Origin of the sequence: Rothia mucilaginosa (genome assembly GCF_001548235.1) — a bacterium.
In the GTDB taxonomy this organism is placed as follows: domain Bacteria; phylum Actinomycetota; class Actinomycetes; order Actinomycetales; family Micrococcaceae; genus Rothia; species Rothia mucilaginosa_B.
On record NZ_AP014938.1, the window covers coordinates 807,401 to 922,743 of the forward strand.

The 115,343-nt window shown below is 58.7% G+C and carries 85 protein-coding genes and 1 riboswitch (2 of these 86 running past the window's edge); of the genes, 42 read left to right on the forward strand and 43 right to left on the reverse strand.

Going from position 1 to position 115,343, the window contains the following annotated elements; all coding sequences use genetic code 11:
- The 4 genes from RM6536_RS03085 to RM6536_RS03100 all read left to right on the forward strand — a co-directional run.
- On the forward strand, positions 1-709 hold the 3' portion of the coding sequence (locus RM6536_RS03085) for an ABC transporter ATP-binding protein (RefSeq protein WP_060823996.1). Its footprint begins 128 nt before the window's first position; 709 of the gene's 837 nt are visible here — the last part of the coding sequence; its start codon lies off the left edge, out of view; it ends in the stop codon at positions 707-709.
- A gap of 98 nt (positions 710-807) precedes the next feature.
- A complete protein-coding gene (locus RM6536_RS03090; protein ID WP_060823997.1) occupies positions 808-1,872 on the forward strand; it encodes an aliphatic sulfonate ABC transporter substrate-binding protein in 1,065 nt (354 codons plus the stop codon).
- Positions 1,872-2,714, forward strand: a complete 843-nt coding sequence (locus tag RM6536_RS03095) for an ABC transporter permease (protein ID WP_049338266.1) — start codon at positions 1,872-1,874, stop codon at positions 2,712-2,714. The genes RM6536_RS03090 and RM6536_RS03095 overlap by 1 nt, the downstream gene beginning before the upstream one ends.
- A gap of 418 nt (positions 2,715-3,132) precedes the next feature.
- Positions 3,133-5,256, forward strand: a complete 2,124-nt coding sequence (locus RM6536_RS03100; protein WP_060823998.1) for an AMP-binding protein — start codon at positions 3,133-3,135, stop codon at positions 5,254-5,256.
- Between the two features lie 146 nt (positions 5,257-5,402).
- On the opposite strand, the gene RM6536_RS03105 is transcribed toward RM6536_RS03100, so the two are convergent.
- A complete protein-coding gene (locus RM6536_RS03105) occupies positions 5,403-6,491 on the reverse strand; it encodes a C4-dicarboxylate ABC transporter substrate-binding protein (protein WP_060823999.1) in 1,089 nt (362 codons plus the stop codon).
- 243 nt (positions 6,492-6,734) lie between these two features.
- On the opposite strand from RM6536_RS03105, the gene RM6536_RS03110 reads away from it, so the two are divergent.
- The gene (locus tag RM6536_RS03110; protein WP_060824000.1) at positions 6,735-7,586 is read left to right on the forward strand and encodes a hypothetical protein; all 852 of its coding nucleotides are present in this window, start codon (positions 6,735-6,737) and stop codon (positions 7,584-7,586) included.
- A gap of 169 nt (positions 7,587-7,755) precedes the next feature.
- On the forward strand, positions 7,756-8,364 hold the full coding sequence (locus RM6536_RS03115; RefSeq protein WP_060824001.1) for a DUF1269 domain-containing protein: 609 nt from the start codon (positions 7,756-7,758) through the stop codon (positions 8,362-8,364).
- Between the two features lie 145 nt (positions 8,365-8,509).
- On the opposite strand, the gene RM6536_RS03120 is transcribed toward RM6536_RS03115, so the two are convergent.
- Positions 8,510-8,893: a hypothetical protein gene (locus tag RM6536_RS03120; RefSeq protein WP_060824002.1), complete on the reverse strand. Its 384-nt coding sequence runs from the start codon at positions 8,891-8,893 to the stop codon at positions 8,510-8,512.
- A gap of 350 nt (positions 8,894-9,243) precedes the next feature.
- Entirely contained in the window at positions 9,244-10,815 is a 1,572-nt protein-coding gene (locus tag RM6536_RS03125; protein ID WP_060824003.1) for a DHA2 family efflux MFS transporter permease subunit, read from the reverse strand.
- A gap of 265 nt (positions 10,816-11,080) precedes the next feature.
- Here RM6536_RS03125 and RM6536_RS03130 point away from each other — a divergent pair, with 265 nt between their 5' ends.
- Positions 11,081-11,398, forward strand: coding sequence for an acylphosphatase (locus RM6536_RS03130; RefSeq protein WP_060824004.1), 318 nt, complete (start codon positions 11,081-11,083; stop codon positions 11,396-11,398).
- Positions 11,399-11,477: 79 nt separating this feature from the next.
- Here RM6536_RS03130 and RM6536_RS03135 read toward each other — a convergent pair whose 3' ends face one another.
- Positions 11,478-12,110 carry a GNAT family N-acetyltransferase gene (locus RM6536_RS03135; RefSeq protein WP_060824005.1) on the reverse strand — a complete coding sequence of 211 codons (633 nt, stop codon included), beginning with the start codon at positions 12,108-12,110 and terminating at the stop codon, positions 11,478-11,480.
- A 226-nt stretch (positions 12,111-12,336) separates the two neighbouring features.
- Between RM6536_RS03135 and RM6536_RS03140 the strand changes: the two genes are divergently transcribed.
- From RM6536_RS03140 to RM6536_RS03150, 3 genes are all read left to right on the forward strand, one after another.
- A complete protein-coding gene (locus tag RM6536_RS03140; protein ID WP_005509190.1) occupies positions 12,337-12,918 on the forward strand; it encodes a peroxiredoxin in 582 nt (193 codons plus the stop codon).
- A gap of 3 nt (positions 12,919-12,921) precedes the next feature.
- A complete protein-coding gene (locus RM6536_RS03145; protein WP_012904260.1) occupies positions 12,922-13,452 on the forward strand; it encodes a carboxymuconolactone decarboxylase family protein in 531 nt (176 codons plus the stop codon).
- A 263-nt stretch (positions 13,453-13,715) separates the two neighbouring features.
- Complete coding sequence (locus RM6536_RS03150; RefSeq protein WP_231918015.1) at positions 13,716-14,039, forward strand: GNAT family N-acetyltransferase; 324 nt, start codon at positions 13,716-13,718, stop codon at positions 14,037-14,039.
- 150 nt (positions 14,040-14,189) lie between these two features.
- Here the strand turns inward: RM6536_RS03150 and RM6536_RS03155 are convergent, their stop codons facing one another.
- Both RM6536_RS03155 and RM6536_RS09060 read right to left on the reverse strand, forming a co-directional pair.
- On the reverse strand, positions 14,190-14,834 hold the full coding sequence (locus RM6536_RS03155; RefSeq protein WP_060824007.1) for a hypothetical protein: 645 nt from the start codon (positions 14,832-14,834) through the stop codon (positions 14,190-14,192).
- Positions 14,835-14,931: 97 nt separating this feature from the next.
- The gene (locus RM6536_RS09060; RefSeq protein ID WP_005509188.1) at positions 14,932-15,105 is read right to left on the reverse strand and encodes a hypothetical protein; all 174 of its coding nucleotides are present in this window, start codon (positions 15,103-15,105) and stop codon (positions 14,932-14,934) included.
- A 273-nt stretch (positions 15,106-15,378) separates the two neighbouring features.
- On the opposite strand from RM6536_RS09060, the gene RM6536_RS03160 reads away from it, so the two are divergent.
- Positions 15,379-16,170 (forward strand): trimeric intracellular cation channel family protein, encoded by a 792-nt coding sequence (locus RM6536_RS03160; protein ID WP_060824008.1) that lies wholly within the window; start codon positions 15,379-15,381, stop codon positions 16,168-16,170.
- A 99-nt stretch (positions 16,171-16,269) separates the two neighbouring features.
- Here RM6536_RS03160 and RM6536_RS03165 read toward each other — a convergent pair whose 3' ends face one another.
- The 9 genes from RM6536_RS03165 to RM6536_RS03205 all read right to left on the reverse strand — a co-directional run bounded on the left by RM6536_RS03165 (position 16,270) and on the right by RM6536_RS03205 (position 26,094).
- Positions 16,270-17,019, reverse strand: coding sequence for an amino acid ABC transporter ATP-binding protein (locus RM6536_RS03165; RefSeq protein ID WP_060824009.1), 750 nt, complete (start codon positions 17,017-17,019; stop codon positions 16,270-16,272).
- Positions 17,012-17,686 (reverse strand): amino acid ABC transporter permease, encoded by a 675-nt coding sequence (locus RM6536_RS03170; protein ID WP_060824010.1) that lies wholly within the window; start codon positions 17,684-17,686, stop codon positions 17,012-17,014. Before RM6536_RS03170 ends, RM6536_RS03165 begins: the two co-directional genes overlap by 8 nt.
- A gap of 28 nt (positions 17,687-17,714) precedes the next feature.
- Complete coding sequence (locus RM6536_RS03175; RefSeq protein ID WP_060824011.1) at positions 17,715-18,533, reverse strand: transporter substrate-binding domain-containing protein; 819 nt, start codon at positions 18,531-18,533, stop codon at positions 17,715-17,717.
- Positions 18,534-18,800: 267 nt separating this feature from the next.
- On the reverse strand, positions 18,801-19,646 hold the full coding sequence (locus tag RM6536_RS03180) for a transporter substrate-binding domain-containing protein (protein WP_060824012.1): 846 nt from the start codon (positions 19,644-19,646) through the stop codon (positions 18,801-18,803).
- 72 nt (positions 19,647-19,718) lie between these two features.
- Complete coding sequence (locus tag RM6536_RS03185; RefSeq protein WP_060824013.1) at positions 19,719-20,879, reverse strand: trans-sulfuration enzyme family protein; 1,161 nt, start codon at positions 20,877-20,879, stop codon at positions 19,719-19,721.
- Positions 20,880-21,188: 309 nt separating this feature from the next.
- Positions 21,189-22,340, reverse strand: a complete 1,152-nt coding sequence (locus RM6536_RS03190; RefSeq protein WP_049346545.1) for a trans-sulfuration enzyme family protein — start codon at positions 22,338-22,340, stop codon at positions 21,189-21,191.
- A gap of 473 nt (positions 22,341-22,813) precedes the next feature.
- The gene (locus tag RM6536_RS03195) at positions 22,814-23,830 is read right to left on the reverse strand and encodes an Abi family protein (RefSeq protein WP_060824014.1); all 1,017 of its coding nucleotides are present in this window, start codon (positions 23,828-23,830) and stop codon (positions 22,814-22,816) included.
- 297 nt (positions 23,831-24,127) lie between these two features.
- Positions 24,128-24,634, reverse strand: a complete 507-nt coding sequence (locus RM6536_RS03200) for a CoA-binding protein (protein WP_060824015.1) — start codon at positions 24,632-24,634, stop codon at positions 24,128-24,130.
- The gene (locus RM6536_RS03205) at positions 24,634-26,094 is read right to left on the reverse strand and encodes an O-acetylhomoserine aminocarboxypropyltransferase/cysteine synthase family protein (protein WP_060824016.1); all 1,461 of its coding nucleotides are present in this window, start codon (positions 26,092-26,094) and stop codon (positions 24,634-24,636) included. The genes RM6536_RS03200 and RM6536_RS03205 overlap by 1 nt, the downstream gene beginning before the upstream one ends.
- A gap of 376 nt (positions 26,095-26,470) precedes the next feature.
- Here RM6536_RS03205 and RM6536_RS03210 point away from each other — a divergent pair, with 376 nt between their 5' ends.
- Complete coding sequence (locus RM6536_RS03210) at positions 26,471-28,087, forward strand: ATP-binding protein (RefSeq protein ID WP_060824017.1); 1,617 nt, start codon at positions 26,471-26,473, stop codon at positions 28,085-28,087.
- A gap of 138 nt (positions 28,088-28,225) precedes the next feature.
- Here RM6536_RS03210 and RM6536_RS03215 read toward each other — a convergent pair whose 3' ends face one another.
- The 3 genes from RM6536_RS03215 to RM6536_RS03225 form a co-directional block, all read right to left on the reverse strand.
- Positions 28,226-29,146, reverse strand: coding sequence for a YwqG family protein (locus RM6536_RS03215; RefSeq protein ID WP_060824018.1), 921 nt, complete (start codon positions 29,144-29,146; stop codon positions 28,226-28,228).
- Between the two features lie 41 nt (positions 29,147-29,187).
- Positions 29,188-30,087 (reverse strand): YwqG family protein, encoded by a 900-nt coding sequence (locus RM6536_RS03220; RefSeq protein WP_060824019.1) that lies wholly within the window; start codon positions 30,085-30,087, stop codon positions 29,188-29,190.
- A gap of 287 nt (positions 30,088-30,374) precedes the next feature.
- The gene (locus RM6536_RS03225; RefSeq protein WP_231917989.1) at positions 30,375-31,397 is read right to left on the reverse strand and encodes an iron-siderophore ABC transporter substrate-binding protein; all 1,023 of its coding nucleotides are present in this window, start codon (positions 31,395-31,397) and stop codon (positions 30,375-30,377) included.
- Positions 31,398-31,521: 124 nt separating this feature from the next.
- Between RM6536_RS03225 and RM6536_RS03230 the strand changes: the two genes are divergently transcribed.
- The 3 genes from RM6536_RS03230 (at position 31,522) to RM6536_RS03240 (ending at position 34,849) form a co-directional block, all read left to right on the forward strand.
- Positions 31,522-32,811, forward strand: coding sequence for a FecCD family ABC transporter permease (locus RM6536_RS03230; protein WP_060824021.1), 1,290 nt, complete (start codon positions 31,522-31,524; stop codon positions 32,809-32,811).
- Positions 32,812-32,836: 25 nt separating this feature from the next.
- Positions 32,837-33,889, forward strand: coding sequence for a FecCD family ABC transporter permease (locus RM6536_RS03235; RefSeq protein ID WP_060824022.1), 1,053 nt, complete (start codon positions 32,837-32,839; stop codon positions 33,887-33,889).
- A gap of 276 nt (positions 33,890-34,165) precedes the next feature.
- A complete protein-coding gene (locus RM6536_RS03240; protein ID WP_060824023.1) occupies positions 34,166-34,849 on the forward strand; it encodes a hypothetical protein in 684 nt (227 codons plus the stop codon).
- Positions 34,850-34,915: 66 nt separating this feature from the next.
- Here the strand turns inward: RM6536_RS03240 and RM6536_RS03245 are convergent, their stop codons facing one another.
- The 4 genes from RM6536_RS03245 to RM6536_RS03260 form a co-directional block, all read right to left on the reverse strand.
- The gene (locus RM6536_RS03245; protein WP_060824024.1) at positions 34,916-35,953 is read right to left on the reverse strand and encodes a magnesium and cobalt transport protein CorA; all 1,038 of its coding nucleotides are present in this window, start codon (positions 35,951-35,953) and stop codon (positions 34,916-34,918) included.
- Between the two features lie 168 nt (positions 35,954-36,121).
- Positions 36,122-37,414 (reverse strand): adenylosuccinate synthase, encoded by a 1,293-nt coding sequence (locus tag RM6536_RS03250; protein WP_049338292.1) that lies wholly within the window; start codon positions 37,412-37,414, stop codon positions 36,122-36,124.
- A 236-nt stretch (positions 37,415-37,650) separates the two neighbouring features.
- The gene (locus RM6536_RS03255) at positions 37,651-38,118 is read right to left on the reverse strand and encodes a DUF4870 domain-containing protein (RefSeq protein ID WP_060824025.1); all 468 of its coding nucleotides are present in this window, start codon (positions 38,116-38,118) and stop codon (positions 37,651-37,653) included.
- A gap of 295 nt (positions 38,119-38,413) precedes the next feature.
- Complete coding sequence (locus RM6536_RS03260; RefSeq protein ID WP_060824026.1) at positions 38,414-39,619, reverse strand: hypothetical protein; 1,206 nt, start codon at positions 39,617-39,619, stop codon at positions 38,414-38,416.
- Between the two features lie 536 nt (positions 39,620-40,155).
- Here RM6536_RS03260 and RM6536_RS03265 point away from each other — a divergent pair.
- From RM6536_RS03265 to RM6536_RS09065, 4 genes are all read left to right on the forward strand, one after another.
- Positions 40,156-44,103, forward strand: a complete 3,948-nt coding sequence (locus RM6536_RS03265; RefSeq protein WP_145974235.1) for a S8 family serine peptidase — start codon at positions 40,156-40,158, stop codon at positions 44,101-44,103.
- 245 nt (positions 44,104-44,348) lie between these two features.
- Positions 44,349-48,335, forward strand: coding sequence for a S8 family serine peptidase (locus tag RM6536_RS03270; RefSeq protein ID WP_060824028.1), 3,987 nt, complete (start codon positions 44,349-44,351; stop codon positions 48,333-48,335).
- A gap of 387 nt (positions 48,336-48,722) precedes the next feature.
- Positions 48,723-52,763 carry a S8 family serine peptidase gene (locus tag RM6536_RS03275; protein WP_060824029.1) on the forward strand — a complete coding sequence of 1,347 codons (4,041 nt, stop codon included), beginning with the start codon at positions 48,723-48,725 and terminating at the stop codon, positions 52,761-52,763.
- 95 nt (positions 52,764-52,858) lie between these two features.
- Complete coding sequence (locus RM6536_RS09065) at positions 52,859-52,999, forward strand: hypothetical protein (protein ID WP_171840170.1); 141 nt, start codon at positions 52,859-52,861, stop codon at positions 52,997-52,999.
- 91 nt (positions 53,000-53,090) lie between these two features.
- On the opposite strand, the gene RM6536_RS03280 is transcribed toward RM6536_RS09065, so the two are convergent.
- Positions 53,091-53,393, reverse strand: a complete 303-nt coding sequence (locus tag RM6536_RS03280) for a hypothetical protein (protein ID WP_060824030.1) — start codon at positions 53,391-53,393, stop codon at positions 53,091-53,093.
- 288 nt (positions 53,394-53,681) lie between these two features.
- Between RM6536_RS03280 and nadE the strand changes: the two genes are divergently transcribed.
- Entirely contained in the window at positions 53,682-54,515 is an 834-nt protein-coding gene (gene nadE / locus RM6536_RS03285; protein WP_060824031.1) for an ammonia-dependent NAD(+) synthetase, read from the forward strand.
- Positions 54,516-54,614: 99 nt separating this feature from the next.
- Here the strand turns inward: nadE and RM6536_RS03290 are convergent, their stop codons facing one another.
- Complete coding sequence (locus RM6536_RS03290) at positions 54,615-56,126, reverse strand: MATE family efflux transporter (protein WP_060824032.1); 1,512 nt, start codon at positions 56,124-56,126, stop codon at positions 54,615-54,617.
- Between the two features lie 197 nt (positions 56,127-56,323).
- On the reverse strand, positions 56,324-57,964 hold the full coding sequence (locus tag RM6536_RS03295; protein ID WP_060824033.1) for a Na+/H+ antiporter: 1,641 nt from the start codon (positions 57,962-57,964) through the stop codon (positions 56,324-56,326).
- Between the two features lie 435 nt (positions 57,965-58,399).
- On the opposite strand from RM6536_RS03295, the gene pdxS reads away from it, so the two are divergent.
- Positions 58,400-59,305, forward strand: coding sequence for a pyridoxal 5'-phosphate synthase lyase subunit PdxS (gene pdxS, locus RM6536_RS03300; protein WP_005507298.1), 906 nt, complete (start codon positions 58,400-58,402; stop codon positions 59,303-59,305).
- A gap of 107 nt (positions 59,306-59,412) precedes the next feature.
- Entirely contained in the window at positions 59,413-60,051 is a 639-nt protein-coding gene (gene pdxT, locus RM6536_RS03305; RefSeq protein WP_049333863.1) for a pyridoxal 5'-phosphate synthase glutaminase subunit PdxT, read from the forward strand.
- Positions 60,052-60,161: 110 nt separating this feature from the next.
- On the opposite strand, the gene RM6536_RS03310 is transcribed toward pdxT, so the two are convergent.
- Positions 60,162-60,827: a hypothetical protein gene (locus RM6536_RS03310; RefSeq protein WP_060824034.1), complete on the reverse strand. Its 666-nt coding sequence runs from the start codon at positions 60,825-60,827 to the stop codon at positions 60,162-60,164.
- 1,235 nt (positions 60,828-62,062) lie between these two features.
- Here RM6536_RS03310 and RM6536_RS03320 point away from each other — a divergent pair.
- The gene (locus RM6536_RS03320; protein ID WP_060824035.1) at positions 62,063-62,809 is read left to right on the forward strand and encodes a hypothetical protein; all 747 of its coding nucleotides are present in this window, start codon (positions 62,063-62,065) and stop codon (positions 62,807-62,809) included.
- A gap of 96 nt (positions 62,810-62,905) precedes the next feature.
- Here RM6536_RS03320 and RM6536_RS03325 read toward each other — a convergent pair whose 3' ends face one another.
- The 3 genes from RM6536_RS03325 to RM6536_RS03335 form a co-directional block, all read right to left on the reverse strand.
- Positions 62,906-63,253 (reverse strand): hypothetical protein, encoded by a 348-nt coding sequence (locus tag RM6536_RS03325; protein ID WP_060824036.1) that lies wholly within the window; start codon positions 63,251-63,253, stop codon positions 62,906-62,908.
- 275 nt (positions 63,254-63,528) lie between these two features.
- Positions 63,529-64,836 carry a M18 family aminopeptidase gene (locus RM6536_RS03330; protein WP_060824037.1) on the reverse strand — a complete coding sequence of 436 codons (1,308 nt, stop codon included), beginning with the start codon at positions 64,834-64,836 and terminating at the stop codon, positions 63,529-63,531.
- 153 nt (positions 64,837-64,989) lie between these two features.
- Positions 64,990-65,970 carry a CPBP family intramembrane glutamic endopeptidase gene (locus RM6536_RS03335; RefSeq protein ID WP_060824038.1) on the reverse strand — a complete coding sequence of 327 codons (981 nt, stop codon included), beginning with the start codon at positions 65,968-65,970 and terminating at the stop codon, positions 64,990-64,992.
- A 261-nt stretch (positions 65,971-66,231) separates the two neighbouring features.
- On the opposite strand from RM6536_RS03335, the gene RM6536_RS03340 reads away from it, so the two are divergent.
- Complete coding sequence (locus RM6536_RS03340; protein WP_060824039.1) at positions 66,232-68,349, forward strand: hypothetical protein; 2,118 nt, start codon at positions 66,232-66,234, stop codon at positions 68,347-68,349.
- A 223-nt stretch (positions 68,350-68,572) separates the two neighbouring features.
- On the opposite strand, the gene RM6536_RS03345 is transcribed toward RM6536_RS03340, so the two are convergent.
- Positions 68,573-70,108, reverse strand: coding sequence for a glycosyltransferase 87 family protein (locus RM6536_RS03345; RefSeq protein ID WP_060824040.1), 1,536 nt, complete (start codon positions 70,106-70,108; stop codon positions 68,573-68,575).
- The gene (locus tag RM6536_RS03350; RefSeq protein WP_060824041.1) at positions 70,105-71,511 is read right to left on the reverse strand and encodes a glycosyltransferase family 87 protein; all 1,407 of its coding nucleotides are present in this window, start codon (positions 71,509-71,511) and stop codon (positions 70,105-70,107) included. Before RM6536_RS03350 ends, RM6536_RS03345 begins: the two co-directional genes overlap by 4 nt.
- A gap of 338 nt (positions 71,512-71,849) precedes the next feature.
- On the opposite strand from RM6536_RS03350, the gene RM6536_RS03355 reads away from it, so the two are divergent.
- Entirely contained in the window at positions 71,850-74,744 is a 2,895-nt protein-coding gene (locus RM6536_RS03355; protein ID WP_060824042.1) for a multicopper oxidase domain-containing protein, read from the forward strand.
- 289 nt (positions 74,745-75,033) lie between these two features.
- The gene (locus RM6536_RS09170; RefSeq protein ID WP_060824043.1) at positions 75,034-75,930 is read left to right on the forward strand and encodes a lytic transglycosylase domain-containing protein; all 897 of its coding nucleotides are present in this window, start codon (positions 75,034-75,036) and stop codon (positions 75,928-75,930) included.
- A gap of 189 nt (positions 75,931-76,119) precedes the next feature.
- Here RM6536_RS09170 and RM6536_RS03365 read toward each other — a convergent pair whose 3' ends face one another.
- The 3 genes from RM6536_RS03365 to RM6536_RS03375 all read right to left on the reverse strand — a co-directional run bounded on the left by RM6536_RS03365 (position 76,120) and on the right by RM6536_RS03375 (position 79,611).
- Positions 76,120-77,331, reverse strand: a complete 1,212-nt coding sequence (locus RM6536_RS03365; protein WP_060824044.1) for a cytochrome P450 — start codon at positions 77,329-77,331, stop codon at positions 76,120-76,122.
- A 305-nt stretch (positions 77,332-77,636) separates the two neighbouring features.
- Positions 77,637-78,845, reverse strand: a complete 1,209-nt coding sequence (locus RM6536_RS03370; protein ID WP_060824045.1) for a hypothetical protein — start codon at positions 78,843-78,845, stop codon at positions 77,637-77,639.
- Positions 78,846-79,317: 472 nt separating this feature from the next.
- A complete protein-coding gene (locus tag RM6536_RS03375; protein WP_044143528.1) occupies positions 79,318-79,611 on the reverse strand; it encodes a type II toxin-antitoxin system RelE family toxin in 294 nt (97 codons plus the stop codon).
- A gap of 167 nt (positions 79,612-79,778) precedes the next feature.
- On the opposite strand from RM6536_RS03375, the gene RM6536_RS03380 reads away from it, so the two are divergent.
- Entirely contained in the window at positions 79,779-80,060 is a 282-nt protein-coding gene (locus RM6536_RS03380) for a type II toxin-antitoxin system prevent-host-death family antitoxin (protein WP_060824046.1), read from the forward strand.
- 84 nt (positions 80,061-80,144) lie between these two features.
- On the opposite strand, the gene RM6536_RS03385 is transcribed toward RM6536_RS03380, so the two are convergent.
- The 4 genes from RM6536_RS03385 to RM6536_RS03400 all read right to left on the reverse strand — a co-directional run bounded on the left by RM6536_RS03385 (position 80,145) and on the right by RM6536_RS03400 (position 86,331).
- Complete coding sequence (locus RM6536_RS03385; protein ID WP_060824047.1) at positions 80,145-81,587, reverse strand: sugar porter family MFS transporter; 1,443 nt, start codon at positions 81,585-81,587, stop codon at positions 80,145-80,147.
- Between the two features lie 225 nt (positions 81,588-81,812).
- Entirely contained in the window at positions 81,813-82,814 is a 1,002-nt protein-coding gene (locus RM6536_RS03390; RefSeq protein ID WP_060824048.1) for an aldo/keto reductase, read from the reverse strand.
- Positions 82,815-82,850: 36 nt separating this feature from the next.
- Positions 82,851-84,593, reverse strand: a complete 1,743-nt coding sequence (locus RM6536_RS03395) for an ABC transporter ATP-binding protein (protein ID WP_231917990.1) — start codon at positions 84,591-84,593, stop codon at positions 82,851-82,853.
- A 4-nt stretch (positions 84,594-84,597) separates the two neighbouring features.
- On the reverse strand, positions 84,598-86,331 hold the full coding sequence (locus RM6536_RS03400) for an ABC transporter ATP-binding protein (RefSeq protein ID WP_231917991.1): 1,734 nt from the start codon (positions 86,329-86,331) through the stop codon (positions 84,598-84,600).
- Between the two features lie 425 nt (positions 86,332-86,756).
- Positions 86,757-86,872: riboswitch (SAM riboswitch) on the forward strand.
- Positions 86,873-86,989: 117 nt separating this feature from the next.
- Between RM6536_RS03400 and RM6536_RS03405 the strand changes: the two genes are divergently transcribed.
- The 4 genes from RM6536_RS03405 to RM6536_RS03420 all read left to right on the forward strand — a co-directional run bounded on the left by RM6536_RS03405 (position 86,990) and on the right by RM6536_RS03420 (position 94,431).
- Entirely contained in the window at positions 86,990-87,895 is a 906-nt protein-coding gene (locus RM6536_RS03405) for a methylenetetrahydrofolate reductase (protein WP_060824050.1), read from the forward strand.
- A 162-nt stretch (positions 87,896-88,057) separates the two neighbouring features.
- Positions 88,058-90,385 (forward strand): 5-methyltetrahydropteroyltriglutamate--homocysteine S-methyltransferase, encoded by a 2,328-nt coding sequence (gene metE / locus RM6536_RS03410; protein ID WP_060824051.1) that lies wholly within the window; start codon positions 88,058-88,060, stop codon positions 90,383-90,385.
- Positions 90,386-90,901: 516 nt separating this feature from the next.
- Entirely contained in the window at positions 90,902-92,341 is a 1,440-nt protein-coding gene (locus RM6536_RS03415) for an MFS transporter (RefSeq protein WP_060824052.1), read from the forward strand.
- 107 nt (positions 92,342-92,448) lie between these two features.
- On the forward strand, positions 92,449-94,431 hold the full coding sequence (locus RM6536_RS03420) for a M13 family metallopeptidase (protein WP_060824053.1): 1,983 nt from the start codon (positions 92,449-92,451) through the stop codon (positions 94,429-94,431).
- Between the two features lie 148 nt (positions 94,432-94,579).
- On the opposite strand, the gene RM6536_RS03425 is transcribed toward RM6536_RS03420, so the two are convergent.
- Positions 94,580-97,660, reverse strand: coding sequence for a glycoside hydrolase family 2 TIM barrel-domain containing protein (locus tag RM6536_RS03425; RefSeq protein WP_060824054.1), 3,081 nt, complete (start codon positions 97,658-97,660; stop codon positions 94,580-94,582).
- A gap of 59 nt (positions 97,661-97,719) precedes the next feature.
- Here RM6536_RS03425 and RM6536_RS03430 point away from each other — a divergent pair, with 59 nt between their 5' ends.
- Positions 97,720-98,130, forward strand: a complete 411-nt coding sequence (locus RM6536_RS03430) for an MFS transporter (RefSeq protein ID WP_231918016.1) — start codon at positions 97,720-97,722, stop codon at positions 98,128-98,130.
- A gap of 115 nt (positions 98,131-98,245) precedes the next feature.
- Here the strand turns inward: RM6536_RS03430 and RM6536_RS03435 are convergent, their stop codons facing one another.
- From RM6536_RS03435 to RM6536_RS03445, 3 genes are all read right to left on the reverse strand, one after another.
- Positions 98,246-98,968 (reverse strand): DUF6318 family protein, encoded by a 723-nt coding sequence (locus RM6536_RS03435; RefSeq protein WP_049327859.1) that lies wholly within the window; start codon positions 98,966-98,968, stop codon positions 98,246-98,248.
- A gap of 128 nt (positions 98,969-99,096) precedes the next feature.
- Positions 99,097-99,336 carry a hypothetical protein gene (locus RM6536_RS03440; protein ID WP_060824056.1) on the reverse strand — a complete coding sequence of 80 codons (240 nt, stop codon included), beginning with the start codon at positions 99,334-99,336 and terminating at the stop codon, positions 99,097-99,099.
- A gap of 248 nt (positions 99,337-99,584) precedes the next feature.
- Entirely contained in the window at positions 99,585-100,244 is a 660-nt protein-coding gene (locus tag RM6536_RS03445) for a hypothetical protein (RefSeq protein ID WP_060824882.1), read from the reverse strand.
- A gap of 269 nt (positions 100,245-100,513) precedes the next feature.
- Between RM6536_RS03445 and RM6536_RS03450 the strand changes: the two genes are divergently transcribed.
- From RM6536_RS03450 to RM6536_RS03460, 3 genes are all read left to right on the forward strand, one after another.
- Entirely contained in the window at positions 100,514-101,254 is a 741-nt protein-coding gene (locus RM6536_RS03450; protein ID WP_060824057.1) for a hypothetical protein, read from the forward strand.
- 42 nt (positions 101,255-101,296) lie between these two features.
- On the forward strand, positions 101,297-101,674 hold the full coding sequence (locus tag RM6536_RS03455) for a hypothetical protein (protein WP_060824058.1): 378 nt from the start codon (positions 101,297-101,299) through the stop codon (positions 101,672-101,674).
- An 87-nt stretch (positions 101,675-101,761) separates the two neighbouring features.
- On the forward strand, positions 101,762-102,190 hold the full coding sequence (locus RM6536_RS03460; protein ID WP_060824059.1) for a hypothetical protein: 429 nt from the start codon (positions 101,762-101,764) through the stop codon (positions 102,188-102,190).
- 85 nt (positions 102,191-102,275) lie between these two features.
- Here the strand turns inward: RM6536_RS03460 and RM6536_RS03465 are convergent, their stop codons facing one another.
- Positions 102,276-102,938, reverse strand: coding sequence for a hypothetical protein (locus RM6536_RS03465; RefSeq protein ID WP_060824060.1), 663 nt, complete (start codon positions 102,936-102,938; stop codon positions 102,276-102,278).
- A gap of 364 nt (positions 102,939-103,302) precedes the next feature.
- Here RM6536_RS03465 and RM6536_RS03470 point away from each other — a divergent pair, with 364 nt between their 5' ends.
- From RM6536_RS03470 to RM6536_RS03500, 7 genes are all read left to right on the forward strand, one after another.
- Positions 103,303-103,680 (forward strand): hypothetical protein, encoded by a 378-nt coding sequence (locus RM6536_RS03470; RefSeq protein ID WP_060824061.1) that lies wholly within the window; start codon positions 103,303-103,305, stop codon positions 103,678-103,680.
- A 32-nt stretch (positions 103,681-103,712) separates the two neighbouring features.
- Positions 103,713-104,243, forward strand: a complete 531-nt coding sequence (locus RM6536_RS03475) for a hypothetical protein (RefSeq protein WP_060824062.1) — start codon at positions 103,713-103,715, stop codon at positions 104,241-104,243.
- Between the two features lie 27 nt (positions 104,244-104,270).
- Positions 104,271-105,173, forward strand: a complete 903-nt coding sequence (locus RM6536_RS03480; protein ID WP_060824063.1) for a hypothetical protein — start codon at positions 104,271-104,273, stop codon at positions 105,171-105,173.
- Positions 105,174-105,498: 325 nt separating this feature from the next.
- On the forward strand, positions 105,499-108,522 hold the full coding sequence (locus RM6536_RS03485; RefSeq protein WP_060824064.1) for a hypothetical protein: 3,024 nt from the start codon (positions 105,499-105,501) through the stop codon (positions 108,520-108,522).
- Positions 108,523-108,671: 149 nt separating this feature from the next.
- Positions 108,672-109,949, forward strand: a complete 1,278-nt coding sequence (locus tag RM6536_RS03490; protein ID WP_231917992.1) for a molecular chaperone Hsp90 — start codon at positions 108,672-108,674, stop codon at positions 109,947-109,949.
- 118 nt (positions 109,950-110,067) lie between these two features.
- Positions 110,068-114,456 carry an FtsK/SpoIIIE domain-containing protein gene (locus RM6536_RS03495; RefSeq protein ID WP_060824066.1) on the forward strand — a complete coding sequence of 1,463 codons (4,389 nt, stop codon included), beginning with the start codon at positions 110,068-110,070 and terminating at the stop codon, positions 114,454-114,456.
- A gap of 117 nt (positions 114,457-114,573) precedes the next feature.
- On the forward strand, positions 114,574-115,343 hold the beginning of the coding sequence (locus RM6536_RS03500; protein WP_060824067.1) for a serine/threonine-protein kinase. Its footprint extends 1,255 nt past the window's final position; 770 of the gene's 2,025 nt are visible here — the first part of the coding sequence; it begins with the start codon at positions 114,574-114,576; the stop codon falls past the right edge of the window.

The following is a 115,343-nucleotide window of genomic DNA, read 5'->3' on the forward strand; positions in this document are numbered from 1 at the left end:
CCACGAAGTTCTTCGCGGAGTCTCCTTCACCGCAGCCCCCGGCGAGATTATCTCCGTCATCGGCTCCTCCGGATGCGGCAAATCCACCCTCCTGCGTGCAGCAGCAGGCCTGAACCGCATCACCGCAGGTACCGTGCGTATCGGCGAGAAGGCAGTGACCGGCCTCGACCCCCGCGTCGCTATCGGCTTTCAGGAACCGCGCCTGCTCCCCTGGCGCACCGTCGCCGACAACGTGGCGCTCGGACTGCCGCAGGGCACCAAAAAATCTGAAGGCGCGGCATCCGTAGCGCGCCTGCTCGACCTGGTCGGCCTGGGCGAATACGCAACCCACCGTCCCAAGGAAATTTCAGGCGGTATGGCTCAGCGCGTGTCCCTGGCGCGAGCACTCGCACGCAACCCCGGCGTGCTGCTGCTCGACGAGCCCTTCGGTGCTCTGGACGCGCTGACCCGCATCAACATGCAGGATTTGCTGTTGGATGTGCACCGTCAAGACCCGACCACGATTCTGCTGGTTACCCACGATGTGGAAGAGGCGCTGTACCTCTCTGACCGGGTTATTGTCCTCGGTAAGGACACCCCGGAGGCGCCCGCCACCATCCAGCGCATTGTGACTGTTGACCGCTCTCACCCGCGTGACCGCGCCGATGCAGAGATCACGGCGCTGCGTAGCGAACTGTTGGCTGAGCTCGGCGTGGAAGATAACGCCTAAAAGCCGCTGATAAGTCCAAAGTCACAAACAAGGCTAGTGCTGCCGCATTTCATCTCATCAACACACATCATCATCTTCAGAAGCGAAAAGATTTCATCATGACTTACTCCCCGTCTCGCCGTACCGCCCTCAAGTCCCTTGCCGCAGCCGCCGCTTTTGCTACTCTGCTTAGCGCCTGCGCCGGTGAAGGTTCCGGTTCCGCTAACGCCTCCGGTGCTGCCGGTGGTGGCGACCAGAACACCGTGACCATTGACTACGCGACCTATAACCCGCTGTCCCTGATTATCCGCAAGAAGGGTTGGCTTGAGACCGCCCTGTCCGCCGAGGGCAAGAAGGTTGAGTGGGTGAAGTCTGCCGGTTCGAACAAGGCGAATGAGGCGCTGCGTAGCGGCAATATTGATGTCGGTTCGACCGCCGGTTCGGCGGCGCTGCTGGCACGCGCTAATGGCTCCCCCATCAAGGTCATTAGCCTGTACTCTCAGCCGGAGTGGTCGGCTCTGGTGACTCGCAAGGATTCGGGTATCACCAAGGTCGCGGACCTGAAGGGTAAGACCGTTGCCGTGACCAAGGGTACCGACCCCTACTTCCTGCTGCTGCAGGCACTCAAGCAGGAGGGTATTTCTGCTTCGGATCTGACCATTCAGAACCTGCAGCACGCCGACGGTCGCACCGCCCTGGATAACGGTCAGGTCAACGCGTGGAGCGGCTTGGACCCGATCATGGCTGCCGCCGAGGTGGAAAGCGGCGACGTGCTCTTCTACCGCAACCTGAACTTCAATACCTATGGCTTCCTGAACGCAACCGAGAAGTTCATTCAGTCCAACCCGACCGCCGCACAGACCATCGTGGACGTGTACGAGTATGCTCGCACCTGGGCTAAGAAGAACCCCGAAGAGGCAGTGAAGATTGTCGAGGAGGAGTCCGGCATTAAGCATGAGACCGCCCAGGTCGTCATGGAGCGCACCCACCTGGATATTGACCCGGTTCCGGGCGCTAAGCAGGTTGAGGTTCTGAAGGGTGTCGGTCCGATTCTGGTCGAGTCCGGCGACGTTCCCTCCCAGTCCGACGTGGACAAGGCACTGAACAGCATCGTGGACGACCAGTTCGCAAAGAAGGCTGACAGCGCAGCCGTCGAGAAGATCGCGAAGGTGGTTGAGAAGTAATGACCGCCGCAACGATTACCGCCGCCTCCAGCACTCGCGCTGAGCGTTCTGAGAAGCGTGTCTCTTCCGTGAAGCTGCCGTCGAACCCGTTCGCCGGTAAGCAGTACCTGGGTCTGATTCTTCCCCTGGCGTTGATTGCCCTCTGGTACATCCTGAGCACGAACGGCGTGTTCACCCAGGTTCAGTTGCCCTCCCCCGACCGTGTGGTCAATGCCGGTATTGAGCTGGCGCAGCGCGGCGAGTTGGGCCGCCACGTGGCGATTTCTACTCAGCGTGTGCTGATTGGTTTCGGTATTGGTGCCGTGCTCGGCCTGGTGCTGGGTGCGCTGATTGGCTTGTCTGCGCCGGTGCGTCTGATTGCCGCGCCGACCATTGGTGCGTTGCGTGCCGTACCGTCCCTGGCATGGGTTCCGCTGCTTCTGCTGTGGATTGGTATCGGCGAGAATTCTAAGGTGACCCTAGTTGCTATTGGTGCGTTCTTCCCCGTGTACACCACGGTTTCTGCGGCTCTGGCACACGTTGACCCGAAGCTTGTGGAGGCGGCACGCGCCTTCGGTCTGAAGGGTCTGCGCCTGTTCACCACGGTTCAGCTTCCCGCGGTTCTGCCCTCGGTGGTTTCGGGTCTGCGTCTGGCGCTGGCTCAGGCGTGGCTGTTCCTGGTCGCCGCTGAGCTGCTGGGTGCATCCATGGGTCTGGGTTACCTGCTGACCGACTCGCAGAACAACGGCCGCACCGACCGCCTGCTACTCGCCATCGTGGCGCTGGCGGTGCTCGGTAAGATTACCGACGCGCTGGTGGGCGTATTCGAGCGCTGGGTGAAGGCAAAGTACCCCAGCAACTAATAGAGAAAGCTCGGCGTTCACGCTGAGTTTTAGGAGAGATGTCCGCCGCGTGGTTGCTCCCGAAGGTGAGCCAATCATCGCTACGCGCCGGAAAAAGAAGTCGGCGGGGAAACCTGTCGCCTACTGAATGATGATGATGAATCCCGCCCCGCGCCCCACAGCAGTGAGCGCGGGGCGGGATCTTTAAATATGTCGTTATATTACGAACTGGTACTCACCATTCCGAATATGACGGTCCCCTTTGCGTCCACCCCCTCGAGCGCGCTTTACTAAGAAGGCAAACCATCCAGAGCGACCGAGAGACCTGGCTCAACGACGTCGCAGCAACCCCCTCGCCAACGCACACACAGACCCCACGGTCACACAGACAGCGGCACGGCAAGCAAGGGTGCTAATGCCAGCAACCGATGGGAGAATAATGGGACTGCCCACCCCCTACTCGTTCACCGACCCGCTGAATCCCACCCCGAACCCCGCCCACGAATCTGACGAGGCACGCATCGCGTTCTGGGAGAAGCAGGCGCAGCGCCTCACCTGGGCTGAGCCCTGGCACACCGCGCACCGCTTCGAGAAGCCGAAGTCCCTCGGCTTCGACGAGGACGGCATCGAACAGTTCAGCATCCCCGAAATTAAGTGGTTCGAGGGCGGTAAGCTCAACGTCGCCTACAACTGCGTAGACCGCCACGTGGAGGCGGGCCGCGGCGACAAGGTCGCCCTCTACTTTGAGGGTGAACCCGGCGACCGTGAAGCCATCACCTACGCCGAGCTACAGCGCCGCATCGCGAAGGCAGCGAACGGTCTGCTGTCCCTGGGCGTGCGCAAGGGTGACCGCGTGGTCATCTACCTGCCCGTCATCCCCGAAACCATTATTTTCACCCTCGCCTGCGCGCGTATTGGCGCGATTCACTCCCTCGTCTTCGGTGGCTTCTCCGCCGAGGCGCTGAAGTTCCGTGTGGAAGACACCGGCGCGAAGGTTCTCATCACCACCGACGGCCAGAACCGCCGCGGCAAGGTTGTTCCCGTGAAGGTGAACGCCGATGAGGCATGCTCCGGTGAGAACAACATTGAGCACGTGATCGTGGTGGATCGCACCAGCGCCTCCGACCCGGTTGCGCACGCGGCTGTGCCGTGGACTGAGGGCCGCGACGTCTGGTACCACGACCTGGTCGACGATCAGGCGGACACCCACGCCTACGAACTGCACGACGCCGAGGATCCGCTGTTCATTATTTACACCTCCGGCACGACCGGTAAGCCCAAGGGCCTGGTGCACACCATGGGCGGCTACCTGGTGCAGACCGCGTACACTCACGCGCTGCTGTACGATCTGCTGCCGGATTACGTGGACGAGAACGGCGTGCTGCGCCCCGACGAGCTGTCCGCGGTCAACGACCCGCAGAAGGTTGAGTCCACCGTTCACTGGTGCACCGCCGACCTCGCCTGGGTGACCGCGCACACCTACGAAATCTACGGTCCGCTGGTTAACGGTGTCTCCGAGGTGATTTACGAGGGCACCCCGAACACCCCGCACTACGGCCGCCACTTCGAGGTCATCGAACGCTACGGCGTGACCAACTACTACACCGCGCCTACCCTGATCCGTTCCCTCATGGGTGCGTTCCCGAACGGCCCGGAGCCCGGCAAGTACGACTTCTCGACCGTGCGTCTGCTCGGTTCGGTGGGTGAATCCATTAACCCGGAGGCGTGGCGTTGGCTGCGTCAGCACGTGGGCGGCGGCACCGCGGCGTTCATCGACACCTGGTGGCAGTCGGAGACCGGTTCGACCGTGTGCTCCCCGCGCCCGCACGACCCGGCGTTCGCGCCCGAGGGCACCTACCCGGAGGGCACCCCGCACTGCACTCCCCTGCCCGGTTGCGCTACCCGCGCCGTTCCTGGCGTGTCCACCCGCGTGGTGGATGAGCACGGCGACCCGGTCGAACCCGGTAAGCAGGGCTTTATTGTGGTCGATAAGATTGGCCCGTCCATGGCTCGTACCGTGTGGCAGAACCCGCAGCGATACCTGGATTCCTATTGGCGTCACTACGGCGAGCGCGGCTGGTTCCTCGCTGGTGACGGCGCGAAGGAAGACGAAGAGGGTAACGTGTACATCCTCGGCCGTATTGATGACGTAATCAACATTTCGGGTCACCGCCTGTCCACGATTGAGATTGAGTCGGCTCTGGTGACTCACCCGGCTGTGGTTGAGGCTGGTGTCTGCCCCGTGGAGGATGAGCTGACCGGTCACCAGGCGGTCGCCTACGTGACGCTCACCGACGAGGGTAAGGTCCTGGCTGAGGATGAGTTGAAGGCGGCGCTGACCGCGCACGTGCGTGAGCACATTGGCCCGATTGCTAAGCCGAAGGATGTTGTGGCAGTTGCCGATATCCCGAAGACTCGTTCAGGTAAGATTACTCGCCGTCTGCTCGGTGAGCTGTACCAGGGCCGTTCTTTGGGCGATGTTTCTTCGCTGCAGAATGAGGAGGCGCTGGGCCACATCGCGCAGGTGCTGGTGGATACCGGCCGCGTGGTCGAGGCTGTCTAGGCTCCACTGCTGGGCTGAACGCTGAGCTGAAAGCTGCATAGAGTAAAGGTGCGGATACCGAATGATGATTCGGTATCCGCACCTTTTGTTCTGCCATTTTATTGAGCTGGCAAGGGTATTTATCGGCGGTGTGCCGCCTAGTCAGCCTACTTAATCAGGCCCAGCGAACGAGCGTGTTCAGCGGTAATGCCGCTCGGTTCAATGTGCTCGGGGCCCTTGTTCTTCTCGGGGTGCTCGGTCGCCTGGAAGCGGATCATCTTCACATCGTTTGCCGCGCCCAGGTTCGTGATCATGCCGTCACCGTTGAGGTCCACGGACACCGGCTCGGTGTCGATCTTGCCGTTGCCGTTGAAGTCAATCGGCTGGTTGGCGGGCTTGCCCTTGTACAGGAAGCCAGCCGCGCGGGGACCGAAGCCGCGCGCCTCGTACAGCTTCGCCTCGTTGAGCATGCGGTACTCGGCGGTGGAGTAGCCGAAGTAGCGGCTACCGTCAGCCATGGGCACACCGGTGAGGGTGTACTGGTAGTTCATGACGCTGTAGTAGTTGGGCTTGTAGTTGATTTCGTCCCAGCCGCCGTGGCTCAGTGCGAGGTTGTGGCCGAGCTCGTGCACGAACACTGCCACGCGGATGTCGCTGCTTGCCGTGCCCCAGAAGTGCGGGCCAACGGTGACCATAAAGTTACGACCGCCAAAGTTAGCGATACCGGAGGAGTAGCTGTTGTCGTAGTAGTCGCCCCAGATCATGTAGTGGAAGGTACCTTCGCGGGCAGGGTTGAACTTACCTTCGGTCGCCTTGATGCGGTGGAGCGCCTTGAATTCGCTGTCGAGTGCCTGGTAGCTGATTTCGTTGCCGCCGCCGAGGTTGTACTTGGCGCTGCGGGCGTCACCGGCGTCCAGGTGGATGTTCACGCCGTGGGTGCCGTCGGGGTTGCGCAGGGGCAGGTCGGCGTAAATCTTGGTGATGCGGTCCAGTTCATCTTCGCTGGGCAGCAGGCCTGCCATGTAGTCCATCTCTACGAAGATGTCCTTGTGCTTGGGGTCTGCGCCCATTGCGGGGAAGTCGACGTCGATTTTGCCGTCGCCGTCGGCGTCGTAGCCCTTCATCTCCCAGGTGTTGGGGATGCCGTCGCCGTCGATGTCGGGGCTGTAGGCGTTTGCTGCGGGGGCTGCGATAGTGCCCAGGCAGAGCACTGCGAGGGAGGCAAGCGTGACGCGTGCGCTCTTCAGAAATGCCATGTTGTGTTCCTTAGTGTGTGGTGACCGATAATGTTCCGGTGGTGTTTCGATGGAGTTTTCCGGGAGGGCGTTCTCCTCGGTTTCCATGATGCTCCCGTTTCACGTGTTAGGTGAGCTGGGTGCCGCAATGTTCATACATTGAGGTAAAAGTTGAGATAATTTTGAAGATGAGCTGAATTACATTAGAGTATCAGTAATTCAAATCACATGCATCACCACATTCTTAATGACAAGAGAGATCCCATGACTTCTTCCTCGAACACCACTAACGGTCTGAACCGCCGCGCCCTCATCAAGGGTGCCGCGTGGAGCACCCCCGTCATCGCAACCGCAGCGGCGGTACCCGCCTACGCGGCGTCCACCGATGCGCAGGAAACCCCGACCCTGAAGTTCGGTGTCTTCACTCAGGCGTTCAACTCGAACCCCGCCAACGACTTTGATACCCGCTACGGCCTGGACTCCTACACCGTGCAGGTACCCAACATCACCGCAACCTCCACCACCCCGCGGAGCGCCGGCGGCGGCACCTTCACCCCCGGCGGTAGCGTCGGTGCAGGCCTGTACGGTGGTGCAGGTCTGTGGATTTCCGCACCCATCAACTCCAAGGGCGAGTTCCAGGGCAGCTCCTGGCTGTACCCTCAGGCGCACCTGCAGGTGACCTTCGAGTTCACTTTCCCCACCGCCGAGGATGTCACCGACCCGCTACTGTGGGACGTCGATAACGACGTTGAGATCCCGGCACTCGCTAAGAGCGAAGGTGGCGCGAAGACCAACAACCCCGCCGTGGCGGCGTTCAACGGCATCGCATACACTGCGAAGTTCTACGAGCCGACCATCGAGGACAACGTCTGGACCGGCGTACTGGACATCCGCACCTCCGACTACCTGGAAGCCACCGCGAAGGACGGCGTGAGCTACGCACAGGTGCTGGCTTCGCTGGTTCCGGTGTACTTCACCGAGGTGACCTCCAGCTACACTCTGACCACCACCGCTCAGATCACCAGCGGTAGCGTCGCAATGCAGCTGACCGAGGGTGGCGAGTACACCTTCCAGGATCTGGCTGGTTTGCGCGCTTCGGCAACCATCAGCCGCTAACGCCACAGCAAGCAGAGAGGGGCCCGGCATCCATACTGGATGCCGGGCCCCTCTGCTTTAGGACTCAGCCTACCGGCTGCCGCCGAGGTAAATTGTCGCAAAAAGTAGTTCCCAAAAAAGAGAACTGTATTACAATGTATATATAGTCTTTAGGAACGAGGTACCAACTATGGAAAACCTAGTAATTTCAGTCTTTAACACCGAAAGCGAAGCTTATCAGTCCTTTGCAGATTTGAAGGCTTTCCGCCAAACTCAGACGACCAAGGTTGCTCAAATCGCCCTGGTCAAAAATGAAAACGGTCATATCGTTGAAAAAGAACGCTATGATTTTGAAGATTCAACGACGGATGCAACCCTAGAAGGTGGCTTGCTCGGTGCAGTTATCGGGCTTTTGGGTGGTCCTATCGGCGTCTTGTTTGGTTATGGTATTGGTAGCCTCTATGGTTTGGTTGCTGGTGATACCGTTGATACGGCAGAAGCTGGCCTGATTGACGTTGTTTCTCAAAAATTGACTAACGGTGAAACAGCCGTTGTTGCCTTGGTGCAAGAAGACAACGAAGCAGTCATCGATGCTTACTTCACCAAGTACGACACCCAAATCGTGCGTTGGGATGTAGCAACCGTCGTAGCCGAAATCGAAGCAGCTCTGCAAGTCCAAGAAGACCTCTACAACCAGGCGCGTGCACAGATGAAGGCTGAGCGTAAAGCCGAACGCAAGGCTAAGCTTGAAGAATTCAAGGCGAATGTCAAAGCAAAGTTTGACAAATTGAAAGCGTAAGCACCCAAGCATCTCATAAAAAATAGGCTATCTACTTCTGGTAGATAGCCTATTTTTTTAAAAACTAGATTTTAGAAAGAGGAAGTGAGGATTTTGGCTCAAGATCTTGAACAAATCAAGGAAGACAATGGCAAAAATACCAAACTCAAGGTGGGGATTTTAGCCATCTCTCTTTCTCCAGGTGGATGTTGATGCCGGTGGTGCCGTTCGGATTGCGGAGGGGCAACTGCGCGAAGGATTCGGTGATGCGGTCGAGCTCTTCCTCGCTAGCGAGCAGGCCGGGCATGTAGTCCATCTCCACGAAGAGGTCCTTCTTCAGCGGGTTAGCGCCCATGCCGGGGTAGTCCACGTCTACCTTGCCGTCGCCGTCGGCGTCGTAGCCTTTCATTTCCCAGGTGTTGGGGATGCCGTCGCCGTCGATATCGGGGTTGTACGCCTGGGCTGCGGGGACAGCAACCGAGCTGAGCACAAGCAGTGCCGCCGAAGCGAGCGCGGTACGCACTACGCGAGTTGAGGTCAGAAAAGACATGGGATCTCTCTTCGTGTCTTGACCGCGCGTTAGATTGCTCCATCTGACGTTGCGTACAGTGCATCTCTGGTGAGTAGAAGTATCAAACGGTAGCCAAGCCACGCGGTGCGGTGGTCATATGTGTCGCTGTCGCCGGTGTGCAGCCGGTGTGCCGCAAGTGAGCACGGCGTTTAAAAGACAGCGGGTCACTGCCGAACCCTCCGGTGGAGGCAAGGGAACCATTCTTGGCTCCCCTTCTGTTCGACGGTGACCCGCTTCATCATACACAGCGTGCATCTAGTTTGTCCCAGTATTTGCACCGTATCTCAGGTTATGCACCGCTTATGCCTAAAAGCGCTCCGATAAGCCTTCTACTTAGTGGCCTCCACCTCAGCGTTCTGCGCGGCGCCCTTCGCCTCGGAGGTCTTCATGGAGGCGTAGAACAGGCACACGACCGCGCCCACTGCTGCGGCAACCAGGGGAAGCATCATGGAATCCGCCATTGCCGCCGCGTAGGGTTCACGCAGCATCTGCGGGAGTACACCTCCAGCAGCGCCGCTGTGAGAGCCACCGCCCGCTGCAGCGGCAGGACCCAACGCGGACAGGTGCGAGGTAATCGCAGAAGCCATGATGGTCGTAATCGCAGCCGAACCGAGCACCGACGCCATCTGGCGGGTCTCGTTGTACACGCCCGAACCGGCACCTGCACGCTGCGGCGGCAGGTTACGGGTCGCCGACACCGACAGCGGACCCCAAATGCAGGCATTCGCCGCGCCCAGAATAATCATCGGGCCAACCATCAGCCACAGGTTGCCTTCCGCAACCATCGTCGGGCGGAGCAGGGCAAAACCAACAACCAGCAGCGTAAAGCCAATTACCGCAATCCACTTCGGGTCGTTACGGTTCAGACGCGCACCCACCACCGGCGCCAACGCGCCCGAGAACAACGCCATCGGGGCGGTCATCAGCGCTGCCTGGGTCGGGTCCAGGCCCTCCACCTGCTGCAGGTACAGGGTCAGCGGGAACGCCATGCTGATAGCAACCACACCCATAGCGGAAATAGCCACATTCGATACGGAGAAGTTACGGTCGCTGAACAGGCTCAGCGGAACCAGCGGCTCACGCGGGTTAATGGCCTGCCACCCGATGAACAGGCCCAGCACCAGAATGCCGGCAATAATCAGACCCCACACGCTCACCGCAATACCGGTACCCATGAACGAGTCAGTGATGGTGCCCCAGTCGTAGGTGGCACCTTCCTGAATACCGAAAACTAGCAGGAACAGACCGACCGCCGAAAGCACCACGCCCAACCAGTCGAAGCTGTGCTTCTTCTGCTCGAACACCGGCACGTTACGCCACGCCAAGAACAGGCCGACCAGGCCAACCGGAATGTTGATGAAGAAGATCCAGCCCCAGCCGAGGGTGTCCACCAGCACGCCGCCCAGAATCGGGCCGACCAGCGAGGCGACACCCGCAGTCGCACCCCAAATGCTCATGGCGACACCGCGCGCATTCGGCGGGAACATCAGCGTAATCAGAGACATCGTCTGCGGGGTCATCAGCGATGCGCCTAGGCCCTGCACCACGCGGGCAGCGATGAGCGATTCAACGTCCGCCGCCAGACCACACCACAGGGAGGCGAGCGTAAAAATACCCATACCAATCATGTACAGGTTCTTCTGACCGAAGCGGTCACCCATACGACCGGTAATGAGCAGCGGCACCGCATACGCCAGCAGGTAGGCGCTCGTCACCCACATACCCGCCGACAGGGATGCTTCCAGATCCTGCAGCATGTGCGGCAGGGCGATGGTGACGATATTGCCATCCACCAGGATCATGAAGAATCCAACAACCAGGGACCAGAGAGCAGGCCAGGGCTTGTAGGGTGTCTTCGCCGGGTTACCGACGAGAGGCGCTTTTTTAGGGCGTGAACTCAATGATCCTCCAGGGGATGGGTTGTATGCGGGTAGATGTCCGTGTGTTCAGCGTTGCCGCTGAGTGAATGTCCCTAATGTTACTCCTTTTCAGGGCGCAGCTTCGGTTGCTTTACCCTTATTCAACTCTTCACGGCGCGTACGCGCGGCAACCAAGCAGAAGGCACCCCGCACCCTCTAGACTGAAGCTATAGAAGCTAATCCGGACGCCGCCACCGACGCTCACCCCCATCAGACCACCCTCAACGAGATGACCCCGGGAGGACCCATGGGTTTCTTTGATTTCTTCACCGACCGCACCCCGGCAGAACCCGCCGAAATCCGCCTCGTCGCTTTCGTCAGCGGCAAAGTGCAGGGTGTCGGTTTCCGTTGGTGGTGCGCCGGAACCGCCAAGCCCATGGGCCTAACCGGCTACGCCGAGAACCTCGACGACGGGCGCGTGAAGGTCGTTGCGGAAGGTACTGCCGCCTCCTGCGCACGCCTGGTGGATGTGCTGCGCAGTGACGACACCGCCGGGCGTGTGGATGAGGTTCTCGTCGAGTGGGAGGAGCCGAGCGGCTCGTTCCGCGGCTTCGGCATCAGGTAGCTAGATTGCGGGGCTTTCTCATGGGCTCCCGCTCAACCCCATGCACGTTACGTCCAGAGCGCGGTTTAGTTAGCGCAGTTTAGTTAGCCCAGAGCGCCGCGAATTGCGCGCGGGTCATATCGGCGCGGCGCACCCGATGCTGCACCGGGTGACCGTTCTTGTCGGGGCGGCCGGAGTTCGGGTCAATATCGTCGTAGATGCCGGTGAAACCCGCTTTAACCGCCACTCGTTCGGATGCCTCGTTACCCGCCAGGGCGGTCCAGCGGACGGTCTCGAGGCCCAGCCCGAGTAGGTCGAAAGCGTAGCCGAGGACGGCTCGCAGCGCCTCGGTCATATAGCCCTTGCCGCGCGCCTTCGGGGCGGTGTAATAGCCCAGTTCGGCGCGGGTTCCGGGGCTTTCGGGGGTGCCGTCAGGTAGGCGCAGCTCGATACTCCCCGCGAACACACCGGAGGCGTCAATCGCCCAGCGCTGGATTTGCCCGGCGGCAATTTGACGGGCGGTGGTGAGTAGGGAGTCCTCAGCGTCGGCGCGCGTGTAGTTTAGCGGTACGCGGGTGTAGCGAATCATTTGCGGGTCGCGGCAGGCTTCTACGATGTCGGGGATATCCGCCTCGCGCAGGTGGCGCAGGGTGAGGCGTTCGGTAATGAGTTCGGGCTGGTTGGGCTCTACGTGTTCGCTGTGCTCAGAAAAGTCGCTGTGTTCGGGGGTCATGGTTCGAGCTTAAACCCTCGGGTTTGTGCGTCGGAAAAGCTTTTGTGAACATCCCAGAATATTCAGTGACGCAAATCACGACTTAATACTCGCATTTTCACCCGTCATCACTTGATTATTATGAATTATTCATAATAAAATAGTCATCGAGCCCGCCCATTGGGCACCACTTAGAACAAGCGCCGCGCAACGAATCCGCGCGGCACGAAGCAGAAAGAAGAACACTATGGCAGTTCTGACCATCGGCGACCAGTTCCCCGCATACGAGCTCACCGGCGTTGTCCCCGGTAAGCTGGCTGACATCGAAGCAACCAAGCCCGAAGACTACTTCACCACCGTCTCCTCCGAGGGTCTGGACGAAGACACCTGGCGCGTCGTCTTCTTCTGGCCGAAGGACTTCACCTTCGTTTGCCCCACCGAGATTGCTGCATTCGGCAAGCTCGCTGACGAGTTCGAGGCACGCGACACCCAGGTGATCGGTGTTTCCGTTGACAACGAGTACACCCACTACGCATGGCGCCGCTCCCACGAAGAGCTCGTGGACCTGCCCATCGTCATGGCATCCGACCTCAAGCGCGAACTGACCGCAGCACTGGGCATCCTGAACAAGGACGGCGTTGCAGACCGCGCAACCTTCATCATCGACCCCCACAACACCATCCAGTCGGTCTCCATTACCGCTGACTCCGTCGGCCGTAACACCGACGAGGTGCTCCGCCAGCTGGACGCACTGCAGTCCGACGAGCTGTGCGCATGCAACTGGAAGAAGGGTGCAGCAACCATCGACGCATTCAAGGAGATGAAGTAATCCATGAGCATCGATAACCTGCGTTCGGCTCTGCCTTCCTACGCGAAGGACATGAGCCTCAACCTGTCCTCCCTGCCCCGCATCACCTCCCTGTCCGAGCAGCAGCTCTGGGGCGCAATCCTCGCAACCGCAGCAGCAACCAAGGTTGACTCTGTTGTTGTTGAGATTGCTGCAGAGGCTAAGGAGCACCTGAGCGACACCGCTTACGAGGCTGCTCTGGGTGCTGCATCCATCATGGGCATGAACAACATCTTCTACCGCACCCGTGGCTTCCTGAACGGTGCATACGATGACCAGCGCGCAAACCTGCGTATGCAGATCATCGGCAAGAACGGTGGCATTGAGAAGCTGGACTTCGAGATGTTCGCTCTGGCAGTGTCCGCAGTCAACGGTTGCTCCCACTGCGTTGAGGCTCACGAGCACACCCTGCGCGAAGAGGGCGCAACCAAGGAGCAGGTCAACGACCTGATCCGTATTGCTGCAACCCTCGGTGGCGTGGCACAGGGCATTCAGCTGGCTGAGGCACTGGGCTAAACCCACTAAGCGTTAGAGCTTACACAGAAGCGGCGCATCCACCCCTTTACGGGTCGGATGCGCCGCTTCCTCTATGTTCTCAAGCCCAGCAACGTGTTGGGTAGCAGTTTCTAAACTCCCCCAATTTGGCGCTATACAATGCCTGTATGCGGTACTGTATTTTGGACTCCACCAGCCCCCTTCCCAGCGTGGAAGAACTTACTGAGCTTTACGATTCTGTGGGCTGGAGTGCCTATACCAAAACACCCGAACGTCTCGTCCCGATGGTGGAAGGATCGCGGTATCTCTACACCGCACGAGAGGCAACCACGGACGGAACGGGACGGCTCGTCGGGCTAGTCCGCGCCGTCGGGGATGGACATTCTATCGCCTACATTCAGGACCTCCTAGTGCATCCGCACGCCCAACGACAGGGCGTTGGTTCTGCGCTTCTAAAGCGTGTCATTGAGGACTTTGACCGAGAAGACATTCGACAGCGACTCATTACTACCGACACCGCTAGTGATCACGCCGTTGCGCTCTACAAACGCTACGGTTACGCCCCCGTAGAGGCAGCAGGATGCATCACCCTTGCATGCTATCGATAAGGCAATATCTCATACGGCTTGATACGGCTCAACTCGTTCAAGCTGGCTGAGGCACTGGGCTAAACCCACTAAGCGTTAGAGCTTACACAGAAGCGGTGCATCCACCCCTTTACGGGTCGGATGCGCCGCTTTGTTTTAGCTACTTTTGTTTCAGCTGGTCGCCGAGTCCGCTCGCAGGGCGGCATCCCAGCCGCTCGCCAGGCGCGTCGCCGCGGCCATCAGAGCCACCAGATCCTCGGCGTACACCGGGGTCGAGCGCACGCCCGCACACCAGTCAATCGTGCCCAAACCCAGCCAGGGCTTACCGGGGAAGAACTCGCGCCGCAGCGCCACACGGCGCTTACCCAGGGCGCGGCGACCCGGCACGTACCCGCCGCGGCTGATGAACAGCGCCTCGCGGCCCTCGGACTCCACCAGCGCCTCCAGGGCCCTCAGTGCAGGAACCCAGCTCGGCTCCCCCACGCTCGCCAGGTCGGTCAGTTCGGGGTACTCGCTCTCGTGCTCCGCCACGCTCACGCCCAGAATGTACTGGTAGCGCACCTGCCCGAGCTCCTGCGGCAGGCCGCGGTCGGCGGTCTGAATCGTACCGCACAGGTGCCGAACGACCGGCTCACCCTCGGCGTTCACGCCGGCCAGGGGCTCGCCGTCCCGGTAGATTGCGGGGCCGTCCAGGTAGAGCCCCACCGCGCCGGTACCCGTGATGTTGGGGCGCACCGACCAGCTGGGAAGCGCCTCCTCCAGGCGGGGCACCACGCCCCGCAGGATTTCGAAAACTTCGTCACGCGATACCGTCACGGCGGCTCCTTTCACCTTACGCAGATAACGATTTGCGATGTGGCCCGGTCTATCAAACGACCGGGCCACATGCCTCTAGTATTCGTCTAGCTCCAGCTTAGCGAGCGCTCAGCTTACGGGAGGGTAGCCACACCATGAGCGCCGACAGCGCCGCACCGGCAAACATCATGACCGCCATGGACTCCACCGCATTCAGGGGGCTCAACGCCAACAGTAGCGAAGAAATGATGCCGCTACCGTACTGGAAAGAACCCAGCGCAAAAACAATCATGACAGAGCATTGGGGGTGGAGATTCACTCATTCTACGCCCATCTTTTAGCGCGCCCACAAGCTTCTCCGTTACGTCTCAGAGCTCGTCATGACCACTTTCCAACTAGGAGCAGGAGCGGCGGCGGGTCTACAATAAATCGGTGCCATTTCAGGTACGCGCACAGGCAGACAGAGCCGGATGCGGTGATAACGTCGTCACCCGACCCGCCCACCGTGCGCGCCTTCCCTATCGGCACCCACCCAGACATGCATCACGTACGCAGGAGAACGCACATGCACGAGCTCTTTGACCCGGACCAGGTATTCCGCATCGTCGACATTGCCGCCGTTGTCGCTAACGGCCTACTCGGCGGTGCCGTGGCGCGCGCCTTCCGGTTCGACATCGTGGGCTTCCTGCTACTCGCGGTCGCCTGCGGCATGGGTGGCGGTATGATCCGTGACATCCTACTGAACTCCGGACTGCCGGTGGCACTCACCGACGGCGGCTACTGGGTGGGCGCTATCGGCTCGTCAATTCTGGCGTACAGCCTCGATTTGAGTGCCCGCTGGGCAACCCGAACCATGCTCATTATTGACTTTGTCGGCATGGGTGCGTGGGCGGCAACCGGCACCATTAAGTCCCTGAACCTGGGTCTGCACTGGCTGCCCGCTATCGCACTGGGCGTGACCACCGCGGTTGGCGGCGGCGTTATTCGTGACATTATGGTCAACCGCATTCCGGCGATTTTTGGCGGTAACTCCCTGTACGCGACGGTCGCGTTTGTGGGTGCCTCTGAGACCGCCCTGGTAACCGGCTTGTTCCACCGCCCTAACCTGGCGATGGCACTATCTATTCTCCTGTGCCTGGTGTTTGGTGTGCTCTCCCATATGAAGAATTGGCAGCTGCCGACCACCCCGGGCGGCCTGCAGGTGCACCGCCCCCGCCTGCTCACCTTCTTCAACCGTGAAGAGAACTCGGTTCAGGATGAGGGCTGGTCGCCGGGTAATCCGCTCACCGACCAGCTGCAGGTGGTCAGTCCTGAGCAGCTGGATGAGTATCGTCGTTCTAAGGGGACTTCAGAGTAGAACGAATATATGCTGAATATAGAATATGGGCTGGTTTCCGCACGTCAGATGATTATCTGATTGGCAGAAACCAGCCCATATTTGCTATATACGGTACGGCTAAATCGTGTACTCGGTGCTGTCGTACACGGTCAAGAACTTACGGATACGCTCATCATCCGAAGCAAAGAAACCGGCCGGCTCACCGTTATAGCGCAGGGTACCGTTCTCCAGGAACACGATACGATCCGCAACCTTCTTCGCAAACGCCATATTGTGCGTCACGATGACCAGGGAGCGGCCCTCCTTCGCCAGCTGCATGAGCACGCGGATAACCTCCGCCTCCAGCTCGGGATCCAGCGCACTCGTCGGCTCATCAAAGAGCAGGTAGGAGGGTTCCAGCGCCAAGGCGCGGGCAATCGCCACACGCTGCTGCTGACCACCCGAGAGGGCGTCCGGGTAGGAATCTACCTTGTCGGCAAGACCCACCTTCGCCAACAGCTCGCGGGCACGCTCCTGCGCCTGCTGAGCATTCAGGGTGCCGTTGAGGGTCGGGGCGAGCGCCACGTTCTTCAACGCCGTGTAGTTCGGAAACAGGTTGAACTGCTGGAACACCATCGCCGAACGGGAACGAATATCACGCACCTGCGCGTCGGTGAGCTTCTGGCTGTAATCCACCTGCGCGTCGTCAATGGTGAGCGTGCCTGACTGCGGGGTTTCCAGCAGGTTCAGGCAGCGCAGCAGAGTCGACTTGCCGCTACCGGAGGGGCCCAGAATCACCGTGGTCTCACCGTCGGGGATGTCCAGGCTGATGTTCTTGAGCACCTGCGTTTCACCGAAGCTCTTCGACAGGGAATCAACGCTAAGCATTGTTGCTCCTCACGTAACGGTTGCTGTACTTCTCCAGTGCAGACTGTGCGGCGGTCAGCAGGGTGAAAATCACCAGGTAAATGATGGCGACCTCGGAGTACATTGCCAGCGGCTCAAAGGTACGCGACGCAATCTGCTTACCGGTCTGGAACAGGTCAACCATCGAAATGACCGACACCAGCGAGGTGCCCTTAATCAGGTCAATAAAGTTGTTGCCCAGGTTCGGCAGAGCAATACGCACCGCCTGCGGAATGACCACGTGGCGCAGGGTCTGCATGCGGGTGAAGTTCAGGGTTGCCGCCGCCTCAAACTGGCCGCGCGGAATAGCCGCCACCGCGGAACGGAACGTCTCCGCCACGTACGCGCCGGTGTGCAGGCTCATCGTGATGATTGCGGCACTCCACACGTCCAGGGCGATACCAACCTTCGGCAGGCCATAGAAGACGATAAACAGCTGAACCAACAGCGGGGTGCCACGGAAAACCCAAATGTACACCCACGCCAGCCAGTTCACCGGTGCGAAGCGGCTCGTGCGCGCGCCAGCAGAGATGATGCCCACCAGCAGCGCCACCGCGAAAGAAATCAACGACAGTGGAATGGTCACTGCCAGGGTTGCACTCAGTAGCTGGGGCAGGGACTCAGCCCAAAGATTCAGGTAGCGTTCCATGAACGGAACTCAGCTCCTTTAGAAAGTATTAGTTCTTCGGTGAGAGGTCTTCGCCCACGTACTTCTCGTAAATCGCCTTGATGTTACCGTTCTCCAGGTGCTTCTTCAGCGACTCGTCGATAGCGTTACGCAGGGCGTCCTGACCCTTAGCCATCAGGATGGAGGAGTTGCTGCCGGTGCCCAGGTCACCGGCGAGCAGGCGCAGGTTAGCGTCCGGGTGCTCCTTGAAGTACTCAGCGAAGGACACGGAGTCGTTCGCGGTCATCTCTGCACGGCCCGAGAGGACCTGCTCGATAGCCTCATCGAAACCGGAAACAACCACGATCGAGGCGCCCTTCGCCTCCACCATCTTGCGGAAGTTCGAGGTCTCAGACTGTGCCGAGGAGTGGCCAGAAATCTCGCTCACGTTCTGCAGGGAAGAATCCTTCTTCACGGCAACCTTCGGCTCCGAGTACAGGTAGGGTATGGAGAAGTCGTACTTCTGCTTACGCTCATCGGTTGCAGAGACGTTGTTGATGACGATGTCGTAGCGGCCAGCGTCCACACCGGCAATCAGGGAATCCCAGGGGGTTTCGATGAACTCTGCGGTTACGCCCAGGTCCTTAGCGATCAGGTCGGCGATTTCCTTCTCGAAACCGACCAGATTGCCGTTAGAGTCGTGGAAGGAGAAGGGGCGGTAGGTGCCCTCCAGGCCCACACGGATCTTGCCGGCAGACTTGATAGCCTCCAGCTTGTTGGTGCTGGATGCGGTGCTGCTGCTGGACGAGCCGCACGCTGCGAGCAGTGCAGCCAGGCCGGTGAATGCGGAGCCTGCGAGGACGGTGCGGCGGTTAATCATTGCGGACATAGTTCTTCCTTTGCGTCGTAGTCGATGCTCTTCTAGTTGCGGGTTGTCACCCTGCGGTAACCCGGGGGCATCATGCGGTGTGCCCCTCTCTGCGGGTGCAACGCTGGCTATCCTACAGCTATTCCCGACGGGAAAGAATTCAACGTAACATTCCGTCATATTCTCTCATCGGTGCAGGATAAGCCACGAGACATCAACCACGACGCAATTTCAGAAGTCCTGGCGGGTGAGCCCTTTCCGGGCCCCTTCCGAGCCTTTCACGAAAGCTTAGGAGGTGGGGCTCAAGTCCTCGCCCACGTGCTTCTCGAAGATTGCCTTAAAATCGCCGTTGCCCAGGTGCTTCTTGATGGAGGCGTCAATCGCATCCTTCAACGCGGTCTGGTTCTTGGGCAGCAGAACGGCGACGTTGGTGCCGGGGCCGACCTCACCCTCCAGCAGGCGCAGGTTGGCGTCCGGGTGCTCCTTGAAGTACTCGGCGAAGGACACGGAGTCGTTGGCGGTCAGCTCGGCGCGGCCGGTGAGCACCTGCTCGATGGCCTCGTCGAAGCCGGTGACTTCGATGATGGTGGCGCCGCGTTCCTCCACGAGCTTGCGGTAGTTGCTGGTGGCGCTCTGGGCAGCAGTGTGACCGGAGATCTCACTGACGTTCTTCAGGCTCGAGTCCTTCTTCACGCCCACGCGAGCGCGAGAATGTGCGTAGGGCACGGAGAAATCGTACTTCTTCTTACGTTCCTCGGTGGGGGCTACGTTGTTGAGCACGATGTCGTAGCGGCCCGCGTCCACGCCGGCGATAAGCGAGTCCCAGGGGGTTTCGATGTACTCGGCGGTCACGCCCAGGTCCTTGGCGAGGGTCTCGGCGATGTCGTATTCGAAACCGGCGAGCTTACCGGAGGCGTCGTGGTAGGTGTAGGGGCGGTAGGTGCCCTCCACGCCGATGCGGATTTTGCCTGCGGACTTGATGGACTCCAGCAGGTTGGAGGAGCTCTGTGCGGAGCCTGCGCTGGAGCCGTTACCGCCGGAGCAGGCGGCGAGCAGGCCGGTGGTTCCGGCGAGGGCCGCGCCCAGTAGCAGGGAGCGTCGGTTCAGCACGGCGGAGGTGTTGAGAACGGTCATTCTTGGTTCCTTAATCTACGTTGATGTGTGGTGTGAAAGTTGAAATCTGCGGTATGAACCGGCGGCACGAACCTAACCGGCGAAGGCGGCCTTCAGGCCAATCTCCAGGGCGGCGGTGAGGTCCTGAACATCCTCAATGCCGATTGCCAGGCGTACCAGGCGGTCATCCACCCCGAACTCGTCGCGGTGCTCCTGCGCGTAAGCCCCGTGCGTGGTATGCGCGGGCAGGCTCACGAGCGATTCGATACCGCCCAGGCTCACGGCGTTCACGAAAATGGGCAGGGCGCGGGCGAAGGCCTGTGCATCCCCTCCCTCCGCAAGTAGCAGCGAGAATACGGAACCAATACCGCGGGCTTGGCGTGACTGAATCTCGGCCTGCGCCTCAGAAGAGCTACCGGGGTAGAAAATCTTCTCAACCTCGGGGCGCTCGGAGAGGAACTCGATGAGCTTGCGGGCGTTCTGCTGCTGGCGTTCCAGGCGCAGGGCCAGGGTCTTCACGTCCTGCAGCAGGCGGTAGGAGTCAATCGGGGGCAGCAACGCGCCGCTGACGAGCTGACCGCGGTGCAGCAGAACGGCCAGGTCGGGGTCGTTCGTGGCCGCAACACCGGCGAGCAGGTCGGCGTGGCCGGCCAGGAACTTGGTGGCGGACTGCACGGTGATGTCCGCGCCGAGCTCCAGGGGACGCTGCAGGTACGGAGTCATAAAGGTGTTGTCCACGATCAGCAGGGCTCCGTGGCGGTGCGCCAGCTCCGCAATAGCGGCAATGTCGGTGACCTGCAGGGTGGGGTTCGTGGGGGTCTCGAGGAAGACGGCCTTCACGTCCGGGGTGAAGTCCTCATCGCTCAGGGTCGTGAAGTCGCTGATGAAGCGGGTCTTCACGGCGCGCTTGGGCAGCTCAGTCGTAGCAAAACGGTAGGTGCCGCCGTAGGAGGGCATGCCCAGCAGCAGGGTATCGCCCGCCTCCAGGATGCCCAGGGCTGCGGCGGTAGCTGCCATACCGGAAGGGTACGCGTAAGCGTGCGCGGCACCTTCGAGCGCGGCAAGGGTCGCCTGCAGGTCGTCACGTGTGGGGTTGGCGCCACGCTGGTACATGTAGGTGGTGTCCTCACCTGCGGTACCGAAGGTGCTAGCCAGGTAGACCGGCGGCACGGAGGCATCGTAGCGGGAATCGTGCACGGCGTGAATCGTGCGGGTGGTAAAACCAGTCGGTTCGAGCTGGTTCTGCTGGCTCATGGTGGTTCTCTTCCGTTCGGGCTACCCCGAACGCGGGCGTAGCTGGTATTCGTCGTGTATCCGAGATTTACCCTACCCGCATTTTTTATGCCGTTCTAACCCCACGTCACGGGGGTTAATATGTTCACGCAACGTCATATAAAAATGCAGTGAGGGTGCACAAAATACCCGAATCAAAAACATTCTTTTACATTGAAAGAAATACGTTAATCCGGGTATTTTGAGTAATTATTATGGGTGACATTACACCGCGTATTTGGGGCACCTCGAATCACGCGATACGGTCGTGCGGTGCCTCATGTTCAGGGACTATGCCTGATGCGCCAGGGCTGCGGTCAGGCCGCGCTCCAAATCCTCGATAATGTCCTCAATCTCCTCGATGCCGATGGCCAGGCGGATGAGGTTGTCGCTCACGCCGTATTCGTCGCGGTGCGCCTGCGTGTAGGCGGCCTGCACCATGAGCGCGGGACGAACCACCAGCGACTCGATACCGCCCAGGCTCACCGCGTGGGTGAAAATCTTCAGGGCTTCGAGGAAGGCGGGCAGGTCTGCGCCGTCCACCAGCTCCATGGAGATGAGCGCGCCCAGGCCGTTCGCCTGGCGGGCGTGCACCTGCGCCTCATACTCGCTGTGCGAACCCGCGTAGAGCACGCGCTTCACGGCGGGGTGCGCCTCCAGGTAGTTGATGACCTCGATGGTGTTCTTCTGCTGCTGGGTCAGGCGCAGCTTGAGGGTCTTGACCTCCTGCAGCAGGCGGTAGGAGTCGGTGGGCGAGAGCATTGCGCCGGTAATCATCTGCAGGTGCCAGAGGCGCTCGGCGAGCGCGTCATCGTTGGTTGCGGCGACGCCTCCGAGTAGGTCGGCGTGGCCGCCCAGGTACTTGGTGGCGGACTGCACGCTGATGTCTGCGCCCAGGTCGAGGGGCTTCTGCAGCAGCGGGGTCATGAAGGTGTTGTCGACGACCACGATTGCGCCGTTGCGGTGCGCGATTTCGGCGATGGCGGCGATGTCGCTCACGCGCAGCAGCGGGTTGGAGGGGCTCTCCAGGAACACCATGGTCACGTTGTCGGCGAAGTCCTCGTCGGTGAGGGCAGTAAAGTCGCCGATGAAGCGGGTCTTGACGCCGCGGGCGGGCAGCTCGATGGTCGCGAAGCGGTAGGTGCCGCCGTAGGAGGGCATGCCCAGCAGCAGGGTTTCGCCTTCTTTGAGGATGCCGAGGGCGGCAGCGGTGGCGCCCATTCCGGAGGGGTAGGCGAAGGCGTGCTTAGCGCCTTCGAGGGTTGCGAGCGTGGTTTCGAGGGCCGCGCGGGTGGGGTTGCCGCCGCGCTGGTAGTCGTAGGGGCCCTCGGTGCCGTCACAGGGCTGGGCGTAGGTGGTGGTCGTGTAGATCGGAGGCAGGATGGAGCCGTACGGGTTGTCGCGGTCCGTAGTGTGAATTGCCTTCGTCGTAAATCCGGTCATGCTGTCCTCGGCTAAGGTTGGGCATAAAATGCGGGGGATAAATATATTGCTAGCTTAGGGCTCTTTTGGGGTACTGACTAGTTTTTTCTTTTCTGTGACCGAGTGACTTTTTATGACTAAAAAACGGCGTTATATTTCGACATTTTAGACATATATTTCGTCATATTTCGCGTGTGAAAAGGCCCGGCGGTCGGTACGCGTGTGTGCTGAGTACCGGCCGCCGGGCTCCACACTAGGATACCGGCTCAGCACCCCAGAACATAAGGGTAGGTTTACCTTAAAGCTGAACTGCCCTCCACTAGGGGCGATGCTGCGCCCTCAATCTCGCCCAAACGCGCCGGATGCCCTGCCGGGCATTACACAGGTATTACACCGGGTATAGAAGGAGGGGCGTACCCGGGAATCACCCCGGGCGCGCCCCCTCTCTTAGTCCCATGAGAACGCCTGCATAATACTGCGAGGTAGCTACGGGACTATCGCTGTTTTTGGAAGATTTTCCGCGAACCTACACCAACGTAGTAGCGCTTATTCTTTTCCACTAAATCTTTTATCGCTTTCCACGCGTCCTCCTGACATTGGCTGTTTCCCTGCAAGAAAGCAACGTTAGCGAAGCTGACCAACATACCCTTCGGGTCCGCCTCACTGAGGTCATCAGTAAACATATTAGGCTTTGCAGAGGTATCAGTCGTTGGCATCATCCAAAGACGAGAACCATGAGCTACACGGTTTCTCAGAGTAGTCAGAGACTTAAGACGAACCTCAAAGTGCTTATGGTTCACCCCCATATACTCTGCGGTCTTTTTGTAGAACAGCAACTTTTCAGCATCTCCAGATTCAGTGGAGGTTTCCAAAGCATAACTTTGGACCACTGCGCGGGAGAGAAGCCCCAAAGAAAACGAATCAACAACAGACCACAGGGGAAGCTCTTTTTGCATCATCTCTCGAAGCGCCTCAACCTCCTTCCAGTCATCCAAGCTTTCAGAGGGATTTTTAGAGGAAGTTCTAGCGTAAGATTTCCACCACTGCTCAATACGCTCACGAACATACGGTTCACGGTATCGCAGGATATGCCGCATCATATCTTTGATGAGCGTATCTACTGGTTTCTTCCGATCCATGCAGATATATGCATCCGGGTTGAGGTACTCATTTGGACTGCGATGAGTGCAGAATACGCGCACCCATGCAGCTCGAATCGCCTGTTCGCTCTGCCTGATGTATCCATACAGGAGGGAAGAAACCTCCACATCCATACGCACAATATCTAAAACATCTGAGATGTTTGGCTGCTCAGGCAGAAATCCCTTGTTCTTGTATTTATTGTAATTACGAAAGTATCCCAGAAGGTAGTGGAAATTAGAGCGTGTAAGCACGTCTCGATCACCATCGCTCAGAGTCGTTCCCTGAGGAAAATACCTCTTAGCAACAAGGTATTCCTTCTGCTCCTCTATTGAAGGCCGAAATACGCATGATTCTTCGGGTGAAACCACTGCTCTCCTTACTCGGTTCGCTGTAGAACCGAACATACAAAAGGACCCCCTCGAGATGCGCTTGAATCAGAGGCGGAGGGGGGGCTGTTACTACAACAATAACATTGGAGCTACACATTATCAAGGAATCTGGACGTTTTCCCTGGTCATCTTATGGTTGTTTATATCACTGTGTCAGCATCAAAAAGGAGGGGCGCACCCGGGAATCACCCCGGGCACGCCCCCCCTCTTTCAAACGCTCACAAGCGCCTAATTTTTGTAATTACAAGCTACAGCGGCCTATACAGCACAGGCTGCTTACTTCGACAGCACCTGACGCTTCGAAGAAATCACGCCCGTATTGAAACCAGCCAAGTGCAGGCCACCGTGGAAACGCGCATGCTCAATCTTCACGCACTTATCCATCACCACGTTCAGGCCGGCAGCCTCACCAATCGCGGCTGCATCCTCGTTCCAGGAGCCCAGCTGCATCCACACGGTCTTCGCGCCCAGATCCACAGCCTCCTGAACCACGCCCGGCAGGTCCTCATTACGGCGGAAAATCTCCACCAGATCCGGGACCTCCGGCAGGTCCTGCAGCGACGGGTACACCGGCTGACCCAGCACAAGCTTGCCCTTCGCAGCCAGAATCGGGTTCACAAAATACAGCTTGTACGGCGACGCCGACTGCAGGTACGTCGCCACAAAGTACGAAGCACGCGAAATCTTATCGCTCATACCCACAATCGCGATTGTGCGGGTGTTACGCAGAATGTTCAGACGCTCAGGGGCGGAAGGACCCACCCAGGTACGCTTCTCAGTCATTACTTTTCCTCCTGAGTGGTAGTAGGCAGGGAGCAGGATACGCCAGCAGCAGCCTCAGCGGCGGCAGCGTCCTCGGCGGCCTTAGCGGCGGCAACCGCCTCCTCAGCCTCCACAATCTTGTCTGCGCTGGACTCGCCCACACGCTCACCGGCGTGGTTCAGGCCGGTCGCGTAGGTCAGCGCCTGGTCCAGGTCCCAAATGATGTCTTCAACGTCTTCCAGACCCACCGAAATGCGGATCAGGTCCTCGCCAACACCACCAGCGGCCAGCTGCTCAGCGGTCAGCTGCTGGTGCGTGGTCGAACCCGGGTGCAGCACCAGGGTACGAGAGTCACCAATGTTCGCCAGGTGGCTTGCCAGCTGCAGCGCGCCAATGAACTCGCCACCGACCAGGCGGCCGGACGCCTTCTCGGTGCCCTTGACACCGAAGGAGAACACGGAACCGACACCCAGCGGCAGCAGCTTCTTCGCGCGCTCGTGGTGCGGGTGGTCTTCCAGGCCAGCGTAGTTCACATAGGCGATACGCTGATCCTCAACCAGCCAGTTCACAACCTGCTTAGCGTTCGCCAGGTGCGCGTCCATACGCTGCGGCAGGGTCTCAACGCCCTGCAGCAGGTTGAACGCAGCCTGCGGGCTCAGCGACGGGCCGAAGTCACGCAGCTGCTCAGAACGCAGCTTGGTCAGGAAGCCGTACTCACCGAAGTTACCCCACCAGGACACGCCGTTGTAGGAGGGAACCGGCTCGGTCATGGACGGGAAGTTGCCGTTACCCCAGTTGAAGCGACCGGACTCGACGACGATACCGCCGAGGGTGGTGCCGTGACCGCCCAGGAACTTGGTGACCGAGTGAATGACGATGTCCGCGCCATGCTCGATGGGGCGAATCAGGTAGGGGGTGGACAGGGTTGCGTCCACGACCAGGGGGATGCCCGCCTCGTGGGCGACCTCTGCGAGGCCTTCCAGATCGGCAACCTCACCGGAGGGGTTCGCCACAATCTCGGTGTAAATCGCCTTGGTGTTCTCGGTCAGCGCCGCCTTGTAGTCGGCGGGGTCGGTGCCGGGCACGAAGGTGGTCTCAATGCCGAAGCGGCGCAGGGACACGTCCAGCTGGGTGACGGTGCCGCCGTACAGCTGCGAAGAAGCAACAATGTGGTCGCCCTGCTGGCACAGAGCCGCGAAGGTAATGAACTCGGCAGCCATGCCGGAGGCGGTCGCTACCGCACCGATACCGCCTTCGAGGGAGGCGATGCGCTCCTCCAGCGCGGCGACGGTGGGGTTGGACAGGCGCGAATAGATGTTGCCGTACTTCTGCAGGGAGAAGAGGTTAGCGGCGTCGTCAGCGTCTTTGAAGACGAAGGAGGTGGTCTGGTAGATGGGGACCGCGCGGGCACCGTGTTCAGCGTCGGGGGTGCCACCCGCGTGTAGTGCGCGGGTGCGGAAGCCGAAAGTGTGTTCAGCCATTGGTTTGCTCCTGGTGTATCTGCCCGCCTGCGTGCGGGGAGTCGATAGTGGCTCGACTTTATACTGTGCCACCAGCGGCGGGGTGCACCAAGTGCGGGTACCTATATGTCGTTTATTGCGGATTATGACGGGGCATCATATCAGCCGTCATAGCAGAAGTTGTTATGACGGCTGATATGATGCACGGTCGAATAGACCGATAGAAATATCCGGTTTTAGCCTGCAAATCCGGGGTTTTTAAGATTCTAAGAGTGATGAAGATACCGCATCATATCAACATCATCGCAGGATCATAACAACATCATGACAGAAATTGTTATGATGTTGTTATGACGTTGCTATGACGTTCACCAAGAAGTAGCCATCGGGAGCATGTATGGAAACTAACACCGCCGAACTCATCGAAAACCTACGCCGCAGTCAGGCTGAAAATGGACAGGTAGAAGTCAAAGCTGCAGCTGGCGGGTTCCCCAAGTCCGTTCTTGAAACCGTTAGCGCCTTCGCCAACGGCGACGGTGGCACCATTCTTCTCGGCCTCACCGACCCGGCAGAAGGTCTACAGCCTGTTGAAGGTTTCAACGCGCAGGCAGTCCATGATGCATCCGTTGAGGCAATCCGTTCCAAGATCACGCCTCGACCCCCGGTAGACATTCACATTGAGGCGGTAGATATTGAGGCGGCAGAGGGCCAGCACCGTATCGTGCGCATCGATGTGCTCCCCGGCGACCCGACGCAGAAGCCCTACTACATCGAAGCACACGGCATGTATAACGGCTCCTACCAGCGTGTTGGAGAGGCCGATATTCGCCTGACTAAGTACGAGATTGACCGCCTCCTAGAGAACCGCAGTCAGCCCCGCTATGACGAGGAGCTGATTAGTGAGGCAAGCTTCAAAGACCTCTCCCCCACCCTTGTGAGCGCCTATGTCGCTCGCCTGCGCGAGGAGCAGCCTCGTGTTTTTGCGGCGCTTTCTGACCGTGAGGTTCTTCTGCAGGCACGCATTCTACGCATCGATTCTGAGGGCCGAGAAGTGCCCACTCTTGGAGCGCTTCTCGCCATGGGTTCATACCCGCAGGCATTCTTCCCGCAGCTGATGATGAGCGTTGTTGTGCTTCCCGGTGAAGAGCTTGGTGAGGTTACTGAGGACGGTCGACGTTTCCTCGACAATCACAGCTGTACCGGTCCTATCCCCTCCATGTTGGATGAAGCTATGGGCGTTTTGGTTCGCAATATGCGCAAAACGTCCACGATGGAGGGCCTCAACAGCAGCGGTATCGGGCGGGTTGAGCGCTACGAGTATCCACTGGAGGCTATCCGTGAGCTCTTGGTCAACGCTCTCATGCACCGCGACTACTCCCCGGGTGCGCGCGGCTCACAGGTGCAGGTTGAGCTCTACACCAACCGCCTGGTGGTGCGTAGCCCGGGTGGTATTTACGGTGCTGTAACTATCCGAGATTTCGGTCAGCCCGGTGTTTCTTCAACCCGCAATAGCTACTTGGCAAGCATTCTGACTGACCTGCCCGACCCGGGGACAGGGCGTTTGATTGCAGAGAATAGGGCTTCCGGTATTCCCACGGTTCTGCGCGCGCTGAAGGATGCGGGTCTGCCCGCTCCCCAGTTTGCTGACCGTCTACTCTATGTGCAGGTTACTCTGATGCAGCCCCCGCAGGGTATGTCTTCTACGGAACAGAAGACCGCGCACGAGGATAAGACTCAGCAAACAACCCATTCCGATGGCAAACGTTCAGCCGACACCGCCGAACCGGCGGGGGCCGACGCGTCGCTTGATGGCCTCAGTGAACGCCAGGCTGGCATTGTGCGCGGTCTGCGTGCACAGGGCGAGGCGGTTTCTGCGGCGTTTATCCAGGAGCATTGGGGTCGGGGTGCATCACGTACTTCCATTACGAATGACCTGCGCAGTCTTGTGGATGCGAAGCTGATTGTCCCGACGGCTCCGCCGCGTAGCAAGAACCGTAAGTATCGCGCTGCTTAGACGTGCCCGATAAAAGGTACATAAAAGGGGAGGGAAATAGAGCGATTATTCTCTATTCTCCTCCCCTGGTGTGCAGTTAGCCGAGTCAGTAGCTAACCGAGGCGGCGTTGAAGGCAACCCCGGCTTAGCGGCAGGGCTTTAGCCGCAAGACCATTCAAAGGCGACATTGGTGAAGTCGCGGGCGGCAAGCGCCTCCGGAGTAATCAGCCAGTTCGCCGCACCGGCATCACCCCACATGATCTCAATCTCTTCGTCTTCGTTCTCCTCATTCTCCGATTCAGAGACAATAGTCAGCAGGTTCACCGTGTGGCCACGCAGCTCCTTGAACTCCTCACGCGGGTCATTCTGCACAAAGAACGGGTATCCGCCCACGTGGGAATACTCTTCCTCCGACTCGAAGGGCTCCGTCAGCTCGTAGAGGGCTTCGCGGCGTGCCTGGTTCTTGTACGGGTTCTCGTGCGCTTCGGGCAATTTCTCGTCCGGGTAGATTTCATCCCACTTCGCACCAAAAACATCGTAGTAGTCGTAGCCGGAGGCGGTCACACCCTGCTCACGCACCTCAAAGGTCATGCCGTACTCAAGCTCAAGCGGGCCGCTCTCACAGTCGAAACCGCCAATAGGCCAGCCGCCCTCGTCCCAGTCCACGTTGGGGAACGGAGCATCCGGGTTCGGCTCACCCAGAGTCTCGTAGTAGATAACACGGAAGTTCTTCTGCGAGGTCGGGTTCTCATAATCAAAACCCCACAAGCATTCTTCGTCGTTCGGGTCCATCCAGAACTGCAGCAGACCGGTGGCGGGGTACAGGTCATTCTCGGGCAGCTCAGCGCAGTTAATCTGCGCGATCATGCCCAGCGGCTCACCCTTCTCATTGGTCGGCGCAGACTCGCCGGCAGGCAGGTAGGGGCGACCACCAAACTTGGAGGCGGTCTGCGGCAGCGGTTCGGCGGGAACGAAGGGCTTCAACGCGATAGCCTTCTTTCGAGCGCCTTCCTGGTTGAGCAGGTCGATAACGTGCTTCGCCTGCTTCTCAATGTCCTTGAACGGCTTGTTGTCGAGCATCTTAGAATCTCCTCATTGATGATGTGAAAGTAGTACGGTGCCTAGCCGCAAGCCCACTCAAAGACGACCTGCGAGAAGTCGCGGGCGGCAAGCGCCTCCGGGGTAATCAGCCAGTTCGCCGCACCGGCATCACCCCACATCACGTACACGCCCTCATCAGCGTCCTCGCCCCACTCCGACTCGATAGTCAGCAGGTTCACCGTGTGGTCGCGCAGCTCCTCGAACTCGTCGCGCGGGTCGTCCTGCACAAACGAAGGGTAGCCGCCAATATGCGAGTAATCCCTCTCCTCCGATTCGAAGGGCTCCAGCAGGTTATAGGAGGCGTTATCGCGTGCGTTCGGCTCCTCGGGAAGCTTCTGGTTCGGGTACATTTCGTCCCAGGCGTCAGCGAACCGGTCGTAGATTTCGAAGCCGCCGTCCAGGAAGCCCTGCTCCCAGGGCTCGAAGGCAAGTGCGTACTCAACAACCTCCTCAGCGGTACCCTTGCCGTCACGACCATAGGGCCAACCGTAGTCATCCCAGTTCACGTTGGGGAACGGGGCATCCGGGTTCGGTTCACCCAACGTCTCGTAGTAGATCACGCGGTGGTTCTTCTGCGAGAGCGGGTTCTCGTAGTCGTAACCCCACAAGCATTCTTCGTCGTTGGGGTTGATCCAGAACTGCAGCAGACCGGTCGCCGGGTAAATGTCATTCTCGGGCAGGTCGGCACAGTTAATCTGCGCGATCATGCCCAGCGGCGCACCCTTCTCATTCGTCGGCGCAGACTCCCCGGCAGGCAGGTAGGGGCGGCCACCAAACTTGGAGGCAGTCTGCGGCAGCGGCGCGTCGGGGCGGGTCACTTTAAGGCGGATTGCTTGCTTACGGGCACCACGCTCGTTGAGTGCGTCGATGACGCGGCGTACCTGCGCCAGGGTCTCTTCGGAGGGCTTATTCTTCGGCATTACATGCTCATTTCGTCGGTGAATTAATCGGTGTGGAAGGTTCGGTGTGTCAGGCGCGGGCAACGGTACCGCTGCGCCTTCTACCCCCATTAGACCCTATTTCGGGCGGGCGCGCACCGAATCCGGTCACGAGTGCATCCGGCGGGCAAAAAGCAGGTGCACAGCGCGCAGAAAGCCCCGCCTCCTCACCCTCATGCGCGGGCATGAGAGGCAAGAATGCGGGGCTTCCAGTGATTCCCAGTGGAACTCAGTGAATCTCTACAAATCTCTACGAGAGGCTAGAACCTTTAGAGCGCCTTCTCGATGGTCTCCAGAACGCCAAGCGCGGCAGCCGGGCCAGCGTTCAGGAAGAACATGTCGGCGTCCACGCTGTACGCGTGCTTCTCGGTGACAGCCTTGAGGGTGCTCCACAGCGCCTCACCGCTCAGCTTGGACGCGTCGCCACCCTGTACACCGTAGAACAGGTAGTCGCCGTCAGCCTGGTCGAGCTGCTCGGCGCTCAGGTCGACGGAGGTCTTCTCAACCTGCGCAGCTGCGGGGCGTGCCAGGGATGCGTCCACGCAGATGGAGCCTACGAACGAGGACTTCGCGAAAATGCGGGTGCGGTCAGCGGAAGCGTACAGGAAGGAGAAGGTCTTCTCGGTGCCGGCCTTCTGACCGACCGACTTCGCCTTGGAGTTGTACTCCTCCATGAGCTTCTCAGCCTTCTCGGTGGTGCCCAGCGCGGCGGCAATCAGCAGGAAGTCCTGCTTCCAGTTGATGCCGGTGCCCTCGGTGACCACGGTCGGCGCGATCTTGGCGAGGGACTCGTACAGCTCATCCTTCTTGTTGGTGTTGTTGATGAGGATCAGGTCGGGCTTGAGGTTTGCGATGGCTTCAAGGTCCGGGTCGGTACGCTTGCCGACCTTGGCGATTTTGTCGAGCTCTGCGGACTTATCGGAGAACTTGGTCTTCAGGTAGGCGGGGACCAGGTCGGCGTCACCGGCGGTTGCTGCACCAACAGGCACGATGCCGAGGGAGAGCACGCCGTCGAGCTGACCGGTGGAGAGAATCACGACCTTGGAGGGTGCGGATTTGATGGTGGTTTCACCGCGGAAGTGCTTGACGGTGCGGGGGAATTCGCCGTCAACGGTGGTGGTGCCCATGCCGGAGGGCAGGGCTGAGGGTGCAACCTTCTTACCGGTCGCCGAAGCGGACGCGGAGGAGGAAGAGCCGGAAGTGTTGGAGGAGCCGCAAGCCGCCAGGGCGAGGGCGCCGAAGGAACCGAGTGCGAGGGCGCCGAAGGAGCGGCGGGTGATCTTGTTCGTCATATTTGCCATTTTATTAGGATAACCTCATATATGCATATGCGATACTTAATAATCATCTATTGATACGTTAAGCATCCTCCGCCCGCACGGGAGCACACCGCTCCCCCCACTACCTCCAAGGCATATGACCCAACAGACCACCACCTCTTCCGGACCCGCCGTCAGCGAAGGCTCCACCGTCAGCGCTGCTTCCCTGGCGAAAATTCGTGCCCTCTCCGCTTCTTCGGACGCCGTATCTGGCGCCTCCTCGGGCGGTCAGGGCGGCAAGTCTATCTCGCGTCTGGCGGTTGCGCTCATTATTGGCGGCGTTCTGCTGGTGCTGCTTTGCGCCCTGTCGTTTGCGGTGGGTTCGCGCATGTTCCCCCTGGATCGCTCCATTGACGGTTTCCTCCACCCGGAGGCGAACACTATTGAGTCGAAGCTGATTTGGGCGAAGCGTGCCCCGCGTACCGCCGCGGCGTTGCTGGTGGGTGCCGCGTTGGCGGTGTCGGGTGTGCTCATGCAGGCGTTGAGCCGTAACCCGCTGGCTGAGCCGGGTCTGCTGGGTGTGAACTCGGGTGCTGCCGCCTCCGTAGTGGTGGGTGTGGGCGTTTTTGGGGTGTCCTCCCCGTTCGTTCAGCTGTGGCTGGCTCTACTGGGTTCGGGTCTAGCGGCGGCGCTGGTGTTCGTCATGGGTCTGGTGGATTCTAAGCCGAACCTGGATTCGACGGCGCGTCTGGTGCTGACGGGTGTGGCGGTGAACGCTTGCCTGGGCACGATTACCGGCATTATCACGATGTTTAATTCGAAGGCTTTTGATTCGCACCGTTTCTGGGTGGTGGGTTCGCTGGAGAACCGCACCTTTGAGCAGGTGCTGTCTGCGCTGCCCTTTGTTGCGTTGGGTTTAGTGCTGTCGTTTATGCTGATCGGTCCTCTGCGTGCCCTGGCACTCGGTGAGGATGCGGCAGCCGGCCTGGGTGTGCCGGTGACAATGGTCCGTGGCGCGACGATTATTGCGATTATGGCGCTGTGTGGTGCGGCGACTGCGGTTGCGGGCCCGATTGGTTTTGTGGGCCTGGTCGTGCCGCATGTGGTGCGTCTGCTGGTGGGTTCCGATATTGCGCGTGTGCTGCCGCTGTCGCTGGTGTACGGCCCGGTGCTGGTACTTGCCTCCGATATTCTGGGTCGCGTTCTGGTGATGCCGAGTGAGCTTGAGGTGGGTATTGTGACCGCCTTTATTGGTGCCCCGGTGCTGATGGTTCTGGTGCTGCGTTTGAGCACCGGTGCGCGCGGTGCGAAGAAGGGCCGCATGGGTTCGAAGGCGCAGGCGCACGATGAGTCGGGTCCGGCTCATGTGTCGGAGCACGGTCCGCATCGTGCTCAGCGCCCTGTTGCACGTGGTTCGTCTGGTTCGACTGGCGTATCTGGTTTGTAGGCCCCGGTTTCTGAGAGGTTTTATTGTGAGCGTTGTGTCTCGTTCTGTAGCCGGGTCTGTTGTGGCCGATTCTGTGCGTATCCCGGGGCGTTACCGCACCCCTATTCCACGTACCCTGCTGGTGGTGGCGGTGCTTGTGGTGGCGGCGGTCGCCTCCCTGGTGTTTGGTAGTTATCAGATGAGCCCTGATCAGGTGTTTCGCCTGATTTTTCAGGGTGAGGGCACGGAGATTGAGCGTCAGCTGGTGTTGAATCAGCGTCTGCCGCGTATGCTTGCCGCCGTGGTGGTGGGTGCGGCTTTGGGCTTATCGGGCGCTATTTTTCAGTCGGTTTCCCGTAATGCTCTGGGTTCGCCGGATATTATCGGTTTCACGGTCGGTTCGGCGACCGGTGCCCTGTCTGTGGTGCTGATTGGGTCGTTGAGTTCTACCGGCGTGGGTATGGGCCTGGGCGCTATTATTGGCGGTTTTGCGACGGCGGCTGTGGTGATGCTTCTGGCGGGTGTGCGCGGTGGTGCAACGATGGGTCAGAAAATGGTGCTGATTGGTATTGCGGTGAGTGCGATGCTCAGTTCCGTGAATGATTACCTGATTACGCGCGGTGATTTGGAGAAGGCGGAGGCGGCGAAGACCTGGCAGCACGGTTCGCTGAATGCGCTGTCGTGGAATCAGATGTCGGTGCAGGCAGTGCTGCTGCTGGTGGCTATTCCGCTGGTGCTGATGCTGACGCATCGCCTGCGCGTCTTGGAGCTCGGCGACGATTTGGCAGCGGGTTTGGGTCTGCCGGTGAAGAGGACCGTGAACATGCTGGTGGCGGCCGCCGTACTCCTGGTGGCTGTGGCGATTTCTGTTGCCGGCCCGATTGGTTTCTTGGCGCTGGTTGCCCCGCAGATTGCGCGCCGCCTGTGGAACACTCCGGGTATGGCGATGTGGCATTCGGCGTTGCTGGGTTCGGTAATTTTGGTGCTGGCTGATTTTGTGTCGGCTCGTGCGTTGGCGCCGTTCCAGATTCCGGTGGGCCTGGTGACGGGTGCGCTGGGCGGCGCGTACATGCTGTGGTTGCTGTACCGTCAGCGCTAGTTGCGCCGCCTTATTTGGTATGAGTGACCGGGCGTTCCCCGCTGTGGGGGCGCCCGGTTTTCTGTGTTTCAGGGGTGGTTTTGCGGGGTTTTAGGGGTGGTTTCAGAATTTTTCAGAATTTTCCCAGTTTTACCCCGGGGTAGATTAAAAACTGCTTATCGTGTCAGGGGTCGCTCATAGAGTGTAGGTGTTGGAAGGGACGATCCTTCCGACCGGGCACGCCGTCTCCTGCGGTGTTGCCGCTAGGTTGATTCAGCATCTACGGAAGGAACGGTCATGGACAACACCACTCACGAGAGCCAGTACGCAAACGCAGAGATTTCCTGCACCGCCGATGAGCAGCTGTGCCGTGATGCAGAGTTCAACCTACTGATGCAGGCGGGCACCATCGTTCGTATGGAGCGTTTCAATGTGGATGAGCTCCGCGGCGTTCTGGAACAGCTGGTGGCTGACGGTTCGTGCTTCCGCACCGCGCCGGCGTCCTCGACTATGGGCCGCGTGATGCGTCACCTGACTCAGGGTGCTTCCGGTTACGAGGCGAACCTGGCTGAGCTGCGTGCGGCGGCGCAGAACGCTCTGCTGTTCGTATTCCCCCTGGAGAAGGACCTGGAGATGTGCCTGCGCTTTGAGCGTGTGCAGAGTACCGGCCTGGCGTTGACTCGCCTGGGCGTGAGCCCGGTCAATGGTGACCTGTGGACTCAGCACTGGGCGATGCGCGCGCTGGAGTGCACCGGCGGCGTGTTTGCGGTGGAGTCCGCTCCGGGTGCCTGCAATTTTGAGCTGCGCCGTGAGATGTTCTACGCGATGCTGTCGCTGGTTGAGCTGTCGACTTTGGGTCTGTCGGCTGAGCCGGAGGACTTCTACATGTTTGCCGATTCGGAGGCTGTGTGTAAGAAGTTCAAGCGTGAGCGTCGTGATTGCCGCCGCGCAATGCGTGCCCAGTACGACCGCGCCGCGTAAGGCATGTGTGTATGCCCTACGCGGCATACGCGTTTAAAGGCCTAGCCAGTGGCGTTTTGTGGACTGTTAGAGCCACTTATTCTTCTTGAAGAACCAGTAGAGGAGCAGACAGGAACCCACCATGAGCAGCAGCGCGGCGGGGTAGCCGAACTCCCATTTGAGTTCGGGCATGACCTCAAAGTTCATACCGTACACGGAGCCAACAATGGTGGGCACCATGAGCAGCGCCGCATACGCGGAGATTTTCTTGGTGTCGTCGTTCTGCTGCTGGCCGAGCAGGGTGTCGTGCACTCGCAGGGCGTTTTGGAGTGAGCTGCGAAGGTCTTCGAGGCGTTCTTTTGTCTGTGTTACGTGGTCGAGCACGTTGCGGAATTGCCGGGCGAGCTCGACCGCTTCTTCGTTCTTTTCTTCGTCGGATGCGCCGGGGTAGGGTGAGGGGTCGAGCGCGCCGGTGCGTATGCCTTCGATGATTCGGCCGATCATGGATTCGAGGGGTCGGCAGGCACGCTGGAAGTCGATGACCTGGTTGAGCAGTTCGTAGATACGCTGTGCGAGGGAGTTGGCCTCTCGCCGCTCGCTGGTGGAGAAGAGGATGTCTTCGATTTCGTCGTTGTCGTTTTCGAGGCCGTCGAGCACGGGTGCGTACCCGTCGACGGTGCTGTCGAGGATGCGGTGCAACAGTCGGGCGGGGGATGCGTCGGGGGTAGCGTAGAGCAGGTTGAACTGGTCGTTGATGTTGCGGTCACTGCGCTGTTCGTCGCGGACGAGTGCGAGGGTGTAGCGGGGGCCGGTGAAGAGGTGCAGTTCGCTCAGGCGCACTTCTTCTTCTTTGTCGAGGTAGATGGCGGGGCGGATGACGGTGAAGAGGGAGTCGCCGTATCGTTCTAGTTTGGCGCGCTGGTGGCCTCGTCCGGCGTCTTCGATGGCGAGTTCGTGCAGGTTGAAGGTTTCTTGTAGCCTGTGCAGTTCATGGATGCCGGTGTTGGCGTATCCGAGGGCTACGGCGGTGTTGGGCTGCTGGTAGGCGTTGAGGGTTTCTTCTTCGGGTGCGCCTACGCGGATGCGGTCGCCGCTGGGGTAGATGGCTCCGGTGATATAAGTCATCGTTGTGCTCCTCTGAACGCTTTGGCGCCGCGTGTGCGGGGCGCTCTTTCCAGCATACGGGATGCGCCCCGTCCGGTCACATGCACCGCGCGCACCCGGCATACAAAAAGCCCCCGGCGGGCACTTATAAGGTACCCTCCGAGGGCTTTCGCGATTTAGCTATTGCGCTTAGTCTTCGTTGATGAGGTCGCGGACCACAATGGTCTGGTCGCGGTCCGGGCCCACACCAATCGCGGAGATACGGCAGCCGGAAATCTCTTCCAGCTTCAGCACGTACTTGCGGGCGTTCTCGGGCAGCTCATCCAGGCTCTTCGCATCCGAAATGTTCTCGGTCCAGCCGTCGTAGTACTCGAAAATCGGCTTAGCGTGGTGGAACTCGGTCTGAGTCATGGGCATCTCGTCGTGGCGCACACCGTCAACGTCGTAAGCCACGCAGACCGGGATCTTATCCAGGCCGGTCAGAACGTCCAGCTTGGTGATGAACAGGTCGGTGAAGCCGTTGATGCGCACAGCCTGACGCGCCAGCACGGCGTCGTACCAGCCACAACGACGCGGGCGGCCAGTGTTCACACCGAACTCGCCGCCGGTGGTGCGCAGGAACTCGCCCATCTCATCGAACAGCTCGGTCGGGAAGGGGCCAGCACCCACGCGGGTGGTGTACGCCTTCTGAATACCGATCACGCGGGAGATACGGGTCGGGCCCACACCCGAACCGACGCACGCGCCGCCGGAGGTCGGGTTGGAGGAGGTCACGAACGGGTAGGTGCCGTGGTCAACGTCCAGGAAGGTTGCCTGGCCGCCCTCCATCAGCAGGGTCTTACCCTCGTCCAGTGCCTTGTTCAGCAGCTGGGTGGTGTCCACAATCATCGGCTTCAGACGCTCAGCGTACGACATGAAGTACTCGACGATCTCGTCGACCTCAACGTGGCGGCGGTTGTAGACCTTCACCAGCAGTTCGTTCTTCTGGCGCAGTGCGCCTTCAACCTTCTGACGCAGGATCGACTCGTCCAGGATGTCCTGGACACGCACGCCGAGGCGGCCAACCTTATCCATGTAGGCGGGGCCGATACCGCGGCCGGTGGTGCCGATAGCGCGCTTGCCGAGGAAACGCTCAGTCACCTTGTCCATGGTCTGGTGGTAGGGTGCGACCAGGTGTGCGTTAGCGGAAATCTTCAGGCGGGAGGTGTCAGCGCCGCGGGCCTCAAGGCCGTCAATCTCAGCGAACAGAGCCTCAGGGTTAACAACCACGCCGTTACCAATCACGGGGACGGCGTTATCGCTCAGAATACCCGCGGGCAGCAGCTTCAGCTCAAACTTTTGGCCGTTCACCACCACGGTGTGACCGGCGTTGTTACCGCCGTTGGGCTTGACCACGTAGTCTACGCGGGGGCCGAGCAGGTCGGTTGCCTTACCCTTACCCTCATCGCCCCACTGGGCGCCCACAATCACGACAGCTGACATTTTTGTGCTCCTTGAAAGCCTTGAAGATACGCACCGGATTTCACGGCGCGGCGGCGACCTACCGCCTCATGATCCTGGTAGGCACACCTCTTCTAATGATACCGTGCCCGCCCCTTTAAGTCCCGTGTTACGGGGCGGTAGGCATGCCGGATCCGGTGCCGGTGAGCCTCACCGGGCACGGCAACGCCCCCATCCGATATTCGGACGGGGGCGCTACCGGTATGAGCTGATGAAGACTACTTGATGATCTCGATGAAGGTCATCGGGTAGGTGTACTGCTCACCGCGGTTCGCGGCCATAGCAGCCAGGCTGTGGAAGATAACCATCAAGATAGCCACAACCAGCGGGACAACCCACAGGATGATACCCAGGATGCCGAAAGACACCACCATCAGCAGCCAGGAAGCCATGCTGACGAGCCACAGGGAGAAGTTGAAGTTGAACGCGCGGCGGGCTGCTTCCTTAGTGAAACCGTAACCGGGCTTGTCCTTGTAGATGAACCACATGACCAGCGGCGCGAGAATACTTGCGGATGCGAAGGACAGCAGAGACAGAATCGCAGAAGCCAGGTGCGCGAGCATCGCCATGTTCTGGTCGTCCTTGGAGGAGACTACGTAACCGTTGGGCTGACCCGGCGCCTGCGAGTAGGAGGGTGCCTGCTGGGAGTACTGGTTGTACTGTTCAGGGTTCGGGTTCTGGGACATCGTTCTTTTCCTAATCTATCGATGAGTGGATACAGCTAATCGTTGAGGCGCGGCTAATCATTGAGGTGCGGCGGCAGGCTAACTCACCGTTTTCGGCGGGTGCCCGCCCCACTCTACCAGGTCGCAACGCTCGTGATGGTTTCACCCTATCAAGGCAAGGTAAATGGAATATTAACCCTCGCCGGACAACAGGCGAAGAAACCCGAATATGACAAGAAAAGAGACGCCCCTGCCCCTCCACACGGTCATATGTGCGTGGAGGGGCAGGGCGTTATACGGTGTGGGTTGGCCGAGGTTAGCCCTGTTTCTCTGCACCGGGTGAACCAGGATGCGCGGCGGGCTTATGTAGTGCGGCAGACTCGCGCTGTGCGGCAGGCTCATGCTGTGCTGCAGACTCGCGTAGCTTTGCGCGTTCCTGCCTTTTCAGCGCCTCATACTCATCGAAAAAACCCTGTTTCTTCGTGTAGCCGTTGATGCCCGTGTAGTCGTCCGGCAGGCGGTTGTACACCAGGTAGTACCAGAACTCGGCATGTACCGTCTTTGTTTTCTGGATGAGTTCCCTCAGCCGGTTCTTATGCTTCACCGCCTGAACAATACCCACAATCCATAGGATCGGCACCACAAAGAATGAGCCCATACCGATAGTGATGAAGAAGAGCAGCATCGACATGCCGGCGCTACTATCGAACATGCTCACCAAAGGAACCAGCACAAACGGGTTCAGTATCAGTAGGACAACAAGCACGGTCTTCCAGAAGGTGCGCTGACTCTCGATCTCTTCAATGTTGAAGCCAGCCAACGGATTATTGATGGGGACGTAGCCCACCGGTTGCAGCTCGGCTGCTCGTGAAGTGGGGTTCTCCTCAATCTTGACCGGGTTCAGGTGGGTAGCGCACGCCTGCATGGGCGCGGAGGATTCAAGCGAGCGGTCCAGCAGGCGCATTTCGATAAGTTCCGAGTCGGGGATGCCGAAGAACGGCTCAGGAATAACCGGCAGAATAGCGCCCGGTTGCAGACCGAGGTGTTCCAGCCGAACGTACTCGCCGTAGGCGTGCGTTGCCTGATTCTGCATAGCCTGAGCCTGCTCTTGCTGAGGCTGTTCAGTGGAGGCGAGTGCTACCGGGTGGTTCGCCTTATCGTCCTTGCGGGATTCGCGAGTGTCTTCCGGGGTATCTTCTGATGCGTCTTCCGGCTCTTCGATGTCGTCGGTGTCATGAGAGTCTTCGGGTTCGTCTTCTGAGTCTTTCCGCGCGGAGTCGTAGCGCTTGGGGGCACCCGGGTAAACGTACTCATAATCGGGGTCCGGGTGCTGGTCGGGGCGCTCTAGCTCTTCGTCTTCGTCGTCGGATTCTTGGTGGAGCGTAGCGTCTTCATTTTTCTGCGTCTGCTCGCCCATGAGTAGCGTCATGTATTCCGGGACGGACTGGTCGGTGTCCCAGAGGGGCTGGTACGCCTCATCCTTCTGTGCAGCTTCTATCTTTTCAGTGGGGTGCTCTGCCATGGTTGTCTCCTTCGCTTACCAGACATACTCCTCGGGGCACCACCGTACCAGCGTGCGCTGGGCACTCCCTTGAAACCTACCTGATAAAAGCTGAGAAAAACCCCCGGACAAGCGCTAACACTGAAGTGTTAACACTGCCGGGGGTCAGCACTACGGGAGCTGGGGTATTCAGAGGAATCTTTTATGATGCGCCGCCCATATGTGAGTTCGGCGGCGCAGGCGCGGGAGTAGAATCCCCGACAGAGCGGGCACCGCAGAATCGGATGCAAATGAACTGCCTGAAAGACAGTACTGACGAATACGCCCACAATTTGATGCATTTAGAAGTAATAAACGCTTCACAAGCCATTTTGAGGTGTATCCTAGTTCACATCTAGTGTGTTCAAGTTCATCTAGAACCCACCAGAAAAAACACACCAGCCTCCCCCAACACTGTGGGAGCCAAGCAAAGGAGCACCGTGCAACACACCGCCTCCCCAAACCCCCGCGGCCGGTCACACCGACGCCGAATCGGCAGCGGGCTACTCACCCTCAGCATGGCGCTGAGCCCCCTCGCAGCACTGGGCACCACCGCCCACGCCGCAGAAGACCCCGACGCAGTCAAGCAGGTACTCAGCGAAAGCATGAAGAACGCCAGCGGCACCGTCACCGCCTTCGTCCGCTTCAAGGGTAAGGGCGCCTTTGAACAGACCCAGCCCGCAGGCGTACTCGCTGGCACGCAGGCACCCGTCAACCGGAGCTCGCAGGTGCAGGCCATCGCCTCCCAGGTGCAGAGCCAGGCACAGCAGGTCAGCAGCCAGTCCGGCGCGCAGGTCCTCTACACCACCCACAACGCAGTACGCGGCGTGGCAGTGCGCGGTGACGCCGAGTCCATCAAGGCACTCGCCAACCGCTCCGACGTAGAGAAAATCTCGCCCATCCTACCCAAGTACCGCCAGAACGCGGGCGCCGCCATTGACGCAGGCTCCCTCGCCACCTGGACCGGCACCACCAACCCCGCCGGCGCGGGCGGATACACCGGCAAGGGTGTGAAGATCGCCGTCATCGACTCCGGTATCGACTACACCCACACCGACTTCGGCGGTAGCGGCAAGCTCGAAGACTACGAGAAGGCATCCAAGCTCACCGAGCTGCCCTCCGCAGACTCCGGACTCATCAACCGCACCAAGGTTGCTGGCGGCTACGACCTCGTTGGTGATGCCTACGACGGCACCAACACCGCAACCCCCGACGGCAACCCGCTCGACTGCACCACCGGCGGCCACGGCACCCACGTGGCGGGCACCGCGGCAGGCTACGGCGTGAACGCCGACGGCAGCACCTTCACCGGCGACTACTCCAAGCTCACCGCAGAGCAGCTCAAGACCATGAAGATCGGCCCCGGCGTTGCCCCCGAGGCTGAAATCTACGCCTTCCGCGTCTTCGGTTGCAGCGGCAGCACCAACGTCGTCATTGAGGCGCTCGACCGCACCCTTGACCCCAACGGTGACGGCGACTTCTCCGACCGCGCGAACGTGGTCAACATGTCCCTCGGCGGCGAATTCTCCCCGCAGGACGACCCCGAAGCCTACGCCGTTGACGCGCTCACCCGCGCCGGCGTGCTCTCCGTGATCTCCGCGGGTAACGCCAACGACTACAGCCTGCGCGGCGACACCTACTCCAACTCCGGTCACCCCGCCACCGCAGCCAGCGCAATCACCGTGGCTAACGCCTACGGCTCCACCCGTGCCGTCGATGCGGCAGAGCTGACCGACCCCGCCACCGGCACCACCCGCAAGGTACGCGGCGACTACAGCGTCTCTTACCCCTGGGCACAGGCGGGTACCAAGGAATTCACCGGTGAACTCACCGCAATCTCCGAGAACAACCGTTACGCCTGCAACGCCCTCAGCGCCGACGAAGCGGCAGCCGTAAAGGGCAAGTGGGTGCTCATCGACTGGGCTGAAGCCGACGGTAGCCTCGCCTGCGGCTCCAAGGTGCGCTTCGACAACCTGGAGGCGGCAGGCGCCAAGGGCGTACTGCTTGCAGGCCATAACGAAGAGCCCGGTCTGGGTATTGCCGGTAACGACACCCTGCCCGGTTTCCGCCTGGCAGCATCCGCCGCTAAGGACCTGCGCGCACAGATCGCCGCAGCAGAAGCGGCAGGCAAGCCCCTGACCGTGCGCCTCGGCAACGACCTGAAGTCCTCCCTGCGCGTGGACACCGACAAGCTGGATCAGCTGAACCCCATGAGTGCCCGCGGCTTCCACGGCAGCTACGGCTACACCAAGCCCGACATTGCGGCACCCGGCTCGTACATCACCTCCGCGGCGGTAGCGACCGGTAACAACTCCGTGACCTTCAGCGGCACCTCCATGGCGGCACCCTACGTGACCGGCTCCGCCGCCCTGGTCATGCAGAGCCACCCGACCTACACCCCCGCACAGGTCAAGTCCGCCCTCATGAACACCGCCACCCACGATGTGCGCACCGAATCCGGTGCCGTATACGCGGTGGACCGCGTGGGCGCTGGACGAGTCGACACCCTCGCTGCCGTGCAGTCGAAGTCCCTCGTCTACAACGCTGACAAGAGCGGTACCGTGTCCCTGAGCTTCGGCGTGCTCGAGTACGCACCGGATGCAGGCGTTCAGACCCTCACCCGCGAGGTGACGGTTGAGAACACCGACTCCGTGGCGCACACCTATGCACTGTCCTACGCTGAAAGCACTAATATTCCCGGTGTGGAATATTCCTTCCCCTCCTCGGTCACCCTCGCACCCGGTGAGACTAAGAAGTTCGAACTGAGTGTGCGCATCGACCCGTCCAAGCTGGAGAAGACCCGCGACCCGGCAATGGACGTAACCCAGAACGCAACTGACTACTACACCGGCAACGAAACCGTTCCCGCACAGTACCGTCAGTACATTGCGAGCGCATCCGGCCGACTCGTCCTCACCGAAGACGGCACCAAGGCACTGCGCCTGCCCGTTCACGTAGCCCCCAAGCCCGTGAGCACCATGCACGCTGCCGAAGACACCGTCACCTTCACGCAGAAGCCCTCCAGCGATGAGGCTCAGAAGGCAGACACCGGCTGGACCAAGTCCCAGGTCTCGCTGCGCGGCACCGAAGTCAACCAGGGCGGCTACCGCTCCCTGCTCGGCGCTTTCGAGTACGGTGCGAGCGTGGACCGCGTTGCCCCCACCTCCCTGTCGCTGAACAGCAACGTTAAGGCGAACCTGCAGTACGTCGGTGCTTCCTCGGATGCGCCCGCACTGAAGGCCGCCGGCGGCAACGCCGATGACGGCACCCTGCGCTTCGGTATCTCCACCTGGGCGAACTGGGATGTTGTCTCCTACGAGAACACCTTCACCGTGGAGATTGACACCGACGGCAACAACCGCGCCGACTACAAGCTGGTCACCGACCGTGCTAAGGGCCTGGACTACCCGCTGGTTCGCCTCTACGGCTACAAGAACGGCAACCTCGTCGAGCTCGGCTACTACCCGCTCAACGGCGCCTGGGGTGACGTGGACACCAACATGATGGACACCAACACCCTCATCATGAGCGCACCCCTCAAGGACCTGGGCCTGACCAGCGCAAACAACCCGGACATTCAGTACCGAGTCAGCGCAACCACCCAGTACGAGTGGGGCAACGTCAGCGAAACCGGCTGGATCAAGTACCGCCCCTTCAGCCCCAAGCTGTGGTTCAGCGGCGACTCCTCCGCCGTGGCTGGCCTCCACCCGGATGCCCCCACCACCACCCTGACGGCGCACCGCTCCGCTGACGCGATCCCCGCGCTCGGTGAATCCGGCGCACCCGCCAAGGCGCTGCTGCTGCACCTGCACAACGGTACCGGCGACCTCTCCGGCACCAACGGCGCCAAGGGCAACCGCGCCGAGGTGCTGAGCATCAAGGAGCAGCAGACCGAGTACATTACTCCGTCCCGCTTCACCGATGTGAAGAGCGGCGACCAGTTCTACACCGAAATTTCTTGGCTGGCTCAGCGTCGCATCACCACCGGCTACCCGGACGGCACCTACCGCCCGCTGGAGTCCGTGGAACGTGGCGCAATGGCGGCGTTCTTCTACCGCATGCAGGGTTCCCCGCAGTTCACTGCCCCCTCCACTCCGAGCTTCAAGGACGTGCCCACCACGCACCCCTTCTACAAGGAGATTGAGTGGATGAAGGCTCAGGGCATCACCACCGGCTACTCGGACGGCACGTTCCGCCCCTCCGCACCGGTGAACCGTGACGCCATGGCTGCGTTCTTCTACCGTGCAGCGGGTTCCCCGCACGTGGACCTGCCCGCAACCAGCCACTTCAGCGATGTTTCCACCGATAACCAGTTCTACCGTGAAATCACGTGGCTGGCTTCGAAGGGCATCAGCACCGGCTGGCCGGACGGAACCTACCGCCCGGTGACTCCCATTGCCCGCGACGCAATGGCGGCGTTCATCTACCGCTACACCGAGAAGGTTGCTAACCAGGCCGGCCGCTAGGCGGTAGCTAACCGGTAGCGAACAGTTCGGGTCCTCTCCCGCCCCCTGCATGGGGTGGGAGGGGCACCTGGAACCGGCAGGCTCCGGGGCCTGAAGACCCCGGAACCTCTCAAGTTTTGGTGGCGGTTTCACCGGCGGACACGCTCACTCGTCGTCTGCCGGTGGGGCCGCCTCCGCACATCACCGATACACAACCACAGAGCACACAGCATTACCGAAAAATAGAAAATCCGAAGGAGGATTCCATGACAACGCCTCATGCGCCACGCCGCAGAATGAAGGCTGTCGGTGCGACCGGTTTGAGTGCGGCTCTTGCCCTTACTCTCGGCGTTCCCGCCACTTTCTCTGCAGCTCACGCTCAGAGCCCCCAGCAGGTCGAAGGAAGCACTGCGAGCGCATCCGGTAACGCTGCCTCGCGTATCAGCCCAGGCCTGCAGAAGGCTGAAGGCCAGATCACCGTGTATGTGCAGTTCAAGGGCAAGGGTGCGTATGAGCAGACCCAGTCCGCGGCTGTTCTAGCACGTAAGGAGGCGCCGGCGAACCGTCAGGCGCAGGTGCAGGCTATTGCAGCTCAGGTGCAGTCGCAGGCTCAGTCTGTGGCGACTGCTTCTGGCGCGAAGCTGATGTACACCACGCATAATGCGATGCGTGGTGCGGCGATTACTGGTGATGCTGCGCAGATTCGTGCGTTGGCGGAGCGCCCGGATGTGGAGCGTATTTCGCCGATTATCGCGAAGGAGCGTATGAACTCCGGCAGCGAGATTGATACGAAGACTCTTGCCACGTGGACTCGTGAGAATACGGGGTATACGGGTAAGGGCGTGAAGATTGCGGTTGTTGACTCTGGTGTTGACTATACGCACGCTGATTTTGGTGGCCCCGGTACGGTTGATTCGTATTTGAAGGCTAAGGCGATGACGGAGCTTCCGTCCGCTGATTCGGGTCTGATTGATCGTAATAAGTTCATTGGCGGCATTGACCTGGTCGGTGATGACTACAATGCATCGGTGGCTGAGAAGTCGACTCCGCAGCCGGATAATAACCCGCTGGATTGCCGCCCGGATGGTTTCGGTTCTGGCGGTCACGGCACGCACGTGGCGGGTACTGCCGCCGGTTATGGTGTGACGGCGAACGGTACGACTTACCGTGGCGATTACAAGAACCTGACGGAGGAGCAGCTGAAGGGCATGTCTATTGGCCCCGGTACTGCTCCTGAGGCTCAGATTCTGGCGATTCGTGTGTTCGGTTGCTACGGCAATTCGAGTGTTGTGATGAAGGCGCTTGATACCGTGATGGACCCGAATGGTGACGGTGATTTCTCTGACCGCGCCGACATTGTGAACCTGTCGCTCGGTGGCGAGTTCGCCCCGGCTGACGACCCTGAGTCGTACATGATTAATACGATGGCGCGCCAGGGTGTGTTCACTGTGGCTGCTGCCGGTAACGCCAATAACTACAACGGTGTGGGTGACACCTACTCCGATTCGGGTAGCCCCGCGAATGCGGCTGCGGCGCTGTCTGTGGCGAATGCTTACGGTTCGACTCAGCCGATTGACCGTGTCCGCGCGACCACGAAGACTGGTTTGGAGTGGTTGCAGGGTGATTATTCGGTGAACTTTGATTATTCGAAGGCGTCCGCTGATCAGCTGCGCGGCGAGGTTGTTGCCGCGCCGAAGCGTAACCGTTACGCTTGCGAGGCTTTCACCGCTGAAGAGGCGAAGGCTTTGAAGGGTAAGTGGGTTTACTTCGAGTGGGATCAGGACGATTTGACGTTCCCGTGCGGTTCGAAGGTGCGTTTCGATAACGTTCAGGCTGCCGGCGGTGTTGGCGTGGTGATGGCCGGTAAGGCTGAGCGCTACACGATCGGCATTGGTGGTAATGCGACTATTCCGGGTCTGCGTCTGACTGCTTCTTCGACGAAGGACCTGGAGAAGGCTCTGGCTGCCGGTCCGGTGACCGTTGAGATGAACCTGGACTACAAGGCTTCGGGCCGCGGTCCTCACTCGCACGCTTTTGATTTGAATTCCTCGAGCGCTCGCGGTCAGCACGGTTCTGATGGCTTCATTAAGCCTGACCTTGCGGCACCGGGTACTGAGATTGTCTCTGCCGCTGTGGGCACGGGTAATAAGGGTGTTTCCTTCACCGGTACCTCGATGGCAACCCCGCATGTGACCGGTATTGCTGCCCTGGTGATGCAGGCGCATCAGGATTACAACCCGCAGATGATTAAGGCTGCGCTGATGAACGGTGCGTCCACCCCGATTAAGAATGAGCAGGGTGCGCAGTACGCGGTGGATCGTGTGGGTACGGGCATGGTGAATGCTCGCGCCGCCGTGGACGCGAAGGTTATCGCGTACGATGCGAAGACCCCCGAGCGTGTTTCGACCGCGTTTGGCGTGCTGGAGTACACCCCCGATTCGGGTATTCAGACTGTCCAGCGTGAAATCGTGCTGGACAACACCGATTCGCAGGCTCACACCTACACCCTGAGCTACGAGGCAAGCACGACCATCCCGGGTGTGGAGTACTCCTACCCGCAGCAGGTGAGCGTGGGTGCCGGTGAGCGTAAGAGCGTGACCGTGACCGTGCGTATTGACCCGTCCAAGCTGGAGAAGACCATGGATCCGGCGATGAGCGCCGACCAGGTTGCTCAGGACTGGACGACCGGTAAGACTCTGGCTGCCGGTAAGCGCCAGTATATTGCGAGCGCTTCTGGTCGCCTGATTTTCTCTGAGAATGGTCGCGAGGCGATTCGCCAGTCGATTCACGTGGCACCGAAGCCTGTCTCGAAGATGCGCGTTGATGCGTCCCGTATTGATTACAAGGGTATTGCCGATAAGGAGTCCACGGTGACTCTGCGCGGTACGACCCTGAACCAGGGCGGTTACCGTTCGCTGCTGGGTGCGTTTGAGCTGGGTGCGGTCAGTGACCGTATTCCGTCCGGTCAGCTGAAGCTGCCGTCGAACCAGTCTGTTGACCTGCAGTATGTGGGTGCCGCCTCGGATGCACCGGCGTTGAAGGCTGCCGGCAAGAACCCGAACGATGGTTCTCTGTTCTTCGGTATTTCGACCTGGGGTACTTGGGACACTATGCACTGGGGACGTCAGGTGCAGGTGCAGATTGATACGAACAACGACTCCACCGCAGATTACGTTCTGGAGGTGACCCGCGAGAAGGGTCTGGACTACCCGCTGGTGAAGGTCTGGTCCATCTCCGGTGAGGCATCCACCGTGGTGGCTCGCTACCCGCTGAACAAGGCCTGGGGCGACACCGACACCAACATCATGGACACCAACACCATGATTCTGGGTGTGCCGCTGAAGGACCTGGGCCTGACCGCTGAGAAGGCTCAGACCATCAAGTACACGGTGCAGACCGACACCTGGTACAACGATGGCAACCCCTACGTGGACACCACCTCGGCTATCGAGTACTCCCCCTTCAACCCCGGTGTTTGGTTCACCGGTGAGGAGTCGGGCGTGCCCGGCCTGTTCGTGGACCGTGACGGCGGTCAGCTGACCGTTCACCGCAAGAACAACAACAAGGAGCGTCAGGCTCTGTTCCTGCACATGCACAACGCGACCGGTGACCTGAGCGGCCGTAAGACCGCTAACGGTGTTGCCGCTGGCGACCGTGCGCAGGTCGTGAAGGTGGCTCGCACCATCCAGGATGCACGCTTCACCGACGTTCCGTCGGATAACCAGTTCTACCGTGAAATCACGTGGATTGCTGCCCGTCAGATTGACCGCGGCTACCAGGACGGCACCTTCCGCCCGCTGAACAACATGGACCGCGGCACCATGGCTGCGTACTTCTACCGTATGAGCGGCTCGCCGCAGTACACCGCACCGTCTACCCCGAGCTTCTCGGATGTTCCGCTCAACCACCCCTACTACAAGGAGATTGAGTGGATGAAGGCTCAGGGCATCACGACCGGCTGGCCCGATGGTACGTACCGCCCGGAAGGTTCGGTGAACCGTGACGCGATGGCTGCGTTCTTCTACCGTTACGCGGGTTCGCCCGAGTACACTGCCCCCGCGCAGGCTCGTTTCACGGACGTTCCGACCGACAAGCAGTTCTACCGCGAGATTTCGTGGCTGGCTGAGCGGGGCGTGACCACCGGTTGGCCCGATGGTTCGTTCCGCCCCGTGGAGCCGGTGCACCGCGACGCTATGGCGGCGTTCGTGTACCGCTACAGCACGGGTGTGCTGAAGGAAAGCCCTGAAATCTAAGGGTTCGTAAGGTTCTACCGCTGTAGGTGCTACCTCAGCAGGTTTTACCGAGGGAGCCGTACCGTTGCAGTTTATCTGCGGCGGTGCGGCTCCCTTTTTTGTGGCCGGGCGCTTTCTATTGACGCGTAATGTTCCGTAATACGAATCTGACTAGGTTATATAAAGAATCGTTGAGACAATGAATGAAGGTTTCTTCACCAGGCGGCATGAACCTTGACGTTCACGCCGCATGGACACGCCATACGGACACACTGGAGGCGCACCGCAGACACACTGCAGACGCACCGTAGCACTCGCGGTACGGAACCCTCCGTGCAGAACCCACGGCTCAGAACTCCCAGTGAAGAAACCGCTAAGAAACACACCATCACTAAAAAGGAGCATTCAGTGGCAACCTTCCCTGAAGCTACCCCCGCGCGAGCCGCCCGGCACACACAGCCGGGCCGCCTCAAGCAACTGGCACGCAGCTGCGGCGCACTCACCCTGGGGCTCACCCTCGGGCTGACCGCCCTGCCGTTCGGTACCGCTGCCTACGCGGCACCGGGCGTAGTACGCGGCGCAGACCGGGACGCACCCCACCAGAACACCGGCACCGGCGAGAACAACAACGAAGTTCTCTCCCCCAGCCTGGACGGCGCCACCGGCGAACGCGCCGTGTTCGTCCGATTCAAGGGTCAAGGTGCGTACGCCCAGACCCAGCCGGACGCGGTCCGCTCCCGCGCGCAGGCACCCGTCAACGCGCAAGCACAGGTGCAGGCAATCCGCGCCAGCGTGCAGCAGCAGGGCGCCTCCGCGGCGAAGGAATCCGGCGCGCAGGTCCTGTACACCACCCACAACACGATGCGCGGCGTGGCGCTCTACGGTAACGTCGAGCAGATTCGTGCGCTCGCGAACCGCGACGATGTGGAACGCATCAGCATCATTGAGGACATGGCACCGCAGAACAGCGGCACCCTCATTGATACGGACACGCTCTCCGTGTGGGCGAAGAGCCCGGCAAACCCCGCCTCCACCGGCTACACCGGCAAGGGCGTGAAGATTGTCGTGCTCGATACCGGTATCGACTACACGCACGCCGATTTGGGTGGCCCCGGCACGCAGGAAGCCTTCGAGAAGGCAAAGGCATCCGACACGATTCCCGAGGGCACCTACGATCCGAAGAAGTTCCTTGGCGGCTACGACCTGGTCGGTGACGATTACAACTCCGGTAAGAAGGAAACCTCCACTCCCCACCCGGATAACAACCCGCTCGACTGCGGCGGCCACGGTAGCCACGTGGCGGGCACCGCGGCAGGTTACGGCGTGAACGCGGACGGCAGCACCTTCCGCGGCGACTACTCCAAGCTCACCGAGGAGCAGCTCAAGGACATGAAGATTGGCCCCGGCTCCGCACCGGACGCCCAGCTGATTGGTCTGCGCATCTTCGGTTGTAAGGGCACCACCGCGTTCGTCCCCAAGGGCCTGGACCGCGTGCTTGACCCCAACGACGACGGCGACTTCTCGGACCGCGCCGACATCGCGAACCTGTCGCTCGGCAACGAGTTCGGCGTGTTCGATGAGACCGTGAACTACGCGGTCGGCTCCCTCTACCGCGAGGGCATCCTCTCCGTGGTTGCGGCGGGTAACGCCAACAACTACAACGCCGTGGGCGACACCTACTCCAACTCGGGCGGCCCCGGCACCAGCGCCTACGGCCTGACCGTGGCGAACTCCATCGGCTCGACCCAGCTGGTAGACCGCGTGAAGATTCTCTCCCCCGCGAATGAGGCGGACACCTACGGCGACTACTCGGTGAGCTTCGACTATTCGAAGGCGACCGAGGAGCAGCTGCGCGGCACTGTGGTGCGTGCCGCCTCCCGTAACCGCTACGCCTGCGAGGCGTTCACCGAAGAGGAAGCCGCAGCGCTGAAGGGCAAGTGGGCCCTCATCGACTGGGCGGACGCTGACGGCACCGCCCCCTGCGGTTCGAAGGTACGCTTCGACAACCTGCAGGCGGCTGGCGCGACCGGCGTGGTGCTCACCTCGAACACTGAGGTCGGTGACACCGCTATCGGCGGTAACTCCTCCATTCCGGGTGTGCGCCTGGCAAAGAGCCAGGTGGAGCGCCTTTCCGCGCAGATTGATTCAGGTGAGCTGACCCTGCAGCTCGGCGAGAACCTGCGCGACTCGATCCGCGTGCCCAACGGCAAGCTGGATCAGGCGAACACCTCCACCGCGCGTGGCCTGCACGGTTCGCACGGCATCACCAAGCCGGACGTTGCGGCACCGGGCACGAACATTTCCTCTATCGAGGTTGGTAGCGGCACCGGTTCGAGCGTGAAGACCGGTACGTCCATGTCCACGCCGTTTGTTGCCGGTGTTGCGGCGCTGATCATGCAGGCGCACCCGGAGTACGGTCCGCGCATGCTTAAGACCGTCATCATGAACACCGCCGACCACCACATGCAGGACGCCTGGGGCAACCCCTACGCGGTGGACCGTGTGGGTACCGGCCGCATCAACACGCGTGCGGCGGTGTCTGACCGCGTCATGCTGTTCAACGCGGCACGCCCCGAACAGGTTTCGGACACTTTCGGCGTGCTCGAGTACACCCCGAACGCCGGTGTGCAGACCCTGCAGCACCGCGTGAGCGTCGAGAACACCGACTCGGTGGCGCACACCTACACCCTGAACTATGAGGGAAGCACGAGCATCCCGGGTGTGGAGTTCTCCTACCCGCAGTCCGTGTCTGTGGGTGCCGGCCAGAAGGCGACGTTCACCGTGACGGTGCGCATTGACCCGTCGAAGCTGGAGAAGACCCGCGACCCGTCCATGTACCCGAACCAGGATTCGGTAAACTACTCGACCGGTACGGTCACCATTTCGGGTGCCCGCCAATACATTGCGAGCGCTTCGGGCCGCCTGATCCTGACCGATACTGATTCCTCGGCTGCGGTGAAGACCCTGCGCATGCCGCTGCACGTGGCACCGAAGCCTGTCTCCGCGATGCGTGTGGCTGGCTCCGATATCGCCTTCGATGCTGAGGGTTCCGGCGCGACCGAGCAGACCCTGACCCTGCAGGGTACCGCGGTGGATCAGGGCGGTTACCGCTCCCTGCTGGGTGCTTTTGAGCTGGGCGCTTCGAGCCCGCGCATCCCGACCGCGAAGCTGGGTGTGGGTTCGGATTCCCGCATGGACCTGCAGTACGTGGGTGCCGCCTCGAACGTGGCGGCGTTGAAGGCTGCCGGTGCGGACACCTCGCAGGCGCACCTGTCCTTCGGTATTTCCACCTGGGGTAACTGGCAGGAGGTGACCCCGCGCGGCACCTACTACGTGTTCGTTGACACCGACAAGGACGGCACGAGCGACTACCGCCTGCAGACGGTGCGTGAGAAGGGCCTGGACTACCCGCTGGTGAAGGTTTCTAAGCGTAGCAACGGCAAGTGGCAGGCCATCGAGAATGCCCTGTACCCGCTGAACGGCACCTGGGGTGACACGGACACGAACATCATGGATTCGAACACCCTGGTGATGACTGTTCCGCTGAGCGTTCTGGGTCTGGACCCGAACGCTGAGTCCACCGAGATTTCGTACTCGGTGACCACTTCGAGTGCGTTCTCCGCTACGACCGTGGTTGATACGACTGATTCGGTGGTGTTCAACTATGCGGCGCCGAAGCTGTGGTTCAGCGGCGAGTCGGCGGGCGTTCCGAACCTGTTCGTGGATGCGCCCTCCACGCAGCTGGTGGCGCACCGTAACGGCGACGCGAAGAACGTTTCTGCGCTGTTCCTGCACATGCACAATGCGACCGGCGACCTGTCCGGTACGAACGGTGCTGCGGGTGAGCGTGCGCAGGTTCTGCGTGTCTCGTCGAACTCTGAGGCTACCGCCGCGAGCGCACACTTTACGGATGTTCCGGCGGATTACCCGTTCGTGAACGACATTAACTGGCTGGCTCAGCGTCGTATCACGACCGGCTACCCGGACGGCACGTTCCGCCCGAACGGTTCGGTGGAGCGCGGCGCGATGGCGGCGTTCTTCTACCGTATGGCGGGTTCGCCGCAGTTCACTGCGCCGAGCACCCCGAGCTTTAAGGATGTGCCGCGTGATCACCCGTTCTTCAAGGAGATTGAGTGGATGCGTGCCCGCGGTATTACGACCGGCTGGTCGGATGGTACGTTCCGTCCTAATGCTGCAGTGAATCGTGATGCTATGGCGGCGTTCTTCTACCGTTTTGCGGGTTCGCCGGCATATTCGGCTCCGGTGGCTTCGCCGTTTAGTGACGTGTCGTCCGGTAGCCAGTTCTATCGTGAGATTTCGTGGTTGGCTGATCAGCGTATTACGACTGGTTGGGCTGATGGTTCGTTCCGTCCGGTTCAGCCGATTGAGCGTGGCGCGATGGCGGCGTTCTTGCACCGCTATAACGTGCGTGTGCTGAATAACCGCTAGTCGGATGCGGATGTGAGGGCCGTGTCGGGGTGGAGTTTTCTGCCCCGGCACGGCCTTTTCTGTGGGCTGTTATGTCTGCGGCGTAGACTTAAGTTATGCATGAATTACAGGTTCAGAACGGCGAGGATGAGACGCTGTCAGCTACTCGGGATGTCCTCGATCAGGAGGAGCTTCTGAGCGCGGCGGCGGACTTCATCGACCGCTATGAGAGCGTCTTTGAGAATCTAAGCCACTGATATTCCTTTGAAAAAAGAAATACCCCCGGTGGATGCCGTACGCATCTGCCGGGGGTATTTGCTTGCCTCACCTCTGCCCGAGGCGGGCTAGTTAGCGCTGGCGGGCTTCTTTACGGTTGATTTTCTCAATGGCGGCTTCCACCTTGGACTTGCGGTGACTGAGCTTCCAGAGGCTAAAAGACTGCAGCAAGGTACTCTTACCTATCTCCACGAGGGAGGGCAGCCCCTGCCCGGTAAGCGCCTCATCGATTTCTTCCGGGGTGGCGCCCTGCTCCTTCATCTGCTCGACGATGATGTTCGCCTCCGCTATTTTCCCCGAGGTGAGCGGGTGGTTTTCGAGGCTGGTTTCGATGTCTACGAGCTCGTCGTAGAGTTCAGTTTTTGTCTTTGCCATGGTGCTGTCTTCACCGTCCTTGGTTGACGTGTTCTGTGGCGTAGCGGGTGTGTGGGTGTTCTCCCTCATCACCGGCTATATTGAACGGTATTTGAACCGTATGTTCATGCTAACAGCCGCACGGGTTGTCGCACAGGGTTTTTACCGGTGAGTATGCTGTGTATTTTCAGGGCTGAAACGATACTGAACCCGCCGCGTACGCCGCGCTGAACGCACCGTGTGGAACACTACCTCGCCTCCCCCGGCGGTTCACCGCACGGGCTATAAGGTGGAGCGTACACTTAAGTCATGCGTGAATTACAGGCACAGATCATCCGTGAAATGGGCGTCAAGCCCAACATGACCGAAGAGCAGGCACGCGAAGAAGTGGAGCGCCGCATCCAGTTCATCTGCGACTACCTGGAAGCCACCGGAAGCCGCGGCCTGGTACTGGGCATCAGCGGCGGCATCGACTCCACCCTGGCCGGTCGCATCTGCCAGCTGGCGGTGGACCGCCTCAACGAGCGTGGCCGCACCACCGAGTTCGTGGCGGTGCGCCTGCCCTACCGTGTGCAGCATGACGAAGAGGACGCGCAGGAGGCGCTGCGTTTCATCCAGCCCACCCGCTCCCTGACCTTCAACATTGCCGAAGCCGTGGATGGTTTCGACACCGCCTACACTGCCGCGACCGGCGAGCAGATGAGCGACTTCAACAAGGGTAATGTGAAGGCGCGCGCCCGCATGATCGCCCAGTACGCGATTGCTGGCGGCCCCGGCTACCTGGTGGTCGGCACCGACCATGCGGCGGAGTCCATTACGGGTTTCTTCACGAAGTTCGGTGACGGCGGCGCGGACCTGCTGCCGCTGGCTGGCCTGAATAAGCGCCAGAACCAGCTGCTACTGCGTGTTTTGGGTGCATCTGAGCGTCTGTGGGCTAAGCCGCCGACGGCTGACCTGTTGGACGGCGTGCCCGGCCGTACCGATGAGGATGAGCTGGGTCTGACCTACCCGCAGATTGACGACTACCTGGAGGGTAAGGACATCGACGAAGCGGCGGCTGAGAAGCTGGAGCAGATTTACCTGCGTAGCCGCCATAAGCGCACTACTCCGGTGACGATTTTTGATTCGTGGTGGAAGAACTAGGCGGAAGAACTAGCGCCTCCACTAGCGTAAAGACCAACGCAAAAGCCCCAGCTCCTTTGATGGAGCCGGGGCTTTTGCTATGTTTTCGCAGACCGAGGGCTATGCCTTCTGTTCGGGCTGTGCAACGGAAACCTGGGTAGCCTGAGCGTCTGATTCCTCAGAACCTTCAGTCTCAACCTCAGCCGGGGGTACCTTCGTACCGCCCGTGGCGAGGAACAGCACCAGACCCAGCGCGCAGGCGAGCACCTGGGTGAAGGGGAACGCCCATGTCAGGCCCTTAAAGCCGAACCACATGTTGCCGAAGTACACGGCGGGGAAGAAGAGCAACGCAATGCCGAGGGTCATCAGCATTGCCGGGCCGCCCTTACCGGCCGCCTGGAACCAAGACACAAACACGATGCTGACCGCGTTGAACACGGCGGCGAGCATCAGCGCGACCATGACCTCTTCACCGGTGGAGACCAGACGCTCATCGCCAACCACGGCGAGCAGTTCGCGGCGGAAAATCAGCACCGGAATGGTGATGGCCACGGAAGTTGCCACAGACAGCATGGTTGCGGTGCGCAGCGCCTCCTTCACGCGGGCACCGTTGCGGGCACCGTACGCGTAGGCGTACAGCGGGATACCGCCCATGCACAGGCCCATGCACAGCATTTCGGGCACCATGTTCAGGCGCATTGCCAAGCCGAACGCTGCCACGGTGTCGTCACCGTAGGAGGCGGCGAGGTTGTTCAGCAGCAGGGCGGCGAAGATCAGGTTGAGGCTCTGAATGAGCTCGGCGGCACCGACCGCGACCACGGGCTTGATAATGGCGGGGTCGAGGGAGAAGTCGCGGATGTTCGCGGAGAAGTTCTCGCTCTGACGCATCAGGAACAGCAGGTAGTACAGCATGGATGCGCCGTTCGCCAGCAGCATCGCCCAACCGGCACCGGCGACGCCCATGCCCATGATGGCGATGAACAGCACGTCGAAGATGCAGGTGACGACGGTGCCGACGATGATGCCGTACATGGACTGCTTGGCGTAGCCTTCGGATCGGACGAGCTGTTCGAGGGTGAACATGCCAATAGCCAAGGGGGCGCCGAGGAACATGAGGTGCACGTAGATGCGGGTCGGCTCGTAGGAGCCGCCGGAGGCACCCATGATGCTGGTGATCGGGTCGGCGAGGATGAAGCCGATAGCGGCAGCAACAATACCGGCGCCGAGCGCCGAGTAGAGTGCGAAGGAGGTGACGCGGTGAATCTCGCTGACGGGGCGGCCCTCACCGAGCTTACGGGAGGCGAGGGTTGAGGAGCCCAGGCCGAACAGGCCTGCGATCGCCATGATGACGCCGAAGACGGGCACGCCGTAGCTGGTGGCGGCGAGGTCTTCGGTGCCGCCGTAGTGGCCGACGAAGTAGGAGTTCACCACGTTGTAGATGCTGGTGATGGCGAGGCCGAGTGCCATGGGCACGCCGAGGGAGAGGAGCGCCTTGAGGATGGGGGCGTCTTTGAGCAGGTAGATGTTCTGCGGGTCTTCGTTTGCGCCGTGCGGGCCGTGTCCTGCGGCGGGTGCAGTGTTGTTAGGTGCGCCGTTTTTGGGCGCGTTGTTTTCAGTCTGGTGGGACGTCATAGGTTCCTGTGGTTCTAGTCTGTGTTGTGTCCGGTGCGCGGCATGAAGCGTGGTCCGCGCGAAAAACGGGCTAGTGTATTGTACCGTCTCCACGTAGTGGTGGGTCTAGAGGTTTAGACATAAAAAACAACGAGGCGCCCCTCCCCGTTTAGGGGTGGGGCGCCTCGCCTCATACGTATCGCATGTAGGAGCGTGAGCTATTCGAGCTCAACCGGGCCGAGCACACGTACCTCCTCAATATCCAGGATTTCCTGGATTTGGTGCAGTACGTTCGTGTCGATTCTGCCTTCGTCGCGCAGACGCTTGAGCACGCTGCGTTGCTTCTCCAAATGCCGCAAACGCAGCTCTTTCTCAAAGTCGCCCGCTTCAATAATGAGGCGGGCTTCTTCCGGAGCGTTTGCACCGTGTTTACGAACGGTGTGCAGGTTGCGGTACCTACTCGCGTTGTACATGTGTTCGTCGGCAATGCGGTCAATAACCCACTGTGGTGCACCAATTTCCTGGCCGATTTCAGCCACAGAGTCGAAGGACTCGGCAATGATCGTGCGCACTGCTTCATTAATCTCGTCTTCTTCGGCGGTATCAAGCGGGATTTTTGCCCACCTAATAACGAGCGGCAGGAGCATCCCCTGAACCACCATCGACAGCAGAACCACGCCCGCAACAACAAAGATAATAAAGTCACGCGCGGGAACACTAGTCGGCACGGCGAGAGCCACCGCGAGGGAAACACCGCCGCGCAGTCCCGCAAAGGTGCTCACTACACGACCACGGAAAGTTGTGCGCAGCTGCCTCTGCTTTTCTGAACGGTCAAGAGCAGGAATAATACCAATCGAGATGTGCAGGAAGATAAAACGCACCGCAATGGAAACGAGCCACACCACCACAATCACGGCGAGCGCCAAAGCCCACGCATAGTTGTATTCATGAACAACACCATCCATATGCTCAACGGCGCTGGGCAACTGAACACCCACGAGCACGAAGAGCGCACCGTTCATGACATAGGTGACGAACGCCCAGATGGGCAGTCCGTAGAAACGGTTCTGGGGTTTGATGGTATCCGGTCCGCGATATGTCAGGTAGAAAGCGGCGACCACCACAGCTACCACTCCGGAACCTTTCATGCCTTCAAAAGGCTCGATTTCTTCAGACAGGAAGAAAGCAATAAACGGTATGGTAAACATGAACACACTGAAGTTCATGGGGTTGCCGATATGTGCACGCAGCTTATTCGCACCCCATCCGACGGCCAGGCCAACGAGAGATCCAATCAGGAACGAGAAGAAGAACATTCCGGATGCGTTCCCCAGAGCAAGTTCATGACCGCCCGCAAGCTGCAGGGCGAGTGCGAAAAGAACTAGGGTGGTGCCGTCGTTAATGAGTGCTTCCGCTTTGAGGGTGGTGATGGAAGATTTGGGGAGTTTGCCGTTAAGCGTTGCCACGGCCACAGCATCGGTGGGGGCGAGCGCCACACCGATAATCAGCGCCACAGGCCAGATGAAGACGCCCATAAATGTGTGAATCACCCAGGCGATAACGAACGCCGTGAGAATTACGAGCACCGTGCCCGAGAGCAGGATGCCGCGCAGACGGGCGCGCGCTTCACGCCATGAGGTGTTGCGGGCTTCCCAGAAGAGCATGATGGGCAGGAAGATTTCGAGGATGACGTGCGGCGGCAGGCCGATACTCTGAACTTCGTGCAGTTCGTGGGCGGGCATAATGCCGATAGCCAGGCCAATGAATATCAGCATAATGGCGGGGGTTATCCGTATTTTATGGGCGAGGATATTACCCAGAAGAATTGCCAGCGATAGGGCAATGATGACTTCAAGCAATTTGGTGTGTTCCTTTTGGATGTGGCGGCTGGTTCATGGTGTGCGTCTGATAGACGGCTGATGTCCGCGAGTGTGCGGGTGCCAGGGTGCCCAAAATGTTTTGCTCGTTCCCTGGGCCGTGAGGCTTCCGCATGAGGACGAGTGCGGGCGTAGCTTCTGTATTTTACCGATGTTCTGTGCGGGTGAGTAGATGCTCACCGTGAGCAAAATCTTGCCTTATGGCCGCTCGGGGTGTGAGTTTATGGGAGGCGACCTGCGTGCATCCGGCGGGTCTGCTCAGCCGGGCCTGCTCAGCCCATGAACCGCCCTACCCTGACCGCTTTTCATGACGTTTTGTGTCATTCTGACGTGAACTTGGGGTCGTACTGTGTCAGAGAACAGAAAATCCGACCCCGTGAGTGCGCGCGAACACTCAGAACGTGAGAAGATAAGGTCATGACTGATAACAACACCGTAACCGGCAGCCCGCTTGTTAAGCGCGGCCTGGCCGACATGCTCAAGGGCGGCGTCATCATGGACGTCGTCACCCCCGAACAGGCTAAGATCGCTGAAGATGCTGGCGCTGTTGCCGTCATGGCTCTCGAGCGCGTGCCCGCGGATATTCGTGCGCAGGGCGGCGTGGCTCGTATGTCTGACCCGGACATGATTGAGGGCATCATTGATGCTGTTTCGATCCCGGTCATGGCGAAGGCACGCATCGGCCACTTCGTTGAAGCTCAGATCCTGGAGACCCTGAAGGTCGACTACATTGACGAGTCCGAGGTTCTCTCCCCCGCTGACTACGTGAACCACATTGACAAGCACCAGTTCAAGGTGCCTTTCGTGTGTGGTGCTACCAACCTGGGTGAGGCTCTGCGCCGCATCACCGAGGGTGCCGCTATGATCCGTTCTAAGGGCGAGGCTGGCACCGGTGACGTCTCTGAGGCGACCAAGCACATCCGCACCATTAAGCGTCAGATTGCTGAGCTGCAGGGCCTGTACAACACCATGCCCGACGAGCTGTACGTGAAGGCTAAGGAACTGGCTGCACCGTACGAGCTGGTTCGTGAGGTTGCTCAGACCGGTAAGCTGCCCGTGGTGATGTTCACCGCTGGTGGTGTGGCTACCCCCGCCGACGCTGCGATGATGATGCAGCTGGGTGCTGACGGCGTGTTCGTTGGTTCCGGTATCTTCAAGTCGGGCGACCCGGTTGCTCGTGCGAAGGCTATTGTGAAGGCTACCGCTTTCTACAATGACCCGGAGAAGGTTGCTGAGGCTTCTCGCGGCCTGGGTGAGGCTATGGTCGGCATTAACGTTGCTGACATTCCGGCACCGCACCGCCTGGCGGAGCGCGGCTGGTAATTCGTGCGCGCACCCCACGTTTGGGGTGAGTGTTTGATGAGGGGGTGGGGTTCGCTGAGGCGGGTCCCACCCTCCTTGTTTTTGTTGATTTTCTGAAGGGAGCGGTGATGGTTGAGAAGGTTCAGCCTACCGGTGTTTTGCCGGGTGAGGGTTTGACGGTTGGTGTTTTGGCGCTGCAGGGCGGCGTGAGTGAGCATGCGCTGATGCTGGAGTCCCTGGGTGCGCAGGTGCGCTGGGTGCGTACCGGTGAGCAGCTTGAGGGTCTGGATGCGCTGGTTCTGCCGGGTGGTGAGTCGTCAACGATTGACCGTCTGACCCGTATTTTTGGTGTGCGTGAACCGCTGATTGAGGCGATTTCTTCGGGCATGCCGACCCTGGGCACGTGCGCTGGCCTGATTATGTTGTCGGAGCGTATTGATGATCCGGCACCGGGTCAGCAGTCGCTGGGTGTTTTGGATGTTTCGGTGGGTCGTAACGCTTTTGGTTCGCAGGTTGATTCTGCGGAGGTGCGCCTGCCGTGGCTGACCCCTGCCGGTGATGAGGTGGTTATTGATACGGCGTTTATTCGTGCGCCGATTGTGACCGGCACTGGTGAGGGTGTGCAGGTGACAGCTCGTCATGAGGGGAAGATTGTGGGTGTGCGTTCGGGCAACCTGATCGGTATTTCTTTCCACCCGGAGGTTACGGGCGATACGACCGTGCATGAGGAGCTGCTGGCTCTGGCACGCGAGGTGAAGGGCAAGTAGCCCCTCCCCCAAAAAATAAGCCCGGTAATGACCGTTTAAAGAGTTGTGGCGGTGACCGTTGTTCGGTCACCGCCACAACTGTTTTTGAGTGGGCTTATGCGTGAGTGGGTTTATGCGCGGGAGCTGCTGGGGGTTTGGGGCTGGGCCTTCCACTGCTGGTAGGCGCTCGTGGCGAGGAATCGTGCACGGTTCGCGTCGCTGAGCGTCTTGATGTCTGCGGGGGCTGCCTCGTACCACTTTTCGTAGAGACGAATAATCATCTCGGGGTAGGCGGCTTCTTCCAGGTCTGCGCGGTGGGGGATGAATTCGTTGCGGTTCTTGATGTCTCGGTACTCGCTACCGGCGAAGGGGTCGGTGACTCCGACGCTGGGGCGGGCGTTGTAGGCATCAATGTTTTGAACGTATTCGGGGAGGGTGCTCCGCCCTGCTTTGAGTGCGGCGTGGCACTTGCTGTCGATTTCGCTGGGCTCAATGATGTGGCCGCCGTCTGCGAGAATGTGCCGGTACTGGATGTACGCGGGGTACTGTTCATCGGTGCGCGGGACGGGCTTGGCGGCTTCTGCTGAGGCGAGATCTTCGGCAGAGTATGAGGAGCAGCTGACGGGCGGCGTGGTGCTTGCCGTTGCTGAGGCGCTCGCCGTGGAGGGTGAGGAGGTGTTGCTTGCCGCGGTGTTTGCACCGCCGCAGGCGGCAAGGAACAGGGGCAGGGTTAAGAGAGCGGCGCCGTATCGCAGTGCGTTATAGCGGGGGTTGGGGGTCCTGGATTTCAGGGCCATAATGTCACCTCATTGTGGGCTGGAGCATACTGAGTTGCCCCTCACTATACGGGCGGTTTTGATACATGGTCAAGAGAAAATTATGTTTATTTTTTAAAATCCAACATCTCGGAAGAAAATCGATAAACAAGTTTTTTCAGCGCCTTGACTTGCACAAACATGCAAGCCACCGGGCTCTTGAGGCAAACATGTCACTAAAACACCAGCATCAGATACTGCTATTTGCCCGATAATCAGCGGAAGCCAACATGCCCTGAGGAGCACGGTCAGGGCGCCACGGTCAGGGTGCCACGGTCAGGGTGCCCATGACGCAACCTCCAGTTCCGTAAAAGCCTGCGCCTCAACAGCCCAACGCTACTGCAGGAGGAAATAGATAAGTCCCCTAACGTATTCCCAGAGCAGTACCAAGATGACGCACTGCACAACAAATGCGGCTATAGCTGCGAGGGTTGGTATCCAGTAGCTACGCTTAGAACATGCAATAAAAACTGCTATAAAAATAACGCATGAGATAATATCGGGACCCCAGAGAATGAATGCCTGTAGATCATATGGCCACAATATTCCATGCATATATTCTGTAGGGACTTTACATGAACTTAAGATATTGCCTTTTAAAATTTCATAAGTCCCATACATTTTAAAAACTAAATATAGCGATGCGATCCAAAAAATTCCTATACGAAGCTTTACACCCAGCCACATACTAAAAGTCTGCCATAAGCTAGCTGATACAACTCCCACCACAAAGAAGGGTATATAGTCGAAATATGCACTTTGCCACCTATCACATGGCGATACAAATCTATAGAAATCTGCATACAGGGCAGTTGGGAAAATATAGAAAAATTGCAATACAATGAGAAATAAGATATACAAAATTATTTTCTCATTTACGGCGAACATCTTATAAGTAGAATTCATGATGCCATTTCCTTTCAAGAGCATAAAAAGCTAGTAGCGGAACACCGAACGCATAGCCTCAATGTTGTTTTTCGTATCCATTAAGCCTCAAAGCCAATACTGGGATAGGTAGGCGACCCGCAAAGCCTCCGCACTCTTACCCCATCTACCACATATTTAAGCAGGTCAGAACTTTAAGACTACTGGGTTGCACATCTTGCGTCTAGAGTGTTGGTTTTAAAAATAAGGTGACATTTTCCATTGACCATGTATCAAATATTCGGTATGTTTAGACGCAATATATCGTTCCATCCCTCTTGTGAGGTGGTCTCATGACCCACACCCCTATTTTTCTTTCATTCCATTCCAGCGGTCTACGACGCAGTGCCGCACTGGCGATTCTCCCCCTGCTTCTTGCCTCCTGCGGTAGCTCCACCAGCACGGCATCAAACACTCCCGCACCCTCGAACACAACCGTGGCTTCATCCCCGTCAGCAACAAGTGCCACCGGGTCCGCTTCCTCTTCCGCGGCGAAGAAGAGCTCCACCCCCTGCCTTGAACCTGACGAAACCGCGAAAGCTGAAACCCTCAAGCAGCAGGAAGCCATCAGCGCCGACCGCGGAACAGCACTGCCCTCCTACGTCTCCGCGCGGCATGTTGTGCGCAACCAGGCGAACTTCCCCACCCGCGCCGAAGCTGAATCAGCAGGAGCCGAGTGCCTGGCACTGTACGAGAAGAACAAGGCCGATCACGCCTACGCTGCGGCATGGGTACGCGCTATCGATGACAATAACGTGGCAAGCGGAAAGGTAGCCTCCGGCCCGCGCACTGACATCCAGAGCGCCGACCCCTACAAGGCAAGCAACTACGTCGATATTCGAGAGGGTAAGGAGTACTTCCCGACCCGCCAGGAGCTACTCGTGGCAAACTACCCCGAGAACTACATTGTTGCTTTTGAGGCGTGGGCGCAGCAGGCGCCAGCCGATGTGAAGCAGAAGAGCGACGCGAACCGTGCGGCCGCTAAGGATACTCGCTGGTCTGAGGTGGTAACCCTGCCCAGCCCCGACAACCCTGTCTAATCGAACCCCGTCTAATCTGAGTCTGTCTCATCTTAAAAATAGTTGTGGCGGTGACCGTTTCATTCGGTCACCGCCACAACTGTTATAGGGTGCAGGTTAGGGTAGGAGCGCCAACCCAAACTCAATAACGATCAGGGCTACAGCACACGCGAAGAGCATCCCACGCGACACGTTGAACTTCTGCCAGAGCCTATACAGCTGGCTGGGAACCCCCCAAATAACGAACGCCTGAAAGGCAAGCGATAACGCGGGGTTACCCCACTGAATAATCATCAGGGCAAGAGCAAAACCCACGCCGAGCACATCCAGGATGCGCAGGTGCTTTCGCACCTGCTCCCTCTCCTTCTGATAGCTGGGGTTGTTTAGCAACCTTGGTGGTGCTTTTTTCAGCTGACCCACAATAATCAAAACCGCCAGCGGGATCAGAGAAATACCGAAGAACATGGGAACCGCCTTTCAAATTGGGGTTCGCTCGCTACGCCGGTTACGAGCTGATGGCGCACCATCATTGGTGAAAACTTCTCAAAAACAAGTAATGTGCAACACGTGCATAACGTATTGTGGGTTACTTTACAGTACACATAGACCCTATTCAAGAGGTAAACAGCTCCCCCCCCCCCCCGAAAAATTTTGAAAAAATTTTTAAAAAATATAGGCGCCGGGAACCCTAAGTTCCCGGCGCCCACACCCCAGCCGCTCATACCTCAGCGGGATTCAATTTAGAGGCGGAAGAAGCCTTCCACCGCGCGGGTCATATACGCCATATCGTCCACATGGCACATCTCGCGCATCGAATGCATCGACAGCAGGCCAATACCCACATCCACAGTGCGCATACCCAGGCGGGTCGCCGTAATCGGGCCAATCGTCGAACCACACGGCATATTGTTATTCGACACGAACTCCTGATACGGCACACCAGCCTTCGCACACGCCGCAGCGAACACGCCAGCACCCACCGAATCCGTTGCGTAACGCTGGTTCGCGTTAATCTTCAGCAGCGGACCACCACCGGGCAGCGGCTGAACGGTCGGGTCGTGGTGACCCTGATAGTTCGGGTGCACCAGGTGACCGGCATCAGCCGACAGGCAGAACGACGCCGCCACCGAACGGCGGTACTCCTCCGTGCTCTCACCGCGGGCAGCGGACAGGCGCACCAGAATATCCTCCAGGAACGGGCCAGCCGCACCACTACGCGACTCCGAACCCAGCTCCTCGTGGTCGAACGCCGCAAGCATCACAGTCTCGGTGGCGTGCTCGTCCGCGTTATCTGCAACGTAACGCTCCAGGGCGGTCAAACCCGCATGCACCGAAGACAGGTTATCCAGGCGACCCGAGGCGAACAGCTCCTGATCGGCACCAAAACGGCGCGGCGGCTGCGAGTCGGCGAACAGCAGGTCGTAACCCACAATGCTTTCCGGGTCGACCGGCTCGCCGTCAATCACGTGCTTCGCCATGTAGCCGAGCACGTCGTTCTCCGCGGGGTCCACACCCCACACGGGGTACATGTTGAACTGCTTATCCAGCACCAGTTCGTTGCGCTTGTGGTCCAGGTGCGGTGCCAGCTGCGGGATGCGCGCAATCGGGCCGGTGCGCACCAGGCGGTCCTTCAACTCCCCGTCCTCAAGGACGGTGAGGCGGCCCGCCACACACAGTTCGCGGTCCAGGAAAGAGTTCAGCAGTGCGCCGCCGTAGTTCTCAACAGCAATCTGGTGCCATCCCTTCGTGGTGATGGAGGAGGAAGGCTTGACCTTCAGTGAGGGCGAGTCGGTGTGTGCACCCAGCACGCGGTAGCCGCTTGCCTTCTGTGCCTTTGCGCCGCCAGCCCAGGCGATAATCGCACCGTCGCGAACGACGAAGTGGCGGCCGGTTGCGACCTGCGGGTCCCATGCTTCGGTCTCTACGAGCTCGGTAAAGCCTGCTGCTTGCAGGCGGCGCGCTACCGTGCGCGCGGCGAGGTAAGAGACCGGCGACTCCGCCACGAATGCGGCGAGGTCTTCAATATTTTTTACAGCATCAACAGTCATGTTTTAACCCTACCTTTTCTTGGGTGTTGACGGGGTGACCCGGGCTGATAATCCACGCGGTGTGAAGTATGAGCCCTGGTGAGGCTCACATGGAGCGGGACGGGCGGGTTGAGCTAGCCGAGCTAGCCGAGCTAGCCCAGCCCACCGCACCCTTTAGTTATCAACCTTGAGCGGTTGTGTTTCACGTGAAACCTCGCCGCGGCGAGCGCGTGCGTTGAAGATCAGGCAGGCGAGCACCACGTACAGGCCTTCCAGCGCGATACCCTGTAGCGCATCCACGGGGGTCACGCCCTCGGAGGCGAAGGGATCCATGCCAGCCACCATGGACAGCAGCATCAGGATCACGTTATTTGCCACGTGCAGGCTGATGGAGGCTTCCAGGCCGCCGGTGTACCAGCAGAGGAAGCCCGCATAAATACCCATCGCAAGAATCGTGCTCTGACCCCAGGGGTCGTAGGCGTGGGAGAGCATGAACAGCACTGCGGGTAGCACAATCGGCAGCCAGGGGGTGCGGACCCAGCGGCCAAGCATCTGCATCATGAACCCGCGGTAGGCGAGCTCTTCGGCGTAGCACTGCACGGGCACGAGGAGCAGCATCATCGCCACATAAACCCAAAATTCAACCTGTGGAGGTTGAAAATAGCGGTATTCGGGCAGGCTCGCACCGCTCACCGCCAACGCCACGGCGTAGTAGATGCCGTAAACCGCAAAGCTCAAACCCAGGTACGGAAGCAGCAGCGAGCGGCGCAGACGGCCCGCCACCGAATGGATCAAACCCCAGGGCTTCGGGCCCACGACCAGGCGCGCCAAAAAGAGCGAAGGCACAATGGCGATCAGGGAGAGGAAGGTCAGCGCGAACAGCGCCGGGTGTTCCATAATGACGGCGCGGTTCGTAGCTACATCCTGGAGGGAAAGTCCCGAACCCATAATCGTCGCAGCCAGGGCAACTGAAATGATCAGGTTGAGGCCAATAAATACGGCGACGCCGAGCAGACCTTCCAGCAGGGGTGAGAACCAGCGGGATTTCGGGTCGGCGTGGGAGAGGCGGTGGTAGGCAAGACCTGCAACAGGCGCAGGAGCAGCGGGGGTTCCGGTGGCTACCTGCGGGGGCGCGGGGGGCGGTGTCGTGTTCATTCTTTAATCCTAGCCTCAGCCTTTAATCCTAGTCTCAGCGGGTTCGGGGGTGACCAGGCATGCGGAAACCTTCAAGTACTGATTGATACGGAATGTTTCAAAACCATTGAAAAAGCCGTGAATACGGTCAAAAACCCACCATTCACGGGGTTCATTTTCTGAACCTATGCAATAATTTGTAGCGATAATACGCTCATATACATAGTCGCTGATGACCGCTCTTCCGGGGTGTTTTTTCAGCACCAGAAAGGCTGCTTTCTTATGGCACTCGTCTTCAATCCGCCGCCCAACTGGCCCGCTCCTCCTGCCGGATGGGCCCCCACTCCTACGTGGCGTCCTGACCCCGCGTGGGGTCCCGTTCCTGAAGGTTGGCAGCTGTGGGTCGAAGAGCCCGAGCCTGAACCCATTCAGGTTGAAGAGGCCACTATTGAGCCGCTGATTCCCGAGGAGCCCGCTGCTGAGGTGGCTCCCGCTGAGCAGGTTGTTGAGGCGCCCACGGCTGAATCTGTTGAGGCTGAGCAGCCCGCCGAGGTTGCGGCACCGCTGACCGTTGAGGACGTTGACCTGGAGCAGCTCGCCGCTGAGCTCGAAGGTGAGCAGATCGTCGAGGTTCCCGAGGTGACAGCACCCCAGGCTGAGGCATCCCCCGTTGAGGCACCCGCGGCTGAGTCCGTTGAGGAATCCTCCGAGCCCAAGCCGATGCGTCACCTGACTCAGGTTCCGCTGACCGGCACCACTCTGCCCGAGCAGGTTCTCGCGTCCCAGTCTTCCGCTGTTGAAGAGCCTGTAGTTGCTGAGCCCGCCGCTGAGGCTGTTGAGGCTCCCGTAGCGCCGGTTGTCGAGCCTGTTGTTGTTGAGCCTGCTGCTTCCGAGCAGCCTGTTGAGGCTCCCGTTGCTGAGCCCGCGCTGTCCGAGCCGGTTGTTTCCGAGCCTGTTGCAGAGCCCGCTGTCGTTGAGCCCGCAGTTGAGCCCGTCGCCAAGGTTGCTCCCGAGGCACCGGCGGCGGCTGAACCGGTCGCTGAGGCTCCCGTTGCTGAAGCCCCCGTTGCTGAAGTTCCCGCCTCCACCGAAGGGGCTCCGCACACCATCGAGAGCTCCCCGTTCGTTGAGTTCCACACTCCGGAAACCGAGCGCACCGTCAACCTGTCCGAGCGCACCGTGAACCTCTCTGAACAGCCCGGTCAGAACGTGCAGGGCGGCCAGAACTCACAGTTCATTCCGGCGGGTCAGGCACCGAACGGCTTCCAGCCGAACCAGGCTGATGGTTTCCAGGGCCAGAACTTCCAGGGTGGCCAGTACCAGGGTCAGGGCTTCCAGGGCGACCAGAACGCGCAGGGCGGCCAGAACGTCCAGGGCGGTCAGTACCAGAACAACCCCTACCAGGGTCAGCCGTACAACGCTCAGCAGCCCTACGCGGGTCAGGTGTCCGATCAGGACCAGGCAACCGTGGCGCTGAGCAACCCCTACGTCACCGAGCCCGCAGATCAGGGCGAGGACGGCTCCGAGAAGAAGGGCCTGTTCTCCGGCACCAAGATTTGGGGTGTTATCGGTGGTGCGCTGGCTCTGCTGATTGTTCTCATCCTGGCGATTGTCATGCTGATTCCGCGTGGCGGCTCGACCCCCACCTCCGGTTCTTCCGAGTCTGCGAGCGCAGCGGCTACTTCCGCTGAGGCGTCCTCCGCGGCGGCGGCATCCTCTGAGGCTTCTTCCGCAGCACCCGCATCTGAGAGCGCGGCGGCGGCTTCGGCTTCTTCGGCGGCACCGGTTGCTGCCGCTGAGGCGAAGATGCCCGAGGGTGAGTTCAAGGAATACAAGAAGACCATCACCGATAACAAGGACTCCATCGACATTGAGAAGATTAAGGGCGATGTGTCCGCAGGCCTGCTCTACTACGAGTTCAAGCCCGCAGACGGTGTGGTTAACGCCTTCATCTCCAGCCGTGATGAGAAGGGCAACGCCAGCGCAGGTGTGAGCGTTATCGACTCGACCCGTGACGGCAAGGAGATCAAGGGCACCGCATGGATCGACGCAAGCGGCCACTCCACCCCCACCCGTAAGCTGGACCTGACCGGTAAGGGCGAATGGACCATCCGCGTCTACGATGCAGACTCCGCACCCAACTACAAGAAGGGTGAGAAGTTCCAGAGCACCATGAGCCACTACGCTTTCACCTACGAAGGCACTGAGGCGACCATGGAGTTCCAGACCAGCGGCCCGACCACCCGCGGCTTCAACGTTCTGAACGCGACTAAGAACGACCCGTTCTTCTCCTCGACCATGTCGCCTGTGAAGGGCAGCGTGCAGTGGGTTCAGAGCAACAAGAGCTACATGCAGGTTCGTACCGACTCCAACATTACTTGGAGCATCGGCACTAACTAACAGCGTGACTGACTAGGTCAGCAGGCTGGGTATAAAAGTATCCCCCGCACCCGTGATAGGTGCGGGGGATATTTTTATGCCGGTTTTTATGCCGGGAGGCTATGCTCTGAGGTTCTGTCCGACGGGCTTACGCCCTGCTGGATGCGCCCGCCGCCGCGGGCGAGCAACCGCCTCGAGCGGGCAGCCGCCGTGAGCGGGCAGCCGCCGTGAGCGGGCGGTTTCTTTAGCGGGAGTACTTCGCCTCCGCCAGCTCGGCGCCCGCGGCACGTGCCGTACGTTCCACCAGCTGACGATTCGCCAGGTACACAAAGAACGTCACCAGGATAAACAGGTACATCAGCTGGTACGGCATGGTGCCAGCCATCAGGCCCAGGGAGCCTTCCGGCACCATCAGAATCTGATCCGCGTTGAAGTGCGGGGAGAGCGCCAGCACAATCCAGAACGGCGAAATGTACATGCCCACCAGTGCCGCAGTCGCCAAGATAACAGCCAGCGTGAAGACGAAGGAGCTGACCCTCTGGTACATGAGCGGGAAGATTTCCATGACCACGGCGGCGAGCATCAGCGGGTACCAGGTGTTGTGGTGCGACCAGCTAATCGGCGAAATCTGCAGCATCATGAACGCGGTCAGCACCAGCTGCGCCATGAGCGCGCGAGCACGAATCAGCGGAATCAACAGAACCGCGGTGACCAGCACAATCAGCAGGGTCAACGCCACCTGCACCACCGACAGGGCGGTAGCCGTCAGGTGATGCTGCAGGCCCGCGTGGGTCAGCGTACCCATAATCGATACGTTATCGAAGTAGCTGAACCAGCCCACACGCGAAGTGTCATGCACCGCATGGAACCAGAACGTCAGCGACTCCTCACGAATCACCAGGAAGCCGATACCCACGGTCGCGGCGAAGCTAGCGCCCAGGGTCGCAATGCCCTTCCAGTCCTTACGCATGAGCAGCAGCAGACCGAACGCGAGCGGAGTCAGCTTAATACCCGCCGCAATACCCAGCAGCACACCGCGCGGAACACGGGTTGCCGGGCGCATAAAATCGGCGAGAATCAGCACCAAAATGATGGCGTTAATCTGCCCAAAATGCGTGGTCAAACGCCACGGGCCGCACATCCAAATCAGCGCCGCAATCAGCGACACCATACCCCAATGACCCAGGTGCTTCTGCAACGGCAGACGCCACGAGCGGCTACGGGCGTAGGAGTACAGCAGGTACGCGCACCAGTAGCTGAGCGCACAAATAATGGCGGTAATCAGCAGCATGCTCTGCGGCTCGGTGAGGAACGCGAGCGGGTAGAAGAGCAGCGCCGCAAACGGCGGGTACGTGAACGGCAGGCCGCGCGTGCGGAAGGTGTATAGCTGGTAGCCGTCCGGGCCGTCCGCGAGGGATACAGCGCCCAGGCGGTAGACGTAAATATCGTCAGCCGCCGCGTGGGTCACGTAGTCGAAGGCGTAGAGGGCAACCAGGATGAACAGCAGGTGCGCCCAGAGAGCACCGCTGCGCATGCCGGGGATGCGGCCAAAGAAGCTGCGACGCGCAGGTTTTGTGGGCTGTTTCGCGGTTTCTTCGGCGACTTCTTCCTTTGCCGCTTTTTCCGCGGTGGCTACAGAGGATGCGGCGGGCCCAGCACTTTCTACAGCGCTTTCAGCAGCCGGTTCCGCAACCGGTGCAGTAGTAGAGCCAGCCGAAGCCCACGGGATTGTAGGCGCTACCGCCTCGGCGTTCTTCTCACGATTCTTCTCGCGGCTCACGCGGTTGCCTCACGGGAGGTAGCGGCACGCACAGACTCGGCGCTCTCGGTCACCAGGGCACTCTGGGTCACCAGTGCACGGGCGCCCCACCAACCCAGCGGCGCATCGCTACGCACGGAACCGTACTGCACGGGCTCAACCTTTGCGCCACGCACCGGCGCGCTCAGAGCGGCAACAGACCAGAGCGTCATCGTCACCCACAGGCAGAACGCGGGAATAGCCGAAACCGCCAACGCGCCCGGAGCCAGCTGCTCCAAACCATCCGCGCTACCGTGGAACCAGGACGCAATCCTAATCGGCGACAGGTACAGGCCCAACACCGCAACCACCGCGAACACGGTCGCTGTCACCCGTAGCCACGCCGGCTGAACCGCAAAATAGGTCGGGAACGCGTCCAGCACCAGCACGGCCGCCAGCAGGGGCAGTAGCACGTTGTGGTGCGACCAGCTAATCGGCGACAGCGCCACCATGAGCGAGGCGGTCACCGCCACCTGTGCCAGGGCCGCACCGCGGCGTTCCAGCTGGTACAGCAGGCCGGCGGTGAGCACGATGCTCACGAGCGCCAGAGCGTAGTAGACGGGCTTCGCGGCACCCTCGGACAGGCCGAAGTGCAACAGCCAACCCTGAATCGAAATGTTATCCACATAGTTCAGGCCGCCCACGCGCGAAGGATTCGTCAGCGCCGAGAACCAAAATTCCGGTGCCTCCTTGGGCATCAGAATGAAGCCCAGCGCAATCGTGGCGAAGAAGGTCGCACCCAGGGTTGCGATACCCTTCCAATCGCGGCGCACCAGCAGGATGAGGCCGAACACGAGCGGGGTCAGCTTCACGCCGCCCGCAATACCAATCAGCACGCCGCGCGGCACGCGGGTCGCCGGGCGCACAAAATCGGCAAGAATCAGCGCCGTAATGAACGGGTTAATCTGAATCAGATCCAGGGTGCGCTGCCACGGGCCCGCCGAAACCACCAGAATAGTCAGCACCGCAATCGTGCCGGCACGACCAAAGTACTGCTGCAGGGGCAGTTCGCGGCCGCGCGCATTCACGTAGTTGTACATAATCGTGGAAATCCACCACGCCACCACAGCCGAACCGACGACCATAATGACCTTGCCGACTTCCAGAGGCATGAACGCGAAGGGCAAGAACAGCATCGCCGCAAACGGCGGGTACGTGAACGGCGGCTTGATCACGCCGTGGTCGTTCAGGGTCGGGGAGTACAGCTCCTGGGTGAAGCCCTCATTATCGAAAATGGTCATCGCACCCAGACGGTAGATGGAAAAGTCCATACCGCTCAAGGGGTCGATGAGCATTTTGACGACGTATCCACCGCCAATGATGAGGATGAGTGCCGCAATAGCGATTTTTCCCCAGATGGGGGTGGTGGAGTCAGTCCTTGTCACGAGGTGCTTGTCCTTACCTTGGTGCCGGCGGATGCGCGCGCGTAGGGTGGGCGGGCATCTGATTTTGGAATCCTAATAGTTTATCGCGCGCAGCTGTGAAGGGTGCATTGGGGAGAAGATTCAGGGGAGAAGATTCACAGGGGCAAATTCGCTCGAGTGGGCAAGCACGACTATCACGGTATGAGCCGCCTTCATATGCACGTAATGTCTTCAAAATTGGTACTACTCGGGCAATATAATGGGCTTATTGGCGTTCCGCCCACCCCAACGCAGGGGCGGCCGAATGCCAACCCGCACACCGACGTCCACGAACAACCAGCAGTGAAAGCAGTGATCACGTGAGTGAACATCTCGGCACCCCACCCGAAGGCGAGAACACGAGCGGCAAGCCCGCAAGCGTCTCCGGAGGCGGCTCCTCCGGCCTGAGCATTGGCGCGCGCCCGGCTGATGCGCCCGGCGCGAACCTCACCCCCGAAGAGGTTGCACGCCGCGCATCCGGTCGCGGTACGTGGCATCGTCGCGCCTCCAAGCCTGTCTCGCACTGGATGTTTGTGCTTATCGGCGTGCTTCTGCTGCATAAGTTTATTCCCAATAGCGGCTGGCTGCTGGTGCACATTGTCACCCTCGGCCTGATTACGAACTCGATTCTGATTTGGTCGCAGCACTTCACCGAAGCGCTCATGAAGATCAAGATTCCTGACGAACACCGCGGAACTCAGGTGCGCCGCATCTTCATCCTGAACGCCGGTATTCTCGTGCTCATGGTCGGCATGATCGGTCAGCTGAGCGTGCCCGGCCTGTACGCCGCCACGGTGGTTGGTGCGCTCATTGTGGGTACCATGGTCGCCTGGCATGCCCTGTACCTGCTCAAGCAGGTGCGTCAGGCTCTACCCTCGCGGTTCGGTGTGACGATTCGCTTCTACATTGCGGCGGCGCTCATGCTGCCTCTCGGCGCGGCGTTCGGCGCGATGATTGCCTACCCGAACCTCAAGGGCACCCTGCACTCGCAGTTCTTGCTTGCCCACGAGGTTGTGAACGTGCTCGGCTTCGTCGGTATTACCGTGGTGGGTACGCTGGTGACCTTCTGGCCGACCATGCTGCGCACGAAGATGGTTGATAAGGCGCTCTCTCACAGCCTGCGCGCCCTGTACCTGATGTGCGGCGGCTTGGCGTTGTCCCTTGCCGGCTCCATGTTCGGGATGCGTCCGCTTGCTGCTGCGGGCCTGATCGTCTACCTACTCGGCCTGCTCATTGTCGCCTGGGTGATGGTGCGTACCCTGCGCACCAAGCGCCCGAACGAGTACCCGCCGATGAGCGTCGGTATGGGCTTCCTCTGGCTGATTGTTGGCGTGGCGACCACCGCCTACATGGTGGCAACCACCCCGTTCGCGCAGCTGGACGTACGCGCCGTCACCCCCATCTTCGTGGTGGGCTTCCTGCTGCAGGTGCTGCTGGGCGCAATGAGCTACCTGCTGCCTCAGCTGATGGGTGGCGGCCCGGCGGTGGTGCGCGCCTCCAATAAGGAGTTCAGCCGTTTTGCTGCCGGTCGCGTGACCGCCGTGAACCTGGCGCTCATTGTTTTCATGCTGCCCAGCTCCATGGTGGGTCAGTCCATTAAGATGGCGGTCGCCATTGTGGGCGCGCTGGCGTTGGCGGCGTTCATTCCGCTGATGGTGCGCGGCGTGAAGACTTCGGTAAGCACCCGCAAGGCAATCTTCGAGGCGCGCGCCCGCGGTGAGAAGCCCGCCTTCGACCAGGAGGCGCTGACCCCCGCACCCATCCCGCACGCCAAGCAGAGCTTCCAGGCGGCACTCGCGGTTGCTATGGCGTTCCTGCTGGGCTTCGCCGTGAACCCGTCCGCGTTGAACCTGCCGTCGGTTTCTTCGTCGGGTTCCGTGGCTGCGACCGGTCAGACCACCACCGTTCAGGTGAAGGCAACCAGCAACTACCGTTTCACCCCCGCCGAGGTGGAGGTGCCCGCCGGTAACCGCCTGGTCGTTGAAGTCACCAATGACGATCAGGGCATGACCCACGACCTGACTTTTGATAACGGCGCGACCACCGGCGTGATCAACCCCGGCGAAACGAAAACCGTTGATGCCGGCGTCATTACTGCCGACCAGGAAGCCTACTGCTCCGTAGCGGGCCACCGCTCCCTGGGCATGGTGTTTAAGGTGAAGGCGACCGGCGCCTCCGCAAACCAGGTGGCGCAGGGCGGCCACAACCACGGTTCTGCGGGCACCCACAACCACGCGGCGTCGGGTAGCACCCCGACCCTCATGACCGTTGCGAACAGCAGGATTGACATGTCCGCAGCGCCCGGCAGCGGCTACAAGTACCGCGACCCGAACATCCCGGCACCGAACACCGCCGAGAAGGTGAACGGCAAGACCGTCCGCAAGGTCACCCTGGACGTGCAGGAGGTCGACCGCGAGGTCGCACCCGGCGTAACCGTCCACATGTGGACGTTCAACGGGCAGAACATGGCACCGATTCTGCGCGGCAAGGTCGGCGACATTTTTGAAATTACACTCATCAATAACGGCACGATGGGCCACTCGCTGGACTTCCACGCGGGCATGGTGTCCCCCGATAACACGATGAAGACCATCGCCCCCGGTGAGCGTCTCGTCTACCGTTTCGAGGCGAAGGCCGCCGGCATCTGGCTGTACCACTGCGGTACCGCCCCGCTGAGCCTGCACATGACTCAGGGCATGTACGGCGCGGTCATCATTGACCCGGCAGACCTCGACCCGGTCGATCACGAGTACGTGATGGTTCAGGGCGAGGCGTACCTGCACGACACCGGCAAGACCGCCTCCGACGGCAACAAGCTGGCGGAGAACTCGCCGGAGCTGATCGCGGCGGGCACCCCCACGCTGACCATGTTCAACGGCCACGCAACCCAGTACAAGGCGAAGCCTCTGCATGTGAAGAAGGGCGAGCGTATCCGTGTTTGGGTGATGGCGGCTGGCCCGAACCATGGCACGAGCTTCCACGTGGTCGGTTCGCAATTCGACACCGTCTACAAGGAGGGCGGCTACCTGATGCGCCGCGGTGCGGATGCGTTCGGCAGCCGTGACGGCCACAGCCAGGCACTCGATTTGGCGCCCGCTCAGGGCGGCTTCGTGGAGATGCAGTTCTTGGAGTCTGGCACCTACGTGTTCGTGAATCACTCCTTCTCGGAGATGGAGCGCGGTGCCGCCGGCAAGATCGTGGTCACTGATCGCTAGTAGTGGCTACCCGCTAAACCCTCACGCTAGGCGCTTCTAGCGCCCCGTGAGAGGTAGACCCCGCCCGGTGCATCCTGTGAATGGATGCGCCGGGCGGGGTCTTTCTGCGCTGTCTTGCTGTGCCGCCTTTCTGCCCCGCACAGGCTCCTACAGAGCCGATACAGAGCCAGCCCAGAGCCCCTGCACACGCCCCGGCAGGAGCCTGCACGCACATCGGCGAACTATGCTTTTAGCCTCATGGGCGAACTTTTCTTAGCCAGGAGCGGGCATGGTGCGCTAGTCTATAGGAATGGCAGATTGCACTTCGGGCGCCCCTTCCGAGCGTAATGCTACGAGCGCCTCCAACCACATTTCCGTTTCGGCGGATCAACAAGTTTCTCCTCGGCAGCGTAAGCCTTTTCCGGTACGCATTCTTGCCGGGGCACTTGCACATTGGCAGATTATTGCCTCTGCGGTTCTTTTGGGTGGCGGTGTTGCCGGCCTGGCAGCCACCTATGACGACTATTGCGGCATGACGGAGCTTTCGTATGCTCCGGCGGCTCTCCGATCCGATTTTGAGGAGGGCTCTAAGGTGGCGGGTTTCCGTCCCGGCGTGCTGGCGGCGCAGATTGAGACTGAGAGCCACTGGCGTGTGGGCGTTGTGTCCCACCAGGGCGCTAAGGGTATTGCGCAGTTCACCGATGATGCGTGGAGCGGCGGCCACTACAGCTTCGGCAATGGCGGTAATGTTCTGAACCCGCACGATGCGATTGCGGCGCAGGCACGCTACCTGGCTGAGTTGCGTACTCGCTTGGCGAAGTACGCCTCCAATGAGGACGAGCTGCAGGATATGGTTCTCGCCGGTTATAACGCGGGTCCGGGTTCTGTGGAGAAGTACGGCGGTGTTCCCCCGTACGAGGAAACTCAGAATTATGTAAAGACGATTCGCGAGCTGGCGAATTCGAAGTACAAGCTGACTTGCTCCCCCGAGTACCAGTTCAAGCAGGCGAAGTTGAGCTTCGTGAATGGTGTGACTCCGGCGATGGCTGGTGTTCATGCGGATGGTACACCTCTGTCCCCGGAGGAGTCGGCATCGGCTGCCGCTGAGGTATCTGCTTCGGCTTCTGCGAGTGCTTCGGCTCGTGCGTCTGCGAGCGGTTCTGCGGGTTCTTCTGCGAAGCCTTCGGCGACGAGTTCCGGCCGCTAGATTCAGTTTTTTGGATAACCCACTAGTCTATATAGCCGCTATGGAATATTCCGTTTTATCTATAGTGGGCGGCTGATACCTGCCGCCACTCCCCTACTATTCACTCTCATATTTACTCTTAAACAGCGCGAGGCGCCGACCCCCATTCTCGGGATTCGGCGCCTCGCACTTTTTAGGGCTGGGGCGTACCTAGTTGAAGATGGCGCGCACGACCGAGTAGCCGGAGACCGGGTACACGGCGTTCACAGTTGCGGGATTCTCGCTCTCGTCCGCGATCTCGATGGACTCGGTGCCGCGCAGCAGCTCCTCAAGCAGGATGCGCAGCTCCAGGCGTGCCAGGGGTGCGCCGGGGCAGACGTGGATGCCGTCGCCGTACACGAGGTTGCGGGACTGGTCGCGGTGCGGGTTGTAGGTGAGGGCATCTTCGAAGGCGTCCTCGTCGCGATTGGCACTTGCCCAGTTGATGGTCACGCGGGAGCCGGCGGGCAGGGTGCGGCCGCCGAGTTCGGTGTCCTGCGTGGTGATGCGGCGGTTAGTGACGAGGGTGTCTTCGAGTCGCATGATTTCTTCGACGGCGAGGGCGATTTCGCTACGGTCGTCGAGTGCGTTGCCGTCGGCGAGGGAAGCGCGCAGGCGGTCCTGCTCGGCGCGGTTGCGTGCCAGGAAGTTGACGAATACGCCCACGGTTGCGGAGACGGTGGAGAGCTCGCCCACGGTCCAGTTGCGGATGAGGCTGACGATTTCTTCGTCGGTCATGGTGCGGGGCTCTTCGCCGGGCAGCTGCACGGTATCGGTGAGCAGTTCGGCGGTGACGTCCTTGGGCTTGCCGGCTGCGGCATCCTCGCGGCGCTCGTCGAGCAGCTGGCGGATGTAGCCGTCGAATTCGAGGGCGACCTTGGCGATTTCTTCGCGGTCGCGGCGCAGGGTGGCCACGCGGTTCTTTTCGATCCACTCGGTGAGGGGCTGCTCGAGGCATGCGGGCCAGCCCATGAAGGCGTTCTGCACGCGCATTGCGTAGGCCTGGCCGAAGCCCTGCATGACGTCCACTTCTTCGCCGCGGGGCAGTTCTGCAATGAGGGTCTTCACGGCGTCGCGGATGACGGGTGCGAACTTTTCGAGGCGTTCGGGGGTGAAGTACTTGTCGTTGACGGCGCGGAAGGTGGTGTGTTCGGGTGCGTCCATGCCGTTGGGGACGGCGATGTGGCGGGTGGAGACGACGTTGGAGTAGATTTCGGGGTGGTCGAGTACGTGCTGTACGTCGGCGTTTTTGAAGACGGAGTAGCCCATGAATTCGTCGTGGGCGACGGGGCAGCGGCGGCGCATCGCGTCGTATGCTGCTACCTGGTCCTTCTGGACCTCTTCGCTACGCAGATCCCAATCGTTGTGTACGTTCTCAGTCATTGTTCACCCGTGTTTGTTATAGAGCTGTGGCGTGCTGGATGCGGGCGTCCGGGCGATGCGTATGGGGCAGGGTCGGGCGTGCATTTCAGCACGTGAATCCATTACTTGTTCTTTGACTATTTGTTCTTTGACCGTATCACTTATGGGTTGGTGGTGCAGGGTAGGGTTTCCTTGCTTCTCATTCAACGAACAGTTCACCGAACAGTGCATGTGGGGCGAGGTGTCAGGGGACGCGCAAGGCGGGCAGCGCCTCCACCGGGGAGGTGCCGCCCGCCTCACTCTATGCAGTATTTCAGCGCGAGGGGCTAGTTTTTAAGGAATTTCTCTTCGTTTGTAATAACGAAGTATGAGGGGTATTCGCGCCCGTTCAGAAGAGCGTTGTAGTGCGGTATTTTCTGGGTTTTGATGAGTTCACCGGACTCAACGGAATAGGCTTGAATATAGGTTTCTCCTTGCAGCTCGTACATGGCGTAGAGATTCTTCTCGGTCCAGTAGTATGTAGAGACTTCCTTTACTCCTTCTGGGATCTTGAGGCTGAATCGTACAGTGTTGTGGGCGGTATCAATATTGGTTGAGATGATTCGCCCGTCGTGATGGACCCACCAGATGTCGTCCCCGTATGCGTGTATTGCATACGGTGCACCTGAAGGAACATTTTTTCCATGTACACGTTTGTTCGCTTCACCGGTAATTTGGCGTTCTGTATGCTCGCCTGTTTGCACATTAATTACTTCGAGCATGGATCCGTCGATATCTTTTAAATCTGCATATTGGTAGTCGGTAATGCTTTGCGGGTAAGTATCATGGATTTTCACAATTCTATTTCCTGCACACACAATGTAGGAACCTTCCATTGTGTTACTTTCGAGACTCTTCGAGAACATTTTTTCATTTGAAGGGTTCGGGTACACACGGGTAAGGTATGTGGGGTTCCTTGGGTGTAGGTATTGGTTATCTGTTCCTTCGTAATTGCTGATTTTGTCGTAGCCCCATATGCTGCCGTCGGCGCACTGAGCTGTGAAGAGTAAATTATTTTTAATTCTCTCTTCCCTCACCTCACCATCTTTTACAATTGTCACAAGGAATAGGTAATCACCATTTCCATCCCCTCCGTAATTATCTATAGCTACAATAGTGCTATCGTCTGCAACGTACACATCTTCACTGTAATCATTTTTGGTTTTCTTTGGGTATGTGTGCAGTTTATCGGAGAGGGTGAATAGCGAATTTGTATCTGTGAAATACAGGTTTTTATCTTTGTATACAATTGGCGAGTTTCGAACCCCAACATTTTTGATTCTTGACCATTTTTGAGTTTCTGAGTTGTAGAATGCTACGCCTCCTCCAGCGTGCGGCAGGTATCTTGAGTCGCCTGCAATGGATATAGCGATGCTGCTTTCGTCGAGGGCTTTGCGAGGGTCGTTTGTTACTGGGATGGTCGCACTACAGCCTGACAGGAGGAGGGCACCAATGAGTCCCAGACGCAGGCTTCCTGAAAAACGGGATGTGGTCATTGCTACCACCTCGTTTCGTAGAGATGTACCCAGTGTGAATCCTTGATGTCTGTCGGGTACACGCCGGGGCCACCGTCAGAGTCGAGGTCCACGTTAGGGTCCGTGCTCTTATAGGCAGCCCAAACTAGCTGCGAGCAGTTATAAGAATTGGCATGTAGGGCGTTCATGACACCCTCCTTTCAGCGGGTCACTTCGTGGCATCCCGCTATCGGTCCTATGTCTTCATCGATACATAACACCGGAAACTGTCTAACTCAGCAGGCCATACATTAGATATTATTTCTGACCAGGCGAATTTTTAGTGTTCCGTACCTCATTCTATCGTTAAGAGGGTCCGCGATGCAGGAAAAACGCAAGGCGGGCGGCACCTCCACAGGGAGGGGCCGCCCGCCTCATTCTTGCCTAAAAACCGCCGAATCTAGCGTTTGCGTGCGGAGGGGTAGATGCTACCGTCCATCACGCCGCGCTCACTCTACAGACCGCGATAGACTTCTCGCCGATGACCAACTCGGAAAACCTCAACAACAACCGCACCATTATCAATGGTGTACAGAATGCGGTAATTCCCTACTCGTGCCCTGTACCCTTCTTCGCCCTGTAGCTTCTTGACTCCCGTCATATATGGGTCATCACCAAGGGATCGGAGGCAGGCGATAATTTTCTCGAAGGCTGTCCGGTCTTCTCGTTGGATTTTCTTTAGTTCTTTCGCTGCTTTGCGCGTCAATTCAACCCGGTACACGGGGTTTGAGACATGGTTTGCAGTCATCTGCACCCTTCAGGCAGAGCTTTAAATCTTAACCTCAACCTTAGCAGAAAAAGTGTACACTTTTTACATACTTTACATTGTTGTACTATGTAAGTAGCTCCTCTGGATAGAACCTGCACAGGAACTATCCTCGGAGCTAACGGACAAACCCCAGAAAGGAACCAGTCATGACTGTCACCACTCACCGGACTCGTTCCAATGTCACGACTCTTAAAGAACTCCGCGACAACCTCGGAACCAAAGTCAACGAAGCCGTGTTCTCCGGCGAACGTCCCCTCATCAGCCGCAATGGTAAGACTGTTGCCGCGCTCATCTCCTACGAAGATTTGAAGCTGCTGGAAGAGTACGAAGAGCTCCTCGACATTGAGACTCTTCGCAAGGCACGCGCCGAAGATGACGGCTACCGCATCGGCCTCGACGAGTTCCTCGCAGAGAACCCTGCAGACTAGTCATTCAACGCATATTGCAAGGCGGGCAGCACCTCCACCAGGGAGGGGCCGCCCGCCTCATTCTTGTCTAAAAACCGCCGAGGTTTAGCGCTTGCCTGCGGAGGGGTAGATGCTACCGTCCATCACGCCGCGCTCCACCTGCTCCAGGCTCACGCCGCGAGTCTCCGGCAGGTTGCGGAACATCAGCAGCGCAATAATCACGTTCACCACGGCAAAGCCGATGAAGGAGCCGGTCAGACCGACCGCACCCAGAATCACGGGGAACGCCAGCGACAGCACACCGTTCATCATCCAGCCGCTAAACGCCGAAATGCCCATACCCGCCGCACGCACACGCAGCGGGAACAGCTCACTCATAATCACCCACGTGGACACGTTCAGGCAGGTCTGCATCGCGCCCACAAAACAGACGATGAGCACCAGCAGAATCCAGGGACGCGCCGCATTATCGGCGGGTAGCAGCATGGATGCGCCCGCAATCAGCACGTGGAAAAACGCGGTCGAACTATAGCCGGTAATGACCATGACGCGGCGCGGTACACGCTCCATCAGGCGCAGCGACAGGATGGAACCAAGCACCGCAATCGTACCCGGAGCAATATTCGCAATGAGCGCCGCGGATTCGCTGAAACCGGCTTCCTTGAGCACCTTAATGCCGTAGTACATGATCGAGTTGATGCCAGTCAGCTGCTGGCCCGCGCCGACCAGAATACCGACGAGCAGGATGCGCACGAACCAGCCGCGCACGCCCACGCTTTCCTTACCTGCCGCATTGTTCTGGGTGGTCGCCTCCGCCTGCAGAGTGCGTTCAATGTCGGCGATCTCAGCCTCGGCACGTTCGGTGGAGCGGATGCGCTTCATCACCTCAAGCGCCTGTTCACGCCGACCGACGCGCAGCAGCCAGCGCGGCGACTCGGGCACTCGCAGCATGCCGACGAACAGGCCGATGGCGGGCAGGGTGCAGATGGCGAACATCCAGCGCCACACGCCGTCGTGCTCACCCCATACGTTGCCGATGAGGGCATTCACGATGAATGCGGCAAGCTGACCGCCCACGACCATGAGCTCATTGCGGCCGGAGAGGGAGCCTCGAATTTCGTAGGGTGCGAGCTCTGCGAGGAACACGGGCACCACGGCGGAGGCGCCACCGACCGCCAGGCCGAGCAGGGTGCGCCCGGTGATGAGCACGGCGACATTAGGTGCGAAGACGCACGCCAGGGCACCAATGAAGAAGATGGTGGAGAGCCCAATGATGGTGGTTCGGCGGCCGAACCGGTCAGAGATGCGGCCGCATCCGAGCGCGCCGATAGCGGCGGCGAAGGCGAGCGATCCGGTGACCCAGCCTTGGGTGGTGGAGTCCATGCCGAGTTCGCGGCTCATGGGTTCGAGCGCGCCGTTGATCACTCCGGTGTCGTAGCCGAAGAGCAGACCACCGAAGGTGGCGATGAGTGCGATGATGCCGAGGTATCGGCTGTGCTTCCCGGTGCCCAGAGGGGGCAGGGTGGAGGCGGTGCTCTGTGCGCTCATAGTGTCCTTTGATGCCGAGGGGGGTAGGTGAGATTACACCGACATTGGTGGTTCTTCAGCACTGTCAGTGGGCTAGGTGAGGTGCCTCAGGTTAGACGCACCTCACCTAATCCTAGCGAAAACGTTCGGCGGGTGATATTTATTTCTCACCGCGGACATTTTTCAGCGTATTTTACGGCCGCCAGTTGCGACCGGTTGAGTGCCCCTTTGAGAGGGAGCCCGAGTTTAGAACAGCGCGATCTTCTCGGGTGCCGGGAAGATGGCGTCCAGGGCGGCGAGGTCCTCAGCGTCGAAGCGCAGGCATGCCGCCTGTGCGTTGGCGCGTACCTGTTCGGCGCTGGTCGCACCGGCAATGACGGAGGTGACTGGCGACTGCTGTGCGAGCCAGGAGAACGCCGCCTGCACCTCGGTGATGCCGCGTTCGGTGCAGAAGCTGTGGAAGGCTTCGAGCTGGTCCCAGTTGGCGGCGTCGAGCACGTTCTTCTTGGAGTGGGACAGGCGCGAACCGGCGGGAATGTTGTCGCGGCGGTACTTGCCGGTCAGCAGACCGTTAGCGAGCGGGAAGTACGGCAGCACACCCATGCCGAAGTGCTGTGCGGCGGGCAGGATTTCGAGTTCTGCGCGGCGGTCGAGCAGGTTGTAGTGGTTTTCAGCGGCGATGAACCGTTCGGTGCCGAGTTCGTGGGCGCAGTGTTCGGCGTGGGCGAGTTGCCAGCCGGAGAAGTTGGAGTGGCCCAGGTAGCGGACCTTGCCGTCGCGGACGAGCTGGTCGAGGGCGCTGAGGGTCTCTTCGATGGGGGTGTTCGGGTCGGGGCTGTGGTAGAAGTACAGGTCGATGTAGTCGGTGCCGAGGCGGCGGAGGGACCCTTCGACGGCGCGCATGATGTAGCGGCGGGATCCGCGGGCGTTGCGGTCGTTGCCGTTGAGGTCGCCGACGGGCAGACCGAATTTGGTGACGATGGTCAGTTCGTCGCGGTCGAGGCCGAGCTGGGTGAGGGCGGTGCCGAACATGGTTTCGGAGAGGCCGGGTTCGGCGCCGTAGAGGTCGGCGATGTCGAAGAAGCTGATGCCTGCGTCGACTGCGGCGGCGATGACTTCGTTGGTGCCTTCTTGGGTGCGGGTGGGGGTGCCGGGGCGGCCGAGGTTGTTGCAGCCGATGCCGACACTGGGTACGACGAGGCCGGAGTTGCCGAGCCTGCGGTAGACGGGAGATTCAATGCGTTCCATGCTTTTAACTCTACGTTGTGTGGGTATATTGCGAGGTTATTTCCCCTCCAGTTGGGAGGCGAAGAGCTTCCTGAAGCGTGATGTAGGGTCGGTCGTTAGGTCTTGGTAGGTTCCTTGCTCCACCACACACCCACCATCCAACACCACCACAGAATCAACACCACGCAACGTCCACGCACGATGAGACACCAACACCACCAAACGCCCCACAGCAGCCACCTTCAACCGAGCAAAAATCTCCTCCTCAGTCTCAGCATCCACAGCACTGGTCGGCTCATCCAACACCCACACCGGCGCATCCCGAAGAACCACACGCGCCAACGCCAAACGCTGCCACTGACCACCCGAAAGACCAACACCACCAAACGACTCACCCAACTGAGCATCCAAACCACCCTCAAGACCACGCACAAAATCATCAGCACAAGCCACCGACAAAGCCGACCACAAATCAGCATCACCAAGACGCTCAACCGCCTCCTGCGGCAAACCCAGAAGAAGATTTTCACGCACAGTCAGTTCATAACGGCCGTAGTCTTGACTCACCACACCCACATTCGCCAGCAAATCATCAGGTGATATGTCCTGTACCGACTTACCTCCAATGAGAATGTCTCCACTGGAGGGCTTAAGCATACCCATGAGTGCATTTACTAGGGTTGTCTTTCCCGATCCGCTGGGCCCGACAATACCAATCATCTGCCCGGGGCCAAAAGTGAGATTGATATTTTTAAGAGCTAAAGAATCAGCTTTTGGATACTGGATAGCAAGATTCCTAATGGAAACGCTGGAGATTTCAGGGTAGGTATCGGCAATCGGATTTTTCTGCCCGGGCTGTGCGCTAGAAATAAACTTTCGATATATATCAATGGCGTTTGACCCCGCTGCCATCGAGCTAAGGTCGCTTCCCATCGAGCCAAGCGAGACTATAGCCGAGGTAATACCTATAACAGCTCCAGCAAGAACACCGGGAGCCGGCGACGAGGTGGCTAGAAGAATAAGAGCTAAAGCTAGCAATGCAGCGCTTATAAAACCAACAATTGTATATATTCTGAAGATGTAACGAGCTAGGCCAATTTCCTCCTCACCGGATTTTTTCCGTTCTTGATTAGCGCGATGCGCAAAGAATGAACGAGCGTTAAGAATTGCAAGCTCACGAGCAGTAGTTATTTGTGCAATCTGGTTAGTGCTATGCCATGCGTTGTAGCTATATGAATATATTTTTTCCATTGCCTCAGCATTTTTACTCGAATAGAGATGTGACATCAAGGCAACAGGAATCATGCCTGCAAGCATGCAGAGTGAAGCATATACATTGATCTTTCCTACGGAATAACTAAGGGCTCCCGTCGAAAAAATAATGAATATCAGAGCACCCATAGTAGAAACTTGAGACCCCAGGCTCCCCCCTGTCACAGCATCATGAGCTGCCCTTGATGAGCGAGCATAATCACCACTCGCGATTTCCTGAGAAGAACAAGTCGCCAAACGAGAAGATACATTCTGAATACCTGTACTTGACATTCGAGAATTTAGAATCACACGCAGAGAGTCTGATGCTTGTCCCAGGGCAATGTATCCTGCCAGCACAAAACTAACCCCCAGAGCTAGCGGAAGCACTTCATCCTGGCTCTGACCCAAATGCTCAACAAGCCTAGTGACAGCCTCCATCTGCAGAGCGGGGAATAGCGATAGGCACACAACAGACGCTAGATAGGAGACGGTCCATACGGGGTGATTTCTGAAAGCATAAACCACGGACCAAACAGTATTAGCCATAATCTTACGCATCTTTATAGTCCCTTTCAGTAGAAGTTTTGCGCCCTGCAGAATCTTCAGAGATCTGATTTTTGAAAATTTCCATAAACTTTCCCTCTGCCTTCAGTAGCTCCCGGTAGGTTCCTTGCTCCACCACACACCCACCATCCAACACCACCACAGAATCAACACCACGCAACGTCCACGCACGATGAGACACCAACACCACCAAACGCCCCACAGCAGCCACCTTCAACCGAGCAAAAATCTCCTCCTCAGTCTCAGCATCCACAGCACTCGTCGGCTCATCCAAAACCCACACCGGCGCATCCCGAAGAACCACACGCGCCAACGCCAAACGCTGCCACTGACCACCCGAAAGACCAACACCACCAAACGACTCACCCAACTGAGCATCCAAACCACCCTCAAGACCACGCACAAAATCATCAGCACAAGCCACCGACAAAGCCGACCACAAATCAGCATCACCAAGACGCTCAACCGCCGCCTGCGGCAAACCCAGAAGAAGATTTTCACGCACAGTCAGTTCATAACGGCCGTAGTCTTGACTCACCAAACCAACATTTGCCAACATGTTGTATTTACTCTCAGAAGAAGCACCCTTATACGTTATGCTCCCCTGGGCAATTGGTGTAATTCCAAGAATTGCATTTATTAGCGTTGTTTTTCCCGCGCCCGAGGCACCAACTACTGCAATCATTTGATTATTCATCAGCTCAAGATTAATATCTTTAAGCGCAAAAGACGACGCGCCCTCATACTGAACGGATACATCTTTGCATATAATTTTTGAAATATTTTCATGGTTAGGGTTAGAAGTTTTTATCTCAGAAGCATGGTCGTAAGTATCAGAGTCGCATACCCTTCGGAATTGCTGAACAGATAATGCTCCATTAATAATCTGGCCGAATGAATATCCCACCTCTTGGGTCGCGTTAACACAGGCAATGATTCCAATCAGCGATCCGGCCACATACGATATATCGGCGCCTGAATCCACAAGGAAGTACAGGGACGCAAAAAGTAAGACAGAGCAGAGTAGCCCTGCAACTATGGAGATGATTCCTCTAACACTTTCAAGGCTCAATTCCCTACCGGCTGCCCGGCGTCGCCAGGACACTACGCGTTGCGAGAAAAATCGGGAGGCTCTCATGAGGTGAAGTTCTTGGGCGCGACTTTGAGCCATCAGATTGTCTAGATAGTAGTTCTCTACCCGATAGTCCTCGTACATTAGGGTGTATATAGCGTAATCACGTTTAGCGAGGATTATCATTGCAATAGATAGGGGTAGTGAACACAGTGCCGCAAAAATTGCTGCCACAATGCTGACGTTTGCAATATTAAAACAGAGGAGGAAAACCATCGCAAAGGAACTCACCAGTGTCATAACTGACATGGTGTGAACCTGCAATTCCTGTTTCGATATTGCCTCTCTTGCAGCACGTATATCTTCCTGCGATTTTGTGCTACCTATATCAGACAACGGAAATGTAGATAACCTGGTATTTAACATGCAGTGAACCCGATAGTTCACCTTTGATTTGAGGATAAGCATGTTACTTATTACCCAGCGTTGAGCAATGATATTAATTCCGACGACAAGAGCAAGAGCAATAATATAAATCCATGCTGCGCCACCATTTGAACCGCTCAAGGCTGATACTGTATTACCGATCAGCAGGGACTGGCTCAAGGGAATGCAGGCGATGATGGCTAGCGATAGGGCAGTGCTCACTAGGGTCGCGGGACAGGTTTTCCAGGCTAGGCGGAAGGACCAGAGTATAGAGGAAAATAGATTTTTCATTCTCACCACGCTCACAAAGTCGTATTGAACTCATCTTTGAGCCCTGAAACTCCTCGATGAGCGGACATCGAAACACTACCGGTGCCTCATTAGTTATTAGTTACCCTACCTCTCACTGAAAGATAAAACACACATATTCGCGCGTGTCCAAGAATATTAAGCAGACATATCTGTGATAGTGCCGGACACCCAAGAGCCAGCCGACACCTCTACCCGCAATACCCCCAGCCCTTCCCTTTGTCACAGTCGGTCATATTAAGTTCATATTTCGCCTCAATGTCATGTCCAGAAATATTAGGACATCAACCGCCGCGCATCTTGCACACCCTCGGAGGCGGTGGGTAGAGTGAAGGCGTTATCTATCAAGAGCGACCGAGAGATCTGGCTCGTAGACGTCGCAGCAACCTCGCCAGTATCCCCACCGTCACGGTGCAGGGTACGGACAAGGTGCTCCCGCCAGGACCGATAGAGAAGAATACCCTTCGGCACCCCACGATGAGCCGTACCAGCAAACCGGTACAGCGCATCCCGCAGAAGAATTCGCGCACCCTGCCGGTGCGTATCTATCGGGTGAACACGAAGGATGGTTATGACGACAGTTCACCCGGCTCTTTCTTTTGAGCTGTTCCCTCCGCGCTCACACGCGAGCTGCGAGTCGCTACTGCGCACCATTGCGGAGCTTGAGGGCACCAACCCCGACTACGTGTCGGTCACCTACTCCGGTGATGCGCAGCGCCGCCAGAAGACCCTGGCGTTGCTCGACCACCTGGTACACGAAACCTCCCTCACCCCGCTGGCTCACCTGATTTGTGCAGGCCATTCGGTGCACGAACTGGAGCGTGCAGTCCGCCTGATTCTGGGCCTGGGCGTGCGCGGCTTCCTGGCTCTTCGCGGTGATATTCAGGAGGGTCAGGTTTCTGAGCTTCCTTTCGCCCGCTACCTGGTGGAACTCATTCGCCGCGTTGAGCGTGAAGATTTCGCCCACCTGGCAGCTGGCAAGGTGTCTATTGGTGTGGCGGCGTACCCGCAGAAGCACCCCGAGTCCGCATCCCTGCTGCAGGATATTGAGATTCTGCTGTCCAAGCAGCGTGCCGGCGCGGATTTCGCGATCACTCAGGTGTTCTTTGAGGATGAGCGATACAGCGCCCTGGTCGATTCGGCACGCCTGGCGGGCGTGGATATTCCGATTATTCCGGGTATCATGCCGGTGACCTCGCTGAAGCGCCTGCGGAACCTCTGCCAGATGGCGGGCATGGAAGTCCCGACGGACCTCGCCTACGCCCTAGAGACCGCAACCAGTGATGCTGAGCTGCACCGCATCGGTGTTGAGTACGCGTTGAACCAGTGCCGCACCGTGATGGATGCGGGCGCACCGGGTCTGCACTTCTTCACTTTCAACGAGCATGCCGCGGTGCTGGATGTTCTGGATCAGCTGGACCTGCCGCGGTACAGCAACCGTTTCTCTCAGCCGCTGCACGAGCTGGAATTCGCCTAAACCGCGACCCACTCCACCCGATAACGCTCCTTGTCGGATGCGTTTCCACAATCTCCCCCACAAATATTCCGGGAGTTACGACCCCCGTTTCACCGCCCACCGCTGGGTGGCGAAACACCGGAACTGACTCCCACATCTATCCCCAGTAAAGGAAAAATTACTATGTCGAACACCGCATTCCCCGCCGCAACTATTGTTGGTTACCCCCGCGTGGGCCGCTTCCGTGAGCTGAAGAAGGCTCAGGAGGCTTTCTGGAAGGGCAAGGCCACCCTGCAGGAGCTGCAGGATACCGCCGCTGACGTGCAGCGCACCTACTTTGAGCGCGTGACCGCCGCGGGCCTGAAGGCTGATAACTACTCGATTCCGGCGACCTTCTCCTACTACGACCAGGTGCTCGACGTTGTTCGCCTGTTCACCCTGGTTCCCGAGCGTCTGGCTGAGGCTAAGGATGCACGCGGCCTGCTGGATCTGCCCGGCTACTTCGCCCTGGCGCGCGGTACCGAGACCCTGCCTCCGCTGGAGATGACTAAGTGGTTCGACACCAACTACCACTACCTGGTGCCTGAGATTGGTGCCGGTACCGAGATTAAGCTGAACCTTGAGGCTATTGACGAGCAGCTTGAGGTCGCAAAGCAGGCTGGTGTGAAGGTTCGTCCGCAGATTGTTGGCCCGCTGACCCTGCTGCTGGGCGCTAAGGCCGAGCAGGGTTCCGCCGAGGACTTCGCACCCATCGACCGTCTGGATGAGTTCGTTGCAGCGTACACTCAGGTGCTGGAGCAGCTGGCTGAGCGCGGTGTTGAGTGGGTTCAGCTGGATGAGCCGGGCCTGACCGTGGACCGTGCGGACAATGCGAAGGTTGCGCAGCTGGCTGAGCGCACCTACCGTGCCCTGGCCGCCGCCGAGAAGCGCCCGCAGATTCTGGTGACCAGCCCCTACGGTTCCCTGCGTGAGAACCTGCCGGCACTGCTGGGTACCGGTGTTGAGGCGCTGCATCTTGACCTGGTGCACGGCGTGTACTCGAAGGCTGAGCTTGAGTCCGTTTCTGCCGCCGGCGTGCACCTGGTTGCCGGTGTTGTGAACGGCCGCAACGTGTGGCGTGCCGACGTTCGCGCCGCCCTGAAGACCCTGGAGGCCCTGCCGGGCGCATCCGAGGGTGCCGTGTCTGTGGCTTCTTCGACCTCCCTGCAGCACGTGCCGCACGACCTGGCTCTGGAAGACCCCGCCGAGGTTCCCGTGGACGGCCTGGCCTTCGCCGACCAGAAGGTCGCTGAGATTGCTCTGCTGGCTCGCGGCCTGGCTGAGGGTGAGGCTGCTGTCGAGCCCGAGCTGAAGGCTGCTGATGAGGCGCTGGCTCGCTTCGCCGCTGACCCGCGCAAGCACAACGACGAGATTCGTGCCCGCGCCGCAGCTGTGACTCCCGAGGACTTTAACCGCCCGACCATTGACGTTCGCCGCGCGGCTCAGGCTGACCTGAACCTGCCGAAGCTGCCGACCACCACCATTGGTTCTTTCCCGCAGACCGCTGAGATTCGCCGCCGCCGTGCGGAGGCTCGTGCGGGCAAGATTTCCGCTGAGGAGCTGAACGGCTTCCTGCGTGACGAGATTGCTTCGGTTATCGCACTGCAGGAGGAGCTGGGCCTGGACGTGCTGGTTCACGGTGAGGCCGAGCGTAACGACATGGTTCAGTACTTCGCTGAGAACTTCGACGGCTTCGCAACCACCCGCCACGGCTGGGTTCAGTCCTACGGTTCGCGTTGCACCCGCCCCTCGATCCTGTTCGGTGACGTGAAGCGTCACGGTGAGGGCCTGCGCGGTGAGGCGTTCACCGTTCCGTGGAGCTCCCACGCACAGTCGCTGAGCGACAAGCCGGTCAAGGGCATGCTCACCGGCCCGGTGACGATTCTGGCGTGGTCCTTCGTGCGTGACGACCAGCCGCGCCGCGAGACTGCTAACCAGGTGGCTCTGGCTCTTGCCGACGAGATTGCCGACCTGGAGCAGGCGGGCATCCGCATCATTCAGGTGGACGAGCCGGCTCTGCGTGAGCTGCTGCCCCTGCGCCGCGATGAGCAGCCGCAGTACCTGGACTGGTCGGTGAACTCCTTCCGCCTGGCAACCAGCGCGGTGAAGGATTCCACTCAGATTCACACCCACCTGTGCTACTCGGAGTTCAACGAGATTATCGACTCGATTAACGCTCTGAACGCTGATGTGACCAGCATTGAGGCGGCTCGTTCGCACATGGAGCTGCTGGCTGATATTCCGGAGAGCTTCGTTTCCGGTCTGGGCCCGGGCGTGTGGGACATCCACTCCCCGCGTGTTCCTTCGCAGGATGAGATTGAGTCCCTGCTGAAGGCTGCGATTGGTTACGGCACCATCGCTGACCTGTGGGTGAACCCTGACTGTGGTCTGAAGACTCGTGATTACGAGGAGACCAAGCAGTCTCTGCGTCACCTGGTGGACGCCACCAAGGCGATTCGCGCATCCCTCTAGGAGGCGCCTATTGGTTCCGCTGCCTGCCGTGGGTTGACCGGATGATGGTTTGCTCGCGGTAACCTGCGGCAGGTGGCGGCTGTTCGGCTTCGTGCCGGTATGCGTACCGACTGTATGCCGAGCTTTTGGGGATAGATAACAGGCCCGCCCGTACGGTTTTTCTTCTGCACCGTACGGGCGGGTTTTCTGTGCTGTTTTAGGGTGCCGATTTAGTGGCGTCCAAGTGGTTCTCTTTTTGAACTTAGGGTATAAATTACTCTAAATTTAAGTGTGGTCTGACCAAAACACATACTTACTCAACAAGAAAAGTATTTATATTCACCGCAGCACTTGTGGCACTGTTGCCCAGGAGACAGATATACATCACACAGATTTAGCACTTCCCCGTAATTCCAGGGCAAAAACAGTATTAATAGAATAATCACTCTGAATATCCGTTCACCCTAGTGAATATTCTACTGGAAACATTTCCAGCAGATTAGCATTTTTATAAGCCGCCGTTTTTAGAATTCCAGCATGACTACTACCACTTCATCAAAGAAGAAGAAGGGTTCTGCACCCCGCTGGCTCGCCATTCCGGCACCCAAGCCTCAACTGAGTGAGGCTGAAGTTAATGCAAAGTACCCGCGCATGCGTCTGCAGGTCTTCATGGGTATCTTCATCGGTTACGCGACCTTCTACCTGATTCGTAACAACGTCCCGCTGGTCACCCCGATTCTGACCAAGGAACTTGGCTTCAGCAACGCAGCAATTGGTGCACTGTCCACGGCACTGCTGCTCGCTTACGGCTTCAGCAAGTTCTTCACCGCAATGATTTCTGACCGCTCGAACGCGCGTTTGTTCCTGCCCATCGGTCTGGTGCTCTCGGGTGTTGCAAACATCCTGCTGGCGCTGACCGGCTACATGGGTGAAGGCGCGGGTGCGGCAGGCTACGGTGCCGCTATCGCCTCCATCATGGCGACCATCATGGTCTTCAACGGTGTCTTCCAGGGTATGGGTTGGCCGCCCTCGGGCCGTGTGCTCGTGAACTGGTTCTCCACCAGCGAGCGCGGCGCGAAGGTTTCCTGGTGGAACACCGCCCACAACGTTGGTGGTGCACTGTCCGGTCTGCTGGTTGCGTGGGGCTTCTCCATGTTCGGCAAGACCTGGGAAGTTGCCTTCTGGTTCCCGGCTGTTATCAGCTTCGTTCTGGCGTTCGTGGCGTGGCTGCTGATTCGTGACAACCCCGAGGCTGAGGGTCTGCCCACCGTTGACGTGTACCGCAACGACCCGCACAAGGTTGAGTCCACCGCTGAGGATCGTGCGGAGTCCACTTGGACCACCATCCGTAAGCACGTGCTGACCAACTCGACCATGGTCTACCTGGCTCTAGCAAACGTGTTCGTGTACACCCTGCGTTACGGCGTGCTGGTGTGGGCGCCGAAGTACCTGCACGATGTGCGCCACGCTTCCCTTGAGGGTGGTATTGCGGGCTTCTCGATTCTGGAGCTTGCCGGTATTGGTGGCACCGTCCTGTGCGGTTACGTTTCTGACCGCATGTTCAAGGGTCGCCGCTCCCCCGCGGGTATCCTGTTCCTGATTGCGACCGTCGGCGCAATTCTGCTGTACTGGCTGCCTTCTTCGGATGCGCCGCTGTGGATTGCGTACGTTGCGTTGGCTCTGATTGGTGGCCTGATTTACGGCCCGGTTATGCTGATTGGTCTGCAGGCTATTGACCTGTCCCCCTCGCATGTTGCGGGTACCGCTGCGGGCTTCACCGGCCTGTTCGGTTACGCGCTGGGTGCAACCCTGGCGTCTGCTGGTATCGGCATCATTGTTGACCACTGGGGTTGGAGCACCGCGTTCGTCTTCATGATTGTGTGCTCGGGTCTGGCGGTTCTGTTCCTCTGGCTGGTTAATGGTGCTGAGAAGCGTCTGATGGCTGAGCGTGCAGAGAAGCTGGCGGCTCAGGCATAATTGCCCGGTCTTTCGTGTAGGGAAGCCACACGTTTGCTGGTGAGTCACCATATGGTGGCTTGTCGGCAATCGTGTGGCTTCTTACGTTAAGAACCTAGAATGGAACCATGACTACTAACTCTGGAATCACTAAAGAATGGGTGGATGAAACCGTCAAGCCGGGCGACGATTTCTTCCGCCACGTCAACGGTAAGTGGCTGGCAACCCACGAAATCCCGGCGGACCGCCCCAAGGACGGCGGCCTGTACACCCTCCGCGATAACGCAGAGAAGCACGTGCGTGAGCTGGTGGAGAAGATCGCGAAGGAGCAGCCGGAGTCCCGTATTGGCGCACTCTACAATTCCTTCATGGATGTTGAGAAGATTGAGGCGGACGGCCTGGAGCCGCTGCTGAAGGAAATCGCCCCGATTCTGAACTCGGCAACCCCCTCCCACCTGGCTGTAACCCTGGCGTTGCTGTCTCGTGCGGGCCTGCCGCAGCTGTTCGCCTGGTACACCAGCAACGACCCGAAGGACCCGAAGAATTACACGTTCTTCCTGTACCAGTCGGGTCTGGGTCTGCCGGACGAATCCTACTACCGTGAAGAGAAGCACGAGGCTGCATGCGCGGCGTACGTTGAGCATATTGCTCGCATGTTCCAGCTGACCGGTCTGGCTGAGGGCTTCGGTCTCACCCCGGAGCAGGCGGCTCAGCTGGTGTTCACTCACGAGTCGGAGCTGGCTCGCCTGCACTGGAACGTCGTGGAGAACCGCGACGCCGAGGCAACCTACAACCCGTACCAGGCAACCGAGCTGGACGAGAAGTTCCCCGGCTTCCCGTTCTCGCAGTGGCTGCTGGCTCTGGGTGCCGACCCGGAGACTCTGGGCCAGGTTATTGTGGGCCAGCCGTCCTTCTTTGAGGGTGCGGCTAAGCTGTTCACCTCCATCCCGCTGATGAGCTGGAAGCTGTGGGCTGTGTGGACCGTTCTGCGTTCGCGTGCGCCGTTCATGTACGACGAACTGGTTCAGGAAAGCTTCAACTTCTACGGCAAGACCCTTTCCGGCACTCAGCAGATTCGTGAGCGCTGGAAGCGCGGCGTGGGCGCTGTCGAGAAGGCTCTGGGTGAGGAGATTGGCCAGGAGTACGTGGCCGTGCACTTCCCGCCTTCGCACAAGGAGAAGATGCTGGTTCTGGTCGGCAACCTCCTGGAGGCGTACCGCGAGTCTATCGAGTCGCTGGACTGGATGACTGAGGCAACCCGTCAGAAGGCGCTGGAGAAGCTGTCGAAGTTCGTCACCAAGATTGGTTACCCCGATAAGTGGCGTGACTTCTCCGCACTGGAGCTGGTGCCCGGTGACCTGTTTGAGAACCTGCGCCGTACCGGTGCGTTTGATGCTGACTGGCTGATTGCCCGTAAGGGTCAGCCGGTGGATAAGTCGGAGTGGCTGATGACTCCGCAGACCGTGAACGCGTACTACATGCCGCCGGCGAATGAGATTGTGTTCCCGGCAGCGATTCTGCAGCCGCCGTACTTCAACCCGGATGCTGACGATGCGGCAAACTACGGCAATATCGGCATGATTATTGGCCACGAGATTGGTCACGGTTTTGACGATCAGGGTTCCCGCTACGACGGTGACGGCAAGCTGGAAAGCTGGTGGACTGAGGAGGATTACGCGAAGTTCAAGGAGCGTACCGCAGCCCTGGTGGAACAGTATAACGCGTACGTTCCGGTGGGTCTGGACCCGAAGTTCCATGTGAACGGTGAGCTGACTCTGGGCGAGAACATTGGTGACCTGTCCGGCATGTCGATTGCGTTGAAGGCGTACCGTCTGGCTTTGAAGAAGCAGGGCATTGAGTCGCTGGCTGACGCGCCGGTGATTGACGGTATGACCGGTATTCAGCGTTTCTTCTTCTCGAATGCTCGCGGCTGGTGCACGAAGTCCCGCCCGCAGCATGCTGAGGTGATGATTTCGGTGGATCCGCATTCGCCGGATGAGTTCCGTGTGAACGGTGTGGTGCGCAATATTGATGAGTTCTACGAGGCGTTTGGCGTCTCTGAGGGCGATGCACTGTACCTGGCTCCGGAGGAGCGCGTGCGCATCTGGTAGCATCCCGATAAGGGTATATGCTTTATTGCGTATATAAGAAAGGTGCCCGCCTCGTGGCTTGAAAACCACGAGGCGGGCACCTCTTTTCTAGAGAGCTGTGGACGCTACACGAAGGTAGGCGTCTACTGCTACTGTGCCGAGCGTTGCGTTAGATAATTTCTAGCGCAATGTCCATGTGCAGCGGCTCGGTTGCATCGATGTGGTACTGGCTGTGTACCGGCGAGCCCCACGAGTCGTCTCCACCAACGCCGAGCTGACCTGCCAGGATACGCAGGTAGGTGCGGTTGTTCTCGGGCAGCTCCCACTGGTAGGAAGCTTCCTCAATCTGGTAGGAGGAGTAGGGCAGGAGCGATACGTGCAGGCCGTCACCGGCAGTCTGCAGCTGGCGGACACGGAAGCCGTGGTTGCTGTCGTTCGTCACTTCAGCCCAACGGACACCCATGTGGTTGCCACTTTCCTGAGGTACCAGGTACGGTGCGTAGTCCTGCTCGGGGGTGCTTTCCCACACGCCCAGGCGGACGCCGCTGCAACGGTCGGGGTAGGAGTCGCCGGGGCCGAGGCCGTAGTAACGCAGGTGCGAGAACTCGCCGGGCAGTGCCCATTCCAGACCGAATGCGGGCAGGGACGGTGCGTCCTTCTCGCCGGGGTAGTCGATGGTTACTCGCACGTTGCCGGTGCTCTGTGCTTCGTAGCGGACCGTAACAGCGGTGTGAGCGGGGGTTGCCAGCTCGTAGGTGTAGGTCACTGCCACGCTGTCATCGCTGGGCTGCTCGACAGCAACGTTAGCGCAACGGGCGTAGCGGCCTGCAACGGTCCACTGGGCGCGTTCGAAACCGTGTCCGGCGCCGCGGTCGTTGTCGGTCAGGGGCCTGAAGGTGGTGAGCTTCGGGGGGCGAATAACATGCTCGGTGCCGTTGTGTACCCAGGAGACGATGCCGCCCTGAGTGCGGGACAGAATAACTTCAGCCTGGTTGTTGCGCAGACCGACGTTCCAGCGGCCGACGGTCACCGTCGCATCTGCTGCGCCTTCAGCGGTGTTTGCTTCAGCCTGCGATGCGGGGATGACGTACTGACCGAAGGCAATTTCGTGTCCTGCAGGAGCCCATGCGGCGTCTTCAGTGAGCACGAGGCTGACGTCCAGGGTTACTTCTGCGTTGTCGGTAGCGTATTCTTCCAGGGGCCAGGGAATTGCCAGCTCGTGGGTGGATTCCGGGGCTACGCCGAAGAAGTAGTCTTCCTGCCACTGAGGAACGCCGTTGACCAGCAGGCTAGCTTTGAAGGTGTAGTCTGCGGTGGAGGTGAAGAGGTTGTCGTTGACGACCGTCACGCCCTTCTGGTCGGGGGTGATGCGCAGGTTGGAGTACACTGCCTTCACTTCAGCGACCTTGGGGCTTACCTTGCGGTCGGCGAAGAGGATACCGTCACCGGAGAATTCGTAGTCGCAGGGGCGTTCGCCGAATGCGCCACCGTAGGCGAGGTATTCGGGGGCGCCTTCGCTCTCACCGGGGTGCCAGAGTGCCTGGTCAATCATGTCCCAGATGAAACCGCCCTGGTAGTGGGGGTAGCGTTCCAGTGCGACGTATTCGTCGATAGCGCCGACCGAGTTGCCCATTGCGTGCATGTATTCGCACATGATGAAGGGCTTCTCAGGGTTGTTCGACAGGTACTTTTCAACGACGTCAGCGTGGGTGTACATACCGGATTCGATGTCGGTGACGTCATCAAATTCGCGGTGCCAGGTGATGCCTTCGTAGTGTACGGGGCGGTTGGGGTCCAGTTCGTGGACTCGGCGGTACATGGAGCGGAATACTTCGCCGCCGTATGCTTCGTTACCGAGCGACCAGATTACTACGGAGGGGTGGTTGTAGTCGCGGCGCATCATGGATTCTACGCGGTCAACGCAGGCGCCTTCCCATTCCATGCGGGAGCCGGGGATTGTGGTCTCGGGGGTGGGGATGTCGCCGGGGGTGCACCAGGAGCCGTGAGTTTCCAGGTTTGCTTCGTCAACCAGGTAGATACCGTATTCGTCGGCCAGGGCGTAGAAGCGTGAATCGTTGGGGTAGTGGCTGGTGCGGATAGCGTTGATGTTGTGCTGCTTGCAGAAGAGAATCTCTGAAGTCATGTCTTCAACGGTCAGGACGCGGCCGGTACGCGGGTGGAACTCGTGGCGGTTGACACCCTTGAAGAGGACTCGGTGACCGTTGAGGGTCATGATTCCGTTCTCGATGCGGAAGCGACGGAATCCGACGCGCTGGCTGGTGGATTCTACGGTCTTGCCGTCGTGGAGCAGATCCACCGTCAGAGTGTAGAGAGAGGGCGATTCAGCCGACCAGGGAGCGATACCTTCAAGGGCGTCGGAGGAGATGCGCACGGATGCGTCTTCGGCGGCGACGGTACCAGACCAGATGACCTGGGTGCCGTCAAGGACGCTGGCCTGCAGGGTGTACGCCTTGATTTCTTCACCGTTGAGGGTGACGAGAGCGTCCAGGTGTGCTTCGCCGGTGGGTGCGTCGTAGTCTGCTTCAACGGTGAGGGAGGCTATGCTGACTGCGGGGCGGGCTACCAGGTTCACAGCACGGAAGAGGCCGTGGAAACGCCACGAGTCCTGACCCTCCAGCCATGAAGCGCTCGAGTATTCGTAGCATGCGACGGTCAGGGTGTGGTTGCCTTCTGCGTCCTTGCTGACGATATCGGTGATGTCGAAGGTGGTGGTGGTGTAACCGTCTTCTGCGTAACCGACGAAGGTGCCGTCAACCCACACGTAAATTGCGGTTGCGAAGCCTTCGAAGGCAAGCGCGATGCGGCCCGATTCGCTCAGCATCTTCTTGAGGTCGCCCTCCAGGGTGAAGTGCTTGCGGTAGAGGGCTACGTGGTTCTTCTCGGGGATGTGAGGAGCTTCGGGGTTTTCGTGGCCGTCCCAGGGCATCTGGATGTTGACGTAGGCGGGGCGCCAGAGTCCCTCAGTTTCCAGGGTGGCGGGGACGGGGATGCTCTGGTAGTCGCTTTCGTCGAGGGCGGGGGCGGCGAATTCTGCGGTGGTGACATCAATTTCTGAGGCCCATGCAGTGCGGACAGCCCACGTGCCGTTGAGGCTCTGCTGGGGGTTCGAGGAGTGATGGTCGGAGTGCGCTGCTTCCCTGTTGACAGCGTACACGGTGGGGTCATCAAGCCACGCTGCTGAGGGTGACTGGGAGGAGACTACGGGAGTCGTTTGTTCGGTGGAAGACATGTCTTCCTTCCTCTCGTATACATCTTTGTTTGGTCCCTTTAAGGATGCCGGAAGGCGTGATGATTGTTGCCTACATTCTGTTCATTCTTTTCCCGCAGAACTTGGCTCTGGTCTACGTGGCACTGGTCCTGTTCTACACCCCGAACACCTTCATTCAGATGACCGCTATCTTGGCGCTGACCGACTCCATTGAGTACGGCCAGCTGAAGACCGGTCAGCGCAACGAGGCAGTTACCCTGTCCGTCCGCCCGATGCTCGACAAGATTGCTGGTGCTGCCGCTATGACTAACGGTGCTGATCCTAATAGCCTCACCGCGCAGAACATTCAGACGTTCAACACGGCTGCTTTCTATGTGCCGCTGGCCATTATTGTGTGCTCGTTCCTCGCCTTCTTCTTCAAGGTTTCTATCTCTGAGAAGGAACACGCGAAGATTGTGAAGGAGCTTGAGGCGAAGCTTGCTTCTGCATAGGTAAAAGCAGGGTAGGTCCTTCACCGCATGAGAGAGGTGCCCGCCTCGTGGTTTTTCAGCCACGGGGCGGGCGCCTCTCTGTTTTTAGAAGCTATACGCTTCTAGACTGATGCTTTTAGGAAGCAGAAGCCGATGCAGAAGCCTCAGATTCAGACTTCATGCCAGTCAGCTTCCACGCACCGTTCTCGTAAACACCGCGCAGGGTACGCTCGTTGACGTTCTCACGACCGCTTTCGGGGACCTCCAGAACCTTATCCTTAGATGCCATGAATTCGCCGCGGGTAAGGGTGAAGCGAGCATTCCAGGTGTATGCCTTACCATCGCGGGTGGGCTGTGCGGAGAGCAGGGTGATGGTGACGGTCGGGTCGTGCATCCAGACTTCGCCCTTGACCAGCTTTTCGCCGAGGGTGCCGTCTTCCGGCTCGAGCATTGACTTGAGTTCGCTCTTGTCCATAGCGCTTTCACGCAGGGGCTCGGTCTTACCGGTACGCATGTAGTATTCCATGGCTGCGCCGAAGAACGCGATGGACTGGTACAGGCCCTCCACGCTGTTCTCGTTAGCGACGGCGGGCTTGGTCGGCACGGGCACGTTCTTGGCCGGCTCGGTGCGGGTTGCCAGCTGGTAGTCAGCAGGCTTGGAGGTGTAACCGTCCAGGACAGCAGGACCGGAGTAGTCGGCACGTGCGTTGTTAACTTCGGCGTCCGAGGTAGAAGCGCTACCGGATGCAGATGCAGAGCCGCTGGATGCCTGAGACTGCGAACCGCATGCAGCCAGGAGGGTTGCGCCACCGGCAGCGACAAACAGGCCGAGGGCGGATCGGCGGGTTACGTTCTTCATTTTTCTCTCTATCTGTGGTGTGTTTTCCGCACCGTGGTGCGGGTGATGCCTGCGGCATCTAACGGGAAGACGGCACCACACGAATGTAGTGCCGTCTTCCAGTATATGTTTATTGGGCTTGGGATTCTTTAGCCACCGTAATAGTAGTAGTGGCTGTAGGAGCTGCCGTAGTAGTCGCTGATGACGACGCGGGTGCGGCGGCCGTAACGGTCGGAGTAGTAGCGGTTGTAGGGGGTGCGGCGCACGGTGGGGCGATAGGTGGTTGCCTGTGCGGGGGTGAACAGTGCGCCGAGAGCGGTTGCTGCGCCTGCGCCTGCGGCGGCGAGTGCTGCGCGGCGGGTAAGGCGTGCGGGCTTCTTGGTGGCCATGATGTGCCTTTCGGGGTCGGTGTTTCTGTGAAGTGACGTGGCGTGTGCACGGCGTGCGGCTGTGCATTAACCATTTCTTATTGTATGCCTCAACGTTAATGTTTTTACGTGCAGAGTGCACCTTCTAGTTGAGGGTTAGATCATGCGAGCTAGTCCACGTTTTTCCGGCAGAAAAATTGCGGAAATATTGGTTGAGAAACACGCCGGGCACGCACTCAATACGGGCTGAAAACAGCCTAAATTGCAGGCTACATGTCTACTTCGGCGAGGCCCGAAATTTCCTTGTCCTTGATGTGCGGGATGGTCGAGTTCCAGTTCATCCACGCCTTGACCTGGGCGACTTCTTCGGGGTTGTTCATGTCTGGCCATCGGTCGTTTTCCATCTTGAATCGGGTCATTGCGAGAAGGGGGTAGCCATCATAGATGGGCCCGAAACGCGCAATATGCTTACCCGATTTTGTTTCGAAGGAGACAGAGTCTGGGCTTTCACTGTCGTAACTCTCCCTATACGTGACCTTATCAATCGCGTTAAGCGGGTAGAAGGTTTTATTGTCGTGCCCGTCGTCCTCTTCGACTCCTTCGGGCGAAATTTTGGTGTAAGACCCAGTAGCTTCATTGAAGAAGTACAGAAGAGTACAGATGAGAAGGAAAACTCCGATATCTAGAAAATGGAATCCTACATCGTTCAGCAAATGCAACATAAACATCACAGCAGGGATTATAAGAAGCGCGACGGTAAGCGCAATTATTCCAAGGCGGTCGCCTCGAGTAATGTAAATATTTTTGGCGTACAGCTTCTTGTCTCGGCGGCGGTTGATTTCGTAGACAATGATGGACCGGAACATCTTATACGCCTGTAGAACATTTACTAGGCCCCAGAGGGCAATCGTGGTGTAGTTCATCATCATGGTGGTCAACTACCCTTTCTGTTTATCGGTGACCCGTAGCTTTCCGGCAACGGTGCGAAGGGTGCGGGTTCGTTCTCAGAGTAGCCGAGGAAATCTGGTGGTTAGGCACGGATTTGGGCTATCTGCGCAGTGGTTGCCGAGTCTTCACCGGAGCATTGCGTCGAGTTAACCTCCCGTCTAGATTGGGTGCGATAGGCTAAGGATGTGCCCGCCACCTCACCGGGGCGGGTGTGATTCACCAACCACTACCGCACAAGGACGTACACACCATGAGCGCAGCAGAAGACGGAGCCCTCGCAGGACTTATCGTCGCCCTGATACCGGGTATCCGTATTAAGCTCGGCAAACCCACCCTAAACAAAAGGCAGAAAAGACCCATTGCGGCGTTTATTTTCTTCTGGCTTGTATCTATCCTTGGGTTTGTTGGTGCGCCGATATTTCTCTTTTCGACAGGGACACACGAAGGCCTCGCGGATGAGTCACAAGCGGGGGTGGTCATTGCCGCTTTCCTGATTGGTGTCTTAGGCATAGGCCTGCTGGGTGCTATTCCTCTGAACCACTGCTACGCCTTCTACCTCGAGTTGCGTGAGGACCACGTGCGGTGGCGTAATTGGCGGTGGAAGGAACGCACTTTCACCTACCCCTCCATCACGTTTGCCCATGTGGAGAACAACGGCAAGAACGGGTTCTTGCGTATTGGTAGCACTGAGATGGGTAAGCGTACTTGCAGCTTTGACCCGTATCAGTTCGATGCGACGATTCTGATGGCGCAGGTGCTGTACCGTGACGATCACGGGCGCTGGGCGGAAGAAGACGGCCTGGATGTGATGAGTGTGGTGGGGATGTATGGTTCTTCGCGCGATATTTATGCCCAGTTTTATGACTTGTGTGAGACGAAGTATGTGGTGGGTGTGACGAAGAGTGAGCGTCAGCGTCGCCGCCGTAGGGCTGCGCGTAATGAGGCGCGTAGGTTGGAACGTCAGCAGGCGCGTGAGGCAAAGAAAGCCTAGAAATCCAGCAAGGAAAGCTAACTATCTAGAAGGGGTAAACCGATGGAAATTAATTACAAACGCCGCCAAAGAGTGGCACTCATTATTTCATTCATAATTCTTTGGTACATGTTCTTCGTTTTCCCTAAATACTCACGTGATGACAGTGACGGAATCACCGCCACCTGCACCGTAACTAAGGCATATACAAAAGAGATTGGCGGAACAGTAAGCGGCATGAATGATACTAGGCCCAAAGGTGTTTTTGAGACAGAAGAATGCGGCACTCTCACGATGATTGTGCCGCCGGAAGGTCGAAAGATTCCCGAGTACGTTGAGACCGTCAAGCCTGGCAAAAAATACCTGTTCCACGTCGCAAACTCATCTCTTAAAAAGGAACGAGATTTTGATACAACCCGCTTTGAAGAGATTAAGGAATAGTAATTCCAAGGGGCGGATTATACATAGATTTATCCAACCCCACAATCTATACCCCGACCCAAATACCTCTAAAGAGAGTTTTCCAATATGTTTATTATAGATTGCATAAAAGATTTCATAAAAGGCTTCTCCGAAGGATTCTTCGGTGAAAGGCGTCCAAGCAATATCATAATAATGACAAGTATCGTAGCAATTCTCATTTATATCCTCGTACGCTTTCCATATGAATTGCGTGACGACAGTGATGGCATCACTGCTACTTGCACCGTAACGAAGGCATACACCAGGCCTCGAGGCGGCACGATAGGCGAGCTGAATGATAATGCCCCGGTGGGCGTCTTCGAAACAGAAGAGTGCGGCACTTTGTCAATGTACGAGGCTCCAGAAGGCTGGAAAATCCCCGCATACGTTAAAACTGCTCAGCCGGGTAAAAAATACCTATTCCACGTATTAAATTCATCCACAAAAAAGGAACGAGATTTTAGTACAACCCGCTTTGAAGAAATCAAAGAATAACCAGCTCATGAGCTAAAAATAAAGCCCTGGGTGGTGCGAGTTGAAAACTCGCACCACCCAGGGCTTTCTATACGGCATTCGTAGTCTATTTCTCCTTAGCCGACTTCTTACTATCTGCCAGACCAGAGGCCTCCTGCAGCCTCAAGTAGTAATAAACAATGGACTCACGGTTAGTCCACCCATCCACCAGGGCACGATCTGAGGGGTTGTGCATGTCCGGCCAGCGTTTCTTCTCAATCCTGAAACGAGTAATAGCCGGTAGGCGATAGTTACCGTAGATGGGCTGGAGCGTCACAATCTCATCACCGGATTTTGTGTAGAAATGAAGGGACGCTGCACGCTCACGATCCGAATTGTCCTTGCACACCACTCTGTCGATTGCAGTAAATGGGTAGAAGGGGTCGCCTACCTGTTCCACACCATCCAAGGAGACCGTAACGTACCAGTAGCGGATGCCAGGAAGACCCCTCGTGAAGAAGGGCGAGATGATGAAAGCTGCGATGTCGAACCAGTGAAAGCCCAGGTCCATCCCTATATGCATGATGAACATAGGGACTGGGAACATGAGAGCTACCACTGACCAGAAGGCGACTTCAAAACGGTTCAGGCGAACGACGTAGATACCTTCAGCGAGTAGTTTCTTGTCTTTGTGCCGGTTCATCTCGTAGGTGATGACAGCTCGGAGTACTTTGTATCCGACAACGGCTACGTATATGCCCCAGAAAATAAGCATGATGGTGTTGACCATGATGGCTTACCAGCCTTTCTATCTATCGGTGATTTGCTGTTTTCCGGTAGCGGTGCGGAAGTCAGCGGGTTTGTTCTCAGGGTAGCCGAGGAAATTGGGTGGTCACGCACGGATCCCACCCCTCTGATGAATGGTTGCTCAGTCTTCACCCGAGCATCGCATCGAGTTAACCTTCTGGTCAGATACGGTGCGATAGGCTAAGGATGTGCCCGCCACCTCACCGGGGCGGGCCTGATTCACCAACCGCTACCGCACAAGGACGTACATACTATGAGCACAGCCGAAGTAAGCAGCGAAGCGTAAAAAGGCAACGAAAGCCTAGAAACCTAGCAAGGAAAGCTAACTATCTACAAGAGGCAAACCGATGGAAATTAATTACAAGCGCCGCCAAAGAGTGGCACTCATTATTTCATTCATCATTCTTTGGTACGTGTTCTTTGTTGTCCCTAAAGACTTACGTGATGACAGTGACGGTATCACCGCTACCTGCACCGTAACTAAGGCATATACGAAAGAGCGCGGCGGCACAGTAAGTGGCATGAACGATATTAGACCCAAAGGTATTTTTGAGACAGAAGAATGCGGCACTCTCACGATGTACGTACCTCCGGAAGGCCGCAAGATTCCCGAGTATGTTGAGACCGTCAAGCCTGGTAAAAAATACCTATTCCATGTCGCAAACTCATCTCCTGAAAAGGAACGAGATTTTGAGACGACCCGCTTTGAAGAAATCACAGAGTAACAGCCTGCAGCCCAGAAAGAAGGTGAAAAGCAGTGAAAAAGAACTCCCCGAGGAAAAAGAATGTTTCAAAGAAAAGGAACACCTCGAAGAAAAAGAATTACCCAGAGGCGAATTACATTACCGAAACTGGGGCTATAAAAAAGACCCTCAAAAAGAGATACACCAAGAAAAAGAAGAATAAAATCGACTTCAAAGAGTATCTTCACAAAAAGGCAAAAGCTGCGTGGGATGCACGCGACGTCATCATATTCGTGGCAGTCATGCTAGGGTTCCTTGCGTCCTTACATTTTATGACCAGCTACAACCCGAGCAATGAATCCGCTATCTGCACTGTCACCTCCGTCGAAATCGTTGAACATGAGGACCCCTACTGGACCTCCGGCGAATTCGAGACGGAAGAGTGCGGAATCATCACATCAAGCAAATCCCCTGATGGTATACCCATCCGCAAATACCTCCAGAACTTTGAGACGGGCAAGAAATATAGGGCGTACAAGTCCTTCGATACCCGCAACGACGAATTCGACTTCAGCGTCCTCCGCTTTGAAGAGATCAAAGAGTAACCCCACCCCCGCAGAAAGGAATCCACCGTGAGCTTTATCGGCGACTTTATCATCGGCTTTTTTGGAGAGGCCCTCGCCTCCTCACCGACCCTGCAGCGAGTATGCCTGTGGATTCTTTTCTCTATATCCGTTCTTCTCACGCTCGTCCCCGTCATGACGGGTGAATACGCGTGGAGCATCATCCCCATCTCGATAATGCTGTTTTCCGTCGTGACGATTGACGGCACTCGTGAGCAGTGCGTGAAAAACACCAAGAACGGCGGCGCGTACCACTACTTTCTGCTGACGGTGGGCACGCTCTGCGTTGCCGCGATTGTTCTGCTCGCTGCTCTCTCCCTGGCGGGTGTCCCGCAGGTTGCCCTCACCCCGCAGGCGGGCGGCATCAATTTCGCGCCCTGGTATGTGGCGGTGTCCGCGCTGGTTCTTCTGCTGTTCTTCTACAACGCCGCGGCGCCGAACGAGGAGATCCCTAACCTGCGACGCATGGAGCGCATCAACCGGTACGTACGCCTGGTGGTGCTGGGTGTGAGTGCCCTGATGGCGCTCTTCTGCCTGCTGATTCCGGTGGTTTCGTTCGCTACTGCCGGTTATGAGCCTGTGGGTGTTTCGGTGGTGCTGTGCCTGGTGCCGGTCTTCCTGATTTTTGTGCGCCGCTCCCTGTTCAAGCTGTGGGCGTCGACCTTTGAGGAGGGCACTGCCGGGTATGGCGTGTTGCGTGGCTTCTGCGTAGCCCTGGTGGGTTTGGGTGGATGTTTGGCGGCGGCCCGTCTTGCCGTGGATGTTGTGCAGTCCGGTAGCGGGTTGTCGCTAGTGTACGTGGTGCCGGTGATCGCCTCGTACCTGCTGGTGAAGAGGTACATGACCGTGGGTGTCGCTATCCCCGAGAAGGAAGATGAGGAGGACCCGGAGGCTGAACCTGCAGCAAGCTAAACCGTGGAACCCCACGGGTTGAGAGATGACCTCAGCCGCGGGGTTTTTCTATGTCGAACAGAGTTCGGTAAGTGCACTAGGTTGAAACGAAATGAAAAATACCTTTAACTATCACCTCAAGGTTGAATTGAATATCCTGATGAGGCACCGACTAGGAGGAAAAAATATCAACCTTCCCATATTGGACTGATAAAGTGGTACGGGGCTTTTTCTCTTTCCGGCTTTGCCCCTGACCCTTTCCACTCAGGTGGGCACTATACAGTGGCGTTTCAGACTTGCCGCTGTTGTGTGTCTGCACGGTATATAACTCAACGAAAAGATCATCATGACCAACCACACCACAGCGCGTCAGCGTCTACTCCGCTTCCCTTTGATTTTGGGTGTCACGACGGCACTTATTTTCTCTTCCTGCTCCACGGGCACGAACAATAACAGTGCCCCTTCCGATAAGGGTACTGTTACTTCTCAGAGTCCCCGCCAGGTAGAGAACGCTACTAATGTTCTGCAGAACGTGAATATTCAGATGGGTCGTGACGGCGAGGTTTCGTCGATTGAGTCGACCAACATTTACGTCAATGACAAGGATCGTACGAGCTCCTCGAGCAATGTGCAGTTCAAGCCGAAGGACGTCGTTAATGACCTTCCTGTGCGTGTGAGCCTGCAGTATTCTACTGAGCGCGGTAGCGGCACTAACCTGAATGATTTGAACGGCTACAGCGGCGAAATCACGATTAAGGTTACGGTCGAGAACCTGACGGTGAAGACCGAGGACGTCACCTATGATGCATCCGGTACTAGCCGTACTAGCCCTGCACCGGTTGGTACTCCGTTCTCTATTGCTGCTTCTACTGTTCTTTCGGGTTCTCCTACTCAGGTTATTACGACCCCTGACGCTGCTGATTCGTCGACGAATGGTGTGGTGAGCACCAATGATGAAGGTAAGGCTGTTGTTCAGTGGGGTGCTATTTCCGCGCCTCCGGTGACTGGTAGTTCCTCTTCTTTTGTGTTGAAGGTCAAGGCGAAGGATTTTAGTGCGCCTACCTTCAATATTTCGGTGCAGCCTGGTTTTGCTTCTGATTTGTCTGGTGCGGGAATCATTACTAATGGTTTCACCTCTCAGGATGCGTCTCAGGTGGCGCTTCTGCAGCGCACTATTGATACGGTCAACGAGGTTAATACGACGTTGACTAGCGCTAGTTCGCAGGTTGCTCAGGTGCGTCAGAGCCTGGATGATACGTCTGCGACCTTGGGTAAGGACACTGCCGAGCATCTGAAGACTCAGAATGAATCGTTGACGAAGACTATGCAGGGTCTGCAGGCGAATATTGAGAGCCTGCAGAAGGATCTTTCTGAGGCTTCGCGTACTAATAATTCTCAGCTGATTTCTCAGTTGGAGCGTACTGTTGCTGCTCTTCACTCGATGCTGGGTGATACGACGGCTCGCCCCAATGTGTCTGTTTCACATAGCGGCGGTCGTTGTGTTGTGCATCGTGAGGAGGGTGCAAGTAGCCGTAGCGTGTACGGTAACTTGGTTCAGCTGTCTGCTGTTCTGAATGCGTATGCGGAGGCAAGTTCGGACTGCCAGCAGGATCTTACGGCTTCGATTCGTGAGATTGTCGGTCCGGAACACCCGACCGCTGAGACTTGTTCTTCTAACGGTTCGGTGACCTGTGCCCTGTTCGGTGCGTCGGTGACGGTGCAGAGCTCTCTGATTGCACTGGTTGCTACCGGTGAGAAGATTGTGGATCACCTGCAGCCGGAGTATTTGAAGGGTGCGAACAACAACTATTCGGCGTTGAAGCGTCAGATGGATGAGCTTGTTGAGCAGGTGGAGAAGGACCCGTCTTCTCTTGATGCTGATGCTGTGCGTTCTTTGAGTGAGAAGGTTAGTGCGGCTCGTCAGAGCGTGAATCAGATGAAGGAAACGTCGAGCCGTCTGATTGAGAGCATCAAGAACGTTCATTCTCGTGCGGCTTCTGCTCGTGCGGAGCTGGTGGACGGTTCTGGTTCTATGAGCGCTCAGAATAAGGAACTGGCGGAGCAGCTTTGTGCTCTGTCTACTGAGCGTGGCGGTTCTCTGTCTGCTGAGCAGGTGGAGCATCTGCGTGGATACCTGACGGCTTCTTCTTGTGGTGGCGCGGCTTCGCCGTCTGCTTCCCCGTCTTCTGAGGCGCCGTCTGAGGCTCCTAGCCCTGCGCCGTCTGAGTCTGCTTCTGCAACTCCTTCCGCAGAGCCGTCGAAGAAGATTGAGGTACCTTCCGCCGCTCCGTCCTCTGAGGCACCTTCCGCCGAGCCTACTGCTACGGAAGGTAATACTCGCGTCATTACGGTGGAGAACGCGAACGAGCGTACCTACACGTCGAATACCCCTGCCGCACGTACTCCGATGGAGCAGCGTATTGCTGCCGCGGCAGCTGCGTGGGATGAGGTTCTTGCCGCTACTTCGATGGATGACCCCAAGGAGGGTCTGGCTCGCGACGCCAAGGACCTTAACGATGCTGTGAACGCGGTAGATGGTGCCCTGGGCGAAGTTGAGAAGACCCTGAACGATGCCGCAAACGCGCAGAACCAGGACGCGGAGAAGAAGGAAGAGCCTACTGAGGAGGCTAAGGTTTCTCTGCGTGATCGTATCCATTCAGCTTCGGATGCCGTCAACGCTTTGGGTAAGAACCTGGAGGATATGACGAACATGCAGGCTGACCTCTCCACCGCTATTAAGGAAGCGTTCAAGGAATCTGCCAATGAGACTCGTGAGAGCCTGACGAGCATGATTAGCGAGGAGATTCGTAAGGTTTCGAGCGATGGTTCTTCTAGCGCTTCGGCTGCTAAGGAGGCGTTCTCCGCTTCGGTTGCTGGCATTACTGATACCGCGAATACTGTGGTTCAGGTGGCTGGTGAATCCATCGAGGTTCAGCACAAGGATATGAATGATCGTATTGAGGGCCTGCGTCAGTCTCTGGATTCGGTGACTGAGCGTTCTCTGGTTGCTCTGAGCACCCGCGCTGAGAACGCCACCCGAGATTTGGCTGGTGCATCCGTTCAGCTGAATAACGACCTGTCGAAGCTCATGCTCGATTTGGGCGATAGCAACGCTGAGGGCGCTGGTCTCTTGGGTGCGCTCAAGAGCAATAGCGCGAAGGCTGGTGCGGCTGATTACCAGCTTGCTTTGGCGATGCAGAATGCTCAGGGTTACACGAACCTCCGTTCTGAGGATATTGCTGCTCTGCAGAAGCGTCAGGCGCAGTTCAAGGCGTCCCTACAGCGTCTGCGTTCGCTGCCGACCTTCCACCTGTCGAATGCTGGCAGTGCAGAGGTGAAGACGGTGTACACCTTCCAGATTGGTGATTAGCCGTGGGGTTTTCCCCTCATTTGGGCTCTGATTCAGGTCCTCACCGCCGCGAGGGCAGGCGGCTCACTCAGCGCACCGTGGTGTGGTGTGTCAGTCTGTGTGTGCTGTTTAGCCTTGCGGTGGTGGGGATCTGGTATGGCGTGCGCGCTGTGACTCCTCAGCCTTTGCCGCTTGGTACGGGTACGAACCCTGCGTCTGCGGTGACGGTTCAGCAGGCTATTTCTCTTCCTGCGTCTGGTCGTGAGCCTGTTATTGGTGTTGTTACTACTTTTGGTGATGATGCTGAGGGGTCTGCGTGGCGTCTGAATGCTCAGGGTGCTCGTGTTGCGCAGTACCGTCTGGCTTTGGGTAAGTCTTCTGTGAAGGTTCTTTATGCGAACGATAAAGGAACGGAGCAGGGTGCCCGTGAGGCGGTAGAGAAGCTCTCTTCTGAGGGTGCTTTGGGTATTGTGCTTGCTTCTCGGGGTGAGCATCTTCGGGGTGCTACGGCTGCCGCTAAGGAACGCAATGTTGCGGTGATTGAGGCGTATGACCGGGTAGATACTGGCGATGGGGTATGGAGTTTTGCTCTGGATCCTGAGCAGGAGAAGCAGGTCTATACGACTGCTATTCGTTCGCTTGCCGGTGTATCCAGCACGGGTTCTTCGCAACAGCTTGATGGTGTGCGCACTATCCTGCTGGATGCGGGTGAGGGCTCTGCGCCGGACCTTCCCTATACGAACCGCGTTCAGGTTTCTGCTGATGAAGACAGCATGAAGGACACTCTCAAGGAGCTGACGCGCCTTCTGGGGGATAAGTCTTCGGGCTCTTCTCCTGTTCTGGTTTTGACGGGTTCGGCGTCGACTCAGGCGAAGGTGCTTCGTTCTCTTCAGAGGGCGGGCATTACTTCTCCGGTGATTGCGGGTGAGGAAGCTTTGACGGAGCCGTTTACACGCCTTCTTCTGGAGAACGGCGGTTCCTTGACTGACAATATTCGCGTTGTGGGGCGTGTGCAGGCACGTGCTGCGGCGTTGAGTGCTGATGATGCCGGTCGTGCTTCTTCGGCATTTGTGTCGACGGTTGAGCGTATGAAGAACGATTCTTCGCTCAAGGATTTGTCAGGCGAACAGTCGTTCTCGAAATCGGCAGCGTGGGCGGATGCTCCCTCCCATAACGCGCTTTTGGCTTTTGCGTATGCCACGAGCCAGGTTCGTGAATACACTCCCGAGGCGGTTCGACGGGTTCTAGGAACCCTTCGTTTGGACGCTAAAGATTCTACGGTCGCGTATCCGTTGGATTTTTCGTCTTCTTACGCCGCGGGCGGTCAGGTGGGCCTTCTTTACCCGACCGCGGAAGCTTCGATGATTCAGGGCGGCTCTTCCTCAACGGATGTGGTGAATCCGCCGGTGTGGATGCTTCGCACGTTCACCTCAGAATCTCGCGACTAGCTTTTCCGAGCGAAGCCTAATCCGTACAGAGTCAGCCCATCACACCCCGGCTTTCGGGTATTACTTCTAGTCCGTCCACCAGCGGGGCTCACGATTTATCTATTTTGGAGAACACCTTATGCGCTTTTTCCTTGATCTTGAAGAGCATAACGGGAGCTATGAACTAGACTCCTGGCAGCCTGAGACGACCATCGCTGATCTCATCCAGGCGACCGGTGGCCCCTCTCTGCCTGCCGACGAGCCGCTGTATTGCGATAACCGCCCGGTGACGGCATCCTCCACCCTGGCGGAGGTCAAGCCGATGGAGGGTATGCGCATCTCTAGGGCACCGCTCTCCTACCCTTCCCTGGTGCGGGGCTGGAGCGTCTGCTTGAGCGGCGGTTCGACGGTTACCCTGCCGCACCCTATCCCTTCTTCGCGTCCTCTGGTGGCGGGTCGTTCCCCGTACGCCGATATTGTGCTGCCCACGGCGAGCGCGTCGTGGGAGCATCTGCACCTGCAGGTGGTTCATGATGAGTCGACAAACACTCAGAAGGTGCGCATCACTGACCCGGGTTCTACGAACGGTAGTTTTGTGGACGGTCAGAAAATTCCTGAGGAGGGTCTGACTGTTTCTGAGAGCACCACTATCCATGTTGGGGATTGTGTTCTGACTCTGCAGCCTGCTCCTCAGGAGAAGGCTGCGCCTCGCCCCGGTAGCGCCCCGAATGTGAGTGCGTCGGGTACTGCACCGTTTAACCGTCCACCGCGTCAGGGTGCGTTGAGCGCCCCGGATAAGGTGGAGGCACCTACCCGCAAGAACGTCTCTGACCCGCCGAAGTTCAATATTGCGATGGCGGTGGGCCCGATTATTATGGCGGCGGCAATGGTCGCCATTATGCAGGAGATTCGTTACGCCCTTTTCGCGATGCTCAGCCCCATTCTGAGTATTGGTATGTGGGTGGAGCAGAAACGTCGTCACGCTAAGGATAAGGTGAAGGAGCGTGTGCGTTTTGAGCAGGAAATGGAGAAGTTCAAGGAACGTATCGCTCTGAGTAACCGTGAGGAAATTGAACGTCTTCACGACCTTGCCCCGGCACCGGATGCCGTTCAGCTGCGGGCGCTTCTTCCTGCAATGACGCTGTGGCGTCGCCGGAGCACCAGCCCTGACCTGTTGACTTTCCATGTGGGTACTGGGCATATTCATTGGGCTCCTGAGCTGACGAAGCCGAGCAATCCTGAGCCTGAGGTTCAGCATATTCTTGAGCACAATACTCTGTGGGATGCCCCGCTGGTTGCTGACCTGCGTGAGGGCGGCGCTATCGGTATTGTGGGTCCGCGTGAGCAGTCTCTTGCCTTGGCGCGTAGCCTGGTGCTGCAGGCGGCGACCCACACGGGTCCTGCTGATATGACGATTGCGGTCTGTGCTGATTCGGCGCGCTCGCAGGACTGGGTGTGGACGTCGTGGCTTCCTCACATGCATATGGCGCAGAACCAGCAGATGCGTTGGTTTGCTTCTGGTAAGGAGCAGTCGGATCAGATGCTGCGCTCTCTATACAACGACATTGAGTCTCTTCCGACCCGCGGCCTGTGCGTGGTCGTTGATTCGGATACCCTCACTGAGGGCCGTGAGTCGCCGGCACGCGACCTTTTGGCGTATGGCGATGAAGTGCGTCTGATGGCGAATAAGACTGCTGCTGCGGGTGCTCGCCGTGTTGCCGGTATTGTGTTGGCTTCTTCTGTTGACCGTCTTCCTGCGTCGTGTACTTCGGTCGTGGAGATTGGTGAGGAGGCTTCTATGACCTATTCGGAGCCTCGCCGCCGTTACACGGTCACTGACGGTGTGCTCGCCGGTGTGAGCGCTGAGGATGCTCTTCATGTGGCGCGTACTCTGGCGCATCATGAGGACCCTGAGCGTCTGCTTCTGGGCGGCGGTTTGCCTCAGCTGGTGAAGCTGCCTGAACTGGTTGGTTTGCCGACCCCTCCGGGTGCTGAGGATATTGAGGCGTTTTGGTCGCAGGCTAATGGTTTCAGTACTGAGATTGGTGTGGGCGACTCTGGCGCGTTCACGCTGGATTTGGTGAAGGACGGTCCTCACGGCCTGGTGGGTGGTACCACTGGTTCGGGTAAGAGTGAGTTTTTGCGTTCGTTGGTGGCGGGTTTGGCTGCTCACCATGATCCGAGCCGTTTGAACTTTATTCTGGTTGACTTTAAGGGTGGTGCGGCGTTTAAGACGTGTGAGCGTCTGCCGCATACGATTGGTACTTTGAGTAACTTGGATGCTCAGTTGGCTCACCGCGCTATTGAGTCGTTGGAGGCGGAGATGGACCGTCGTCAGCGCCTGTTTGCGGCTGCTGGCGAGGGTGTGGACAACATTAAGGATTATTTGGCGACGAACCCGCCGGAGCCGATGCCTCGCCTGCTGCTGGTGATTGACGAGTTTGCGATGCTGGCGAAGGACTTCCCTGATGTCCTGTCGTCGCTGGTGAGCATTGGTGCGGTGGGTCGTACCCTGGGTGTGCACATGATTTTGGCGACTCAGCGTCCTGCCGGTGTGGTGAATGATGACATTCTGGCGAATACGAATTTGCGTGTGGCGTTGCGTGTGCAGAGCCGTGAGGATTCTTCGAACGTGATTGGTGTTCCGGATGCTTCGGAGATTTCGCGTTCGCAGATGGGTCGCGCCTATGTGAAGCTGGGCCAGAATGATATTTCGCCGGTGCAGACTGCCCTGGTGACGGGTCAGAGTGGCACTGAGGTGGTGACTTCTCTGGAGGTTCGCGCGACCGATAGTATCGGTATTCCTCGTTCAGAGCGTGCGCGCCCGAAGGTGTCGTCGAGTGATGCGAATGACCTGGATTTGCTGATTGACGCTGTTGTGGCGGCGCACGCGGCTCGTGGTGCGGTTGCTCCTCGTAAGGTGTGGCCTGAGCCGTTGGGTTCGTATGTTGATTTGGTTGATTTTGGTGTGCGTGGCTTCCCTGACCCGGATCTTCCCACTGTGGGTGGTGTCCGGGACGGTGTTCTGATGTGCACTTTGGGTGATAAGCCTGAGCTACAGCGTCAGGTGCCTATGGGCTGGAATATTGAGATGAGCAACCTGCTGTTGGTGGGTGTTGCAGGTAGTGGTACGACTACGACGATTCAGTCGGTGGTGCTAGGTTTGGCTCAGCATTATTCGCCGGAGGACATCGATATTGTTCTGGTGGATATGGGCGCTGATGGCTTGTTGCCATTAGGTTCTTTGCCGCATGTTGTTTCTGCTGTGGGTACCGGTCAGGGCGCTAGGGAACGTCAGGCTCGCTTCTTGCGTTTTGTGAAGTCGGAGCTTGATGCTCGCCGTGCTGACGCGGCACGCCGTAAGCCTCTTTTCATTGTTTTGGATGGTTTTGCGACGCTGCGTGATGAGTTCTCTGATGCTGTGAGCATGGATTTGTTGGCGAATTTCTACCGCGTGTATGCGGATGGTCCTGCTGTTGGTATTCACTGCGTGGTGTCGACGAGCCGCGCGAAGAATATTCCCTCGCAGATTCTTGATGCTTCGTTGCAGACGTGGTTCTTCCAGCTGAGCGATATTCACGATTATTCCTCGCATGGTATTCGCGGCACGAATGTTCCGGCTGCAGTTCCTGGGCGTTGTGTTGATCCGAAGCGTCTGCGTCAGATGCAGGTGGCTACTCCCGCTGTTGGCGTGGAGGAGGCTGTCTCTATGATTCGTGAGCGTTTCCCGCAGGCTCCTGCTAAGCGCGACGTGATTGGTCAGCTGCCGACGTGGGTTTCGTGGGAGAGCATGCCTGCTGCCGAGTTTTCTCCGAGCCTGTGGCGTATCCCTGTGGGTATTGCGGAGGCTACGTTGGAGGCGTGCGCTTTCGAGCTGTACGAGGGTGAGCACGCCATGGTTGCGGGTAATCCGCGTTCGGGTAAGTCTTCTCTGCTGGTTGCGTTTGCTCGTCTGGTTTCTCGGGCGAGGGTTGCGGCGGAGCAGTCGGTATCTGCTGCGTTGGCATCTGGTGACGCTATCGCGGCAGAGAACGCACGCATGGATGCCGCTGAGGTTCCGGAGGTTTGGGCTGTCTTCGATCAGCGTTCCGGTCTGGTGAATGCGCCGGAGGGCGTTTTTGACCGGGTGTTTGAGAGCAAGAATGCTTCTGCTCAGGTGCAGGCGGCGTTGCAGGATGCCGCGGGCCCGGTGCTATTGCTGATTGATGACGGTGACCGTGTGGATGACCCGATGAACGTTTTTGATGCGATTGTGAAGGGTGACTTCCCGGACGTTCACATTATTGCTACGGGTAAGCCGACTGATTTGCGTCCTTTGTATAGCCATTGGACGAAGGCTATTCGTAAGTTCCGCACTGGTGCTGTGGTTCAGCCGAATGTTGATACGGATATGGACATGTTCGGTTCTATTCCGAGGCGCGCCCCGGTTCAGCTGAGCGTTGGTCGTGGCTATGCGTTCCTTGCTGGGTCGCCGGTTCTGGTGCAGCTGATGAGCCCTGAGGATTCTCAGCACCGTGGCGGGCTGTAGGGCTTGTCTGGCGTGTGGTGAGGTATCGTGTAACTTTACCGACCGTTTTGCTGTAGGGGTCGCCCCGTCTGGGGAGTCTTCCTGCTTGTTGTGAAGTTGATGTTAAGGAGTTAGCCCGTGACTGTACCTGCTGGTTCGCCGCAGTACTCCGGCTCGGAGCGTCGTGATGCTCATCCTGCCCCGCAGGCTGCTGGTCAGCCTGCGGGGGGCTTGGTTGCGGGCGCTCCCCTTGGCTCTTCGTATCGTTTGGTGCGCCGGGTGGGTTCTGGTGCAGTCGGTGAGGTGTGGGCTGCTACGATGAGCGGCTCGTGGGCTCTGTATGCGGCGAAGATTCTACGCCCGGAGCTTGCGGAGAACCCTGTGGTTCTTGAGTCTTTTGTGCGTGAGCGTTCGGTGTTGTTGGCGCTGTCGCATCCTCATATTGTGCCGTTGACGGACATGGTGGTTGAGGGTGGCGTGCTGGCTCTGGTGATGGAGTTTCAGCATGGCGGTTCGTTGCGTCAGAAGCTGGATTCTGAGGGTCCGTTGCCGGTTCGTTTGGCGTTGAGTCTGATGGTGCAGGTTCTGAATGCGGTGGAGTTTGCTCACCGTCAGGGCGTGATGCATCTGGATATTAAGCCGGAGAATGTTCTGCTGAGCGGTGTTTTGGGGGAGTCTCTGGATCAGCAGGTTCGTGTGGCTGATTTCGGTATTGCTTCTTTTACTGGCTCTGCGGGTTCGGGGGCTTCTCGTTCGTTTTCTGGTACTCCGGGGTATATGGCTCCGGAGCGTTCTGCGCATGGTGTGGCTACTCCGGCGGTTGATGTTTATGCGTGCGCTGTGACTCTTCATGAGTTGTTGGTGGCGGCGCATCCTCTTCCGGCGCGTGGTGGTGCGGTGCAGGTGTC

What these genes read in the sequence shown, in the direction of transcription:
- RM6536_RS03140 (WP_005509190.1), top strand. Translation starts at nt 12,337, where the DNA reads ATGGCAGTTCTGACCATCGGCGACCAGTTCCCCGCATACGAGCTCACC.
- RM6536_RS03170 (WP_060824010.1), bottom strand. Translation starts at nt 17,686, where the DNA reads ATGGAACGCTACCTGAATCTTTGGGCTGAGTCCCTGCCCCAGCTACTG.
- RM6536_RS03100 (WP_060823998.1), top strand. Translation starts at nt 3,133, where the DNA reads ATGGGACTGCCCACCCCCTACTCGTTCACCGACCCGCTGAATCCCACC.
- RM6536_RS03375 (WP_044143528.1), bottom strand. Translation starts at nt 79,611, where the DNA reads ATGACTGCAAACCATGTCTCAAACCCCGTGTACCGGGTTGAATTGACG.
- RM6536_RS09170 (WP_060824043.1), top strand. Translation starts at nt 75,034, where the DNA reads ATGGCAGATTGCACTTCGGGCGCCCCTTCCGAGCGTAATGCTACGAGC.
- RM6536_RS03250 (WP_049338292.1), bottom strand. Translation starts at nt 37,414, where the DNA reads ATGTCAGCTGTCGTGATTGTGGGCGCCCAGTGGGGCGATGAGGGTAAG.
- RM6536_RS03210 (WP_060824017.1), top strand. Translation starts at nt 26,471, where the DNA reads ATGGAAACTAACACCGCCGAACTCATCGAAAACCTACGCCGCAGTCAG.
- RM6536_RS03450 (WP_060824057.1), top strand. Translation starts at nt 100,514, where the DNA reads ATGAGCGCAGCAGAAGACGGAGCCCTCGCAGGACTTATCGTCGCCCTG.
- RM6536_RS03175 (WP_060824011.1), bottom strand. Translation starts at nt 18,533, where the DNA reads ATGTCCGCAATGATTAACCGCCGCACCGTCCTCGCAGGCTCCGCATTC.
- RM6536_RS03290 (WP_060824032.1), bottom strand. Translation starts at nt 56,126, where the DNA reads ATGACGTCCCACCAGACTGAAAACAACGCGCCCAAAAACGGCGCACCT.
- RM6536_RS03310 (WP_060824034.1), bottom strand. Translation starts at nt 60,827, where the DNA reads ATGGCCCTGAAATCCAGGACCCCCAACCCCCGCTATAACGCACTGCGA.
- RM6536_RS03370 (WP_060824045.1), bottom strand. Translation starts at nt 78,845, where the DNA reads ATGACCACATCCCGTTTTTCAGGAAGCCTGCGTCTGGGACTCATTGGT.
- RM6536_RS03255 (WP_060824025.1), bottom strand. Translation starts at nt 38,118, where the DNA reads ATGTCCCAGAACCCGAACCCTGAACAGTACAACCAGTACTCCCAGCAG.
- RM6536_RS03340 (WP_060824039.1), top strand. Translation starts at nt 66,232, where the DNA reads ATGGCACTCGTCTTCAATCCGCCGCCCAACTGGCCCGCTCCTCCTGCC.
- RM6536_RS03185 (WP_060824013.1), bottom strand. Translation starts at nt 20,879, where the DNA reads ATGAGCCAGCAGAACCAGCTCGAACCGACTGGTTTTACCACCCGCACG.
- RM6536_RS03165 (WP_060824009.1), bottom strand. Translation starts at nt 17,019, where the DNA reads ATGCTTAGCGTTGATTCCCTGTCGAAGAGCTTCGGTGAAACGCAGGTG.
- RM6536_RS03130 (WP_060824004.1), top strand. Translation starts at nt 11,081, where the DNA reads ATGGGTTTCTTTGATTTCTTCACCGACCGCACCCCGGCAGAACCCGCC.
- RM6536_RS03385 (WP_060824047.1), bottom strand. Translation starts at nt 81,587, where the DNA reads ATGAGCGCACAGAGCACCGCCTCCACCCTGCCCCCTCTGGGCACCGGG.
- RM6536_RS03180 (WP_060824012.1), bottom strand. Translation starts at nt 19,646, where the DNA reads ATGACCGTTCTCAACACCTCCGCCGTGCTGAACCGACGCTCCCTGCTA.
- metE (WP_060824051.1), top strand. Translation starts at nt 88,058, where the DNA reads ATGTCGAACACCGCATTCCCCGCCGCAACTATTGTTGGTTACCCCCGC.
- RM6536_RS03215 (WP_060824018.1), bottom strand. Translation starts at nt 29,146, where the DNA reads ATGCTCGACAACAAGCCGTTCAAGGACATTGAGAAGCAGGCGAAGCAC.
- RM6536_RS03455 (WP_060824058.1), top strand. Translation starts at nt 101,297, where the DNA reads ATGGAAATTAATTACAAACGCCGCCAAAGAGTGGCACTCATTATTTCA.
- RM6536_RS03105 (WP_060823999.1), bottom strand. Translation starts at nt 6,491, where the DNA reads ATGGCATTTCTGAAGAGCGCACGCGTCACGCTTGCCTCCCTCGCAGTG.
- RM6536_RS03325 (WP_060824036.1), bottom strand. Translation starts at nt 63,253, where the DNA reads ATGTTCTTCGGTATTTCTCTGATCCCGCTGGCGGTTTTGATTATTGTG.
- RM6536_RS03245 (WP_060824024.1), bottom strand. Translation starts at nt 35,953, where the DNA reads ATGACTTATATCACCGGAGCCATCTACCCCAGCGGCGACCGCATCCGC.
- RM6536_RS03190 (WP_049346545.1), bottom strand. Translation starts at nt 22,340, where the DNA reads ATGACCGGATTTACGACGAAGGCAATTCACACTACGGACCGCGACAAC.
- RM6536_RS03220 (WP_060824019.1), bottom strand. Translation starts at nt 30,087, where the DNA reads ATGCCGAAGAATAAGCCCTCCGAAGAGACCCTGGCGCAGGTACGCCGC.
- RM6536_RS03110 (WP_060824000.1), top strand. Translation starts at nt 6,735, where the DNA reads ATGACTTCTTCCTCGAACACCACTAACGGTCTGAACCGCCGCGCCCTC.
- RM6536_RS03440 (WP_060824056.1), bottom strand. Translation starts at nt 99,336, where the DNA reads ATGGCCACCAAGAAGCCCGCACGCCTTACCCGCCGCGCAGCACTCGCC.
- RM6536_RS03200 (WP_060824015.1), bottom strand. Translation starts at nt 24,634, where the DNA reads ATGACTGAGAAGCGTACCTGGGTGGGTCCTTCCGCCCCTGAGCGTCTG.
- RM6536_RS03405 (WP_060824050.1), top strand. Translation starts at nt 86,990, where the DNA reads ATGACGACAGTTCACCCGGCTCTTTCTTTTGAGCTGTTCCCTCCGCGC.
- pdxT (WP_049333863.1), top strand. Translation starts at nt 59,413, where the DNA reads ATGGTTGAGAAGGTTCAGCCTACCGGTGTTTTGCCGGGTGAGGGTTTG.
- RM6536_RS03330 (WP_060824037.1), bottom strand. Translation starts at nt 64,836, where the DNA reads ATGACTGTTGATGCTGTAAAAAATATTGAAGACCTCGCCGCATTCGTG.
- RM6536_RS03420 (WP_060824053.1), top strand. Translation starts at nt 92,449, where the DNA reads ATGACTACTAACTCTGGAATCACTAAAGAATGGGTGGATGAAACCGTC.
- RM6536_RS09060 (WP_005509188.1), bottom strand. Translation starts at nt 15,105, where the DNA reads ATGATTGTTTTTGCGCTGGGTTCTTTCCAGTACGGTAGCGGCATCATT.
- RM6536_RS09065 (WP_171840170.1), top strand. Translation starts at nt 52,859, where the DNA reads ATGCATGAATTACAGGTTCAGAACGGCGAGGATGAGACGCTGTCAGCT.
- RM6536_RS03335 (WP_060824038.1), bottom strand. Translation starts at nt 65,970, where the DNA reads ATGAACACGACACCGCCCCCCGCGCCCCCGCAGGTAGCCACCGGAACC.
- RM6536_RS03365 (WP_060824044.1), bottom strand. Translation starts at nt 77,331, where the DNA reads ATGACTGAGAACGTACACAACGATTGGGATCTGCGTAGCGAAGAGGTC.
- RM6536_RS03435 (WP_049327859.1), bottom strand. Translation starts at nt 98,968, where the DNA reads ATGAAGAACGTAACCCGCCGATCCGCCCTCGGCCTGTTTGTCGCTGCC.
- pdxS (WP_005507298.1), top strand. Translation starts at nt 58,400, where the DNA reads ATGACTGATAACAACACCGTAACCGGCAGCCCGCTTGTTAAGCGCGGC.
- RM6536_RS03465 (WP_060824060.1), bottom strand. Translation starts at nt 102,938, where the DNA reads ATGGTCAACACCATCATGCTTATTTTCTGGGGCATATACGTAGCCGTT.
- RM6536_RS03205 (WP_060824016.1), bottom strand. Translation starts at nt 26,094, where the DNA reads ATGGCTGAACACACTTTCGGCTTCCGCACCCGCGCACTACACGCGGGT.
- RM6536_RS03320 (WP_060824035.1), top strand. Translation starts at nt 62,063, where the DNA reads ATGACCCACACCCCTATTTTTCTTTCATTCCATTCCAGCGGTCTACGA.
- RM6536_RS03280 (WP_060824030.1), bottom strand. Translation starts at nt 53,393, where the DNA reads ATGGCAAAGACAAAAACTGAACTCTACGACGAGCTCGTAGACATCGAA.
- RM6536_RS03230 (WP_060824021.1), top strand. Translation starts at nt 31,522, where the DNA reads ATGACCCAACAGACCACCACCTCTTCCGGACCCGCCGTCAGCGAAGGC.
- RM6536_RS03095 (WP_049338266.1), top strand. Translation starts at nt 1,872, where the DNA reads ATGACCGCCGCAACGATTACCGCCGCCTCCAGCACTCGCGCTGAGCGT.
- RM6536_RS03150 (WP_231918015.1), top strand. Translation starts at nt 13,716, where the DNA reads ATGGTGGAAGGATCGCGGTATCTCTACACCGCACGAGAGGCAACCACG.
- RM6536_RS03120 (WP_060824002.1), bottom strand. Translation starts at nt 8,893, where the DNA reads ATGTCTTTTCTGACCTCAACTCGCGTAGTGCGTACCGCGCTCGCTTCG.
- RM6536_RS03445 (WP_060824882.1), bottom strand. Translation starts at nt 100,244, where the DNA reads ATGATGATGAACTACACCACGATTGCCCTCTGGGGCCTAGTAAATGTT.
- RM6536_RS03380 (WP_060824046.1), top strand. Translation starts at nt 79,779, where the DNA reads ATGACTGTCACCACTCACCGGACTCGTTCCAATGTCACGACTCTTAAA.
- RM6536_RS03460 (WP_060824059.1), top strand. Translation starts at nt 101,762, where the DNA reads ATGTTTATTATAGATTGCATAAAAGATTTCATAAAAGGCTTCTCCGAA.
- RM6536_RS03390 (WP_060824048.1), bottom strand. Translation starts at nt 82,814, where the DNA reads ATGGAACGCATTGAATCTCCCGTCTACCGCAGGCTCGGCAACTCCGGC.
- RM6536_RS03495 (WP_060824066.1), top strand. Translation starts at nt 110,068, where the DNA reads ATGCGCTTTTTCCTTGATCTTGAAGAGCATAACGGGAGCTATGAACTA.
- RM6536_RS03270 (WP_060824028.1), top strand. Translation starts at nt 44,349, where the DNA reads ATGACAACGCCTCATGCGCCACGCCGCAGAATGAAGGCTGTCGGTGCG.
- RM6536_RS03240 (WP_060824023.1), top strand. Translation starts at nt 34,166, where the DNA reads ATGGACAACACCACTCACGAGAGCCAGTACGCAAACGCAGAGATTTCC.
- RM6536_RS03260 (WP_060824026.1), bottom strand. Translation starts at nt 39,619, where the DNA reads ATGGCAGAGCACCCCACTGAAAAGATAGAAGCTGCACAGAAGGATGAG.
- RM6536_RS03160 (WP_060824008.1), top strand. Translation starts at nt 15,379, where the DNA reads ATGCACGAGCTCTTTGACCCGGACCAGGTATTCCGCATCGTCGACATT.
- RM6536_RS03430 (WP_231918016.1), top strand. Translation starts at nt 97,720, where the DNA reads ATGATTGTTGCCTACATTCTGTTCATTCTTTTCCCGCAGAACTTGGCT.
- RM6536_RS03415 (WP_060824052.1), top strand. Translation starts at nt 90,902, where the DNA reads ATGACTACTACCACTTCATCAAAGAAGAAGAAGGGTTCTGCACCCCGC.
- nadE (WP_060824031.1), top strand. Translation starts at nt 53,682, where the DNA reads ATGCGTGAATTACAGGCACAGATCATCCGTGAAATGGGCGTCAAGCCC.
- RM6536_RS03485 (WP_060824064.1), top strand. Translation starts at nt 105,499, where the DNA reads ATGACCAACCACACCACAGCGCGTCAGCGTCTACTCCGCTTCCCTTTG.
- RM6536_RS03470 (WP_060824061.1), top strand. Translation starts at nt 103,303, where the DNA reads ATGGAAATTAATTACAAGCGCCGCCAAAGAGTGGCACTCATTATTTCA.
- RM6536_RS03265 (WP_145974235.1), top strand. Translation starts at nt 40,156, where the DNA reads ATGGCGCTGAGCCCCCTCGCAGCACTGGGCACCACCGCCCACGCCGCA.
- RM6536_RS03225 (WP_231917989.1), bottom strand. Translation starts at nt 31,397, where the DNA reads ATGACGAACAAGATCACCCGCCGCTCCTTCGGCGCCCTCGCACTCGGT.
- RM6536_RS03090 (WP_060823997.1), top strand. Translation starts at nt 808, where the DNA reads ATGACTTACTCCCCGTCTCGCCGTACCGCCCTCAAGTCCCTTGCCGCA.
- RM6536_RS03135 (WP_060824005.1), bottom strand. Translation starts at nt 12,110, where the DNA reads ATGACCCCCGAACACAGCGACTTTTCTGAGCACAGCGAACACGTAGAG.
- RM6536_RS03145 (WP_012904260.1), top strand. Translation starts at nt 12,922, where the DNA reads ATGAGCATCGATAACCTGCGTTCGGCTCTGCCTTCCTACGCGAAGGAC.
- RM6536_RS03115 (WP_060824001.1), top strand. Translation starts at nt 7,756, where the DNA reads ATGGAAAACCTAGTAATTTCAGTCTTTAACACCGAAAGCGAAGCTTAT.
- RM6536_RS03395 (WP_231917990.1), bottom strand. Translation starts at nt 84,593, where the DNA reads ATGGCTAATACTGTTTGGTCCGTGGTTTATGCTTTCAGAAATCACCCC.
- RM6536_RS03425 (WP_060824054.1), bottom strand. Translation starts at nt 97,660, where the DNA reads ATGTCTTCCACCGAACAAACGACTCCCGTAGTCTCCTCCCAGTCACCC.